Origin of the sequence: Micrococcus sp. NPDC078436 (genome assembly GCF_040702705.1) — a bacterium.
In the GTDB taxonomy this organism is placed as follows: domain Bacteria; phylum Actinomycetota; class Actinomycetes; order Actinomycetales; family Micrococcaceae; genus Micrococcus.
The window spans coordinates 170,339-285,398 of the sequence record NZ_JBFBLX010000001.1 but is presented as its reverse complement, the minus strand read 5'-3'; the positions used below and the strand labels follow the sequence as shown (position 1 = coordinate 285,398).

Genomic DNA, 115,060 nt, shown 5'->3' with positions numbered 1-115,060 from the left:
AGGGTCCGGGGGCGGGCAATGGTCCCGGCTTGAGGGCGTGTCGCGCTCAGGCGCGGGGGTGCGCCTGGCGGTAGCCCTCCCGCAGGCGGTCGATGGACACGTGGGTGTACACCTGCGTGGTCCGCAGGGACGAGTGGCCGAGCAGCTCCTGGACGGTGCGGAGGTCGGCACCGCCGTCGAGCAGGTGGGTGGCGGCGGTGTGGCGCAGGGTGTGCGGGCCGCGGGCCGCCGTGTCGCCGAGCGCCTCGAGCCCGCGGTCGACGACGGCCCGCACCTGCCGCACGCCGAGCCGCCCGCCGCGCGCGCCGAGGAAGAGGGCGGGGCCGGACTCCCCCGTGAGCAGGGCGGGGCGTCCGGCGGAGGACCAGAGGTGGACCGCCCGCGCGGCGGGACCGCCGAACGGGACGGTGCGCTGTCGGTCGCCCTTGCCGGTGAGGGTGGCCACGCGGCGCCCCAGGTCCACGTCGTCCCGGTCGAGGGCCACGACCTCGGCGACGCGGGCTCCCGTCGCGTAGAGGAGCTCGAGCACGGCCGCGTCGCGCAGGGCGACAGCGCGGGCGACGGCGTCGTCGCCCTCCTCCGCTTCGGCGACGCGGGCCTCGGCCCAGTCCAGCAGGCGGCGTGTCTGCAGGTCCTGCAGCACGTGCGGCAGGGAGGAGTCCGGCCGGGGGGAGCGCAGGCGCAGCGCCGGATCGTCGTGGCGCAGGCCCTCGCGGCGCAGCCACGCCATGAACGTGCGCACGGCGGCGACGCGGCGGGCCAGCGTGGTGCGGGCCAGGCCGGCGTGGGCCATGGCGGCGAGCCAGCCGCGCAGGTCCTCCACGTCCACCTCCGCGAAGACATCCTGACCGGGGCCCACGTGCGCGGCCAGGTGGCGCAGGTCCGCACGGTAGGCGGACACGGTCCGGGGGCTGCGATTGCGCTCGTGGGTCAGGTGCTCCGCGTACGCCTCAAGCCACGCCGCGTCCCGGGGCGAGGGCGCGGGCACGGCCGCGGACGGCTCGGCCGCCGGGCCTGTGGCGCGAGGACGGGTGCTCATCCCTCCACTGTGCCACCCCCGCCCGGTGCGCGCCGCCAGCGGTCCTCCACGCGCTCGGCCAGCCCGGCCCGCTGCAGGCGGGAGAGGACGGCGAGCACGGTGGGCAGGGCCAGGCCCGCGGTGACGGTGAGGCGGTCCACGGGCACGGCGCTGCGCAGCGGGAGGGCGTCGACGACGAGCAGCTCCTCCACGGTGAGGGCGTCCGTGGGCCGCTCGGCGTGCCGCTGCCGGCGCTCCCCCCTCGTCCCCGGCGCCGACGTGGGCGCCACGGATGGTTCGGGCGCCCGGGACGTGCCCGTGTCCGCGGCCGTCCCGCCAGGGGCGCCCCTCCCAGCGGGCCGGCGTACGCCGTCCAGCAGGGCGAGGGCGTCGTCCTCGTCCATCACGAGCCGCGCCGGGGTCTCCTTCAGCAGGCGATGGCAGCCGGCGGAGCTGGGCGCGGTGACGGGCCCCGGGACGACGCCGAGCTCCCGGCCGAGGCCCATCGCGTGGCCGGCGGTGTTCTGCGCGCCGGAGCGCCAGCGCGCCTCGACCACGAGCACGGCGCCGGAGAGCGCGGCGATCAGCCGGTTGCGCTGGAGGAAGCGGTGGCGCGTCGGACTCGCTCCGGGCGGCATCTCCGAGAGGAGCAGCCCGGCCTCCATGACGTCTCGGAGCAGCTCCTCGTGGCCTGCCGGATAGAAGCGGTCGAGGCCGCCGGCCAGCACGGCCATGGTCCGGGCGGACGCCTCCGCTCCCCCGGTCCCGCCCCGCTCCTGGGCCGCGTCGAGGGCTGCGCGGTGCGCGGCGCCGTCGATCCCGTATGCCCCGCCCGAGACGACGCACAGGCCGGCTCGGACAGCGTGGCCCACGAACTGGCGCGTCACCGCGCGGCCGTACGCGGTGGCCTCGCGGCTGCCCACCACGGCGAGGGTGCGGCCGGCAGCGGGCAGCGCGCCCGTCCCGCGGAACCACAACCCCAGCGGGGCGCTCTCGCCGAGGTCCTCCAGTGCGGCCGGCCAGGTGTCGTCCTCCGGGATGAGCAGGCCGCCGCCCAGACGGTGCAGGGCGACGAGGTCGCGCTCGGGGTCCAGATGGGCGGCGCGGGGCGCCCATCGCTGCAGCCCGGCGGACCACCGGCGCGCCAGGCCGTCCGGCGCGCCGGTGTGCTCCGCCAGGAGGTCCCGCTCGGCGGGCTGCAGTGCCGCGCGGCCGGTGAGGAGCGCGAGGGCCCGCTCGGGGCCGAACGCTGCCACGGCGTGCGCCGGAAGCTCGTCCCCGGGCTCCACGAGCCGGGTGAGCGCGGCGCGGGCCACGCGGGCGCCGTCGGGGCGGGCGGAGGTGGGGGTGGGGTGGGAGGGATTCACGGCTGTTCCTCGTCTCGGCTGCGCAGGTTCAGGGCCACGTCTGTGTCCTCCGGGGCGGGCCGCTCGCGGCCGCGCAGGTCCGCGAGGGTCCACGCGAGGCGAAGCACCCGGGCGTGGCCGCGAGCGCTGAGCTCGCCCCGGTCCACGGCCGCGTCGGCCGGCTCCCGGGCGACGGCGGGCACCGCGAACGGCCCGTGTCGCAGCACGGGCGCGGGCACGCGGGCGTTGCGGCGCACGTGGGAGGCCACGAGGCCGCGCGCGCCGGCCTCCCTCCAGCGGGCGTCCTGGCGCTCCACGGCGGCGTGCACCCTGGCGGCCACGGTGGCGGAGTCCTCCGCGGCAGGGGCTCCGGTGAGCTGGTGCGCGCTCACGGGGCGGACCGTCACCTGCAGGTCCACGCGGTCCAGCAGCGGACCGGAGAGCCGGTCGGCGTAGCGCCGGCGCTGGAGCACGGAGCACCGGCAGCGGCTGCCGTTGCCGCCGCCGAAGCCGCAGGGGCACGGGTTCGCGGCGAGGACGAGCTGGAAGCGGGCGGGGTAGGCGACCGTGCCGCGGGAGCGGTGGATCACCACCTCCCCCGACTCGAGGGGCTGGCGCAGGGACTCGAGCGTCCGGCGGTCGAACTCGGGGGCCTCGTCGAGGAAGAGCACGCCGCCGTGGGCCAGGGACACGGCGCCGGGCCGGGCCAGCCCGGCGCCGCCTCCCACGAGGGAGGCGGCCGAGGCCGAGTGGTGCGGGGCCTCGAACGGCGGGCGGCGGTCGAGGCCGCCCGCGTGGGCGCCGATGGCGCGCAGGGAGCGCAGCGCCGCGGTCTCGAGCGCCGTGCGGTCGTCCATGGGCGGGAGGATGCCGGGCAACCGCTCGGCGAGCATCGTCTTGCCCGCGCCGGGCGGGCCCATGAGGAGCAGGTGGTGTCCACCCGCGGCGGCCACCTCGAGGGCGAACCGCGCCTCGCCCTGACCGGCCACCTCCGCGAGGTCGGGCGCCGGAGTGCACCCGGGCCCGCGGGCCTCCGGGGAGGTGGAGCCCTCCTCTCCGCCGGATCCGGCGCGGCCGGCGCCGAGCACGTGCCCGTCCGGCTCGGGCGGGACAGTCCCCTCGGGCGAGCCGCCGAAGGCTCGGATCACGTGGTGCAGGTGGGCGTAGCCCCGGACGCGGGCACCGGGGACGAGCTCGGCGTCGGCGACCGCCTCCTGCGCCACCACGATGTCCCGATGGCCGGCGTCCACCGCGGCGAGCACCATGGCCACGGTCTCCGGGGCCCGGTGCAGCGTTCCGTCCAGGCCGAGCTCCGCCAGGAACACGGGCCCGTCCACACCGCGCACCCGCCCGTCCGCGGCGTAGGCGGCGAGCACGATGGCGAGGTCGTGGCACGCGCCGCGCTTCTGCACGCCGGCCGGGAGCAGGTTCACGGTCAGGTGCCGGCGGGTCAGCGGCAGGCCGGCGTTGCGGGCGGCGGAGCGGATGCGGTCACGGCTCTCCTGCAGGGCCTGGTCCGGCAGTCCCAGCAGGGTGAAGCCGGGAAGGGACTGGGCGATGTCGGCCTCCACGTCCACCACGTCGCCGCGCAGCCCGGCCAGGGAGATCGACCGCGTGCGACCGATACGGCTCACCGCCGCACGTCCGTGACGAGGTCGAAGCGGACGCCCCCGGTGCGCGGCACGAGGACGGCGACGGCATCCACGCGCCACGGGGCCGGATGCCGCCCCTCGCTGTGGGTCCGCACCCACTCGGCCATGAGGCGGTGCAGGCGCAGCAGCTTGCGCCGGGTGATGGCCTCGAGGGGATCGCCGAAGGCCAGCCCCGAGCGGGTCTTCACCTCCACGCCCACCCACCAGCCGGCGTGGTGGGCCACGATGTCCAGCTCGCCCGCCTCGCCGCGCCAGTTCCGCTCGGCGATGACATAGCCGCGCTCCGTGAGCCAGCGCGCGGCCGCGTCCTCCCCGAAGCGGCCCAGCGCCGTGTGCGCGCTGCTGCCCCGCCCCTGCGCGCCGCCGCCCGGCGGCGCCGTCTCCCCGGTCCTCGTCATGGTGACCACCTCCGCCACCAGGGTGCGGGAGGCGGAGGGGACCGCGCCGGGCCGCGGGCCTGCTGTGAGGGAGGGGACGCCTGTGCAGGAGCGGTGGGCCCGCGCCGGCCCCTGCGACTCAGCCCGGCAGCCGGCCGTCCTGCGGGACCTGGAGGTCCTCGGCGGGCAGCTCCTCGATGTTCACGTCCTTGAAGGTGAGCACCCGCACACGCTTGATGAACCGCGCGCTGCGGTACACGTCCCAGACCCAGGCGTCCTCGAGGACCAGTTCGAAGAACACGTCGCCGTCGGCCTGGTGCGGCGTGAGGGTGACGCCGTTGGCGAGGTAGAAGCGGCGCTCCGTCTCCACCACGTAGCGGAAGAGGCCCACGACGTCCCGGTACTCGCGGTAGAGCGTGAGCTCCGCCTCGGCCTCGAAGTCCTCCACATCGTCCGCGCTCATGGCAGGACCTCCTCAATGCTCGGCAGGGCATCCGGGCGGCCGTGCGGGCCGGACGGATGCAGACCCGTCCATCCTGCCTCGCGCCGGGACTCGCGTCGAACGCGGCGAGCCCGGTCGACGCCCGCGGGCTCAGTCGAACAGCGTGGGGGCGGGGTCGCCGTCGGGCAGGCCGAGGTTCCACGAGCGCCGGTGGTGCGTGGTGGCGCCGAGCCGCTGCAGCGCGGCGCGGTGGGCGGCCGCGCCGTAGCCCTTGTTGCCCGACCAGCCGTAGGCGGGGTGCTCGGCGTGGAGCATGATCATGGTGTCGTCGCGGCCGACCTTGGCCGCGATCGAGGCCGCCGCCACGGTCGCGGACTGGTCCTCCGCGCGGACCACCATGCGGGGCACGGGCGGCACCGGGGCGGGTGCGTCGACGGGGGCACCGCGCGTGAGCCAGTCGTCCCGGCCGTCCAGGATCAGGGCGACCGGCTCGGCGTCGAGCGCGGAGCACAGCCCGGCCCACGCCCGGTGCCCGGCGAGGCTGAGGGCCGCGCTGAGCCCCAGGGCGTCGATCTCGGCGGGGCTCGCCTCGCCGAGGCTCACGCCCGCGGCCCACGCGGTGATCTCGGGGACGAGCGCGCGGCGCCGCCGATCGCTCAGTGCCTTGGAGTCCCGCACCGCGGGGATCGTCCCGGAGGCCGGGGCCCACGCGGCGCACGCCCCGACGACGACGGGCCCGGCCAGCGCGCCCCGGCCCACCTCGTCCATGCCGGCCACGAGCCAGGGGCCTGCGGGGGCGGAGGTGGACCCGTCCCCGGCGACCTCGGCCGCCAGCGCGACCTCGAGGTGCAGCCCGGCGCGCACCGCCGTGCGCGGCGAGCTCCCCGCGCGCTGTGCGGCGGGGCTCATGCGTGCCGTCCCGGCTCGGGGACGTCCGCGAACGGCGCCGGGTCCGAGCCCGCCGGGCCGATCCGCTCGAGGGGCCACACGATCGCGACGGCGCGCCCCACGACGTCGTCCGCGGCCACGAACCCTCCGCCCGGGCCGTCCCGGTGGTAGCGCGAGTCGGCGGAGGCCTGCCGGTTGTCCCCGAGCACCCACAGCTGCCCGGCGGGCACGGTGACCTCGAACGGGACCTCGGAGGCCACCACGCCCGGCGCCAGGTAGGGCTCCTCCACGGGCTCCCCGTTGACGCTGACGTGCTCGTCCCCGGGCTGCCAGGCCACCGTGTCCCCCGGCAGGCCCACCACGCGCTTGGCCACGTGCGACCGGGCGTCCTCCGGGGCGAGCCCCACGAAGCGCGCCGCCTCGCCCAGCGGATCGCCCGGGCCGGCGCCCGGCGGCAGCCAGCCCTTCGTGTCGCGGAACACGACGACGTCGCCGCGCTCGAGGGGGGACGCGTCAGGCACGCGCAGGTCCACGGCCACGCGGTCCCCCTGCTCGAGCGTGGGCGCCATCGAGCCCGAGGGGATGAAGAACATGCGCAGCACGAACGTCTTGACCAGCAGGAGCGCGCCCAGGGTCAGGAGCACGACGAGGAGCACCCGCCGCGCCAGGGGGCCCCACCGCGGGCGCCGGGAGGGGCGGGTCTCAGCGCGATGCGCGCCAGCGCCGGAGGGCACGGCCGGGACGGGCTCGGGCGCGGCCGGATCGGCACGCGGCGGGACGGGGTCACCCATGCGCGGCCTCCCCCGGAGCAGCGGCGCCGTCCACGGGGCCGCGGCGGTCCAGCGGCCACACGACCTCCTCGGCCGTGCCGAGCACCGAGTCGAGGGGGATGAGCCCCCCGCCGGGGGCGCCGAGGAGGGCACGGGAGTCGCGGGAGTCCGCCCGGTTGTCGCCGAGCACGACCATCCGGCCCGCCGGCACCTCGAAGCGCCACGGACGCTCCGAGGCCGGCTCGGCGGCGGTGACGGCACGCCCGAGGTAGGGCTCGTCGAGCGGAGTGCCGTTCACCGTGAGGCGGCCGTCGGCGGCGCAGCACTGCACCGTGTCCCCGGGCAGGCCGGCGACGCGCTTGACGAACACGTCCTCCCTCGCGGCGGTGCCCCACCACTGGGCCACGTCCTCGAGGCCGGCCTCGAGCGAGCCGCGGGAGCGGTACGGCGCCAGGCTGCCGCCGCCGTCGAACACCACCACGTCCCCGCGCTCCAGGCCCGCCCCGCCGGCCGCGGACGCGTCGATCCGCACCCGGTCGCCCGGCAGCAGGGTCGGCTCCATCGAGGCGGACGGAATGAGCAGCACGGCACCGGTCACGGCGCGCAGCACGGCGGCCAGCACGACCCCGGCCACCACGGTGAGCGCGACCCAGGGCCACCAGCCGGCCGCCCCAGCGGCGTCCGCGGACCGGGCATCCCGGGCGGCCGGCGCGCCGGATCCGGATGCGCGGGAGCCCCGCGACCGAGACGGGTCACGGGGCTCCGGATGCGACATGGGTGTGCTCAGGCCGCGCGAACGCGGCCGAAGCGGATCACTTGACGTCGGCGCGCTTCTCGCGGATGCGGGCGGCCTTGCCGTGGCGGTCGCGCATGTAGTAGAGCTTCGCGCGGCGCACGTCGCCCTTGGTGACGAGCTCGATCTTGTCGATGACCGGGGAGTGCACCGGGAAGACGCGCTCCACGCCGACGCCGAAGGTCACCTTGCGGACGCGGAAGGTCTCGCGGACGCCGTCGCCCTGGCGGCCCATGACGTAGCCCTGGAAGACCTGCACGCGGGCGGTCTTGCCCTCGATGATGTTGACGTGGACCTTGACGGTGTCGCCGGGGCCGAACTCCGGGATGTCGGTGCGCAGCGTGGACTTGTCGAAGGAATCAAGGATGTGCATGTTCATCTCTCCTGGTGGACGCCACAGGTCATCCACGTGGTACTCGGGTCTGCGGCTGTCCGCCGCGCGTCGCGCGGTCGGGATGCCGGATCCCGTGAGCCTGGTCCGGGCACGCCTGTTGGGCTCCCGGTGGTCCTGCCGTCGACGTCCGCCCCCTGTGGCAGGTCGGGCGTCCGGTGGACCGACAGTCGATTATGCCACAGCCGGGCTCAGCGCTCGGAACCGTCCGGGCCCGGCGCCGTGAACGCGCCCCACAGGTCCGGGCGGCGGTCCCGCGTCCGCTCCTCCTGCTGGGAGCGGCGCCACGCGGCCACCTTGCCGTGGTCGCCCGAGAGCAGCACGGGGGGCACCTCACGGTCCCGCCACACCGAGGGCTTCGTGTACACGGGATACTCGAGCAGCCCGTCCTCATGGGACTCCTCGACGAGGGACTCCGGGTTGCCCACCACGCCCGGCACGAGCCGCCCGATGGCCTCGATCATGGCCAGCGCGGCCACCTCTCCGCCGTTGAGGACGTAGTCGCCCAGAGAGACCAGGCGGACCTCGAAGCGCTCCTCGGCCCAGCCGAACACCCGCTCGTCGATGCCCTCGTAGCGCCCGCACGCGAAGGACACGTGCTCCCGCCGGGCGAGCTCGCGGGCGGTGGCCTGCGTGAACGGGCGGCCGGACGGGGTGGGGACGACGAGGACGGGGCGCTCCCCCACCGCGGGTGCGGGGCTCGCCGCGGCCACGTGCTCGAGGGCCAGGGCCCACGGCTCGGCCTTCATCACCATGCCGGCACCGCCGCCGTAGGGGGTGTCGTCCACCGTGCGGTGCCGGTCGAACGTGAAGTCGCGCAGGTCGTGGACGTGCACGTCCACGAGGCCCTCGCGGCGCGCCTTCCCCAGGAGGGAGACGTCCAGGACGGCCAGGTACTCGGGGAAGATCGTGACGACGTCGAAGCGCACGGGCGGCTCAGCGCTCCTCGTCCGCGGCGGCCGGCGCGGCCGCGGCATCGTCGCCCAGCGCGAGCTCGAGGAGCCCGGGCGGCGGGGTGAGCGTGAGGGTGCCTGCCTCGAGGTCGACCTCGGGGACGATCTCCTCGACGAAGGGCACGAGCGCCTCGGCGTCCGCGTCGTCGAGGGCCACCTGGAGCAGGTCCTGCGCGTCTCCGGTGATCAGTCCCGTCACCACGCCCACGCGGGCGCCGTCCACGAGCACGGCGAGGTCCACGAGGTCGTCCTCGTACCACTCGTCCGACCGCTCGGCCTCCAGGGGCGCGGCGAAGAGCTGGAGGCCGCGCCACGCCTCGGCCGTGTTCCGGTCCGGGCACTCCTCGAAGGCGACGACGAGGATCTGCTTGTTCCACCGGGCCCTGACCACCGTGAGACGCGCGGGCATGCCGGCGCCGGCGCCGCGCACCTCGAGGACCTCGCCGGGGGCGAAGCGGGCGTCCGGGTCGTCCGTGAAGACCTGGACCGTCACCTCGCCGCGGATGCCGTGGGGCTTGCCGATCCGGGCGACGCGGACCAGGGCGTCCTCGGCGGGCGTGACGGGGGTGGGGCTCATGCGGTGTCCTTCGCGGTGGCGCGGCGTCGGCCGCTCAGCGAGGCAGCTGTGGGCCCACCGGGAGGTGGGCCAGGTAGCTGACGCCGCTGAGGTTGTACGGGAACGAGATCCCCATGATTTCACGGATGCCGGTGTGCATGCCCCAGGCGGCCGCGGCGAAGGCCAGGCCGAGCCGTCGGTCCACCAGGCTCAGCGGCGCGCCCAGCTCCACCGCGAGGGAGACGACCGCCATCAGGGTGAACAGCCGTTCCCGGTGGTACAGCGCCGTGCCCGCGGCGGGCTTCTGCGAGCCGAACAGGTCCTTGCGCAGGCCGTCGATCGCGATCTGCCCGCGCAGGACGTCCCCGGAGGCCCAGCCGAATCCCACCGTGCTGCGCACCTTGGCCACGCCGGAGATGAAGTACACCGCGCTGGTGACCGCGTTGAGCATCACGGGCACCGCGCCGTAGCGGCGCTCGAAGACCGCGGGCGCCAGGCGCCGCCGCATCACGAGGGCGTCCACGCTGAGGGCGTCCGCGCTCGGGCTCGTGCCCAGCACCATCTGGTGGAGCACGAGCATGTTGTCGTTGTGGTAGATCATGCCCCACGAGTTGCGGTAGGTGAGGGTCCACAGCTGCAGGGCCGCGTTGAGCGGCCCGGTGACGCGGTGGGCGACCCCCAGCGTGGCCAGCACGTTGACGGCCTGCGCGGCGTCGTGGATCCGGTCGGCCACCTCCGGGCGCAGCGGACGCCGCAGGACGCGGACGACGCCGACGGGCGCGAAGCGTCGGGGATCCTGGGCGTGCACGCCGCGCAGGAGGGCGCGGCGGCGCGCGTGGTGCCGTGCCGCGAACAGGCCCACGCCGATCCGCAGCACCGCGGGGCGCGCCGGGGTGGCCGCGGGACGCAGCGTGTCCACCGCCCACTGCCGGATCCGCGCGCCGTTCACCGGGCCACCCCGTTCGCGATCTCGTCCGCCGTGCGCTCCTCGCGCACCGCGACGGCGGTCCCGCCCAGCTCACAGCGGGCCAGCACCGTCTCCCGATGCGGGAGGCGGTGCCCGCTGTAGTAGTCGTCGAACCGGAAGCGCGAGCGCACCACCTCCACCCGCTGGACGGCCGCCTCACGGCGGCGCCGCGCTGCCCCCTGACCGCTGCCGCTCGGAAGCCGGTCTCCGAGGGCGGCCCGCTGCTCCGCGAGGGAGTCGGCGTACGTCTGCGCCACCAGCGCCGCGTCGCCGCGCCGGATGGCCCGGGAGACCTGCTTGCGGACCTGGTTCAGCCCGCCGTCGCCGAAGTGGCGCGTGCCCGGGATGACGCGCTCTCCCCCCTCGGTGAGGCCGATCACGTGCGGCACGTAGGTGGAGCGGCCGCGGTGCTCGGAGGACATCGGGTAGGTGGAGAGCGGGAAGGAGTCCAGGCGGAACTTCGGCGCGTCGTTGCCGGAGAGCTGCGGCCCCGCGTAGGCGCGCAGGGGCCACAGGAGCACCGCGACGCCGGCCGCCCCCGCCGCGATCCCCCAGGCGTCCCGGGCCGTCGGGGCGGGGGCCGGCTCGCGCACGCGCAGAGGCGGCCGGGCGGCGGGGGCGAAGGGATGCGGTCGGGACACGGGGTGGCTCCTGTCGATGCGGGCGGTGCTGCTCGGTGCGGGCGGGTCGGGGCGGCCGGCCCGCACCTCCAGCGTGGGCGAGCGCGATGAGATCAGGATGAGGCCGGGGCCGGCTCCAGCAGCAGGCGCACGGTCGTGCCCTCCGCCTCCACCTCGTCCCCCCCGAGGATGCGCAGCTCCCCGCCCATGGCGCCCATGAGCCCGTGCGCGACGGCGAGCCCCAGGCCGTTGCCCGGCGCGGGGTCGTTCGAGGCGACCGCGAGGCGCGCCGTCAGGCCGGCGCGCTCCTCCTCGGGCACGCCCCGCCCCCGGTCCGTGACGTCGATCGCCACCCGCTCGCCCTCCTGCGTGGCGAGGGCGTGGACCCGCACGAGGATCGTCCGATCCGTGGGGTGGAGGGAGGAGACGTCGAGGCCGCCCGGCGCATCCGCCGGGATGAGCACTGCGTCGCGGGCGTTGTCGAGGACCTCCTGGAGGACCTGCACCAGGCGTGCCGGCTCGGCCCGTGCGGCCGGCACGGAGGGGTCGGCCTCGACGCGCACCTCGACGCCGCTGCCGTCCTGGTCCGCCCGCTCCCGCCAGCCCCGGGCGGCGACCGCGACGATGTCGGCGGGATCCACGGCCACGGAGTCGACGGCCAGGTCGGCACTGCCGAGGCGCGTGAGCAGCGCGAGGTCGTCGAGCAGCTCTCGGGCCCGTGTGGCCTCGGCCGCCAGCTCGTCCGCCGTCGTCCGCCACTGCGCCGCGGTGCCCCCGGGGCTGCGCAGGCCCGCCTCGAGCATCGCGGAGGAGGTCCGCAGTGTCAGGGTAATGTCCTGCGCGAACGAGCGTTCCCGCGCGAGGGCGCGATCGGCCCGGCGCAGCAGCCGGTTGGCGCCCTTCGCCAGCGCCGCGTACTCGTCCGAGCCCTCCTCCGGGAGGCGGGGCACCCCGCGTCCCCGTGCCGCACGGCGCACCGCCGGGTCACGGTGCTCGGCCACGACGACGTGGCGGACCTGGGACACAGCTTCAACGCGATGCTGGACCGTCTCGAAGACTCCTTCGCGTCCCAGCGGCGCCTCCTCGACGACGTCGGGCACGAGATGCGCACACCGCTCACCATCGTGCAGGGCCACCTCGAGGTCATGGACCCCGAGGACCCCGACGACGTGCGGGAGAGCACGCGCCTGACTCTGGACGAGCTCGCGCTCATGGGCCGGCTCGTCGAGGACCTGCTCACCCTCGCCAAGGCGGAGCGCCCGGACTTCCTGCGTCCCGCGCCCACCGACGTGGCCGAGCTGACCGAGGCGGTGCTCGAACGGGCCCGCGCCCTCGGTGACCGGCAGTGGAGCCTGGACGCCGCCGCCCCCGTGAGCGCGCACGTGGACGGACAGCGTCTGACGCAGGCGTGGCTGCAGCTGGCCGCGAACGCCGTGCGCTACTCGGAGCCCGGCACGCCCGTGGGCATCGGCTCCGCGGCGCGGGCAGGCATGCTGCGGCTGTGGGTGCAGGACGCGGGCGTGGGCGTGCGCCCCGAGGACCGCGACGTGATCTTCGAGCGATTCGGCCGCGGCGCCCACGGCCGGCGGACGGAGGGATCCGGCCTGGGCCTCGCGATCGTCCGCACGATCGTGGAGGGCCACGGCGGCCGGATCACCGTGGACCCCGCGCCCCGCCGGGGGTCCGTCTTCACCATGAGCCTGCCCCTGGAGGGCACGCCCCCGCCGAGACCGGCGGGCGGCATCGACGACCGAGAGGACCGCCCATGATCCCCCTGCTGCTGATCGAGGACGAGGAGCGGATCGCCGGCTTCGTCACCAAGGGCTTCGCCGCGGAGGGGTACGCCGTGACGACGGCGGGCACCGGCGCCGAGGGCATCGCCCTGGCCATGACGGGCGCGTTCGACCTCGTGATCCTCGACCTGGGGCTCCCCGACGTCGACGGCTTCGAGGTCCTGTCCCGGATCCGCGCCCAGGACGGGGAGCTGCCGGTCATCATCCTCACGGCGCGCTCCTCGGCGGAGGACACCGTGGAGGGACTCAGCTCCGGGGCGGACGACTACACGGCCAAGCCCTTCCGGTTCGCCGAGCTCCTCGCCCGCGTGCGCCTGCGCCTGCGTCCCGGCACTCCCGCTCCCGCGCCCGTGGACGCCGTGCTCCGGCACGGCGACCTGGAGCTGGACCCGGCCGCCCACCTGCTCACCCTGAGCGGGGAGCCGGTGAACCTCTCGGCCCGGGAGTTCGCCCTGGCCGAGGAGTTCCTGCGCCATCCGGGCCAGGTGCTCAGCCGGGAGTAGCTCCTCGACGGCGTGTGGGGAGCTGACTTCGAGTCCGGATCGAACGTCGTGGACGTGTACGTGCGGTACCTGCGGACCAAGATCGGGGCGTCCCGGATCCTCACGGTGCGCGGCCTCGGCTACCGCCTCGCCACCGTGCAGGAGTCAGCCGGCTGACACGACGGCCCCGGACGCGACGATCCCCGCAGCTCCTGCACGGCAGGGGCTGCGGGGATCGTGGTGCCGGGTGGACCCGGCGGAGTGGTCAGCGGGCGCGGTCCGTCTCCACGACGTCCACGCGGACCGGGTGTCCGGCCAGGCCGTCCAGCACGGTGCGCAGCGCGGTGGCGGTGCGGCCCTGACGGCCGATCACGCGACCGAGGTCCTCCGGGGCCACACGGACCTCCAGCATGTCACCGCGGCGCTGGGCACGCGCGTCCACCCGGACGGCGTCCGGCGTGTCCACGATGCCTCGCACCAGGTGCTCGAGGGCCTCGGTCAGCATGGTCACTCGGACTTCTCGGCCGGGGCCTCGGCCTCCGCGGCAGGAGCCTCGGCCGGGGCCTCAGCCTCGGCCGGGGCCTCCTCCTTCTTGGGCTCCTCGGGGATGATGACCGAGCCCTTGGAGGGGGCCACGAAGGCCTCCTTCTCAGCCTTGGTCCGCAGGGTGCCCTCGGCGCCGGCCTCGCCCTTGAACTTCTGCCAGTCACCGGTGATCTTCAGGAGGGCGGCGACCTGCTCGGTGGGCTGTGCGCCCACGGAGAGCCAGTACTGCGCGCGCTCCGAGTCGACCTCGATGAACGAGGGCTCCTCGGTGGGGTGGTACTTGCCGATCTCCTCGATCGCACGGCCGTCACGGCGGGTGCGGGAGTCGGCGACGACGATGCGGTAGTACGGGGCGCGGATCTTGCCGAACCGCTTCAGACGAATCTTGACAGCCACGTGTGTGGTCACTCCTTGGTAGAGATCAGGGGGCCGCGATCGGTTCTCCGCGTGGGGGCAGCGGGGCATGCGACCGGGCTAAACGGAACGGAGCGCGCGGAGGATAGAGGGTCGTCCGGGCTCACGCTCAGTACCGGGCCATTCTGCCAGACTCCCCCGGCTCGTGCACCTCGACGCGCGCGGGAGGACGACGACGGCCGCGCCGGGCGGGCGCCGTCGTCGTCGTGGACCCGGGGATCAGCGGTCCTTGAGGTACTTCTCGAAGCCGGCGGGCAGGTTCAGGCTCGACGGGTCGAAGTTCTCGAGGTCCATGCCGCCGGCGCCCTGGCCGAACATGGAGCCCGCGCCGGCCTGCGCGGAACGCGCCTGGCGCTCCTCGAGGGCCTTGCGCTCGGCCGCGGCCTTGGCCGGGTTGCCGGACTTCACCCTGTTCTTGGCGTTCTTGCCCTTGGCCTTCCGAGAGGTGCCGCCGTGGCCCATGCCGGGCATGCCCGGCAGGCCGCCGCCCGAGGCCATCTTCTTCATCATCTTCTGCGCCTCGGCGAAGCGCTCCAGGAGGGCGTTCACCTCGGAGACCTGGGATCCGGAGCCGCGGGCGATGCGCGCGCGGCGGGAGCCGTTGATGATCTTCGGGGCCACGCGCTCGTGCGGGGTCATCGAGTGGATGATCGCCTCCACGCGGCCGATGGAGGACTCGTCGAACTGCTCGAGCTGCTGCCGCATGCCCTGGGCGCCCGGCATCATCATGAGCATCTTCTTCAGCGAGCCCATCTTCTTGAGCTGCTGCATCTGCTGCAGGAAGTCGTCGAGGGTGAAGTCCTCCTGGTCCGCGAACTTCTTGGCCATCTTCTCGGCCTCGGCGCGGTCCCAGTTCTGCTCGGCCTGCTCGATGAGCGACATGACGTCGCCCATGTCGAGGATGCGGGATGCCATGCGGTCCGGGTGGAAGACCTCGAAGTCCTTCAGCCCCTCGCCCGTGGAGGCGAACATGATGGGCTGACCGGTCACCTGGCGGACCGACAGCGCGGCGCCGCCGCGGGCATCGCCGTCGAGCTTGGTGAGGACCACGCCGGTGAAGCCGACGCCCTCGTTGAAGGCCTGTGCGGTGGCCACGGCGTCCTGGCCGATCATCGCGTCGATGACGAAGAGGACCTCGTCCGGCTGCACGGCGGCGCGGATGTCCGCGGCCTGGCGCATGAGCTCGGCGTCCACGCCGAGACGGCCGGCGGTGTCGATGATGACCACGTCGTGGTACTTGGCGTTGGCCTCGGCCACGCCCTCCCGGGCCACCTGCACGGGGTCGCCCGTGGCGGCCTCGAACTCGGAGGAGACGCCCGGGTGCGGGGCGTACACGGGCACGCCGGCGCGCTGGCCGCCCACCTGGAGCTGCTTCACCGCGTTGGGGCGCTGCAGGTCGCACGCCACGAGGAGCGGGGTGTGGCCCTGGGACTTGAGCAGATGCGCGAGCTTGCCCGCGAGGGTGGTCTTGCCGGCGCCCTGCAGGCCCACGAGCATGATCACGGTGGTGCCGGTCTTGGCGTGCCGGATGCGGCGGGTCTCCCCGCCCAGGATGGTCACGAGCTCCTCGTTGACGATCTTCACGATCTGCTGGCCCGGGTTCAGCGCCTGGGCCACCTCGGAGCCGAGGGCGCGCTCCTTCACCTGGGAGATGAACTGGCGCACCACGGGGACGGCGACGTCGGCGTCCAGGAGGGCGCGCCGGATCTCGCGCGCGGTGGCGTCGATGTCCGCCTCGGTCAGCCGCCCCTTGCCCTTGAGGTTGCGGAACGTGGCGGAGAGGCGGTCGGACAGGGAGGTGAACACGGCGGGTGGGATCCTTCGCAGGCGTCAGGGGTGTCGGCGTCGTGAAGACCGCCGGGCGACGCCGTCATCCGACGACGTCGCCCGGCAAGCCTAGCAACCGTGGCCGCTCAGCCCGCTGACCGCTCCCCGGCGTGGGCGAGCGCGTCGGCCGGGACGGGCACGGCGCCGAAGCCCACGTCGTAGGCGGTCTCGGAGTGCAGCGTGACGTCCACGCCCCGCTCCTCGTCCTCGGCGCTCACGCGCAGGCCGAGGGTGGCCCGCAGCACGAGGGCGATCACGGCGGTCACGACCGCCGTGAACACCACGGCCACCACGACGGCGACCGCCTGGGTGAGCAGCAGGGACGCGTCACCCCCGTAGAAGAGGCCCGCGGGTCCTTCAGAGGGCAGGGCGAAGAAGCCGATCAGCACGGTGCCGAGGATGCCCGCGGTGAGGTGGACGCCGACCACGTCGAGCGAGTCGTCGAAGCCGAGCCGGTACTTGAGGTTGACGGCGAGCGCGGACGCCGCGCCGGAGACGAGGCCGATCACGATCGCGCCGACGGGGCTCACGTACGCGCAGGCCGGGGTGATGGCCACGAGCCCGGACACGATGCCGGAGGCCGTGCCGATCGAGGTCGGGCGGCCGCGGCGCAGCCACTCGACGACGATCCACCCGAGCATGCCGGCCGAGCCGGCGGCCAGGGTGGTGATCCACACGAGCCCGAGCTGGTGCCCGCCCTGGGCGGCGCCGCCGTTGAAGCCGAACCAGCCGAACCACAGGATTGCGGCGCCCAGCATCACGAAGGGCACGTTGTGCGGGCGGTGCGCCGGGTCCACGCCGAAGCCCTTCCGCTTGCCCATGGACAGCGCCAGCACGAGCGCGGCCACGCCGGCGCTGATGTGCACCACGAGGCCGCCGGCGAAGTCGAGGGCCTCCCCGAGGCGAGAGCCGATCGCGCCCTCCTCGGAGAGCAGCCCGCCGCCCCACACCATGTAGGCGAGCGGCGCATAGACGAGGCTGACCCACACGGGCACGAACACGCACCACGTGGCGAAGCGCGCCCGGTCGGCCACGGCGCCGGAGATGAGGGCCACCGCGATGACGGCGAAGGTGGCCGCGTAGGCCGCGGGGATCAGGTTCCCCTCGGCCATCGCATCGCTCAGGCCGAGGTCGGAGAGGGGGTTGCCCACGAGTCCCAGCCAGCCCGGCTCATGGGTCATGCCGTAGCCCCACAGGACCCAGACGACGCCGATGAGCCCCATCGAGACGAAGGACATCATCATCATGTTGAGGGCGGACTTCGCGCGCGTCATGCCGCCGTAGAAGAGCGCCAGACCCGGCGTCATCAAGAGGACGAGGCCCGCGCTCGTGACGGTCCATACCGTTCCGGCATCCAGGGTGGTCGGGTCGTTCATCGCTGCACCTTCCGGTCGGGCCCCCGGACGGCAGTGCGGCGACCGATGCCCGGAGGCGTCGTCGCCCGGCCCTGTCGGGCCGATGCCGTGATCCTAGGCGCAGGGGCGGCGCACCGCCCGACCCTGCCGTTTTGTGACGCCACACACGCCTCTGTGACGCCACGCATGCCCGGCCGAACGGCGACGGGGCCCGGACCGCGCGTGCGGTCCGGGCCCCGTCCTCGGGCGGCGCTGCTCAGTCGGCGAGCAGCGCGTCCACGAAGCCTTCGGCGGTGAAGGGCGCGAGGTCGTCCGCGCCCTCACCCAGGCCGATCAGCTTGACCGGCACGCCGAGCGTGCGCTGGATCGCCACGACGATGCCGCCCTTGGCGGTGCCGTCCAGCTTGGTGAGCACGATGCCGGTGACGTCCACGACCTCGGCGAACACCTTCGCCTGGGTGAGGCCGTTCTGGCCCGTGGTGGCGTCCAGGACGAGGAGGACCTCGTCCACGGCGGCCTGCTTCTCGATGACGCGCTTGATCTTGCCGAGCTCGTCCATGAGGTTGGCCTTGTTCTGCAGGCGGCCCGCGGTGTCCACCAGGACGCAGTCCACCTCCTGCTCGATGCCGGTCTTCACGGCCTCGAAGGCGACGGAGGCGGGGTCCGCGCCCTCGACGTCGGACTTGACGGTCTCCACGCCCACGCGGGCGCCCCACGTGGCGAGCTGCTCGGCGGCGGCGGCGCGGAAGGTGTCGGCCGCGCCGAGCACCACGGTGCGGTCCTCGGCCACGAGCACGCGGGCCAGCTTGCCCACGGTGGTGGTCTTGCCGACACCGTTGACGCCCACGACCATGGTGACGGCCGGGAGGTCGTTCTTGCGGGTGGCGGCGATGCGGCGGTCCAGCGAGGGATCGAGCATGGCCACGAGCTCCTCGCGCAGCAGGCCGCGCAGCTCCTGCGGGTCACGGGTGCCGGCCACGGTCACGCGGGCCTTGAGACGGTCCACGAGCTCCATGGTGGCGTCCGTGCCGAGGTCCGCCATGAGCAGCGTCTCCTCGATCTCGTCCCACACGTCGTCGTCGATGCGGTCCTGGGACAGCAGGGCGAGGAGGGACTTGCCGAAGACGTTGTTGGACTTCAGCAGGCGCGCCCGCAGGCGGGCCAAGCGCGTGCCGGCGGCTTCGGGGCGCTCGAGCTGGCGCGTGGTCTCCGGCTCGACCTCGACCGGCACGGTCTCCACCGGGGCAGCCTCGACGACCGGAGGCGCGGCGTGCTTGGGCGCCGGGGCGAGCAGCTCGGCGTCGGGGGCCTCGGGGCGCTCGAGCACCGCGGTCGAACCGTGGGAGCCGCCGGAGGCGACGCCGGGCGCGGGGTCGTCCGCGTCACGCAGCCCCGGGTAGGCGCCCTTCGGCGGCGCGGGGCGACGATCGAGGAATCCGACGAGGACGGTGCCCACCAGCAGGGCGATCACGACTGAGATGATGAGGGCGATTTCCACGAGGCCAGTCTGTCACAGGGGCGTGGGATGATGACGGGCATGCCGCCCTCCCGTGACCGCCGACCGTCCCGACCACCGCTCCCCCGGGACGTGAAGGTGCTGGTCGCGGCGGCGTTCGTGATCGCCATCGGGTTCGGCATCATCGCCCCGCTCCTGCCGCAGTACGCGAGCTCCTTCAACGCGTCCGCGACGGCCGTGGCCGCCGTCGTCTCCGCGTTCGGGCTGACGCGGCTCCTGTTCGCCCCGCTCTCCGGGCGCCTGACGAACCGCCTCGGCGAGACGCCCGTGTACATGACCGGTGTGCTGATCGTGGCCGCGTCCATGTTCCTCATCGCCTTCGCTCAGACGTTCGAGCAGCTGCTGCTCTTCCGCGCCCTCGGCGGCGTCGGCTCCACGCTGTTCACGGTGTCCGCCATGGCGTTCCTGGCGGCGAAGTCACCGCCGACGATGCGCGGGCGCGTCTCCGGTGCGTACGCCTCCGCCTTCCTGATCGGCAACATCGTGGGGCCGATCGTGGGCTCCGCCCTGGCGGTCTTCGGCTTCCGTGCGCCGTTCCTGATCTACGGCACGTCGCTGGTGATCGCCGCGGGGATGGTGTTCGTCCTGCTGCGGGACACGCGGCGCGCGGACCGCGGCACCGGCGATCCCCGCCCGACGATGCCCCTGAAGGAGGCGTTCGGCCTGCCGTCCTACCGTGCGGCGCTCGCCTCGTTCTTCGCGAACGGCTGGGCCACGTTCGGCGTGCGCAACTCGGTGATGCCGCTGTTCGCCGGCACCGCGTTCGCGGGCACGGCGCTGCTGGGGTGGCCGGTGGACGGGGCCCTCATGGCCGGCCTCGCCCTCTCCGTGTTCGCGCTGGGCAACGTGGTCGCCGTGACCTTCTCCTCGCGTCTCTCCGACGTGCACGGCCGCAAGCCGCTGATCCTCACCGGCCTGCTCACCATGGCCGCCACCACCGGCGTGATCGGGTGGATGCAGTCGCCCCTGCTGTTCCTGGTCGCGTGCCTGCTCTCCGGAGCCGGCACCGGCGTGCTCAACGCCCCGCAGCAGGCCGCCATCGCGGACATGGTGGGCCAGGGCCGCAAGGCCGGGCCGGTGATGTCCGCGGCGCAGATGTCCGCGGACCTCGGTGCGATCGCCGGTCCACTGCTGGCCGGCCTCGTGGTGGACCACGCCGGCTACGGCTGGGCGTTCGTGCTCACCGGCGGTGTGATCCTGCTCGGTGCGCTGGCCTGGACCCGCGCCCCCGAGACCAACGTGCCGGTCGCCCCGGGCGGACCGCGCACGGGCTCGCTGCCCACGATCATCCCGCCGGACGTGACTCCGGCGCCGCGCGGCCACGTCTGACCGCCCAGACGCCGTCGGCGTCGGGCGGAAGACCGCCGGGGCTCAGGCGCCGTCGAAGGCCGGCAGCCGCTCCCCCACACCCAGCAGCTGCGCGATCCCGGACACCGTCCTCTCGGCCGCGCGGCCGTCGCCGTAGGGATTCACCGCCGTGCTCATGGCGGTGTAGGCCTGGGGGTCCTCGAGGAGGCGGGAGACCTCGGAGACCACGAGCTCCTCGTCCGTGCCGATCAGCCGGACGGTCCCGGCGCTCACGGCCTCGGGGCGTTCGGTGTTCTCCCGCATCACGAGGACGGGCTTGCCCAGCGAGGGCGCCTCCTCCTGCACCCCGCCCGAGTCGGTGAGCACCACGGTGGCCGCCGAGAGCAGGTGGGTGAACTCGCCGTACGCCAGCGGCTCGGTGACGAGCACGTTCTCCAGGCCCTCGAGGTGGGGCAGGATCGCCTCGCGCACCACGGGGTTGCGGTGCGCCGGCAGGACGAACGACACGTCCGGGAAGCGGGCCGCGAGCCGGGCCAGTGCTCGACCGACCCCGCGCATCGCATCACCCTGGTTCTCGCGGCGGTGCGTGGTGACGAGCACGATGCGGCGCCCGGACGACTCGAGGGCGGCGAGGCGCTCGTCCTCGAACGGCACCTGGGCCCGCACGGCCTCCAGGAGGGCGTCGATCACGGTGTTCCCGGTGACGTAGACGTCCTCCTCCGCGACAGCCTCGCGCAGCAGGTTGTCCCGACTGACCGAGGTGGGCGGCAGGTGCAGCGCGGCGATCTGGCTGGTGATCTTCCGGTTCGCCTCCTCCGGGAACGGGGACATGATGTCGAAGCTTCGCAGGCCCGCCTCGGCGTGGACCACGGGGATCTGGCGGTTGAACGCGGCGACGGCGGCCGCCGTCGAGGTGGTGGTGTCCCCCTGCACGAGGACGGCGTCAGGGCCGACCTCCTCCAGCACGGCGTCGAGGCCGGCGAGGGTGCGGGCGAAGACGCCGTTGAGGGTCTGGCGCGGCTGGATGATGTTGAGGTCATGGTCGGGGACGATCCCGAAGAGCTCATTGACCTGGTCCAGCATCTCGCGGTGCTGTCCCGTGACCGTGACGACGCAGTCGAAGCGGTCGTCCGCCTGGAGCGCCTTCACGATGGGCGCCACCTTGATGGCCTCCGGGCGGGTTCCGTAGATGGGCATGATTTTCTTCACGGTGTTCCTCGCTGCATCGACGACGGCTCGAAGGGGAGGAGATCAAGTCCAAGCGGCGGGACCTCCAAACGACTTCACCATAGTCGAAGCCAACAAGCCGACCCCTCAGCAGCCGCCTTCCCGCGCCGCCGTCTCCTACACTAAGGAGGCGGTCGACGCGCCTCACGCGCGCGGCATTGCCGTCGTCGGGCACCGTCAGGGGAACTCCCGCATCGACGGCCGGTCCCCCACTCGGGTGGCCCACGCTCAGAAAGGCAGGCGCGAACCGATGAACACACGGCGACCAAGACGACCCTCCGAACCCGTCGCCAGCGCATTCCGCGCCGCGGCCGTCCAGGCTTACGGTGACGCTTCACACCTCTCACCTGTCACAGGTCGTCCTTCTCCTCGCCGCTATCTGGTGGAACTCTGGCAACGCCGACACTTCATCTGGTGGCAGTCCCGGGGACGGCTCGTCACAGGAAACGACGACAGTCGTCTTGGGTCGGTATGGCTCATCCTTCGCCCAATGCTCGACGCGATCTTCTACTGGCTGATCTTCGGTCTGCTTTTGCGTTTCGACCACGGAATGGACAATTTTGTCGCTTTCGTCATCGTGGGTGTGTTCATGTTCCAGATGACCGGAGCCGCATTGACATCTGGCACGCGGACCATCGCGTCGAACCTGTCCTTGACCCGCGCCTTCCGGTTCCCACGCATGGCGCTGCCCTTGGCCGATCTCGTATACGACGTGCTCCAGCGACTACCAGCGATCGCAGTGATGTTCATCCTCGTCATAGCGATCCCCCCGCATGAGACGCCTGAGTGGTCCTGGCTGGTCTTCCCGGGTATCCTGGGGCTGCACGTGATCCTCAACTTCGGCATCATGCTCGTGCTGGCGCGGCTCAGCACCCTCCTTCCGGATGTGAGCCGCATGGTGCCGTTCGTATCCCGTCTCCTGATGTACGGCTCCGGAGTCATCTTCCCAATCACGCGCTTCACGGACAACCACCCCGCCCTCCATGCGATCATCCAACTCAACCCGTTGTATGTACTGCTCTCGATGTACCGTCAGGTCGTCATCGAGGGGGTGACGCCGCCGGCGTCGAGCTGGGCGATGCTCGCCGCGTATGCCGTGTGCCTGACGATTGTCGGCAGCATTGTCTTCTGGCTCGGAGAGGAATCGTACGGCCGTGACCAGTACCGCTAACCAGGACCATGCGCAGCCGCCGGAAGCGTTCGAGGGGGGGCACTCAGCCTCGTCTGGTGGCCTCAACCTGCTCGCTACGGACATCATCCTCGATTACCCCGTGAGGATCGCTCGGGACGAGAAATCTCGCGGGCTCTTTTCTCGGGGCGGTGAACTGGACGTCGTCCATGCTGTGAGGGGGGTGTCCTTAGCTGCACGGATGGGCGAATTCATCGGACTCGTCGGACGCAATGGGTCCGGAAAGAGTGCCCTGCTCCGCGTCCTTGCAGGCGTTGAGGCGCCAACATCTGGGGAGGTCTTTGCCGCTTCTGCGCCCCAATTGATGGGTGTAGGGGCAGCGCTCATGCCCAACCTCACCGGTCTGGACAACATTCGGATCGGTCTACTCGCAATGGGCCTGACCCCAGCCGAGGTCCACGAGCGAATCCCACAAGTCGCTGAGTTGGCCGACATCGGAAAATCCATTCGAATGCCCATGCGCACATACTCCTCCGGCATGCGGGCCCGCCTGCGCTTCGCGATCTCAGTGAAGTCGCAACCCGACATCATCATGATCGACGAAGCACTTGCGACCGGCGACGACGCTTTCCGGGAGCGGTCCAATCAAGCAATGCGAGACCTGATCGCACGGTCTGGCACAGGCTTCCTCGTCAACCATTCCGCCGGAGTGATCCGAGAGATGTGCACCCGCGTCGTCTGGATGGATCAGGGCGCGATCATCGAAGACGGAGACACCCTCGACGTCATGCAGCATTACAGCTATTTCATGAGCGCACTACGCAAGCACGGGGAAGAGAAAGCGCTCGAAGTCCGGGCACGGTACGAGACGACCGAGGCAGAACGCATCGTTGCTCTCGAGGGCACCACGGGTCATTGAAAGAAGGGGACCGTCTCACACGAGAGACGGTCCCCTTCGTTCTCCGGCGCTACGTCACTGCCGGCCCTCTACCACGGCTAGGATCTGGGCACCGATTTCTTCGGGCGAGAAACGCTCCCGCATGAATGCCTTGACCTGCTCAGACTCCTCCAGGAAGAGGGCCGGATCTGATGAGTACCTGCGGATCCGGTCGACCGCGTCGCGGACGCCCTCGACGACCCATCGATCGTCATAAACGGCCTCAGCCCCCGCCCACGGGAAGATCACCGGCACACAGCCTGCTGCACCTCCTTCCGCGATCGCCTGATGCGTTCCTTCGTGGTCGCTCGTGGACAAGATGATGCCTGGCTTGGCGCGGTACCACTCCGCGATGTCAGAGGAGTGACCGCCGAACCGGACGGCTTCGCGGAGCACCGCAGACGATTCAATCCGCGAATACTGGGCCTCAAAATAACTCCGCTCAGCAGTTCGCTTCATGAGCCACGCGTACTCGTGGTACTCCTTACCCATGATGTCGAGATGGTAGGCCGGGTCGTGCGACGCCAGCAGTTCGGTCACGTCGAGCGCGAGGTCCAGACGCTTCGAATGTGGCACGGAGCCGACAAGACCGAGGGCATGCGGATCCGGTGCGTTCCGAGGCGCCGCAAATCGCTCGAAGTCGAAGGTGTTGCCGATGACTACGGACCGGTCCACCGGCACTCCGAAGAGCAACTGCGCCCGCCGCATGCCGACGGGCGACACGAACACGAAGGTGTCCACGGCGGACAGGTCGGCGTCCTTGAGATAGCGAGTGCGAAGTTCCTGGGCGTGGAGGCGCACCACAAGCCGCTGGTTGTCCTGCTTGTGGTGGCTGTACCACTTCACGTTCCCGAGCGCCCACTCACAGAAGACGACATCTGCTTCGGCGAGGAGTCGGAGGCTGCGTTCCTCGTCGTGGATATCGTGTCCGTCCCACTGGTCGATGATGACACGGTGACCCGCAGCTTCGAGCTGGGCCATGATCTGCGGCAGGAACTTCAGGTCATGGCCAGCGACGAGGACGTTGAGAGGCGCCGTCTGAGTCTCCCCTACGGGCGGCCCCGCCTCTCCAGAAGCAACGAGCGAAAGGGGGCCTGCCTCCTCGTGGGCGACCGCGGTGTCGATCGGGACAGCCGTCGAGTCTGTGTAGGTCACCTTGCCGACGTGTTCTACGACGTGCTGCCAGGCAAAGACCTCGTCATCGGCTAGAGCAGGTCGCTCCCCGAGAACAGAGTCGGTGTAGACGCCGGCGTCCACCAGCACAGTGCCCTCATCGATGTCCGCCGTCAGAGCAGCGATTCGCACGTGTGCGTCGCCCGGCGACCATTCAACGGTCCGAGTGCCCACGGCCTTCCAAGGTCCGAAATGCAGAGCGAGCGAGAAGTCCTCCACAAGGTGCTCGTCCGGAGCAGGGGCGCCATCACGGTGGACGACGACGTTCCGGATACCGGCCTCTTGCAGCGTCGCCGCCCGCTCCGGAAGAGCGGCGAGGACGACGGGACAGGCGGCGTCAACGCCCTCAGTGGTGTCAGTCACCAGGTACAAGGCAGGACGCATGGTCTGGGCCTCGAACAACGGCACGTCTGCGGCGGCGCACTCAACCGCGATCGGCGCGGCCTGCGGACTGCGGACTCGGAACCCAGCGACGCGCATCATGTACACCAGACGGTGAGCACACGTGTGTGCCTCGTAGACGTGGCGGAACGCATCCCACAGGCCGGCGTGCCGACGCTGCTCAGACGACTTCCAGCCCTCCAGATAGGCCGCAGCCTCATCGGCGGTGGTTACGGTCGGGACGGTGCCCGCCAACGTCTCGTCTACGCCACGGCCCGCGGAGCTGAGTACCGTCGACCCGGACGCGGTGATCTCCACGACCCGGCGAGAGAACATGCTCGGCGAGTCCACCACCGAGTTGCCGTTCAGGTGGATCGGGTGGGCCTTATAGGCCTGGCACATCTCGGGGTAGCTCAGGCTTCCTCGCGCGTACCGGCGGAAACGGTCCGGCAGGCGGTACGGCGAGTTGGGATCGTTGTGCACCCGCTCGTAGATCGCCAAGCCGTGTGGGGCAGACTCATAGAACAGGAAGTCCAGCCCCTGTTTACGCGTCGCGTACTTGTCCCCGTAGTAGGTCCCGCCATACGCGATATTCTCGTCTTGTGCCCGGGTGCTGGGTAGCGGGTTGTGCAACAGAGGCTGCGCCGCGAACGGGGCCGAGGCGACAGTCGTGATCTGGTTGTCCGGAAGCGCGTTGTAATCGACAATCGTGCGCGCGTCCGTCGTGAACACGTAGTCGCATAGCGCTGCGGTGCGCTTGAACCGGTTGAAATGGACCGGATCCTCCTTGTTCCAGAACATCACGGGGATTCCGTGAAGCCTGCAATGTGCGATCAGCTCGACCACCGGCGCGTGAGTCTCGTCGTCGTAATACCCAATGATCCCGGTCCACGCACTGTCGTTGCCTCGCCAGGCGGACTCGATGAACAGCGCATCCACGCGGTGGTCGTCGAAGGCCTCGCGCCAGTCCTCAGGCCTCACACGCAAGGCGGTCAACTCGGGGACGAAGGTGTCCGTCGTGAATTCGTCGCCGATGAAGGCGACGGTGTAGTCGGTGAGCGGGCGCTCTGCATCGTCCAATGGGGCCCGAAACTCGTCGGCCAAGGCCGTCAGTAAAGCGGCGATGCGCTCGCCCGTGACTGGCCAGCGCCGATTCTCCTTGACCCAGCGCCGGGCACGCACCCCCATGGCGCGAGCAGCGTGCGGGTCCGCGAGAGTTTCGCGCAGACGCTCGATGAGGCTCGCCAGGTCGTCCTTCTGGAAACTGACCGCGGTATCTCCAGCAGGCCCGCAGAACACCTTGTGCGGCGAGACGTCGGAGAGGACCACCGCCCCGCCGACCGCCATCGCCTCCAGCGGCTTCAATGGCGAAACGAGCTCGGTCACCGGCAAGGACTTCCGGGCCAGGGGGAACACATCGATGCTCGAGAGGTACGCCGGCATGTCCGCGTTCGGAACGTTCATGACGAAACGCGTCTCAGGATCAAGACCGCGTGTGGCGATCCTCACCTTCAACGTATCGAGATATGCGCCCCCGCCGATGATGAGGAAGTTGAACCGGACGCCCTCAGCCTTGAGTGCCGCGAGCGCGTCGGTGACGAGATCGAGGCCTTCGTAATCGGTGACGCTGCCTGCGAAACCCACGACCGGAGCCTCGGTATCGGTGAATCCCAGGCCGCGCAAGAGCGCATGGTCCTTGCCAAGAGGGGCGAACACCTCTGGGTCAACGCAGTTGGGCGCGACGGTGATCTTGTCCGCATCGATGCCACGGGCAGCAAGGTCTTCACGCATCTCATCCGTGATGACGATCACTCGGTCGGCTTCGCGGGCGACGAGGTCTTCGTAGCGGCGGTCAAGCCGATACTGGTCCGACTGCTCCCAGCCCGGCCGGACGGATGCCGCAGACACTTCCCAGAATCCGCGCATCTCATATACGAACGGCACCCCGAGCCGACGGGCTGCGATCAGGGCGGGCAGCGCGGACAGGTAGTTCGAGGCGGCCAGGATGAACTCAGGCTTCTCGATCATGGCTTCGCGGACGTACGCATCGGCAGCCACCTGGAAGAAGACGTCGAGATCGCCCTCCCATGCAGGGAGACCAGGGTTGTGCACGTGGCGTACGCCGTCGATCTCCGAGACATCGCGACGCTGTTCGACAGGCACTCGCCGCCCGGGGACGACCGACTTTTTGTCCCAAGGCTTGCCTGGCAGGGGTGCTACGACCACGTCCAGCCCTTGGGCCACGAGCCCGGCGGCGACGCCCTTAGTCCGGGACGTGTAGCCATTGGTCACAGACACGGGTGACATGCCCACGGCGTAGAGCACCCTGCCTCGCACGGGGAGGTAATTGCAGGTGCGGTGACGTGCGGGAAGCGGGTAGTCCGCTTCGAGAAGGCGGTTCAGAGAGTCGACGCGACGAACGAAGTTCTCTTCAGAGTCGGTTAGGCCCGACTTTCCACGAAGCTGATCCAGCACCTCCCGCGCGCCACTGAGGTCCCCGCGTTCCTGGATGAGTTTGCGCGCCAGCGGTAGGCCCGCGGCGCCGGTTCTGCCGCGGGCGAAAGCGGCTTGGAGCGAGTCGAGTGATTCTTGCGTCGACATTCGACGCCCCGTGGCGGGCCGCGCACCCCCGCGGCCCGCCACAGCGGAAGAACCCATCCGTGCAGCACGGGCGGCGCGGGTGATCTTCGCGTTGAGACGGCGGTGATACATGATCATTACGAACACCGCAGCGCACATCATCCAGAACAGCGCGACGATGAGGATCGTGTGGTCCACCAGGAAGGCGAGCACCGAACCCACGACAGCGAGCAGAACAAAAAGCCCCATGACGAGTTGTTGGCGTCGTGAGAAGCGAAGGAAGAGTTGGATCATGGGTGCGATTCCTCGGGTGCTGTGATCGGCGGGGCAGGTCTGGCGTCTCTGCGACGAGCGGTCAGGTGATGAGCCGGGGCGGAAAGTCGATGACGGACGTGACGATGTCATCGCGCGTATAACGTGCCACCCATCCGAGTTCCTCCTCGATAAGCGAGACGTTGGCTGTCAAGGCCCCCGGGTCGCCCGGGCGGCGGGGCCGAATGTCGTAATCGAGATCCACGCCGGGGCGGCGGCGGAAGGCATCCACGACTTCGAGAACGCTGCTTCCGCTTCCGGTGCCCACGTTGTAGATCCGGATCGCTGGGTCGGTGCTGCCCAGGACCGCCGGCAGGGCCGCCAGGTGCGCCTCGGCCAGATCGACGACGTGGACGTAATCGCGCACACATGTGCCGTCGACGGTGGGGTAGTCGTCGCCGAAGACCGAGAGGCGCTGGCCGCGAGTGATGACATCACGGATCGCCGGCATGAGGTTCGTCGTCGTGGTATCGGCCAGAATGCCGTCTTCCGCGCCGGCGACATTGAAGTAGCGCAATGCCACTGCCCGGAGACCCCAGGCGCGGGAAGCGTTGGCGAGAGCCAGCTCGCTCACGAGCTTGGACTGGCCATACGGATTGATCGGCGCCGTTGGGGTGTCCTCGAACACAATCGACGAGTCCGGCTCACCATAGACGGCTGCCGACGAGGAGAAGATCATCGACGCGGTTCCCGCAGCCCTCATGGCAGTCAGCACGTTTACAGTTGCGCCGATGTTCGACCGAAAATAATCCTCCGGCTGCATGACGGAGTCCGCAACGACCTTCTTCGCAGCGAAGTGGACGACGACCTCAATCGACTCTTCTTTGAGAAGAGTGGTCAGTGCTGCTACGGCCGCGTCGCTCGCGAGGTCGATCCTGTGCACGGGGACATCGGCCGGAACACGCTGTCGGAGGCCGGTCGAGAAGTCGTCAACGACGACGACGTCGGCCCGGCCCTGCTGCCGTGCTGCAGAGACGAAGTGAGACCCGATGTATCCGGCACCGCCGGTCACGAGCAGACGCATGTTGTCCTCCTTGGTCGTGGCACTGCCCGTCTGGGACATACGGGGCGGGGCAGCCGTCACCGACCGCCCCGCCCCAGGTGCCGAGATCGTGTCAGCGCCACTGGCCGCGCGTGTCGATGACCGTCTTGCCCTCGGTGGCGGCACCGAGCCCGGCGAACGCGTCATGGTCCACCAGCAGCAGGACGACATCGGCCTCCCGGATGCCGTCTTCGGCCGGGACCAGCTCCACGTTCTCGCGGCCGGCCAGCGCAGCGGGCAGTTCCTCCACATGCGGCTCCACCACGAGAATGCGCGAACCGGTGAACTGTTGCGCCACCTCGGTCGCGATGTTCAGGGCAGGCGACTCACGCAAATCGTCGATGTTCGGCTTGAACGCCAGACCGAGGACGGCCACCACGGGGGCACGGCCGGTGGCCTGCTGCACGTCAAACGCGGCGGCCTTGGCCTGGTCCACGACCCACTTCGGCTTGCCGTCATTGATTTCGCGCGCAGCACGGATGATGCGCGCCGTGTCAGGCGCGGCGTCGACGATGAACCAGGGGTCCACCGCGATGCAGTGCCCACCCACGCCGGGGCCCGGCTGGAGGATGTTCACGCGCGGGTGGTGGTTGGCGAGCTCGATCAGCTCCCACACGTCGATGCCGAGCTCGGCGCAGATGAGGGAGAGCTCGTTGGCGAAGGCGATGTTCACGTCGCGGAATGAGTTCTCCACGAGCTTGGCCATTTCGGCCGTGCGTGTGTCGGTCAGGAGGATCTGACCCTCGCAGAACGTCTCGTAGAGCGCCTTGGCGCGCTGCGCGGCGCGCGGGGTGGAGCCGCCCACGATCCGGTCGTTGGTCACCAACTCCACCATGACGCGGCCGGGAAGCACACGCTCCGGGCAGTGGGCAAAGTCCACCTTCGACTCGCGAAGGTCGGGACGCTCGGTGTAGACCACCTCGGCCATGCGCTCGGTAGCGCCGGGAGGCGAGGTGGACTCGAGGATCACGAGCTCGTCTCCGGAGAGCTGCGGGGCCAGGGCGCGTGCCGCCGCCTCGATGTAACCGAGGTCCGGAGCGTGGCCGTCCTTGAAGGGGGTCGGCACGGCCACGATGTACGCGTCCGCCTTCGGGGTGTCCAAGGTTGCGGAGAGCAGGCCCTTCTCGACGGCTCGGGAGACGAAGTCCGCGAGGTCCGGCTCCACGAACGGGACGGTGCCGGCGTTCACGGCGTCCACTGTCCGCTGGCTCACGTCAACGCCATGGACCCGCACGCCGTTCTCTGCCAGGATCGCGGCGGTGGGGAGGCCGATGTAGCCCAGGCCGACGACGGCGACGCTACTGATCTCGCTCATGAAGAATCCTCGTTCACTTCTCTCGGGGACCAAATGGTGGAGCCGGGCGGGACGTCCTCGCCCCAGGGTGACTCTCGTCCGGCGGCAACGATCACCGACAGCGATCGGCCAGGCGTGTCTTATTCCCCTCGAGTATAGGGACGGCCCGTCGCAGACGGCTCATTGGGTCTTGACTCGGCCGCGCCGAGCCTGGCGTAGAGGGCCGCATAGCGCTCCGCGTTCGAGCCCCACGTCCGCTCCGCCACCACCCATGCCCGAGCCGCCTGCCCCAGGGATCGAGCCCACTCGGGGTCGGAGAGCACCGACTCCAGTGCGCCGGCCCAGGCGGCCGGGTCCTCGGGGGGCACGGTGATACCCGTCACCCCGTCGGTCACGATCTCTCGGAGTGCGGGAAGGGCGGAGACGAGTGTGGGACGCTCCGACGCCATCGCCTCGAGAGGCTTCATGGGAGTCACGGACCGGGTGACGTCCATGTCCTTGCGGGGCACGCAGAAGACGTCGAGCGCCCGATGGTAGAGGGGGGCCAGGGAGCGGTCGACCCGTCCGGTCGTCACGAGCCGGTCGTCAATGCCCAGCTCGACGGCCAGTTGCCTGAGCCTGGGCAGATCCGTCCCGTCGCCCACCAGCAGGACACGCAGGCGCGGCCGACGTGGAGCGAGGATCGCCGCCGCACGGAGGAGATCGTCGAGTCCCTCGTAGGGGACGATGGAGGAGACGGTGCCGATGTATTCGGCCGCCGCGTCCAGCCCGAGCTCGCGACGGGCCTGATGGGCGTCACGCGGCGTCTGGAGGAAGGCTCCTCCGACAGCGTTCGGGCTGAGGACGATCTCCCCCCGGGGCACGCCGTCTGCCGCAATGCGCCGAGCCATCTGCTCACCCAGCGTGACCACCCCGTCGGCGCTGCGGACCGCCTCGGCCTCCCGGGCCTGAAAGAGGCGGTAGCGCTGCGAGCGCTTCGCCTCCGGCCCCCGGGTCGAGGCCCACGTGTCCGCGAGCTGGCCACGGACCTCATAGACCCACGGGATCCCCACTGCTTCCGCCACCGCCCTCGTCACCACGGCATTCACCCAGTGGGTGGTCGTGTGGAGCACAGCCGGCCGTCGGTCCAAGACGAGGTTCAGGAGCAGGCGCGCGTGCTGGGCCAGTCGGTGGTCCATGCCCGGCTCGAGACGGGGGGTGAGAAGGCGGTGATAGAGCACTCCGTCGACCTCGTCTGTGCTCCGGGCATGCAGCACCCCCGTCTGCACGGGCCATCCCAGCCGTGTCACCGCCTCGGGGTGCCAACCGACCTCGCGCGTCGCGAGGAGCAGGCTGTGCGAGCGCTGCGCGTAGCCGGACCCGGTATGGGGCAGGGAGTTGGTGAGCACGTGGAGGACCCTGCGCGGCGTCGGCTCGTATCCGACCGCACGCTTCACGTCCCGTCCCGACAGGAGGGTGAGGCCCCCCGTCAGAGCCCGGTGTTCCGAATCGAAGCGCGCCCGCAGGCGGCCTGGCCGCCCCCGGGTTGTCAGGACAGCGATGGCCTCGTCGACCTGCCCATGGTGCCAGTGCCACCGGGCCCGCGCCTCGGACCAGCCCCGTGTCCCCGACGGGGTGCCCGAGAGGAGCTCGTCGGCGAGCTCAGGTTCCTGGGCGGCGGTCAGCACGTCGGCGAGATGCACGCGCTCGACGGGAGACGCCTGCCCCACCCTCGAGCGGACCAGTGCGCCCAGTTCGGCCGGGCGACCCGCGGCCGCGTGGCCGAGGGCGGTCAGGACGGCGAGCGGGCCACCCCCGGCACCGGCCAGGGCATCCGCCGCTGCGGTCCGCGCCCGGGGCGGCAGGCGCCTCATCACCTGGAGGGCAAGCACGACGGGATCGTCCAGCAGGTGGTCGGCCACCGTCGAGACCGTCAGTCCGAGGTTGGCCGCTACCTGGGCGGGCGCGGGCAGGCGTCGGTTCATGAGAGTCCCTTCGGCGATGACGGGTGAGCCCCGGAGCGGGCCGAGCGGACCAGACGGTCTACGAGCTCGACGTAGCGTGAGCCCAGACAGCGGGCGTCCGCGTGCTCGCTCACCCACGCCCGCCCGCCGTCGCCGACGGCCGTCCGGGCGGGGTCCGCGGCGAGCGCGGCCAGGTGCGCCACGAGGTCGTCCACGCCCGGGCCGACGACGTCGGCACCGCCGGCCGCCTCCAGCGTGTGGGCGGCCTCCCCCGTCACCTGGCCGGTGACGTGACGGCCGACCGCGAGGACCTCGTAGGTCTTGGAGGGGACGGTGTGGCGGAAGCTCGGCCAATCGGGGCGCAGGGAGACCACGAGGGTGTCCGCCCACGCGTACTGCTCGCCGACGGAGACACCCTCCACGGGATCGAGGAGCTCCGCGGCCCCGCCCAGGCGGGCGTTCAGCTCCTCGAGCGCCGCGCGGCGCGTGCCATCCCCCACGAGGCGCACCTGCACGCCGGGATGTGACGCGCGCAGACGGGCCGCGGCCTCCACGAGGCGCTCGAGACCCTGGCTCTCCCCCATGTTGCCCAGGTAGAGGACGCGCAGCTCCCCGGCGGCCCGTTCCCGGGGCGGCACGGTGCGCACGCGGCCGAGATCCACGCCGTTGCCCAGCGTCACCACCTCGCCCATCCCCCTCGCGCGCAGGGTCTCGGCGAAGCCCTCGGTCACCGTCACGACGACGTCCGCGGCCCGTTGCCCGCCCGCCACGACGCGCTCCATGGCCCTGCCCAGCGGGCCCTCGTGCACCCCGGCCTCGTGGGCGAGGTCCGGCCACGCGTCGCGCATCTCGAGCACGAGGGGGCGTCGGCGCAGGCGGGACAGGGCCCAGCCGGCCACCACGACGGGAAGGGCGGGGACGGTGGCCACCACGACGTCGGGGCGGGGTGCCAGCAGGCCCCGCGGCACCGCGAGCACGCTGTGCACCACGGCCTCCACGAAGCGTCCGTTGCGGCTCCCGGCCCCGCGTGCCAGCCGCGGCGTGGGGAGGAGGCGCTCGCCGTCGTCGCCGTGGGAGGCGCGCAGTCCGCCGGGGGCGATCACATCCACGTCCCAGCCGGCCTCGCGCAGCACGCGGACCACGACGGCCCAACGTCGCGCCGGAGGCGTGCGCTCCGGGCGGTAGGAGTGCGTCACGAGCATCAGACGCGGGGGGCGGGCACGGCCCGCGGAGCGGGCGTCAGCCACCGCAGACCTCCTCGGGGACGGCGGGGCTCGGGGCCGGCGGTGCGGACGGGCTCGGCTCCGCGGTGGTCGAGGAGCTGGACGCGCTCTGGGACGCGGACGCCTCCGCGGCCTTCTCGGCCGCGCGGCGGCTGCGCGCGGCCTCCTCCGCCTCGATGTAGCCCTGCACGTCGTCCGCCGCGAGGGCGGAGCGCAGCGAGTCCATCCTGGCCGGGTCCAGCTCCAGGATGGACTGGCCGCCGGGAGAGCGGCCGGACCCGGCGATCGGCACGGAGAACATCTCCACGTCCTCGCGGCCCACCTCGCGCAGCTGCCATGCCAGCGACGCCACGGTGGCGGCGTCCAGGCCGTCGTCCACCGAGAGGTGCCGGGAGAGGACGGAGACGACGTCGGAGGTGCGGCCCGGGTTCGCCAGGATCTCCGGGCTCAGGAAGCGCCCCAGGGCCCCGCCCACGTAGCGCTGCTGGTTCTCCACCCGGGTCATGTCCCCGTCCTCGAACGCGTGGCGCTCCCGCACGTAGCGCAGGGCCGCGGTGTCCTGGAGGAGGATCTCGCCCCGCGGGAAGTAGGAGGGATTGGTCTGCCCCGAGGAGAAGGCGGTGGGGTTGCAGACCTTCACGCCGCCGAGGGCGTCCGTGACGCCGCGGAAGCCCTGGAAGTCCACCTCCATGAGGTGGTGCACGGGCACGCCCATCAGCTGCTCCACGGTGTCGACGGCCAGCGGGTAGCCGCCCATCGCGAACGCCGCGTTGACCTTGTCCTGGTGGCGACCGGGGATCTCCACCCACGTGTCGCGCAGGATCGACATGATGTAGACGTGCTCCCGGTCCGCCGGGAGGTGCACCAGCATCATCGTGTCGGAGCGCCCGTCGCCCGCGTCCGCGCCCTCCTCCTCGGAGCGGGAGTCGGAGCCGAGCAGCAGGATGTTCATCGGTCCGGAGCCGGCGTCGTCGAGCGCCCCGGTGTCCACGGTCTTCCGCTGCTCGTCGTAGACGCGCCCGAGCGAGACGGCGTACCAGCCCGCGAGCACCACGGCGGCCCCCAGCAGGAGCGCGAGGAGGCCGAGGACCCACGGCCAGCGGCGGCGACGCCGGCGCCGGCCCCGGGCGGGGGACGGCGCGGGCGTGGGCCCCGCCGGCTGCCGGTGCTCCGCAACGGAGTCCTCGGGCGGCGTGCCGTCTGCGGGGCCACGAGGCGTCCACGGCGTCTGCGGGGGCTGGGTCACGTCGGCTCCTGTCGGGAATGGCTCCGCACAGTCTAGGGACCGGGGCGCGCGGAGGCCCGCCGCGGTCTCGGCTGGCACCGCGGGCAGCGGTGGGAGGCCCGCCCCATGAACGGCTCGCGCACGATCAGGGAGACGACGCCCTCCGCCGCGCAGCGCCGGCACGGCAAGCCCGTGCGGCCGTACGCCTGCAGGGAGCGGGCATACTCGCCGGAGCGCCCGTCCACGTTCACGTAGAGCGCGTCGAAGCTCGTGCCGCCCTGCTCGAGGGCGCGCCCCATGATCTCCCGCACGGCCTCGAGGACGCCCACGGTCTCGGCGCGGCGCAGGCGGGAGGTGGGGCGTTCGGGGTGCAGCCGAGCCGCCCAGAGCGCCTCGTCCGCGTAGATGTTGCCGATCCCGGACACGAGGGACTGGTCCAGGAGCGCGCGCTTGAGGACGCTGCGCCGCCGCGCCAGGCGGGCGTGCACGGCCGCGGGGTCGAAGAGCGGGTGGAGGGGGTCCAGGGCGATGTGGGCCGCCGTCGCGGGGATCCGCTCCCCCGTCGCGGCCTCGGTGACGAGCGGGTCCAGCCACCAGCCGCCGAAGAGCCGCTGGTCCACGAACCGCAGCTCGCGCGCCGCGCCGTCGCCCGTGGTGATCGGGAGGCGCAGCCGCAGGTGGCGCGGGTCAGGATCGGCGGGCTCGGCCACGAGCACCTGGCCGCTCATCCCCAGGTGGACGACGACGGCGTCGTCGCCGTCCGCGAGCGGCAGCCACAGGAACTTGCCGCGCCGCGCGGGCTCGGCGAGGACGGCCCCGTCGAGGCGCGCGCGCAGCGCGGCGGGTCCCCCGGGGCTGCGGCGCACCGAGCGGGCGTCGAGCACCTCGAGGGGGCCGGCGGCGGCACCGGCGGCGCTGCGGGCCATGCCCCGGCGCACGACCTCCGCCTCGGGGAGCTCCGGCACGGCGGGCTCAGCGCCCCGCGGCGGGCAGGTCGGCCTCCAGGGCCGGCCAGGACTCGGCCGCGGCCTCGCGCTCGGCCTGCTTCTTCGAGCTGGCGACGGCGGAGCCGTAGTCCTTCCCGCCCACACGCAGGGTGGCGCGGTAGCGCGGGTCGTGCGCGGGGCCCTGTCCCTCGATGACGTACACGACCTCGCCGAGGCGGTGCCGGCTGGCGGCCTCGGCCACCACGGTCTTCCAGTCGGTGCTCTCGCGCATCAGGTCCGGCTCGTCGAGCAGCGGCACGACGTGCCGGTGCACGAGGGCCGCGGCGGCCACCGCCCCGTGGTCCACGTAGGTGGCGCCGATGAGGGCCTCGAGGCTGTCCGCGAGGATCGAGTCCTTGTCCGCGCCGCCCGTGCGGGCCTCGCCCGTGCCGAGCTTGATGAACGGGCCGATGCCGATCCGGCGAGCCACCTTCGCGAGCGCACGCGTCGAGACGACGGCGGCCCGGCGCCGGGCGAGGTCGCCCTCGGGCAGGTCCGGGTACACGGCGAAGATGTGGTCCGTGACCACGTAGCCCAGCACCGAGTCCCCGAGGAACTCGAGGCGCTCGTTGGTGGGCAGGCCGCCGTGCTCGTACGCGTACGAACGGTGCGTCAAAGCACGTTCGAGCGTCTCGGACGTGATGTGCACGCCGAGACGCTCGAACAGTTCAGGTGTCTCCGGCGCGGGGGCGACCCCGCGGCGAGCCGGTGACGACGCCATCTCAGGCGTCAGCGACCTTGCGGCCCTTGTACTCGAAGAACAGCGGGGTGCCGGCGGCGTCGGTCTTCAGCTCGGCCTGGTGGGGCAGGCGGTAGGACACGCGGCCGTTCTCCACGGTCTTGACCAGCGTGGGGGCCTCGGCCTTCCACTGGGAACGACGGGAACGGGTGTTGGAACGGGACATCTTCCGCTTCGGGACTGCCACGGCTATCTCTCTTCTGTCTCGGTGTTGGAGGTCTCTTCGGTGCCCGCGAGGGCGGCGAGCGCCGCCCAGCGCGGATCCACGCGCTCGTGGGCGTGCCCCTCGGGCGCGTCCTCGAGGCGGATGCCGCAGTCGGCGCACAGGCCCTCGCAGTCCGGCCGGCACAGCGGCTGGAACGGCAGGGTGATGACCACGGCGTCCCGGAACACGGGTTCCAGGTCCACGGTCTCGTGCACCACGATCGGCTGGTCGCCGGCCTCGTCCCGGGACGCGCCGGTGAGGAACAGCTCCTGCAGGTCCACGGTGATCCCCTCGCGCAGAGGGGTCAGGCAGCGGCCGCACTCGCCCACCAGGTCCGCGTCCGCGGTGCCGGTGACGAGCACGCCCTCGTGGACGGCCTCGAGGCGCAGCTCGACGTCCACGAGGTCCCCCGCGGGGACGCCGAGGACAGGCGTGCTCACCCCCTCGGGGGCGGGCCACTGGGCCGTCACGTGACGCTGGATCCCGGCTCCGCGCAGGAGGTCGCGCACGGAGATGACCCACGGCGACCCCGCGTCGGGGCGTTCGTCGGTGTCCATGATCGCTCCTCTCGGCGGTGGGACGGGCCGCGCCGACTGTCCGGATCGGACCGTTCGACGCGTGCAGGCAGGGTCAGGCCACGATGGACCGACAGCCCATCCTAGCGGCTGCCCCGTTCCACGCCAAAGCGGCGCACGGGCGGCGCGCCTCAGAGTCCGGCGGCGAACCCCTTGAGCCAGGCCCGCAGGTCGTCGCCGAGCTCGGGGTGGTCCACGCCGAGCTCCACCACGGCCTGGAGGTAGCCCAGCTTGTCCCCCGTGTCGTAGCGGCGGCCCTCGAAGACGACGGCGTGCACGCCGTACCCCTCGCCCTCGCCCTCCGCGAGGGTCTGCAGCGCGTCCGTCAGCTGGATCTCGCCGCCGCGGCCCGGAGCGGTCTCCTCGAGCACGTCGAACACCGCCGGGGAGAGCACGTAGCGGCCGATGACCGCGAGGCGAGAGGGGGCGTCCTCGCGGGCGGGCTTCTCCACGAGGCCGGTCACGCGCACCACCTCGTCGGTGCCCTCCACGGCCTCGACGGCGGCCACGCCGTACGAGGAGACGGCCTCCTCCGGGACCTCCATGAGCGCGACGACGGAGCCGCCGAGGCGCTCCTGGGCGTCGATCATGCGGACCAGCAGGTCGTCGTCGGCGCCGATCAGGTCGTCGCCCAGGAGCACCGCGAACGGCTGCTCCCCGACGTGGCGGCGCGCACAGCCGACGGCGTGGCCGAGGCCGAGCGCGGCGCCCTGGCGCACGTAGTGGATGTCCCCCACGAGGTCCGACTCGCGGATCAGGTCGATGCGCTTCTGGTCTCCCTTGCGCTCGAGCGTGGCCTCGAGGGCCGGGTGGCGGTCGAAGTGGTCCTCGAGGGCGCGCTTGTTGCGGCCTGTGATCATCAGGACGTCGCACAGCCCCGCGCGGCGGGCCTCCGCCACCACGTACTCGATGGCAGGGCGGTCGACCACCGGCAGCATCTCCTTGGGCATGGCCTTCGTGGCCGGGAGGAAGCGCGTGCCCAGGCCGGCGGCCGGGATGACGGCCTTGCGCGTGCGCGGGCGGGTGGGGGTCTGCTCGGTCATGGACGGGTGCTCCTGGACGGGTCGGGGACGGCGGACGGGGACGGTGCGGCGTTCAGGCGCCGCATCACGGCGGCGGGGACGAAGTCGCGGACGTCTCCGCCCAGGCCGTGGACCTCCTTGATGAGGGAGGACGAGAGGTGGGCGAACCGCGGATCGGCCTGCAGGTAGACCGTCTCCACGCCCGTGAGGTGGCGGTTCATCGTGGCCATGGGCGCCTCGAAGGCGAGGTCGGCGCCGTCCCGCAGGCCCTTCACGATGGTGTCCGCACCCACGGAGCGGCAGAACTCGGCGAGCAGGCCGGTCCCCATGGGCCGGGCGCTCACGCCGGACAGGGAGGAGACCGTGGCCTCGACCATCTCGATGCGCTCGTCCACGGTGAACCGGTACGTCTTCTTGGGGTTCACGGAGACGGCCACGATCACCTCGTCGAAGAGGTTGGCGGCCCGCATGATGACCTCGACGTGACCCTTGTGCAGCGGGTCGAAGGATCCGGGGCAGACGGCACGACGCATGCGCCCAACCTACCCCGGGGGCCCGGCGGGGGCGAGGACCGCTCTCCGCCCCCGCCCGCGAGCCGGCCGGCCGGAAAGTACAGTGGCCGCCATGGACACCCCGGCCCCCCACCCGACTCCCGCCGCCGTCCCCGGACCATGGCGCCGCGCCGCCGAGGCCACCGGGCTGCTGCGCGGGGGCGTCCCCGCGCCCACCGTCTTCGAGACGGTGACGGCCCTCGCGGCCGAGCACGGTGCCGTGAACCTGGGGCAGGGCTTCCCCGACGCCGACGGCCCCGCGGACCTGCTGCGCCTGGCCGCGGACGCCGTCCTCGCGGGCCCGAACCAGTACGCGCCCGGCGGCGGGGACGCGGCGCTGCGCCGCGCCGTCGTCGAGCACCGCCGGGCGCACTGGGGCGTGACGGAGGACCCGGATGCCGAGCTGCTGGTCACCGCCGGGGTGACGGAGGCGATCGCCGCCACTGTGCTGGCCCTCGTCGGCCCCGGCGACGAGGTGGTGACGGTGGAGCCGTTCTACGACTCCCACGCCGCGACCGTCGCCCTGGCCGGCGCCCGCCACGTGACCGTGCCCGTGGAGCCGCCCGCGTTCCTGCCCGACCCGGCCCGGATCGCGGCGGCGCTGACCGACCGCACCCGGCTGCTCATCCTCAACACCCCGCACAATCCGACCGGCGCGGTGTACCCGCGCGCCCTGCTCGAGGAGATCGTGCGGCTGTGCCGGGAGCGCGGCGTGCTGATCCTCTCCGACGAGGTGTACGAGCACCTCGTGTTCGAGGGCGAGCACGTCTCCCTGCGCTCGATCCCCGGGGCCCGGGAGATCGCCCTGACGGCGTCCGGGGCCGGGAAGGCGTTCGCCGTGACCGGGTGGAAGGTGGGCTGGCTGGCCGGGCCCGCCGAGCTCGTGGCCGCCGTGCGCGCCGTGAAGCAGTACCTCACCTTCTCCACGGGCCCGGCCTACCAGGCGGCCATGGCCGCCTACCTGCCGCGGGGCGAGGCGCACCTCGTGGGGCAGCGGGAGCGGTACCGCGCCACGCGGGACACCCTCGTGGCAGGGCTGCGCGCCGTGGGCCTGGAGCCCGTGGTGCCGGACGCCGGGTACTTCGTGGTGGTGGACCTGGCCCCCTGGGGCGTGACGGACGCCTCGGCGGCCGTGCGGGACTGGGTGCGCGAGGCCGGCGTCGCGGGCATCCCGGTGAGCGCGCTGTGCCGGCCGACGGACGATCCGGCCGACGCCCACCTCGCCTCCTGGCTGCGGCTGGCGTTCTGCAAGTCCGAGGACGTGGTGGCCGAGGGCATGCGGCGCCTCGCCGAGGCCGCGCCGCGGCTGCGCCGGGGCTGACGCTCCCCTCTCCCGCGCGGCCGCGTGCCGTCGGGCCCCCGCCCGCCGAGCGGGGGCACGGGGCTCAGCGCTCGTCCTGCCACAGGTAGAGGGCGGTCTCGCCGTACGCGCGCACGTCGACCTCCTCGAGCGTGGCCGGGCGCCGCGGGGCCGGGTCGCGCGCGGAGCGCTCCAGCACGAGCAGCCCGCCGGGGCTGAGCCGCGCGGCGGCGGCGGCGAGGACGGCGTGGAACGCCTCCCCCGCCTCGGGATAGGGCGGGTCGGCGAGGATGAGGTCCACGGGCTCGCCTCCGTCCTCGAGGCCCTGCGCCCCGCCGACGGCGAGCACCTGTTCGACGGAGGAGGCGCGCACGCTCACCACTGTCCTCCCGAGGGCCTCGTTGACCATCGCCGCGTTGGCGCGGCACACCTCGGCGGCGCGGCGGTGCCGTTCCACGAGCACGACGCTCGCCGCGCCCCGGCTCGCCGCCTCGCACCCCAGCGAGCCGGAGCCGGCGTAGAGGTCGAGCACGCGGGTGCCGTCCGTCCAGTCCCGCGCGGAGAGCCAGGAGAAGAGGGCCTCCTTGGTGCGGTCCGTCGTGGGGCGGGTGCCCGTGCCGGGCACGGAGCGCAGGGGGCGGCCGGCGGCGGCGCCGGCGATGATGCGGGACACGGGGTCAGCCCTTCTCGAGGTAGTCGGCGGCGGTGAGGTGCTCGCCCTCCCAGCGGGTCACCTCGGCGGCCAGCGCCGGGTGCGCGGAGAGCCCCTCGCCGGCTGCCATGATGCGCGCCACGGCGTCCGCGGCCAGGCCGATGAGCGGGGCGTCCGCGATGACGTCCACGTGGCGCAGCCCGGAGGCCAGGCCGGACTGCTGCGCCCCGAGGACGTCGCCGACGCCGCGGTGGGCCAGGTCCTCCTGCGCGATCCGCAGACCGTCCTGGGTCTGCTCGAGCACCTCGAGGCGGCGCAGGGAGGCATGCCCGTCCGGCAGGCGCGTGGCCAGGAGGCACACGGACGCGCCGGGGCCGCGGCCCACGCGGCCGCGCAGCTGGTGGAGGGTGGAGAGGCCGAAGTCGTCCGCGTCCAGCACGGCCATGACGGTGGCGTTGGGCACGTCCACGCCCACCTCCACGACGGTGGTGGCCACGAGCACGTCCGTCTCCCCGCGCGCGAACGCCTGCATCGCGGCGTCCTGCTCGGCCTGGTCCATCCGGCCGTGCACCACCCCGATCCGCGCCCCGCCCGGGCGGGCGGCCGCGAGCGCGGGCAGCGCCTCGAGCCGCGGGGCCATCTCCGTCACGTTCGCGTGGCCCGGGTCCGCGTCGTCCGGGTCGATCCGCGGGCACACCACGAAGGCCTGGTGCCCCGCGGCGACGTGCTCCGCGATCAGCTCCCACACGCGCCCGATCACGCGCGGGCCGTGCGCCATCCGCGCGACGTGCGTGGTGACCGGCTGGCGGCCGGAGGGCAGGCCCTCGAGGACGGTGAGGTCGAGGTCGCCGAAGACGGTCATGGCCACCGAGCGCGGGATGGGCGTGGCGGACATGACGAGCAGGTGCGTGCCCGGGTTGGCGCGGCGCAGGGCCTCGCGCTGGTCCACGCCGAAGCGGTGCTGCTCGTCCACCACGGCGAGCGCGAGCTCCGCGAACCCCACCGTGTCCGAGAGCAGGGCGTGCGTCCCGACGGCGATCCCCGCCTCCCCCGAGGCGAGCGCGAGCAGCGCCTCGCGCCGGGCGGCGACCCGCTGGGACCCGGTCACGAGGACGACGCCCGTGTGGGGACCCTCCCGGCCGTCGTCGAGGCCGAGGGTGCCGACGCCGCCGAGCCCGCGGGCGCCGTCGTCGGCCAGCCGGCCCATGAGGCGCAGCAGGGCGCGGTGGTGCTGGGCGGCGAGGACCTCCGTGGGGGCCACGAGTGCGGCCTGGCCGCCGGCGTCCACCACCTGGAGCATCGCGCGCAGGGCCACGAGGGTCTTGCCCGCGCCCACGTCGCCCTGGAGCAGGCGGCTCATCGGCCTCTCGCGGGCGAGCTCGGCGGCGAGCTCCTCCCCCACGCGCCGCTGGCCCGCGGTCAGCGTGAAGGGCAGGCGCGCGTCGAGGGACTCCCGCAGCCCGCCGGCGCGGGGCGGGCGCGGGACCGCGGGGACGGCCCGCTCCCGGCTGCGGCGCCACGCCAGCGCGGCCTGCACCACGAGTGCCTCGCGCAGGGCGAGGGCCGTGCGGGCGGGGCCGGTGTCGGCCACGTCGTCCGGCGCGTGGAGGTCCCGGTAGGCCTGGGCGGTGCCGGGCAGGGGTGCGTCCAGGTCGAGGTCGGCGGCGGTCATCGCGCGGATCTCGGGCGTCAGGAGCTCCGGGATCCGGTCCAGGTCCACGGTCTCGAGGACCCGTTGGAGCGCCGAGCGGACCGTCCAGCTCGGCAGCTTGCCCGTGGAGCGGTAGATCGGCACGGGGCGCACGTCCACCTCGCCGGGCGCGACGTCGTCGTCCAGGAGCGCGAAGTCCGGGTTGTTGAGCGTGATCCGCCCGCGGTACTCGGTGGTCTTCCCCTGGAACATGGCGGTGACGCCGGGGGCCAGGCGGCGGCGCGCGTCGTGGCCGTTGAAGAAGGCCATGGACAGGCTCGCCCCGGGCACGCCGGCCACGGAGGGGTCCGCCACGGTCACGTCCACGATGAACCCGCCGCGGCTGCGCATCTGGCGGGTGCTCACGGACTCGACGACGGCCACCACGGTGACCTCGGAGTCCCACGGGAGCGCCGCGATCGGCGTCAGCTCCCCGCGCTCGACCCAGCGGCGCGGCGTGTGGTCCAGCAGCTCTCCGACGGTGCGGAGCCCGAGCTCCTTCTCGAGGCGCCCGGGCAGCGTGCCGGAGAGCACCTCGGTGAGGGGCAGGTCCGTGACGGCGACGTCAGCGGCCATGGCGCCCGTCGGCCTCGTGACGGTGCGCGTGGGCCGGCGCGCTCAGGTCTGTGACGGACAGGCCCGCGGGCTCGCCCGCCGCGCGCAGCACGTCCACGGCGTCCTCGGCGCGGGGCACGTGCACGTGGACGCGCCACGGCACCCGCCCCTGCTCGTCCAGCTCCCTGGACACGGGGGCGAGGATCAGCGAGTCCCCCACCGCGTCCAGGCGGCGGCGCAGCTCCGCGGCGTCCAGGGGGGTCAGCGCGAGGGTGCCCATGACCTCGACGCCGGCCGCGTGCCCCGCGGGCGCGGCCACGGCCTCGCGGGACTCGTCCGCGTACCCGTGCAGAGCGGCGGCGAGCTCGGCGTCCACCTCGGTGCCGGTCACGGCCGAGCGCAGGGCCTCGAGCACCCACAGCAGGCCCACGGCGCCGGCGTCCACCACGTGGGCGTCCGCGAGCGTGGGCAGGAGCGCCTCCGTCCCCTCCACCGCTCGCAGGCTGCCCGCCACCATCGCGGTGACGGCGTCCGCCAGCCGGGAGTCCTCCCCGGTGCCCGACGGCGCCTCGGCCGCCGATCGCTCCAGGCTCTCGGCCGCCGCGGTGAGCACGGTGAGGATGGTGCCCTCCTGGGGCTCGGAGAGCGCGGCGCGCGCCGCCTCGTCCGCCGCGCCGAAGGCCGCGGCCAGGTCCGCCACGCGCACCTCCCGGCGGCCGCGCAGCGGCCCGGACGCGCCGGCCAGGGCGACGGCGAGGAGCGTCCCCGAGTTGCCGTGCGCCGCGTCCAGGGCGGCCCGGCCCACCCGCGCCATGACCGCCCCGACGTCAGCGGTCTCCGCCGACTCCGCGGCCGCGCGGGCGGCTCGCAGGGTCGCGAGCATGTTCGACCCCGTGTCAGCGTCCGGCACCGGGAAGACGTTCAGGGCGTTGAGGCGGGGCGCGGCACGGCCGACCAGGTCCTCGGCGAGGACCAGCCAGCGCTCCACGGACGTCGGCCCGCTCGGGGTGCTCACTGCCCGACGACCTCGCCGAGGCCGCCCGTGCGGATGCCCTTGCCGATCGCGCGGATGCCGGCCCAGTCGGGCCACACGACGGACTGGTTGTCCCCCGCCGTGCCGACGCCCAGCGTGGGCACGGTGCTCGTGACGATCGGGGCGTCCCGTGCGTCGCGCAGGGACCAGGCGAGGGAGGCGAGGGCGCCCGAGTCCAGGGAGTCGTCCAGGGTCAGGTAGGGGGCGAAGCGCTCCACGGACTGCTGCACGCGGCCCGGGTCCGAGAGGGTGTCCATGGAGAGGAACTCGGCCATGATCGCCTTGACGAGGCGCTGCTGGTTCTCCACGCGGTCGTAGTCGCCGCGCGGCAGGGTGTAGCGCTCACGGGCGTAGACCAGGGCCTTCGCCCCGTCCATCTGCACCGTCCCCGCCGGGAAGTCCACGCCGCCGGTGGAGGTGAACGCGGTGGGGTTCTGCACGGTCACGCCGCCGAGGGCGTCCACGAGGCCCTGGAAGCCGGCCAGGTCCACCGCCACCACATGGTCCACGCGCGCCTGGAACATGTTCTCCACGGTGCTCACGGTCAACGGGATCCCGCCGAGCGAGTAGGCGGCGTTGACCTTGCGGTCGCCCTGGCCGGGGATCGGCACCCAGAGGTCGCGCATGACGGACATGACGTCCACGCGGCTGCGGTCGCCGGGCACGTGGACCCACATCATCGTGTCGGAGCGGCCGGTCTCGCCGCGGCCCTCCGCGCCGGCGTCCTCGCCCACGAGGAGGAAGTCGACGGCGGCGCCGTCCGCCTTCTCGTCCGCGGAGGGGGCCTCGGGGCCCTGGGCGGCGGCCTCGGCCATCGTCGGGTCCACGCCGGGCGGCGGGGCGGTGGGGGTCCACACGCCGGGAGCGGCGTTGCCGGCGGCCGCGCCCTTGCCGTCGTTCCCGCCGCTCCCGTCGCCGTCCGATCCCGTGCCGTCCTTCCCGGGCTCAGCCGGACGCAGCGACTCCGCGGGGAACGCGCCGCCGTCGAAGCGCTGGGTGTCCTCGTCCACCGAGCGGGCCAGACCGGAGAGGTACACGGCGGCGGTGATGCCGAGGGCCAGCAGGGCGGCCAGGAGGACGGCCAGGACGATGAGCAGCACGGGCCGGCGGCGGCGCGGCGCGCGGTGCGGGGTCTCGTCCGGTGCGGAGGCGGGGGCGCTGTTCACGGCGTGTACTCCTGCTGGGCGGGGGCGCCGGACGCGGCGCGCGGGTCGGCGGGTCGATCCCGTCCATGCTAGGCCACCGGGGCGACGCGACAGGGCCCGCCCCCTATCCTGGGAGGATGCCGTCCCGCGTCCCCGCTCCGGTCCGCCTGTCCGCCCTGCTGGCCGCCGTCGCCCTGGCCACCACCGCGTGCTCCGGCCGCACGGCCACCGTGGAGGCCGCCCCCGACGCCGCGGACCCCGCGTGCGCCCCCGCCATGGTCGCCATGCCGGACGAGCTGGCCGACCTCCCGTTGCGCCCCACGGACAGCCAGGCCACCGCCGTGTGGGGTGACCCGGCGGCCGTCGTGCTGCGCTGCGGCGTGCCCTCCCCCGGCCCCACCACGGACCCGTGCCTGCGCGTGGACGAGGTGGACTGGGTGGTGCGGGACGAGGACGCGAACTGGCGCCTCACCACGTACGGCCGCACGCCCGCCGTCGAGGTGCTCTTCGCGAAGGACCGGGCGAGCTCGGACTCGGTGATGACCGGCCTGTCCTCCGCCGTGGCCCGCATCCCCGCCGAGCGCGCGTGCGTGAACCTGGAGGACGCGACGCCCGTGGGCTGAGGCCGCCCGCCGCGCGGCGCGGCCCGGCTCAGTGCAGGCCGGTGCCGCGCTCGAGCGCGAGGTCCAGCAGCTCCGAGATGAGCTCGGCGTAGGGCAGGCCCGTGCGCTCCCACATCGCGGGGTACATGCTGATCGGGGTGAAGCCGGGCATCGTGTTGATCTCGTTGACGACCCAGCGCCCGTCCGGGGTGTGGAAGAAGTCGCAGCGGCCCAGGCCGGAGCCGTCCACGGCCTCGAAGGCGGTGACGGCGAGCTCGCGCAGGCGCGCGATCTGCTCCTCGGGCAGCTCGGCCGGGCAGGAGAGCTGCGCGGCCTCGCGGTCCTGGTACTTCGCCTCGAAGTCGTAGAACTGGTGGCCGGCCTCGGAGCCCTTCACCACGATCTCCCCGGGCAGGGAGGCGCGCGGGGCCTCCGTGCCGTGGCCGTCCAGGACGGCGCACTCGATCTCCCGGCCCAGGATGCCGGCCTCCACCACGACCTTGGGGTCGTAGCGGCGCGCCTCCTCGATCGCGGCGCGCAGGTCCTCGCCCTCGGCCACGCGGGTGATGCCGAACGAGGAGCCGCCGCGGGCGGGCTTGACGAAGAGCGGGTGCGCGAGGCGGCCGGCGCGCTCGAGCGCGGCCTCGGGGTCCCGCGCCCACTGGCGGTCCGTGATGGTCTCCCACGGCCCCACCTCGAGGCCGGCGGCCTGGAAGGCCACCTTCATGTAGTGCTTGTCCATGCCGACGGCGGAGGCGAGCACGCCGCAGCCCACGTAGGGCAGGCCCAGGGACTCGAACATGCCCTGCAGCGTCCCGTCCTCGCCGAACGGGCCGTGCAGCAGGGGGAACACCACGTCCACCGGGCCGAGGGAGCCGCCGTCCTCGGCCACGAGCTCGACGGCGCCGTCCGAGCGCGTGCGCACGCTCACCGGGCGCTGCGGCTCGGGGACCTCCGGGAGCTCGCCCGCGTCGAGGCGGAACCCCGCGACGTCCACCTCGCCGTGGGACCACAGGCCCGAGCGTGCGACGCCCACGGGCACCACGTCCCAGCGCGCGGGGTCCGCCGCGTGCAGCACACCGGCGGCGGTGACGCAGCTGATGGGGTGCTCGCTCGAGCGGCCGCCGAACAGCAGGAGCACGCGCGGGCGGCGGCCGGCGGGCCCGCCCGCGGCGGAGGCATCGTGGGCGGTGGCGGCCGGGGCGGCCTCGGGGGTGGCGGTCATGCGGTGCGTCCTTCCGACTTCAGGTCCCGGCCGAGCAGGAGGCCGGCCAGGTGGTGCACGTCCACGGAGCCGGCGACGACCCGGTCCATGGCCTCGCTGATGGGCATCTCCACGCCGTGCGCGCGGGCCACGTGGACGATCGCGGACACGGACTTCAGGCCCTCCGCGGTCTGCTTCATGGCGGCCACGGCCTCGTCCACGCCCATGCCGGTGCCCAGCAGACGTCCGGCGCTGCGGTTGCGCGAGAGCGGAGAGGCGCACGTGGCCACGAGGTCGCCCAGGCCCGCGAGTCCGGCGAGGGTGCCGGCGTCGCCGCCCAGGCGCACGGCCAGGCGGGTGGTCTCGGCCAGGCCGCGCGTGATGATCGAGGCCTTCGAGTTGTCCCCCAGGCCCTGGCCGTCGCAGATGCCCACGGCGAGGGCGATCACGTTCTTCACGATCCCGCCGATCTCCACGCCCACGACGTCCGTGTTGGTGTAGGGGCGGAAGGTGCGGCCCGCGGTGAGCGCGGCCACGCGCTCGGCGGTCGCCGCCGACGTCGAGGCGACCACGGTGGCGGTGGGCTCCCCGCGCGCGATCTCGAGGGCCAGGTTGGGCCCGGAGACCACGGCGAAGCGGTCGGCGGCCAGACCCAGGACGTCGGCGCACACCTGGGAGGGGCGCGCATCCGTGCCGCGTTCGAGGCCCTTCACGAGCGAGACGACGACGGCGTCCGGCGCGATCGCGTCCGCCACGGACTCGAGGGTGGCGCGCACGCTCTGTGCGGGCACCGCGACCACCACGACGCCGGCGCCGGAGACGGCCTCGCGGGCGTCGGTGACGGCGCGCACGCACGCGGGCAGCTCGATCCCCGGCAGGTACTCCGAGTTGGCGTGGTCGCGGTTGACGGCCTCGGCCACCTCGGCGCGGCGCGACCAGACCACCACCTCGCGGGCGCGGGCCCCCTCGGGGCTCGTGCTGGTGCCCAGCACGCGGGCGAAGGCGGTGCCCCAGCTGCCGGCGCCCAGCACGGCGACGGCGGCGGGGTCCCCGGCGGGGCGCGGGCCCTGTGGACTCGCGTGCGTCACGCTCGGGCCTCCCGGCGTCCGGTCTTCGGGTTCCACCGGCCCTCCGGGGCGGGCTCGCCGCGCAGCTGCGCCACGAGGTCCGTGACGGCGTCCATCATCCGATCGGTGCCGGTGCGCAGGACGGTGGCCGTGAGGGGGACGTCCCGGAGGTCGTCCAGGCCCACGGGCTCGCCCACGACCATGCGCGCGGTCTTGCGCGGGAAGGGCTTCAGGGCGTGGGTCGGGTACGGCAGCAGCTCCTGGATGCCCCACTGGCCCACGGGGACGAGCGGCGCGCCGGTCTGCAGGGCCAGGCGGACGGCGCCGGCGCGGGCCGCCATGGGCCAGCCGTCGGGGTCGCGGGTCACCGTGCCCTCGGGGTACACCACGATCACGCGGCCGGCGGCGAGGGCGGCCCGGGCCGCCTCGAGCGAGCGGCCGCCGTCGCGGGAGCGGTCCACGGGGATCATGCGGGTGGACTGGAGCATCTGCTTCAGGCCCGGGACCTTCCACAGCTCGGCCTTCGCCATGATGGTGGGCAGCAGGCCCTGGTTGTAGACCATGTGGGCCACGGAGAGCGGGTCGATCTCCGAGATGTGGTTCACCGCGAGGATCGCTCCGGTGCGCGGGATCCGGTCCGTGTGCTCCCAGCGCTGGCGCACGAGGGAGCGCATGAGCGGCCGGACGAGCGCGGCCGGGACCACGTAGCCCCGTCGCTCCGCCCGGGCGGGGGCGGCCGTCCCAGGGGTCGCGTTCGCGGGGCCCACGGACGTCATCGATCGGTCTCGGCCAGCTCGACGTCGGCGCCGAGCCCCTGGAGCTTGTCCATGAAGTGCTCGTAGCCGCGGTTGATGATCTCCAGGCCCGTGGCGGTGGAGGTGCCCTCGGCCGCGAGCGCGGCGATGAGGTGGGAGAAGCCGCCGCGCAGGTCAGGGATGTCGAAGTCCACGCCGTGCAGGGGCGTGGGGCCGGAGATCACGGCGGAGTGCAGGAAGTTGCGCTGGCCGAAGCGGCACGGCACGGAGCCCAGGCACTCGCGGTGCAGCTGGATGGAGGCGCCCATGCGCACGAGCGCGTCGGTGAAGCCGAAGCGGTTCTCGTACACGGTCTCGTGGACGATCGAGACGCCCGTGGCCTGGGTCAGAGCCACCACGAGCGGCTGCTGCCAGTCGGTCATGAAGCCGGGGTGCACGTCCGTCTCCAGCACGAGCGGGTTGAGGTCGCCGCCGGCGTGCCAGAAGCGGATGCCGTCGTCGGTGACGTCGAACTCGCCGCCGATCTTGCGGTACGTGTTGAGGAACGCCGTGAGGTCGCTCTGCGCGGCGCCGCGCACGAAGATGTCGCCGCGCGTCGCCAGGGCTGCGGAGGCCCACGAGGCGGACTCGTTGCGGTCCGGCAGGGCGACGTGGTTGTACCCGCGCATCTCGGCGACGCCCTCGATGCGGATGGTGCGGTCCGTCTGCACCGTGATGATCGCGCCCATCTTCTGGAGGACGTCGATGAGGTTGTGGATCTCCGGCTCCACCGCGGCGCCCTTGAGCTCGGTGATGCCCTCCGCCTTCACGGCGGTGAGCAGCACCTGCTCCGTCGCGCCCACGGAGGGGTAGGGCAGCTCGAGCTTCGCTCCGTGCAGCCCCTTGGGGGCGGAGATGGAGATGCCGCCCGGGCGCTTGTCCACCACCGCACCGAAGTTGCGCAGCACCTCGAGGTGGTAGTCGATCGGGCGGTCGCCGATCTTGCAGCCGCCCAGGTCGGGGATGAAGGCCTCGCCGATCGCGTGCATCAGCGGGCCGCAGAAGAGGATCGGGATGCGCGAGTCGCCCGCGTGGGCGTCGATCTCCGCGGTGAGGGCGGACTTCACGCCGGCCGGATCCATGGTGATGGAGCCCGACTCCTTGTCCCAGTCCACGGTGACGCCGTGGATCTCGAGGAGGGAGCTGACCACGTCCACGTCCTTGATCTCCGGGACGCTGCGCAGCGTGGAGGGCGTGTTGCCCAGCAGAGCGGCCACCATGGCCTTCGGGACGAGGTTCTTGGCGCCGCGCACCGTGACCTCGCCCGTGAGCGGCTTTCCGCCGTGGATCGTCAGCAGCTTCGCCATTCTCGTGTCCTTCCTCAATGTGACGCTCGGGCCACGGTCTCGGCGACGCCCCGGGGGAAGCGGAGGCGTGCGGGTTCGGGCACCGGCCGCGCTGCACGCGCTCGGCCCCGGAATCGCACCCAGCATAGGTGCTGGGGGGGCCGCGGCCGCAACGCCCCGCCGCGCGGCGGACAGCTGGGCGCCTGTGCCGTCGGCCACGCCGACGCCGCCCCGGCGCGCGCGTCAGTCGGCGGCGGTGCGCGCGGGCAGCGTGGTGGGCTTCCAGGCGGGGCGGGCCGCCTCGTAGGCGTCGATCGCCTCCCGGTGGCCGAGGGTGGCGCCGATGTCGTCGATCCCCGCGAGCAGGCGACGCCGGGCGTCGTCGTCGATCTGGAAGGTGGTGCTGAAGCCGCCGCACTCCACCGTGCGGCGCTCGAGGTCCACGGTCACGGCCGCTCCCGGCTCGTTCTCGAGCTCCTTCCAGATCCGCTCGATGTCCGCCTGCTCCACCTGGGCGGCCACGAGGCCCTGCTTGGCGGAGTTGCCGCGGAAGATGTCCGCGAAGCGCGGGGAGAGCACGGCCTTGAAGCCGTAGTCCTTGAGCGCCCACACGGCGTGCTCACGGGAGGAGCCCGTGCCGAAGTCCGCGCCGGTCACGAGCACCGAGCCGGCGCTGTAGGGCTCCGTGTTGAGGATGAACTCCGGGTCCTGGCGCCAGCCGGCGAACAGGGCGTCCTCGAAGCCCGTGCGCGAGATCCGCTTGAGGTACACGGCGGGGATGATCTGGTCCGTGTCCACGTTGGAGGCGCGCAGCGGGACGCCGATGCCGGTGTGGGTGGTGAACTTCTCCATGGCTCAGGCCTCCTGGACGGTGAGGGCGGGCAGGTCGGACGGGCTCGCGAGGCGCCCGAGGACGGCGGTGGCGGCGGCCACCACGGGCGAGACCAGGTGGGTGCGCCCGCCCTTGCCCTGGCGGCCCTCGAAGTTGCGGTTCGAGGTGGAGGCGCAGCGCTCCCCCGGCGCGAGCTGGTCCGGGTTCATGCCCAGGCACATCGAGCAGCCGGCGAAGCGCCACTCGGCGCCGAAGTCCTGGATCACGCGGTCCAGACCCTCCTCCATGGCCTGCAGGCGCACCCGCGCGGAGCCGGGGACCACCATGACGCGCAGCCCCTCGGGCTTGGTGCGGCCCTTCACGATCTCCGCGAAGGTGCGCAGGTCCTCGATGCGGGAGTTGGTGCACGAGCCCATGAACACCGTGTCCACCGCCACGTCCTTCATGGGGGTGCCGGGAGCGAGGTCCATGTAGCGCAGCGCCTTGCGGGCCGCCTCCTGGGCGGCGGGGTCCGCGAAGTCCTCCGGCGCGGGGACGGCGTCGTTGAGGCTGATCCCCTGGCCGGGGTTGGTGCCCCACGTGACGAACGGCTCGAGCGTGTCCGCGTCCAGGACCACCTCGGCGTCGAACCGTGCGCCCTCGTCCGTGGCCAGCGTGCGCCAGTGCGCGACGGCGGCGTCCCAGTCCTCGCCGACCGGCGCGTGCGGACGCCCCTTCAGGTACTCGAACGTGGTGTCGTCCGGGGCCACCATGCCGGCGCGGGCGCCGGCCTCGATGGACATGTTGCAGATGGTCATGCGGCCCTCCATGGAGAGAGCACGGATGGCCTCGCCGCGGTACTCCAGCACGTAGCCCTGGCCGCCGCCCGTGCCGATCTTCGCGATGACGGCGAGGACGATGTCCTTGGCCGTGACGCCCGGGCGCAGGGTGCCGTCCACCGTGATCGCCATCGTCTTGAAGGGCTTGAGCGGCAGGGTCTGCGTGGCGAGGACGTGCTCCACCTCGGAGGTTCCGATGCCGAACGCGAGGGCGCCGAACGCGCCGTGCGTGGAGGTGTGGGAGTCGCCGCACACCACGGTCAGGCCGGGCTGACTGAGGCCGAGCTGCGGGCCCACCACGTGCACGATCCCCTGCTCCACGTCCCCGAGGGAGTGGAGGCGGATGCCGAACTCGGCGGCGTTGGCGCGCAGCGTCTCGATCTGGAGGCGGGAGACGGGGTCGGCGATGGGCCGGTCGATCTCGAGGGTGGGGGTGTTGTGGTCCTCGGTCGCGATCGTCAGGTCCGGGCGATGCACGGACCGGCCGGCCAGGCGCAGCCCCTCGAACGCCTGGGGGCTCGTCACCTCGTGCAGCAGGTGGAGGTCGATGTACAGCAGGTCTGGCGCACGGGAGGCCCCCTCGCCCTCGCCGCGGACCACCACGTGCTCGTCCCAGACCTTCTCGGCCAGCGTGCGCGGATGCGTCGTGGGACCCATGGATCGTCCTCCTCGTCGTGCCGCGGTCGCCTCGTCCTCCGCGGGCCCCCGCGGTGCGGCCCGGCGTCGTCGTCCCACTGTGCCGCCCCGCCCCCGGGGATCTCGACCCGCGAACCGCAACGTCTCACATTGCAAGACGCTATGATCGCGACATGACCCTCCCCGACTCTCCTGACCCCCGGGGCAACGACGCCCTGGGACCCCCGCTGCACCGCCACCCGAGCGGCGTGGGCGTGGTGGACAAGTCCGTGGCCATCCTGGACGCGCTCGAGTCCGGCCCGGCCACCCTCGCCCAGCTCGTGGCCGCCACGGGCATCGCCCGTCCCACACTGCACCGCCTCGCGGCGGCGCTCGCTCACCACCGCCTCGTGGGCAAGGACCTGCAGGGCCGCTACGTGCTCGGCTCCCGCCTGGCCGAGCTGGCCTCCGCCGCGGGCGAGGACCGGCTGACCACGGCCTCCGGGCCCGTCCTGCTGTGGCTGCGGGACGCCACGGGCGAGTCCGCGCAGGTGTTCCGCCGCCAGGCCGACTCGCGCGTGTGCGTGGCCTCGGCCGAGCGACCGTGGGGCCTGCGGGACACCATCCCGGTGGGCGCCCGCATGTCCATGAAGGCCGGATCCGCGGCACAGGTGCTGCTCGCCTGGGAGGACCACGAGCGTCTCGTCGAGGGCCTCGCCGGGGCCGTCTTCACTCCCACCGTCCTGGCGGCCGTGCGCCGCCGCGGCTGGGCGCAGTCGCTCGCCGAGCGGGAGCCCGGCGTCGCCTCCGTGTCCGCGCCGGTGCGCGGGCCGAGTGGCCGCGTGATCGCCGCCGTCTCCATCTCCGGCCCCCTCGAGCGCCTCTCCCGGCAGCCGGGGCGCGTGCACGCCGAGGCCGTCGTCGCCGCCGCCACACGCCTCACCGAGCTGATCCGCTCCGGCGAGGCCTGAGTCCGCGCCGCCGCGGCCGGTTCGTCCCGCGACCACCGCGGGAACACCCCGCGTCCGCGCCGCGTTCGGCGCGTGTTCACGCGTCCGGCTTAGCCTTGGGGCGTCCGTCGCCCGCCCGCCCCCCGCCCGCCCCACCCGCAAGGAGTCCGAAGTGACGCAGCCGAGCACCTCCCCCGCGAGCCCCGTCGAGACCGGACGGGAGGACGGGGTCGGCCGGCCGGCGAGCCCGCGTCTGTCCGTGATCGGCACCGGCTATCTCGGCGCCACGCACGCGGCGTGCATGGCCGAGCTCGGCTTCGAGGTCCTGGGCGTGGACGTGGACCCGGCCAAGATCGAGCGACTGGCCCGCGGCGAGGTGCCGTTCCACGAGCCCGGCCTGCCGGAGCTGCTGCGCACGCACGTGGAGTCCGGCCGCCTGCGGTTCACCACGGACGTCGAGGAGGCCGCGCGCTGGGCGGACGTGCACTTCATCGGCGTCGGCACCCCGCAGCAGGCGGGCTCGTCCGCCGCCGACCTCACCTATGTGGACGCCGCGGTGACCTCGCTCGCCCAGGCGATCGACCGGGACGCCCTGATCGTGGGCAAGTCCACCGTGCCCGTGGGCACCGCGCGGCGCCTGACCGGCCTCGTCGCCGAGGTGCGCGCCGCGGCCGGCCTGCCGGGCGACGTCGAGCTCGCCTGGAACCCCGAGTTCCTGCGCGAGGGCTTCGCCGTGCAGGACACGCTCACCCCGGACCGCCTCGTGATCGGCACCTCCGGTCCGCGCGCCGAGCCGATCCTGCGCCGCGTCTACGCGCGGCAGCTGGCCGCGGAGACGCCGTGGGTCTCCACGGACCTGGAGACCGCGGAGCTCGTCAAGGTCGCCGCGAACGCGTTCCTGGCCACGAAGATCTCCTTCATCAACGCGTTCTCCGAGATCACGGAGACCGTGGGCGGGGACATCCGCACGCTGGCGGATGCGATCGGCCACGACGCCCGCATCGGCCGCCGCTTCCTGAACGCCGGCGTGGGCTTCGGCGGCGGCTGCCTGCCCAAGGACATCCGCGCGCTGCAGGCCCGCGTCTCCGAGCTCGGCCTGGACCGCACCATGCGCTTCCTCGCCGAGGTGGACGACATCAACCTGCGCCGCCGAGAGCGCGTGGTGGACCTGGCGGTGGAGATGCTCTCCGCGGCCCACGGCCACGAGGCGGCGGCCGGCCCGTACGGCGGCACGACGACGGGCTCGGGCGAGGAGGTCCTGCACGGCGCCCGGATCGCGGTGCTCGGCGTGACCTTCAAGCCGGACTCCGACGACGTGCGCGACTCCCCCGCACTCGACGTCGCCGCGCGCCTCTACTCGGCCGGCGCGGACGTGCGGGTGTACGACCCCGAGGGCAGCGCCAACGCGGCCGCCCGCTTCCCGCGCCTGGACTACGTCGGCTCGCTGGACGAGGCCGTGGAGGGCGCCGAGCTGACGCTCCTGCTGACCGAGTGGCAGGAGTTCCGGGAGATGGACCCGGAGGCCGTGGGCGGCAAGGTCGCCGACCGGCTGCTGATCGACGGCCGCAACGTGCTGGACACCGCCGCGTGGGAGGCCGCCGGCTGGGCCGTCACGGGGCTGGGCCACCGGTTCGACCCCGCGTCGGTCACCGCGCGGCGCTGAGGCCGCCGGCCATCGGCCCCGACGCGCGACAGCCCGAGGCGCGTCAGCCGCCGAAGTGGTCCCAGCCTCGCTCGGGCAGGGGCCGATGGCCGGCCGGTGGTTCGGCGCCGGCCGGGAGCATCCGCCCGATCCGGGTGAAGCCCGCCGGCAGCGCGGTCTCCGGCCAGGCCAGGCCCACCACCCCGTAGTCCTCGCCGCCTGCGAGAACCAGGGCCTCCGGCGCGACGCCGGCCAGCGCGGCCACGGGCCCCAGCGGACGGGCGACCTCGGCCACCCAGGTGTCGGCCACCCACGGGGTCAGGGTCCGTGCCCGGCCGTCCTCGACCCGACCGCCCGGGGCCCCCGTGCCGCAGGCCCGCGCCATGCGGTGCGCGTCCCGGCCGATCCCGTCGGAGACGTCCATGAGCGTGAGCACCCCGGCGGCCAGCGCGGCCGGTCCCGCGGCGAGGGGCGGCCGCGGGCGCAGCTGCCCCCGGACGGCGCGCGCGATCTCGCGGGCGCCCGGCCGCTGCTCCGCGGGCAGGGCGTCCCAGCGGCGCTCGAGCTCGGCCCGCTCGGTCAGCAGGAGGCGCAGCCCGGCGGCAGCCCAGCCCGGTCCGCCGCCGACGAGTCCCCCGAGCACCTGGCAGTGGACCAGGTCCGCGCCCTCGGCGAGCAGGCGGTCCCGGTCCTCCGCGCGCCGCGGTCGGCGCTCCAGCACCCCCGCACCCGGATCCCCGAGCACCGTCACGGCGGCCTGGATCCGCTCCCCCATGCCGAGGTCGCCGCCCGCGGCGCGGCACCCGCCGGCGCCGAGCCGGGCGATGGCGCCCGCGATCCCCCGCGCGAACCCGCGGACCCACGCGACGTCCGTGCCCTCCGGGAGCGTCAGCGCCGTGACGAGCGCGGAGGAGGTCGCCCCCATCGCGTTGATGTCGGAGAGGTTCTGCGCGGCGGCCTTCCAGCCGGCGTCGTAGCCCCGCGTGCGCACCCCGGCAGGCCACATCAGCAGGAAGTCCGTGCCCTCGCCCATGGCGTCCGTGGAGACCACCACGGCGCCGCGCGGGGCGGGGACGACGGCGGCGTCGTCCCCGGGCGGAACGGAGTCGGCCGGCCACAGCGCGGGTGCACTGGCAGGGGCAAGGGCCCCCTGGATGATCTCCAGGAGGCCCTCTTCGGACAGCTCGGCGACCGTGAGGCCGGCACCACCGGGACCCGTCACCGGCGCGCCCGTCCCCGGCCGCGGGCGGACGTGCCCGCCGCCGTCCCGATCGCGGACTGGAAGCGGTGGTAGCGCTCGATCTCGGCGGTCACGGGGTCCACCACGAGGCGGCGGCCCACCGCCGTCGTCGACTCCTCGAGGCGACGGCGGGCGCGGCGGCCGCGCGCCGCCGCGGTCCAGCGCGTGAGCGGGACCGCCAGGAGCGCCAGCAGCAGGCCGAGCGCGAGGCCGCCGACCAGCAGCAGCGTCGGGATCGGGAAGCCCTCCACGCTCGGCGCCGGCGGGAGCGCGAACTGCAGGTACACGGCGAGGGCCAGCAGGCCGAGCCAGCCTGCGCCGACCACCGCGGTCAGCAGCGCGAGCCACTGCAGCACGTTCAGGACGGGCCACCACCAGCTGCCCTGGGCGGCACCCAGGTCGGTGGCGGAGATCGCCTGGTCCACGGCGTCCGGGACGGCGTCGAGCTCTGCGCGGCCGGCACGGCGGATGGACGCGGCCCACGGCTCCGGCGCGCCCGCGGACGCCTCCGTGACCACGGTGCGCACAGCGCCCTCGACGACGGCCCGCTGGGTCCCCGTGCGCGTGGGCAGCGAGGTGCGGTGCACCGCGGGGTCGCGTTCGATCTCGTCCCGGTCGCGGCGGGCGGAGGCCCGCTCGGGCATGAGGTGGAGGCGGCGCAGCGGATCGGCCCGGAAGGAGTGCATCCAGCGCAGCACCGGCCAGCTGGTCTGCTTGGCCGAGCGGAGGCGGTAGGAGCCCTCCACCGCGCGCACCACGGCCGGCACGCCGCCGGCCACCGCGAGGTCCTTGCCGAGGCGGTGCTCGAGCCCGTCCGTGACGCCGGCGGGATCGCCCGTGCCGGAGGCCGCGGAGAGGTCCTCGGCCCGGGCGGCCACGTCGGCGCCCAGGCGCTCGACGGCGGCGCCCCGGGCCGCGACGATCGACGCGAGCTGGCGGCCGACCTCATCGAGCCCCTCGCCCGTGCGGGCGGAGACCGGCAGGACGCGCACGTCCGCGAGGCCGTGGCCCGTGAGCATGTGGCGCAGCGAGGCGAGCACGGTGTCCCGGTCCGCCACGGTGAGGCGGTCCACCTGGTTCAGCAGCACGAGCGTGACGGCGGCGTGCGAGCCCATCGTGGCGAGGAAGTCGCGGTGGATCACGGCGTCCGCGTACTTCTCCGGGTCCACGACCCACACGAGCACGTCCACGTGGCCCGCCAGCTTGGACGTGATCTCCCGGTTGTTCAGCTCCACCGAGTCGATGTCCGGCAGGTCGAGCAGGATGAGGCCCGTGGCGTCCGCGCCGTCCTTGTGGCCGAGGCCGAGGAACCCGCTCCGGCCGCCGTCGAGCACGGGGGCCTCGTCCAGCAGGTGGCGGCGCGTGACGCCGAGCCAGTCGAGCAGGGCCGCGGCGCCGCCGCCCTCCCCCGTGCCGTCCGCGTCCGGGCCGCCGCCGAGGCCCTGGCCGTGGCGCACGCCCCACACCGCCGCGAGCGGCTCGGACGTGGTCGGGCGGGTGGCGGCCACGCGGGCGAGGTCACGCCCGGTCAGCGCGTTGAACAGGGACGACTTGCCGGAGCCGGTGGCCCCGAAGAAGCCGACCACGGTGTGCTCGGCGGACAGGGAGCGGCGCTCCCCCGCGGCGCGCACGGCGGCCTCGGCGGTGTCCACGGGCCCGTCCGGCAGGCGGTTCCGCCCCAGGTCGGCGGCCTCGCCGAGTGCGCTCAGGCGCTCGTCCAGGGTGGCGACGGCGCGGCTCATCGGGCGTCCTCCTCGGACTCGGCGACGAGGCGGCCCTCGACGACGTCGGCGGGAGGGGACGTCCGCTCGGCCGGTGCGGCCGCGGTGAGGTCGACGCCGGGAAGGGCGGGCTCATCGCCCTCCTCACCGGGGTGGCCGTCGAGGCCGGCCTCCACGCCGCGACGCAGGGTCGGGACGAGGGCGCGCAGCGCCGCGGTGTCCGAGGGGTCGCGGTCCAGGGCGAGCAGCGGCAGGAAGCGGCCCGCGAGGACCTCCTCGAGCAGCGTCCGCACCCGGACCTCGAGGAGGTCGTTGGCGCGCTTGGCCATGCGGCGCACGGCGTCCTCGCCGAAGATCGACTCGAGCAGCTTCTGGCCCACCACGGCGGCGCCGCCGGCGATCCCGACCTCGATGCCGGCCAGCCCCGCGGTGGAGGCGAACGAGAGGACCATGAGGGACACGGCGGCCGCGTTGACGCCGAAGGCGGCCAGGCGAGCCCTGGTGCGGCGGCCGGCGCCCTCCTCCTCGATGAGGGACAGCACGTCCTGCTGCCACGTGCGGACCACGGCGGCGGCGCGCTCGGACACGTCCGCGGGCAGCGCGCCGAGGTCACGGCCGGCCACGAGGGCACGGCCCGCGGGCTCGGCCGCCCAGCGGCGTTCCACCTGCTCCGCGGCCGTGGCGACGGCCTCCACCATGACGGCGTGCAGCCCGGTCTCGAGCGCCGACTCGACCTCCTCCACCGGGGCCGGGCGGCCGCGCACGAGGGCGGTCACGCGGTCGCGGATGCGGCCGATCGCGCTCTCGACTCCGCGGAAGAACTCGCCGGTGCCCACGAAGTCCTGCCAGCGGGCCAGCACCTCCCCGCGCAGGAGCGTCCCGTCCGAGGTGGCGTGCTGGACGGTCTCCACCGCCTGCTCGGTGGCGTCCGTGACGGAGCGGGCCAGGCCGGCTGCGGCCACCTGTTGGTCCTCCTCGGCGCGGGCGAGGTCCTCCACCCGGTCCGCGAGCTGCGCGAGGACGCCGTCCACGGTGCGGCGGGCCACGGCGGAGCGGGTCTGGGCGTCGTGCGCGAGCTCCTCGAGCCACGCGCGGAGGCTGGCCACATGCTCCTGCGGGAGCAGGCCCGTCTCGTCGAAGCGCGTCTCCGGGATCACGTGGATGCGGGCGTCGGGCAGGCCGTGCTCGGTGAGCATGCGCTGGAGGTCGGGGGTGATGGACTCGGCGTCGCCCTCGGGCACGCGGCCCAGCACGACGGCGACCGTGATGTCGCGGGCGGCCGCCTGGTCGAGGAGCTGCCACGGGACGGCGTCGGCGTAGCGGTGCGCCGTCGTCGTGAAGATCCACAGGTCCGCGGCCTCGAGGAGCTGGCGGGCCAGGGCGCGGTTCTGGTCGGCCACGGAGTCGATGTCCGGGGCGTCCACCAGCGCGATGCCGGCGGGCAGGGAGGGCTCCGCGACGAGCGCGACCGTGTCCATCGCGTTCGAGTCCGGCTCCACGGGGCCGCCGGCCTCCGTGCGGTGCACGGTCACGCGTGCCAGGTCCGGCAGCACGCGGGGGCCGGTGAACCACGCGGCGTCGGCCGGGTTGTGCAGGAGCAGGGGCTGGCGTGTGGTGGGGCGCAGGGCCGAGGAGCGGGAGACCTGGTGCCCCACGAGGGCGTTGACCAGGGTCGACTTGCCCGCGCCGGTCGAGCCGCCGACAACGGCCAGCAGGGGGGCGTCGAGGGAGTCGAGGCGGGGAAGGACGTAGTCGTCGATCTGGTGGAGGGTGCGCTCGCGCTCGGCCCGGTCCGCCTGCGCGGACGGCGTCTCGAAGCCGAGGTCCAGGTCGGCGACGTGGTCGCGGACGCGGCGGACGGCGGTGTCGATGCCCGGCGTGGCGGTGCCCTGCGGCGGAGTGGCGGCGTTCTCGTCAGTGGGATGCACGCGTCCCATTCTCACACGAGGGGCCCGTCCGGGCCCGGAACAGGACGGGTGGGCACTGCCCCGGAGACGGCGCAAGCCCGGTCCAGATGGACCGGGCTTGCGTCACTCACGTGACCCCAGCGGGATTTGAACCCGCGTTACCGCCGTGAGAGGGCGGCGTACTAGGCCGCTATACGATGGGGCCGAGCTGCCCCCGGCATCGCTGCCGGAAGCGGGTGGAGAGTTCTGTGCGCCTGCCTCTCCGAGCAGGTGGACGGCTCGTATGACCGTCCGTGCACCGCGTCCGTGGACGTGATGCGTGCGTGACCCCAGCGGGATTTGAACCCGCGTTACCGCCGTGAGAGGGCGGCGTACTAGGCCGCTATACGATGGGGCCGTGCGCGCCGACTGCTGTCAGCGCTCACTGAGTCGAAGACTCGCTGGGGTACCAGGACTCGAACCTAGAATGACGGTACCAGAAACCGTTGTGTTGCCAATTACACCATACCCCACTGCATGTCAAGCATCGCTTGACATCAGTGCTATTCACAAGCTGGATGTCCCCGGACCTCTCCGGCAACGAGTAGGAACTCTACCCCATGCCCGGCGCCCACGCAACATCGGCGTCAGAGCCAGGTGAGCAGGCCGCCGATGGCGTCCATCCGCCAGCACTCCCGCTCCGCGTCCCAGCGCGGCGCGACGGGGGCGGCATCGGCCGCCGGGTCCTGATCGGGCTCGGGCGCCGTGGCGTCGCGCGGGACCCCCGCGTCGTCGGGCGCGAGCCAGACGGGGACCAGCCCGGCGCCGCGAGCCCCGGCGACGTCGCTGGACAGGCTGTCCCCCACCATGAGCGTGCGGGCCGGCTCGGTCCCCATCCGCTCGCACCCGGCGAGGAACGGCGCGGGGTCCGGCTTGGGGGCACCGGCCGTGTCCGAGCCGATGAGCACGCGCACCCAGTCCAGGCCGAGCGCGTCCGCCTTGCCCCGCTGGTACTCCTCCACGTTGTTCGTGACGATCCCCACCGCGCGGCCGGACGCGCGCACCGCGGCCAGCACGTCCGCCGTCGCAGGGAAGAGCGCCCAGTGCGCGCGGATCTCGTCCTCGTAGTCCGTGAGCCACAGCGCCTCGAGCGGCTCGGCCGTCTCCGCGGGCGCGCCCAGGCGCTCGAGCGCCGAACGAGCCCGGGCCAGCCGCTGCCCAGCGAAGCTCAGCTCGCCGGCGAGGTAGCGGTCGTAGTGGCCGTCGGCGTCCGCGGCGAACGCCTCGACGGCTGCCGCGAGCACCCCCGGGGCCACGCCGCCCACCCCGGCCCACTGGTGGTGCATGGTGGCGTGGAACGCGGCGTGCTGGGCCGTGCGCAGGTCCAGCAGCGTGTCGTCGAGGTCGAAGAGGACCCCGTCCCACGCGGGGGCCGACGGGCCGCCGGCCCCCGAGGCGCGGCTCACGCGTCCGTGGGCAGCGCGGCGTCGAGGCCCTGCTCCGCGGCGAAGCGGTCCAGGCGGGCCAGCGCGGAGTCGCGACCGAGGATCTCGAGGGACTCGAACAGCGGCGGGGACACCTTGCGGCCGGTCGCGGCCACGCGCACGGGCCCGAAGGCCTGGCGCGGCTTGAGCTCGAGTCGCTCCACGAGGGCCCCGCGCAGCGCGGCCTCGATCCGCTCGGTGGTGAACTCGTCCGCCGGCAGGGCGGCCAGCGCCTCGCGGGCCGCGGCGACGGCGGCGCGCAGGTCCGCGGGCATGCCCTTGAGGGCCCCGGCCTCCGTGGCGATGTCCCCGTCCTCCGTGAAGAGGAAGCGCAGCATCTCGACGGCCTCGCCGAGCAGCTGGACGCGCTCCTGCACGAGCGGCGCGGCGGCGGCGAGGATGCGCTGCTCGCGCTCCGTGAGCTGGGCGTCCACGAGGCCGGCGGCGTGCAGGTACGGCACCAGGCGGGCCTGGAAGTCGGCCGGCTCCAGCATGCGCACGTGGGTGCCGTTGATGGCGATCGCCTTCTTCTCGTCGAAGCGGGCGGGGTTGGCCAGGACCTTGTGCACGTCGAAGTTCTCGATGAACTGCTCGGGCGTGAAGATGTCCTCGTCCGCGGAGAGCGACCAGCCCAGCAGGGCCAGGTAGTTCAGCAGGCCCTCCGGGATGAAGCCGTTGTCCCGGTGCAGGAACAGGTTGGACTGAGGGTCGCGCTTGGAGAGCTTCTTGTTGCCCTCGCCCATCACGTACGGCAGGTGGCCGAACACCGGCATGTACTGGGCGACGCCGATCGCGTACAGGGCGCGGTAGAGCGCGATCTGCCGGGGGGTGGAGGAGAGCAGGTCCTCGCCGCGCAGCACGTGGGTGACGCCCATGAGCGCGTCATCCACCGGGTTCACGAGCGTGTAGAGCGCCGAGCCGTCCGCGCGGACCACCACGAAGTCCGGCACGGAGCCGGCCTTGAAGGTGATCTCCCCGCGCACCAGGTCGGTGAAGGTGATGTCCGTGTCCGGCATGCGCACGCGCCACACCGGCGTGCGGCCCTCGGCCTCGAAGGCGGCGACCTGGTCCTCGGTCAGGTCGCGGTCGACGCCGTCGTAGCCGAGCTTGGGGTCGCGCCCGGCGGCCCGGTGGCGCGCCTCGATCTCGTCCGGGGTGGAGTAGGAGGGGTAGATGTGGCCGCCGGCCTTGAGCTTCTCGATGACCTCGGCGTAGATCTCACCGCGCTGGGACTGGCGGTAGGGCTCGTGCGGGCCGCCCACCTCGACGCCCTCGTCCCAGTCGATGCCGAGCCAGCGCATGGCCTCGAGCAGCTGCTGGTAGGACTCCTCGGAGTCGCGCTTCGCGTCCGTGTCCTCGATGCGGAAGACGAGCGTGCCGCCGGTGTGGCGGGCCCAGCCCCAGTTGAACAGCGCCGTGCGGACCATCCCGACGTGCGGAGTTCCCGTGGGCGAGGGACAGAAGCGCACGCGCACGGGAGTGTCGGCGTCCACCTGGGGGACGTCGGCGAAGATCGCGGGCGCGTTCTCGGGGGCGGTGGTGTTCTCGGACACGGGGGCGGTGGGCTCAGTCATGATGCCCCGAGTCTACGCGGGGCTCCCCCGGGCTCAGCGGCGGAAGGGGGTGGCGAGCACGCCGATGCCCTCCACCTCGGCCTCGACGCGCTGGCCCTCGGCCACCGTGCCGACGCCGGCCGGGGTGCCGGTGAGGATCACGTCGCCCGGCAGGAGGGTGAAGATCTCCGAGGCGGCGGCCACCAGCTCGCGCACGCCGAAGACCATGTCCGTCGTCGTGCCGTCCTGGCGGGTCTCGCCGTCGAGCCGGGAGGTGACCCGCAGGCCGCCGGCGGCCTCCACGTCCAGCTCCGTCTCGATCCACGGGCCGAGCGGGCAGGCGCCGTCGAAGCCCTTGGCGCGGGCCCACTGCAGGTCGGTCCGCTGGGCGTCCCGGGCGGTGAGGTCGTTGCCCACGGTGTACCCGAACACGACGTCGTCCACGCGGTTCAGCGGGACGTCTTTGCAGATGGTGCCGATGACGACGGCCAGCTCGGCCTCGTAGGACACCTCGTCCGACCAGGAGGGCAGGGTCACGGGCTCGTTCGGCCCGACGACCGAGGTGTTGGGCTTGAGGAAGAACTGCGGCGAGGTCGGGGTCTCGTTGCCGAGCTCCTTCGCGTGGTCCGCCCAGTTGCGGCCGACGCCCACGATCTTCGAGCGCGGGATGATCGGCGCCACGAGCCGCACGTCCTCGAGCCGGTGCGTGGTCCGGGTGGGCTGGACCCCGTGGAAGAACGGGTCGCCCTGCAGGGCGGTGATCGTCAGCTCGGAGAGGTCGGCCCCGGCGGGCCCCTCGACGACGCCGTAGGTCGGTTCTGCCTTGTCCACGAAACGAGCGATGCGCATGGGGCCAGCCTAGTGGGCGGGCGCTGCCCCTCAGCAGCAGCGGCTGCCCGGGTTCGCGTCCTGCTTCGCGTACTCGTCCCGCCAGAACTCGCGCTCGCTCATCGGTTCCTCGCCCGGATGATGCGCCCGGTGGTGGGCCAGGTAGGCGTCGTACTTCCCCTCCCCCGTGAGCTGGCGCAGCCACCAGCGGGCCGAGGCCCACGCGCCGCGCCGGCCGCCGACGCCGGACGCGGCCTCCGCGGGGGAGGCGACGTCCGGCGTCGTGGCGTGCGGACCGGGCACGTCAGTGCCCCCGCACCGGCTGCTTCTCCGCCGGCAGGGCGTCCCACTGACGCTGGATCTCCTTCTCCTCGGCGGTGGCCGCGAGGCCGGCCGGGGCGAAGCGCGTCGAGGGCACGTACGGGTCCTCGTGGTTGGGCGCGTCCACACCGCGCAGCGCGCGCAGGGTGGCGAGCACGGACGTGGTGATCACGATCAGGGCGAGCACCAGGAACACCACCGAGAGCGTGCCCTGGATGGCCGTGTTGCGGACCACCGCGTCCATGGCCTCGGGCGTCTTGGCGGCGCCGAAGCTCGTCTTGCCGGCCGCGATCGCGTCCTGGAACGCACGGTGCTGCGCCCAGTAGCCGACCGCCGGCACCGGCGAGAAGATCTTCTGGAAGCTCGCCACGGTGGTCACCACCGTGATGAACGCGAGCGGCAGGGCCACGATCCACAGGCCCTTCCCGCGGGTGCGGCGCGCCACGATGGTGAGCACGACGGCGAGCGCGATCGCCGCCAGCAGCTGGTTGGCGATGCCGAACAGCGGGAACAGGGTGTTGATGCCGCCGAGCGGGTCGGTGACGCCCATGATCAGGACGGCGCCCCACGCGGCCACCATGATCGCGGTGCACACCCACGCGCCCACGCGCCAGGACGGATCCCGGAAGCGCGGGACGACGTTGCCCAGCGAGTCCTGGAGCATGAAGCGTGCCACGCGCGTGCCGGCGTCGACGGCGGTGAGGATGAACAGCGCCTCGAACATGATGGCGAAGTGGTACCAGAAGCCCATGAGGGCCTCGCCGCCGACCAGCTGGCCCATGATGAGGGAGAGCCCGACGGCGAGCGTCGGGGCGCCGCCGGTGCGGGAGACCACCGTCTCCTCGCCCACGAGGTTCGCGAGCGTGGTCAGGTGCTCCGGGGTGACGTCCACGCCGGCCAGGCCGAGGGACATGACCCAGGCCGCCGCGGACTCCGGGGTGCCGCCGGTGAGCGCGGCGGGGGCGTTCATGGCGAAGTACACGCCGCGGTCGATGGACACGGCCGCCACGAGCGCCATGATGGCCACGAAGGCCTCCATGAGCATGCCGCCGTAGCCGATGAAGCGGGTCTGACGCTCCTTCTCCACCATCTTCGGCGTGGTGCCGGAGGCGATGAGGGCGTGGAAGCCGGAGAGCGCGCCGCACGCGATGGTCACGAACAGGAACGGGAACAGCGAACCCGGCCAGACGGGGCCGGCGTTGCCCGAGGCGAACTCGGAGAACGCCGGGGCGGTGATGCGCGGCTGGACGATGACGATGGCGACAGCCAGGCCCGCGATGACGCCGATCTTCATGAAGGTGGAGAGGTAGTCGCGCGGGGCGAGCAGCAGCCACACGGGCAGCACGGCGGCGATGAACCCGTAGGCGATGATCGCCCAGGAGATCGTGACGCGGTCCAGGGTGAAGAGGGCCGCGCCCCACTCCGTGCCGGCCACCCAGCCGCCGCCGACGATGGCGGCCATGAGCAGGACGAAGCCGATGACCGAGACCTCGGTGATGCGGCCCGGGCGCAGGTAGCGCAGGTACAGGCCCATGAAGAGGGCGATCGGGATGGTCATGCCGACGGAGAAGACGCCCCACGGGGACTCTCCCAGGGAGTTGACGACGACGAGGGCCAGGATCGCGGTGATGATCACCATGATGAGCAGCGTGGCGATGATGGCAGCGGTGCCGCCGAACCGGCCGAGCTCCTCCCGGGCCATCTGGCCGAGGGAGCGGCCGCCGCGGCGCATGGAGAAGAACAGCACGAGGTAGTCCTGGACCGCGCCGGCGAGGATCACGCCCACGATGATCCAGATGGTGCCCGGCAGATAGCCCATCTGCGCGGCGAGCACCGGGCCGACGAGCGGGCCGGCGCCGGCGATGGCGGCGAAGTGGTGGCCGTAGAGCACGCGGCGGTCGGTGGCCACGTAGTCGCGGCCGTCGGCGCGGTACTCGGCCGGGGTGGCGCGGGTGTCGTCCGGGCGGACGATGAGGCGCTCCACGTACCGCGAGTAGAAGCGGTAGCCGATCAGGAACGTGGCCACGGACGCGAACACGAACCAGATGGCGTTGATGGACTCGCCGCGGTGCAGGGCGAGCATGGTCCAGGCGACGCCGCCGAGCAGGGCGAGCAGGGCCCAGACGGCGATGCTCACGGGGGTCCAGCGGGGGCGGTGCTCCGCCTCGACGGGCGGCAGCTGTGCCTGGCCCTCCTCGGGGTGGGGGGATGTCCCCTCGGCGGGGGCGGGGATGGAGGAGCGGTGCGAGCTCACGGAGACTCCTGATCGCGGGTGACGGATTCGACCCAGGGAGTGTCTCACGTCTCACCGTGGTGCCCGCGCGCCGGTCGCTCGGCGACGGCGGCGCCGTCGGTCGGGCCGCCGTCGGATCTGACGACGTGGACAGGGTCTGCGTCCTGGACGCAGACCCTGTCCATGCATGCAGACCCTGGCTCGGGCCTGCTCAGACCAGGCGGTGCAGCCAGCCGTGGCGGTCCTCGACCGTGCCGGTCTGGATGCCCTCGAGCTCGGCGCGGATCCTGAAGGTGACGTCGGCGCCGCCGGCGGACTCGATGACGTCGTCCCCGTCGAGCAGGCGCCCGATGGGCGTGACCACCGCGGCCGTGCCGCACGCGAACACCTCCGTGATCTCCCCGGAGCGCACGCCCTCGGCCCACTCGGCCAGGGTGATGCGGCGCTCCTCCACCGTCAGGCCCATGTCACGACCCAGCTGGAGGATCGAGGAGCGGGTGACGCCCTCGAGGATGCTGCCGCTCAGCGCGGGGGTGACGAGGCGACCGTCGGAGAACACGAAGAACACGTTCATGCCGCCGAGCTCCTCGATGGCGTCGTCGTTCGCGGAGTCGAGGAAGACCACCTGATCCGCGCCCTTCGACGCGGCCTGCAGCTGCGGGAAGAGGGACGCCGCGTAGTTGCCGCCGGTCTTCGCCGCGCCCATGCCGCCCTTGCCCGCGCGGGCGTACTCGCGGGAGACCCAGATGGTGACGGGCTTGACCTCGCCGCCGAAGTAGTTGCCGGCCGGCGAGGCGATCACCATGTAGCGCACCTCGCGCGCCGGCCGCACGCCGAGGAACGCCTCCGTGGCGATCATGAAGGGGCGCAGGTAGAGGGACTGGCCCTCGCCGTCCGGCACCCACCCCTGGTCCGCCTCCACGATGGCCTTCAGGGAGCCGAGGAAGATCTCCTCGGGCAGCTCGGGGAGGGCCAGGCGCACGGCGGAGCGGTTGAGGCGCGCGGCGTTGGCCTCGGGGCGGAACGTCCACACCGAGCCGTCCCCGTGGCGGTAGGCCTTCAGGCCCTCGAAGATCTCCTGGGCGTAGTGCAGCACGGACGCCGACGGGTCGAGGGAGAGGGGGCCGTAGGGCTCCACGCGGGCGTCGTGCCACGCGCCGCCGTCCTCGCTCCACGTCCAGTCCACGGAGACCATGTGGTCCGTGAAGACCTTGCCGAAGCCGGGGTCCTGCAGGATCTCCACGCGCTCCTCCTCCGAGAGCGGGGAGAGGTGCGGCTGCCGGGTGAACACGGTCTCGGACACGAGGGATCCTCCATCGGGGTGGGGCGGGTGGGCGCGGGTCCATCGTAGACCCGTGGGGCCGGCGGTCTGTGGCGCGCGTCTCAGACGCGGCGGGCGACGTCGGCGCCCACCTCGGCGGTCGAGCCCCGATCGCCGTCGGCGCGGTCCTCGAGGTGCGCCCACACCGCAGTGCGCACGCGTCCCGCCGCGCCGGCCTCCCCGACGTGCTCGAGCAGCAGGGCGGCGGAGAGGATCGCGGCGACCGGGTCCGCGACGCCCTGGCCGGCGATGTCCGGCGCGGAGCCGTGGACCGGCTCGAACATGGACGGTGCCGTGCCCTCCACGTTGATGTTGCCCGAGGCGGCGAGGCCGATCCCGCCCGTGATCGCGGCGGCGAGGTCTGTCAGGATGTCGCCGAAGAGGTTGTCCGTGACGATCACGTCGAAGCGGGAGGGGTCCGTCACCAGGAAGATCGTCGCGGCGTCCACGTGCATGTAGTCCCACGTGACCTCGGGGAAGTCGGCGGCCACCGCCTCCACGGTGCGGCGCCACAGGTGCCCGGCGTGCACCAGCACGTTGTGCTTGTGCACGAAGGTCAGGCGCTTGCGCTCCCCCGCGTCCGCGCGCTCGAAGGCGTCCCGCACCACGCGGCGCACGCCGTGGGCGGTGTTGACGGACACCTCGGTGGCGATCTCGTGCTCGGTGCCCTCGCGGATCACGCCGCCGTTGCCCACGTAGGGGCCCTCGGTGCCCTCGCGGACCACCGTGAAGTCGATGTCCCGGGGCTGCGTCAGCGGGCTCTTCGCACCCGGGTACAGGGTGGCGGGACGCAGGTTCACGCCGTGGTCCAGCGCGAAGCGCAGGCGCAGCAGCATCTGGCGCTCGATCAGCCCGGATGGGACGCGCGTGTCTCCGGGGGCGGCGCCCACCGCGCCGAAGAGGATCGCGTCGTGGCCGCGCAGGGCCTCGAGGGTCTCATCGGTCAGGGTCTCGCCGGTCGCCAGCCAGTGCTCGGCGCCGAGCGCGTAGTCGGTCAGCCGGGCCTCGGGGCGGCCCTCAGCGGCGAGCGCCGCCTGCAGGACGGCCACGGCCTGCTCCGTCACCTCGGGGCCGATCCCGTCACCGCCGATCACGGCCAGGTCCAGGGCCGTCACGTCGGTGCTGCGCAGGGCGTCGGTGCGGGGCGTCTCGGTCATGCGCTCCAGGCTAGGACCGGGCCCCGCCCGGACCACATTGCGTGACGCGGCGTCTCACCTCGTGGACAGCAGGACGGCGACGGCGGCGCGCCGGCCGCGGGACCGGGGCGCCGCCGTCCGGGGCGGGGTGAGGCGCCGCTCAGCCCTCGGCCGCCTCCTCGTGGCGCGGGAAGACGCCCTCGGGCTTCGGCAGGGGCGTTCCGGGGACGAGGTCGTCGCCGAACGCGGCGAATGAGCGGGCGCCGGTGCCCGAGGCGCCGGTGCGGCCGGCGTCGCCCTCGGCGGCCACGCCGAGCAGGTCCAGCAGGCGCGTGGCCGAGCCGGGCATGACGGGCTGCACGAGCAGCGCGACGCGGCGCACGGCCTGCAGCGTCACGTAGAGCACGGTGCGCATGCGCGGCTCGTCGGTCTTCTTCAGCACCCACGGGGCCTGGTCCGCGAAGTACGCGTTCACCTCGCCGAGCACGCGCCACGTCTCCTCGAGCGCCGCGTGGAAGTCCTGCTCCGCATAGGCGGCGCGCGTCTTCTCCAGGAGCGCGTCCACCTGGGCGAGGATCGCGGCGTCCGCCTCGCTGAGCCCGCCCGGCCGGGGCACGGCGGCGTCGCAGTTCTTGGCCACCATGGAGAGCGAGCGCTGGGCCAGGTTGCCGAGGTTGTTGGCGAGGTCCGCGTTCTTGCGGCCCACCACGGCGTCGTGGCTGTACGAGCCGTCCGCGCCGAAGGGGAACTCGCGCAGCAGGAAGAAGCGCACGGCGTCGAGGCCGTACCGGGCGACCCAGTCGGCGGGCGCCACCACGTTGCCCAGCGACTTGGACATCTTCTCGCCGTTGTTGTTCAGGAACCCGTGGATCATGACGCGCTTCGGCAGCTCGATCCCGGCGGACATGAGGAAAGCGGGCCAGAACACGCAGTGGAAGCGGGAGATGTCCTTGCCGATGATGTGCACGTCGGCCGGCCAGTACCGCTCCACCGCGGCCGGGTCCGTCTCCGGCCAGCCGGCGCCCGTGAGGTAGTTCGCGAGCGCGTCCACCCACACGTACATGACGTGGTTCTTCCGGGACTGGGCATCCTCGGCGGACGGGTCGGCCGGTGCGGGCAGCGGGATGCCCCAGTCGAAGGACGTGCGGGAGATCGAGAGATCGGTCAGGCCGCCCTCCACGAACCGGATGACCTCGTTGAACCGGGAGGACGGCGCGGCGAAGCCGGGGTTCTCCCGGTACATCTGCAGGAGCGGCTCCTGGTACGTGGAGAGGCGGAAGAAGTAGGACTCCTCCTCCGTCCACGTCACCTCGGTGCCGGTCTCGGTCGCGCAGCGGGAGCCGTCCTCGCGGACCTCGGTCTCCTCCTCGGTGAAGAAGCGCTCGTCCCGCACGGAGTACCAGCCGGCGTAGCGGTCCAGGTAGATGTCCCCGTTGGCCTCCATGCGGCGCCAGATCTCCTGGGCGGCGGCGTGGTGGTCGGCGTCCGTGGTGCGGATGAACCGGTCGTAGGAGACGTCCAGGACCTCGTCGTCCATGCGCCGGAACGCACCGGAGTTGCGCGTGGCCAGCTCCAGGGGCGTGACGCCCTCACGCTCGGCGGTCTGCGCCATCTTCTGGCCGTGCTCGTCCGTGCCCGTGAGGAAGCGCACGTCGCGGCCGTCGAGCCGGGCGAAGCGCGCCATCGCGTCGGCGCCCACCATCTCGTAGGCGTGGCCGATGTGCGGCTCGCCGTTCGGGTAGTGGATCGCGGTGGTCAGGTAGTAGGGCACACGCTCGTCAGTCACGGTCAGCGAGTCTACCGGCGGGGCCCCCGGCCGTCCCGCTCCCCTCCACGACGTCGGCGCGCCACCTCGGGGAGGCGACGCGCCGACGTCGGCGGCGGGTCCGACGCGTCGACGCCGGCCGCGGGCTCACTCGGAGAGGTCGATCTCCGCGGCCCGCTCGGCGCCGATGGCCTGCGCGAGGGCGCCGACCGTTCCCGCCGCCATGCCGGCGTCGAGGGTCAGGACCGCGAGCGCGGTGCCCTCCGCATCGCGGGACACGTCCATGCCGGCGATGTTCACGCCCTGCTCCCCCAGCGCCTGGCCGAGGATGCCGACGACGCCCGGGCGGTCGGCGTAGCCGAACACGAGCAGGTGCTCGGCGAGGGGCACCTCGATCTCGTGGCCGTCCACGCCCACGAGCTTCTGCACCTGCTTCGGGCCGGTCAGGGTGCCGGTCACGGAGGTCTTCTCGCCCGTGGACGTCACGCCGCTCACGGTGATGGCATTGCGGTAGGACTCCGCCACCGGGGTCGTGGTGAGGCGGCTCTCCACGCCGCGCTGCTCGGCCAGCACGGGGGCGTTCACGTAGGAGACCTGCTCGGAGACCACGTCGGTGAACACGCCCTTGAGGGCGGCGAGGCGGACGGCCTTCACGTCATGCTCGGCGATCTCGCCGGCCACCTCCACGTCCACCGACTCGAGAGAGGCCTCGCCGACGAGCGCGCGGAGCGTGCGGCCGAGCTTCTCGGCCAGGGGCAGGCCGGGTCGCACGTCCTCGTGGATGACGCCGCCGGCCACGTTCACCGCGTCGGGCACGAGCTCGCCGGCCAGGGCGAGGCGCACGGACTTGGCGACGGCGACGCCGGCCTTCTCCTGCGCCTCGGCGGTGGAGGCGCCCAGGTGGGGGGTGACGACGGCGGAGTCGTGCTGGAAGAACGCGAGGTCCGTGGCGGGCTCGGAGCTGAACACGTCGATGCCGGCGCCGGCGATCGCTCCGGAGTCCAGGGCGCGGGCGAGGGCGTCCTCGTCCACGAGGCCGCCGCGGGCCACGTTGATCACGTACGCGGTGTCCTTCATGCGCGCGAACTGCTCGTCCGCGATCATGCCGACCGTCTCCGGCGTCTTGGGCATGTGGATGGTGACGAAGTCGGACTGCTCGAGCAGGGCGTCCAGGTCCACGAGCGTCGCACCGAGCTGCTGGGCCCGGGCCGCGCTGATGTAGGGGTCGTACGCGAGGATCTCCATGCCGAAGGCCTTCATGCGCTCGGCCACGAGCGCGCCGATGCGGCCGAGGCCGATCACGCCGAGCTTCTTCTCGAACAGCTCCACACCCGCGTACTTGGAGCGCTTCCACTCCCCCGCCTTGAGGGCGCGGTTCGCCGGGGCGATGTTGCGCGCCACGGAGAGGATGTGGCCGCACGTCAGCTCGGCGGCCGAGACGATGTTGGAGGTCGGCGCGTTGACGACCATGACGCCCGCCGCGGTGGCGGCGGGGACGTCCACGTTGTCCAGGCCGACGCCGGCCCGCGCGATGACCTTCAGGTCCGTGGCCGCGGCGATGGCCTCGGCGTCCATCTGCGTGGCGGAGCGCACGAGGATCGCGTCCACGCCGGGCAGATCCGCCAGCAGGCGGGCGCGGTCGGCGCCGTCGGTGTGGCGGATCTCGAAGTCGGCGCCGAGGGCCTCGACGGTGGCGGGCGAGAGTTCCTCGGCGATGAGGACGACGGGCTGGGCGGCGCTCACGGGCGGCTCCTTGTTCGGCGGTGGCACGGTGGGGCGACGTGGGCAGATGGTGCGCGGCCCGCGTCGCCGCCTCGAGCCTAGCCGCATGGATCTGTCATGGACCGCAGACGACGGCGGCGCCGAAGGGAGTCCCGTTCGACGCCGCAGGGAGTCCCTTTCGACGCCGAAGGGAGTCCCTTTCGACGCCGCAGCCGAGTGGTCACGACACGCCGTCACGTCCGCGGTGCACGTGGCGTGTCGTGACCACTCGAGGGTCCGGGCCGCGGCTCAGCGGGCCGCGGTGCCCTCGGTGTAGTCGTCGTCGGTGTCCTTGAGCCACGCGAACATCTGGCGCAGCTCGCGGCCGGTCTTCTCGATCGGGTGGGCCTCGCCCTTCGCGCGGAGCTCCGTGAACTCCGGGGCGCCGGCCTTCTGGTCCTCCATGAATCGCTTCGCGAAGGCGCCGTCCTGGATGTCGGCCAGCACGGCCTTCATGTTCTCCTTCACGGAGGGGTCGATCACGCGCGGGCCGGAGACGTAGTCGCCGTACTCGGCCGTGTCCGAGACGGACCAGCGCTGCTTGGCGATGCCGCCCTCCACCATGAGGTCCACGATCAGCTTGAGCTCGTGCAGCACCTCGAAGTAGGCGATCTCGGGCTGGTAGCCGGCCTCCACCAGGGTCTCGAAGCCGTACTGCACCAGCTGGGACGCGCCGCCGCACAGCACGGCCTGCTCGCCGAAGAGGTCCGACTCGGTCTCCTCGGTGAAGGTGGTCTCGATGACGCCGGCGCGGGTGCCGCCGATCGCCTTCGCGTAGGACAGCGCCAGCGCGCGGGCCTCGCCGGAGGCGTCCTGCTCGACCGCGATGAGGGCGGGCACGCCTCGGCCGGCCTCGAACTCGCGGCGGACCACGTGGCCCGGGCCCTTGGGGGCCACGAGGGCGACGTCCACGCCCTCGGGTGCCTTGATGTAGCCGTAGCGGACGTTGAAGCCGTGCGCGAAGAACAGGGCGTCGCCGTCCTGGAGGTTCGGAGCGATGTGCTCGGCGTACACGTCGGCCTGCACCTGGTCCGGGGTGAGGATCATGATGAGGTCGGCTTCCGCGGCGGCGGTGGCCACGTCCACGACGCGCAGGCCCTCGGCCTCGGCCTTCGCACGGGACGTCGAGCCCTCGGCGAGGCCGATGCGGACGTCCACCCCCGAGTCGCGCAGGGACAGCGAGTGCGCGTGGCCCTGCGAGCCGTAGCCGATCACGGCCACGGTGCGGCCCTGGATGATCGAGAGGTCGGCGTCGTCGTCGTAGAACTTCGTGGCGGTCATTGCGGTCTCCTAGCGGTGAGGGGGATCAGAGGGTGTGCGGGCTCGGCGGCCGGCTCAGCGGGCCTGGGCCCGGTCGGTCATGGAGCGCGAGCCGCGGGACAGGGCCACGGTGCCGGAGCGGACGAGCTCGCGCACGCCGTACGGCTCCATGAGGTCCAGGAAGGCCTGGAGCTTCTCCCGGGTGCCGGTGGCCTCGAGGGTGAGCGAATCGGGGGCCACGTCCACCACGTGGGCGCGGAAGAGGTCGGCGGCCTGCACCACCTGGCCGCGGGTGGCGGCGTCGGCGCGGACCTTGACCAGCAGGTGGTCGCGCTGCACCGAGGAGTCGTCGGCCAGCTCCACCACCTTGAGCACGTTGATCAGCTTGTTGAGCTGCTTCGTGACCTGCTCCAGCAGGTGGGCGTCCGCGTCCACCACGACGGTGATCCGGGAGACCCCGGGCACCTCGGTGACGCCCACGGCGAGCGAGTGGATGTTGAAGGCGCGGCGGGCGAACAGGCCGGCCACGCGGGTGAGCGTGCCCGGGACGTCCTCCACGAGCACGGACAGGGTGTGTCGTTCCACGGTCATCGCTCCTCAGTCCTCCTGGTCCCACTCGGGCGTCATCCCTCGGGCCACCTGGATCGCGTCGTTGCTCACGCCCGCGGGGACCATGGGCCACACCATCGCATCGCGGGAGACCACGAAGTCGACGACGACGGGGCGGTCGTCGACCTCCAGGGCCCGGCGGATGGTGTCGTCCAGGTCCTCGGTGCGCTCGCAGCGCAGCCCGACCGCGCCGTAGGCGTCCGCCAGCTTCACGAAGTCGGGCACGCGGGCCGTGCCGTGGCCCGTGTTGAGGTCCGTGTTGGAGTAGCGGCCGTCGTAGAACAGGGTCTGCCACTGGCGCACCATGCCGAGCGAGGAGTTGTTGATCACCGCCACCTTGATGGGGATCCGGTTGATCACGCAGGTGGCGAGCTCCTGGTTGGTCATCTGGAAGCAGCCGTCGCCGTCGATCGCCCAGACCACGCGGGCCGGGTCCCCGACCTTGGCGCCCATCGCGGCGGGCACGGAGAAGCCCATGGTCCCCAGGCCCGCGGAGTTCAGCCACTGCCGGGGGCGCTCGTAGTGCACGAACTGACTGGACCACATCTGGTGCTGGCCCACGCCGGCCACGTACACGGCCTCGGGGCCGGAGAGCGCGGAGAGCCGCGAGATCACGTGCTGCGGGGCCATGAGCCCGTCCGCCGGATCGGTCCAGCCGAGCGGGTAGGTCTGTCGCAGCCGGTCCAGCACGGCCCACCACGGGGCGAGGTCCGGCAGCGGCGCCTGCTCGGCCGCCGCCCGCAGCGCCGCCGTGAGGTCCGGGATGACCTCCTTGACGGACCCCACGATCGGCACGTCCGCGAGGCGGTTCTTCGAGATCTCGGCGGGGTCCACGTCCACGTGGATCACGCGCGAGCCCGGAGCGAAGGACTCGAGGTGCCCGGTCACGCGGTCGTCGAAGCGGGCGCCGAGGGTGATGAGCAGGTCCGCCTGCTGGAGGGCGGCGACCGCCGGCACCGAGCCGTGCATGCCGGGCATGCCGAGGTGCTGGGGGTGGGAGTCCGGGAACACGCCGCGCGCCGTGAGCGTGGTGACCACGGGGGCGCCGGTGGCCTCGGCCAGCTCGCGCAGCTCCGCGGACGCCTCGCCGCGGGCCACGCCGCCGCCCACGTACAGCACGGGGCGCCGGGCCTCGGCGATGAGGCGGACGGCCTCCTTGACCTGGCGGGGATGGCCGCGCAGCACGGGTCGGTAGCCGGGCAGCTCCAGCCGCGGCGGCCAGGAGAACTCGAGCTCGCCCTGTTGGGCGTCCTTCGTGACGTCGATCAGCACGGGGCCCGGACGCCCCGTGGTCGCGATGTGGAAGGCCTCCGCGAGCGCCAGCGGAATGTCCTCCGCGCGGGTGACGAGGCGCGAGTGCTTCGTGATGGGCATCGTGATGCCGACGATGTCCGCCTCCTGGAAGGCGTCCGAGCCGATGGCCGCGGAGGTGACCTGGCCCGTGATGAACACGACCGCCTGGGAGTCCATGTGCGCGTCGGCGATCGCGGTGACGAGGTTGGTGGCCCCCGGCCCCGACGTCGCGATGGCCACGCCGGGACGGCCCGTGGCGAGGTGGTAGCCCTGGGCCGCGTGGCCCGCGCCCTGCTCGTGGCGCACCAGGATGTGGCGGATGACGGAGGAGTCCATCAGCGGGTCGTACGTGGGGAGGATCGCTCCGCCGGGCAGCCCGAAGACGTCCGTGACCCCGAGCTCCTCGAGCGCGCGGATCAGGCCCTCGGACCCCGTCATGCGGGTGGGCTCCACGCGATTCCCCGGGCCGGGGACGCGCGGCGCCGCGGACTCGGGGCGGGGGGTCGGGCTCATCAGTGCACCTCACTGCGCTCATCGCTGCTGGCGTCCGGCATGCGGGGCACGCCGGACGATGGTCCGGGTGATCCGTCGGGGTGGCTGGGGGTGTCCTGCCGTGCCGGGCGGATCGGAGTGCGGTCACGGCCTGAGGTGGGGCCGCCGACCGCCGGGTCGTTCGTCGGTGGCTCCAGTATGGGGACCCCTGCGTGGCGACCACCACTTGAGACGTCCATGTCTCGCCATGTGAGACGTGGCCCACGCGGCGCCCCCGTGCGCCCATGCCGCGGCACCTGCGTGCCCGCCCGCTCCCGCCTCCCGACTCAGGCCTCGGGTCTCGGGCCTCCGGCCTCCGGCCTCAGCCCAGGTACGCACCCTCGGCCGCGGAGTGCACGAGCTTGGCGTACTTGCCCAGCACCCCCGTGGTGAACTTCGGCGGGACGGGCGTCCAGTCCGCCCGGCGCGCCTCCAGCTCGGCCGAATCCACCAGGATGTCGAGCGTCCGGCCCGCGATGTCCACGCGGATCCGGTCGCCGTTGCGCACCAGGGCGATCGGCCCGCCGTCGGCCGCCTCGGGCGCGATGTGCCCGATGCACAGGCCCGTGGTGCCGCCGGAGAAGCGCCCGTCGGTGAGGAGCAGGACGTCCTTGCCGAGGCCGGCGCCCTTGATCGCGCCGGTGATGGCGAGCATCTCCCGCATGCCCGGGCCGCCGCGCGGGCCCTCGTAGCGGATCACGACGACGTCGCCCGCGGCGATGGTGCCGTCCTCGAGGGCGTCCATGGCGGCGCGCTCGCGGTCGAACACGCGGGCGGTGCCCTCGAAGACGTCCGCGTCGAAGCCGGCGGACTTCACGACGGCGCCCTCCGGGGCGAGGCTGCCCCGCAGGACCGCGATGCCGCCGTTGGGGTGCATGGGCTCGTCCATGCGGCGGATGACGGTGCCGTCCACGGGGTCCGGCGCCAGGGCGGCGAGGTTCTCGGCAAGGGTCTTTCCCGTCACCGTGAGCGCATCGCCGTGGAGCAGCCCCTCGTCCAGCAGCGCCTTCATGACCACGGGCACGCCGCCCACGCGGTCCACGTCCGTCATCACGTAGCGGCCGAAGGGCTTGAGGTCGGCGATGTGCGGGACGCGGTCGCCCACGCGGTTGAAGTCGTCCAGGGTGAGGTCCACGCCGGCCTCCCGCGCGATCGCGAGGAGGTGCAGCACCGCGTTCGTGGAGCCGCCGAACGCCATGGTCACGGCGATGGCGTTCTCGAACGCCTCCTTCGTCATGATGTCCCGGGCGGTGATGCCGAGGCGCAGGAGTTGGACGACGGCGGCGCCGGAGCGGCGCGCGAAGTCGTCGCGGCGGCGGTCCGGCGAGGGCGGCGTGGCCGAGCCGGGCAGGGACATGCCGAGCGCCTCGCCGATCGAGGCCATCGTGTTGGCGGTGTACATGCCGCCGCACGCGCCCTCGGTGGGGACGATCGCCTTCTCGATGCGCAGCAGGTCCTCCTCGCTCATGAGGCCGCGGGCGCACGCGCCGACCGCCTCGAACGCGTCGATGATCGTCACCTGCTTCTCGGTGCCGTCGGAGAGGCGCGCGTGGCCGGGCATCGTGGAGCCGGCGTAGACGAACACGCTGGCCAGGTCGAGGCGGGCCGCGGCCATGAGCATGCCGGGCAGGGACTTGTCGCAGCCGGCCAGGAGCACCGAGCCGTCGAGGCGCTCGGCCATCATGACCGTCTCCACGGAGTCGGCGATCACCTCACGGGAGACGAGGGAGAAGTGCATGCCCTCGTGGCCCATCGAGATGCCGTCCGAGACGGAGACGGTGCCGAACTCGAGCGGATAGCCGCCGTCGGCGTGGACGCCCTCCTTGGCCGCCTGGGCGAGACGGTCCAGGGAGAGGTTGCACGGCGTGATCTCGTTCCAGGAGGACGCGATGCCGATCTGGGGCTTGGCGAAGTCGTCGTCGCCCAGGCCCACGGCGCGGAGCATGCCGCGCGAGGCGGCGCGCTCCATGCCGTCGGTGACGTCGCGCGAGCGCGGCTTCATGTCCGGGGCAGGCGTGGCGGGGGCGGTGCTGACGGGGGCTGCGGAGCCCTGGGCCTCGGTGTTCTCCATGAGCGCAGTCTAGGGACGGCGGGCCCGCCGGCCGTGGGACGGGTCACGATGTGACACGACGCGGAGGGGTCCAGCTCGGACGCCTCACGTGGCGCCCTCCTGCCGCGACGCGTAGCGTGGGACACATGGACTCCCCCCGCCTCATGCGCCGCCTCCGCGCCGCATTCGACGCGCGGGTGTTCAACCACGGCGACTACAACCTCGTGTACGGGCAGCCCTCCGGCTCCTCCACGCCCCTCGTGATCGGCTACCGCCACGTGCCTCTCGAGATGGTCCTCTGCCCTGTGGACCCGGCCGCCGAGCCGGTGCTCCGCGCGCCGCAGGAGCCGGACCCCGTGACGGTGGGGCTGCACAACGTGGCGACCGTGGCGGACACGGGCTCCGGTTACCAGGTGGAGACCGTCACCGGCTTCCGCACGTGGTTCGACGTGTCCGAGCACGCGCGTGTCCCTGTGGGGGATCTCACCGAGGACGGTGTCGCGGATCTCGACCAGCGCGCGGACGCCGCGGATTTCCACGGATTCATGACCGCGTTCATGGACGAGCTGGACCGGCTGTATGCGGTCTCGGACCCGGCGGAGGCGGTCACGCCCGACCCAGGCTTGGACGGCGCCCCGAAGACCTGGTAGGGTTTCCACTCGTTGCACGGCGCGCCGGTGAGAATCGGAAGGCCGTACGGCGCCTGCACCTCTAGCTCAATTGGTAGAGCATCTGACTCTTAATCAGCAGGTTCCGGGTTCGAGTCCCGGGGGGTGCACCAGAAGGAGAAGGCCCCGTCATCGCCGTCGCGATGACGGGGCCCTCTCGTCTCCGCGGGTCGTCTCCGCGGACCGCTCGCCTCCGCGCGGGCGCCCCGCCTATCGTGGGCGGCATGACCGACGCTACCTCCTCCCGCCTCCAGCCCGGCGACGTCGCCCCGGCGTTCACCCTCCAGGACCAGGACGGGCGCCCCGTCTCCCTGCGCGACAGCGCGGGCAAGAGCACGATCGTCTACTTCTACCCGGCGGCCTCCACGCCCGGGTGCACCACCCAGGCGTGCGACTTCCGCGACAGCCTCGCCTCCCTCGCCGGCGCCGGCCACGTGGTCCTCGGCATCTCCCCCGACCCGATCGGCAAGATCATCCGCTTCGCGCAGAAGGAGCAGCTCACGTTCCCGCTCCTCTCGGACGAGGACCACGCCGTGGCGCAGGCCTACGGCGCGTGGGGGGAGAAGAAGAACTACGGGAAGGTCTACGAGGGCCTGATCCGCTCCACCGTCGTCGTCGGCCCCGACGGCCGGGTCGTCCACGCGCTGTACAACGTGAAGGCCACGGGCCACGTCGAGCGCCTGCGGCGCCTCCTGGGCGTCACCGACTGAGGGACCGGCCGGTAGGATCTGAGCTCGCCCCCGAGGAGCGGGGCAGGCGGGCGTGGCGGAATTGGCAGACGCGCTGGATTTAGGTTCCAGTGTCGAAGGACGTGGGGGTTCGAGTCCCCCCGCCCGCACAGCACTGACACGAGGAGACGGACATGGAGCTCAGCCGTCGCGGGTTCATGGGCCTCGGCCTGGCCTCGCTCGGCGTGGGCCTGAGTGGGTGCGGGCGGGAGGCCCCGGCCACGCCTGCCGCGTCCACCCCCACCGTCCCGTCCGCGGCGCCCGCAGCCCCCGCGGTCCCTCGGCCGTTCGTGGTGGGCGCGCCGGGCCGCCCGCTCACGCGTGACCCCGCGGGCGCCTGGGACGCGGAGACCTTCCGCCTCTCCCGCCAGGTGCTCGAGACGCTGCTCGGCGTGGACCCGGACACGGGGGCCCCGACCCCCCAGCTCGTGGAGTCCCACACGGTCTCGGACGACGGCCTCACCCACGAGTTCCGCCTCCTCGACGGCCTGGTCTTCGAGGACGGCGCACCGTGCGACGCCGCCGCCGTGGCCGCCAACGTCATGCGCTGGTCCACGCCGCCGACCCCCGTGGACGGGACCGTCGCGATGCCCTCCCCGTTCGTGTCCGCGTTCGGCGGACACGCGGGGACCGAGGAGACCGCCTTCGCGGGCGTCGAGACGCCCGACGAGCGGACCGTCCGACTGCGCCTGCGCTCCCGCCTCCACCACCTCCCCGCGGCGCTGAGCTCCCCGCCCTTCGCCATCTCCTCCCCCGGCTCGTGGGACCGGACGGTCCGGGTGGGGGACGCCGACGTCGTCACCCCCGCGGGCACCGGGGCCTTCCGCTGGGCCACGGCCGAGGAGGCCGCCGCGCACGCGGCGCGGGAGCCGCCGGCCGCGGACCCCGCCGACGTCACCCTGCTCATGCCCGCCGACCGCCACCGCGGGGACGCGCCCGCCACGGGGCCGGTGGCCGTGCACGCGTGGGGCCGGGCGAGCACCCGCCTGCGGGAGCTGCGCCGGGGCACCGCGGACGTGATCGACGTGGTGGCCCCCAGCCAGCTGCGCCCCCTCGTGGAGGCCGGCACGCAGGTCCTCCCCCGCGATCCCCTGGCCGTGCTCTACCTCGGGATGAACCTGGCCCATCCGCAGCTGCGCTCCCAGCATCTGCGCCAAGCCGTGGCCCACGCGGTGGACCGCGGGCGGCTGGCCTCCAGCGACGTCTTCCTCGAGGGCACCGCCCAGGCCCACGACCTCGTTCCGCCGGCCCTCGGCGTCGGCGACGAGGAGGCGGAGCACCACGACCTCGATCCGGACCGCGCCGAGCGTCTCCGGGAGATGTCCGGGTACGCGGGCGAGCCCCTCGAGTTCCTGTACCCCCTGGCCACGGGGCGCCCCTCCCTGCCCGAGCCCGAGCGCGTCTACGCGATGGTCGCCGCGGACCTGGGCGCGGTGGGGATCACGGTGACCCCCGTGCCGGTCCCGGACGACGAGGACTACCTGCGGGCCGTGGTCTCCCGGCCCACCCGGGCGTTCCACCTCATGGGCCGCGGCGGCGCCTACCGCGACCCCCACGCGTTCCTCGAGCCGATCGCCCGCTCGGGCCGGGCCGAGACCAACTACGACAATCCCCGGGTGGTGCGCGACCTCGCGGCCGCCGCCGCGGAGCCCGACGACGACCGACGCCGCGAGCTGCACCGCGGCGTCGTGCGCGCGATGGCCCTGGACCTGCCCGCCCTGCCGCTCGTCTACCCCATCTCCGCGCTGGCCACGGGGCCCAGGGTGGCCTCGTACCCGACCTCCCCCCAGCTCGACGAGCCCTTCGCGCGCATCGGCGTCACGGACGCCTGACCCCCTCGGCCCACGCACCCGGAGCGGGGGCGTCCGGTAGTAGAGTGGGCCACCGCGGCATCGACCCGCGGCCCCCCGCAGAACCGAGGGACCCGCGGTGCCCCACCACCGTCGATCTGTCCCAGGAGTAGACCGTGTCCACCACCTCTTCCACCACCCACGACGTCGTGTTGATCGGCGGCGGCATCATGTCCGCCACCCTCGGCGTGATGCTCCAGAAGCTCGAGCCCACGTGGTCCATCGCCCTGTACGAGAACCTCGACCAGGCCGGTCTGGAGTCCTCCGACCCGTGGAACAACGCCGGCACGGGCCACGCGGCCCTGTGCGAGCTGAACTACTCCCCGATGGGCAAGGACGGCCGGGTGGACGTCACCAAGGCCCTCGGCATCAACGAGCAGTTCATGCTGACCCGCCAGTTCTGGTCCGCCCTCGTGAAGGACGGCACGCTCAAGGACCCGAAGTCCTTCATCAACCCGCTGCCGCACATGTCCTTCGTGTGGGGCGACGACCACGCCGACTACCTGCGCAAGCGCTACGAGGCCATGTCCGCCGAGCCGCTCTTCGCGCAGATGGAGCACACCGAGGACCCGGCGACGATCGCCGAGTGGGCCCCTCTGCTCATGGAGGGCCGCCCCGCCGGCCCGCGCGTCGCGGCCTCCCGCGTGGCCGGCGGCACCGACGTCGACTTCGGCTCCCTCACCCGCCAGCTCGTGACGAGCATGGCCTCCCACGGCGCCGAGGTGCGCTTCGGCCACAAGGTGACCGGCCTGGAGCGCGGCACCGACGGCCGCTGGGAGGTGGCGGTCAAGAACAAGGCCGCCGGCTCCACCGTCACGGACCGCGCCCGCTTCGTGTTCGTCGGCGCCGGCGGCGGCGCCCTGCACCTGCTGCAGAACTCCGGGATCCCCGAGGCCAAGGGCTTCGGCGGCTTCCCCGTGTCCGGCCAGTTCTTCCGCTGCACCGACGACGCCGTGGTGAACCGCCACATGGCCAAGGTGTACGGCCAGGCCGCGGTGGGCGCCCCGCCCATGTCCGTCCCCCACCTGGACACCCGCTTCGTCAACGGCAAGCGCTCCCTGCTGTTCGGCCCCTACGCCGGCTTCTCCACCAACTTCCTCAAGACCGGCTCCTACCTGGACCTGCCGCTCTCCATCCGCCCGCACAACCTGCCGGTGATGCTCGACGTGGCGAAGGACAACATCCCGCTCACGCAGTACCTCGTCTCCGAGGTGCTGAAGCCGCGCTCCAAGAAGGTGGACACGCTCCAGGAGTTCTACCCGGAGGCCGAGGGCTCCGACTGGGAGCTGATCACCGCCGGCCAGCGCGTGCAGGTGATGAAGAAGAAGGGCCGCTTCGGCGGCGTGCTGCAGTTCGGCACCGAGGTCGTCACCCACGCGGACGGCTCCCTCGGCGGCCTGCTGGGCGCGTCCCCGGGCGCCTCCACCGCCGCCCCCATCATGGTGAAGCTGCTCGAGCGCTGCTTCCCCGCCAAGATGGGCGCATGGGACTCCACCCTCAAGGAGCTCATCCCGTCGCTGGGCCACACCCTCAACGAGGAGCCGGAGCTGCTCCGCGAGGTCACCGAGGCCACCGCGTCCACGCTGCAGCTCGGCTGACCGACCATGGGAGCGCTCGCCCGGTTCTCACTGTCGCAGCGGGCGCTTGTGGCGCTCATCACCGTGTTCGTCGCGGTGTTCGGCGTCATCTCCGCCGGTCAGCTCAAGCGGGAGCTCATCCCGTCCCTCGAGCTGCCCGTCATCTCGGTGTCCACCACCTACCCGGGCGCGAGCCCGGAGGTGGTGGACGCCACGGTGGGCGAGCCCCTCGAGACGGCCCTGCAGGCCGTCGAGGGGCTCGAGTCCTCCCAGTCCACGTCGCGCTCCTCCTTCAACGCCGTGCAGCTGCGCTTCGAGTACGGCACGGATCTCAACCGGGCGCGCTCCCAGGTGGACCGCGTGATCTCCAACCTCGGCGCCCAGCTGCCGGAGGAGACCGAGACCACCTCCTTCGCGGGGTCGGTCTCCGACTTCCCGGTGGTCTTCCTCGCGCTCTCCGGGGACGAGGACCTCAACGAGCTGCGCCGCCGGGCCGAGGACGTGGTGGCGCCCCGCCTGCAGAAGCTCGACGGCGTCCGCGGCGCCCAGGTGATCGGCGGCACCGAGGAGTACGTCTCCGTCGTGCCGGACCAGCAGGCCCTCGCCGCCGCCGGGATGACCACCCAGGACATCACCACGGCCCTGGAGGAGAACGCCGGCCTGTTCCCCATCGGCCAGGTCACGCAGGACGGGATCACCTATCCGGTCCAGGCCGGCTCCCCGGTCGAGTCCCTCGAGGAGCTCTCCCAGGTGACCGTCACCCCCGGCTCCGGGTCGGACTCCGGGTCCGCGGGCGAGACCTCCGGCGCCGGGGGCGGCGGACCGCCCGCCCCGGGCACGACGACGCCCGATGAGGCCACCGCCCCCGGGACCGGCGCGGCGCCGGCCGCCCCCGCAGCCTCCTCCGCGGGCACCCCCCGGCCGCTGTCGGAGGTCGCCGAGGTGAGCCTCGCCGCCGAGGACCCCACCTCCGTGACCCGCACCGACGGCGCGGACACGCTCTCGCTCTCCGTCACGGCGATCCCGGACGCCGACCTCGTGGCCGTCTCCCAGGCGGTGCGCGACGCGATGCCGGAGCTCGAGTCCCTCCTGGGCGGCGGATCCCACCTCGCGGTCGTGTTCGACCAGGCGCCGTTCATCCAGCAGTCCATCGACAGCCTTCTCGTGGAGGGCATGCTGGGCCTGGCCTTCGCGGTCCTCGTGATCGCCGTCTTCCTCCTCTCGGCCCGCTCCACGCTCGTCACGGCCGTGTCCATCCCGCTCTCCCTGCTGGCCGCGCTGATCGGCGTGAGCGTGGCCGGCTACTCGCTGAACACCCTCACCCTCGGTGCGCTCACCATCTCGATCGGCCGCGTCGTGGACGACGCGATCGTCGTCGTCGAGAACATCCGGCGGCACCTGAGCCTGGGCGAGGACCGGCGCACCGCCATCCTCGAGGGCACGCGGGAGGTGGCCACCGCGGTCACCGCCTCCACCCTCGTCGCCGTGGCCGTGTTCCTGCCCATCGGGTTCGTGGGCGGCCTGGCCGGCGAGCTGTTCCGCCCCTTCGCGGTCACGACGACGATCGCCCTGCTCGCCTCCCTCCTGGTGGCGCTCACGATCATCCCGGTGCTGTGCTGGTGGTTCCTGCGCGCCCCGCGGCGTGCCGCGGACGCTCCGCGCCAGGCCGCCGACGCCCGTCCGACGGCGCACCGCTCGTGGCTCACGGACGCGTACCGCCCCGCACTGCGCTGGACCCAGCGGCACGCCAAGGCCACCCTCGCGGCCGCCGTCGTGCTCCTGGCGGGCACCGCAGCGCTGCTGCCCCTGGTCCCCACCAACCTGCTCGGCGACTCCGGACAGAACTCCTTCGTGGTCACCGCTCAGCAGAGGCGGGGCACCTCGCTGGAGGCCACCGCTGCGGCGGCCGAGAAGGTCGAGCAGTCCCTGATGGCCACCGAGGGCGTGGAGACCGTGCAGTTCACGGCGGGCGGCCAGGGAAGCTTCTTCGGTGCCGGCGGCGCCGCGGACAGCGCCCAGTTCACGGTCGTCACGGACGAGGACGCGGACCAGGAGGCCCTGCAGGACACCGTGCGGCAGGGCCTGGCCGCGCTCGAGGGCGTGGGCGAGGTGTCCCTCTCGAGCCAGCAGGGCCCCGGCGGCTCGCAGGACATCGACGTGTCCGTGCGCGCGTCCTCGCCCGAGGCGCTCGACGAGGCCGCGAACACGGTGGCCGAGCGGCTGCGCGGCGTCGAGGGGGCGCGGCAGGTCACCACGCCCGCCTCGGACACCCGCCCCACCTTCCAGGTGGACGTGGACACCCAGGCCGCCGCCGAGCGGGGCCTGACCGAGGAGGCCGTCTCGGGCCAGGTGGCCGGTGCGCTGCAGGTCCTGCCGGTGGGCGACGTGCGGTTCGGCTTCCAGGAGTACACGGTGCGGCTGGGCGACCCGGAGCCCGTGGAGACCCTCGACGAGCTGCGCGCCGTCCCGGTGCAGACCCCGCAGGGACCCGTGCCGCTCGAGGAGCTCGCCGCGGTGTCCCAGCGCGAGGTGCCCGCGAGCGTCACCTCCTCCAACGGCGAGCGCACCGCCGTGGTGAGCGTGGAGCCCGAGGGGCAGGACCTCGGCGCGGTCTCCCGGGGCGTGGGCGAGGCCCTCGACGGCCTCGAGCTGCCCGAGGGGGCCACGGCCACCATCGGCGGAGCGGCCACCCAGCAGGAGCAGACGTTCCGGGACCTGGGGCTCGCGCTCCTGGCCGCGATCGCGGTGGTGTACGTGGTCCTGGTGGCCACGTTCAACTCGCTGCGCCAGCCGCTCGTGCTGCTCGTGTCCATCCCGTTCGCCGCCACGGGCGTCGTCCTGGCGCTGCTGGTCACGGGGACCGCGCTGGGCCTGCCCACCATGATCGGCGTGCTCATGCTCATCGGCATCGTGGTGACCAACGCGATCGTGCTGATCGACCTCATCAACCAGTACCGGCGGGACCACGCCATGCCCCTGGACGAGGCCATCGAGCTCGGCGCGCTCAACCGCGTGCGCCCCGTGGTGATGACGGCGCTGGCCACGGTGCTCGCCATGATGCCCACGGCGCTCGGGATCACCGGCCACGCGGGCTTCATGTCCCAGCCGCTCGCCGTGGCCGTGGTGGGCGGCCTGGTCTCCTCCACGCTGCTCACGCTCGTGCTGGTGCCGGTCCTCTACCGCATGATCGAGTCCCGGGGCGAGCGGCGCCGCGTGGCCGAGCTCGAGGAGCGCCGGGCGGCCGAGGCCGAGGAGCGGGAGCGGATCGACGCCGAGCGCCGTGCGGCGGAGGCAGAACGGGCCGCGGCCGGGCAGCGTGCCGGCCAGGCCGGGGTGCCGGGGGCCGACGGCTCGTCGGCAGCGGGGTCCTCGGCCGGGGCGGGCTCCTCGGCCTCCGGCGGCGGACGTCGCCGTGGCCTGCCCTCTCGCCTCCGGACGGGGCTGGCCGGGATGGCCGGACGGCGGCGCCGCCGGGCCTGAGACGCCACCGTGCCCGAGTCGCCGCGCGACGGCGCAGGACGAGGGGTCGACCGCTGCGCGGTCGGCCCCTCGCCCGTCGGGCGGCCCCGTCAGGTCCCGTCGTGGACGGCGAGGCTCGAGCCGCGGCGGTCCTTGCGGACCTCGAGGCGCACGCCGATCTCCTGCTTCATGCGGTCCACGTGGGAGACGAGCCCCACCGTGCGCCCGCCCGAGCGCAGGGAGTCCACGACGTCCAGCACGTCGTCGAGCGTCTCGGAGTCCAGCGAGCCGAAGCCCTCGTCCACGAAGAGCGTGTCCAGCTCGATGCCGCCGGACTCCGCCTGCACCGTGTCCGCGAGGCCCAAGGCCAGGGCCAGCGAGGCCATGAACGTCTCCCCGCCCGAGAGCGTGGAGGGGTGCCGCGTCTCGTCGACGTAGTGGTCACGGACCACGAGCTCCAGGCCCTTGTTGCCGCGGCCGCCCACGGCGTCCGAGTACTCGATGCTGTACCGGGCATCAGTCATGGCCAGCAGGCGCTCGGTCGCCGCCGCGGCGACCTCCTCGAGCCGACCGGCCAGCACGTAGCTGGTCAGCGGCATCTTGAGGCGGTTCTCCCCGCCCCCGCGCACCAGCGCGAGCAGCTGCGTGACCGTGCGGTGCTCCTCGATGAGCGCCGCGGAGCGGCCCAGCACGTCGGTCAGCGCCGCGGACTGACGGCGCACCGTCGCCACCAGGGTGTCCAGCCTGCCGACGGCGGTGGCCCGCTCCGCGCTGGCCGCCTCGGCGGCGGCGAGGCGTTCGGCCGCGGCGGCGCTCTCCTCCTGGGTCGGGGCGGCGGTGCCGGCCTCGGCGAGGGCACGGCCCTCGGCGACGAGCTCGGTGGTTCCGAGCTCGGCCAGGCGGGCGCCCTCCTCGTCCCACGCGCGCACCCGAGCGGTGAGGGCGCTCGCGTCGTCGTCGTCGAGCCGTGCCTGCGCCGCCGCCTCGGCACCGGTGAAGTCCTCCGCGGCGAGGGCGGCGGCGAGGGCCTCCGCGGTCTCCGCGCGCACGGCGGCGGCACGCGCCTGCGCCTCGGCCGCGTCGGCGAGGGCGCGCAGGGCGCGGCGGGCGCCGCCGACCTGGCCGCGCCGGACGTCCAGGTCCTCGGCGTCGGCCTGAGCGGCCTCGACCGCGGCCCGCAGCTCGAGGAGCCGCTCGGCGCGCCGCGCCGTGGCCTCCTCGAGGCGCTCGGCCTCGAGCGCGAGGGCGGCGTCCGCCGACTCCGCCGCGGTCTGCGCCGTCTCGAGCTTCGTCAGGGTCCGGCGGTCCGCGGCCAGGGCCTTGGCGACGGCGGCGAGGTCGGCCTGCTCGGCCTCGGCGGCACCCAGGGCCGCCTCGGCCTCCTCCACGCCGAGCCCGCCGGCGGCGTCCCGGGCCTCTCTCAGAGCGGACTCGGCCCGCTCCCGGGCGGCCTCGGCCTGGGCGGCCGCGGCGCCGGCGCGGTCCCGTGCCTTCTCCGCGGCGGCGACGTCGGCCTCGGTCACCGAGGTCGCGGCTGCGGGCGCCGGACGCGGGTGCGCCGGGGACCCGCACACCGCGCACGGCTCCCCCGCGACGAGCTGCTCCGAGAGCTCGGACGCCGCCTGCTCGTAGCGCGAGCGCAGCAGCCCCACGTGCTTCTCCGCGGCCGCGCGCTCCCGCGCGACGAGCCTCTCGTGATCGACGCGGGCCCTCTCGGCGGCGGCACGACGCTCCTCCGCCAGTCCGGCCGCGGCACGCCGCGTGCGGGCCTCCTCCGCCCGGCGGTCGACGGCCGCGCGGGCGCCGAGCCGGGCCCCACCCGACTCGACGGCCTCCCGCGCGGCCGCGATCGCTGTGGCACGCGCCTCTCGCTCGTGAGCCCCCGCCGCACGTTCCCCGTCGATCGCCTCGCGCCGGGCGCCGGCGGCGGCCTGCTCCTCCTCGAGCCTCGCCATCCGGGCGCGGTCCTTCACGGCGGCCTCGACGGCGTCCGCCGCGCGGTCCGCCCGCTGCAGCGCGGTGCGGGCGACCGACACCGTGGCGCCGGCGACCTCGTCCTGCTCGCCCTCCCCGGACGCCTCGCCGAGCCACGAGGCGGCCAACGGCTCGGCGGCGACCCCGGCCGCCGCCGTGGCCGCGCGCTCGCCCTCGGCGTGCTCCGCGTGCTCGGCGCGCCGGGCACGCGCGGCCGCGGCGAGCACGCGGCCCGCCCGCTCATGGGCGAGCACCGCGGCACGGCCCTCCCCGGTCTCCCGCGCGGAGGCCTCGTGCACGGAGAGACGGTCCGACCATCCGGCCGCGGCCGCGAGGGAGGCCGCCGTGCGCTCGAGCGCGCGCACGGCGGCGCGGGCGTCCCGCTCCGCCGTGTGGGCCGCGGTGAGTCCGGCTCCGGCCGCCTCCCGCGCGGCATCGGCCCGCCGCACGGCGAGGTCCAGGAGGCCCTCGTCCGTCTCGGGGTGCGGCTCGGGCGCGGGCCAGTCCTCGCCGAGCTCCTCGCGCATCGCGTCGCGCAGCTGGGCGCGCGCGGCGTCGGCGATCGCGGCGTCCGCGGCGACGGCTCCGTCCAGGCGGGAGGCCTCCCCCTTGAGATGCTCCTCGACGCCGTCGAAGCGCTGCGTGCCGAAGAGGCGGCGCAGCAGGGCCCGGCGGTCGTCCGACGTGGCGGTGAGGAACTGCGCGAACTGGCCCTGGGGCAGCAGGACGACCTGCATGAACTGATCGGCGTCCAGGTGCATGACGGAGGCGATCAGCTGGCCCACCTCGTCCGCGCGGGTCAGCGGGGCGCCCCACTGCCCCTCCGCGTGCTCGCGCAGGGACACCGCGGCCTGCGTGGAGGTCAGGCCGTCACCCTTCTTCTTCTTCCGCAGGTGCTTCGGGGAGCGGAGCACCTCGAAGCGGCGGCCCTGCACCGAGAACTCCAGGAGCACCTCGGGCGTCACGGCCCCGGGCTCGCGCAGCGTGGTGACGAGGGACTCGGGCGAGCGGCCGCCCGGCACCGAGCCGTACAGGGCATAGCAGAGCGCGGCGAGGATGGTGGACTTGCCGGCGCCCGTGGGGCCGTCGAGCAGGAAGAGGCCCGCGGCGTTCAGCGCGGCGAAGTCGACGTCCTGGCGGTCCGCATAGGGGCCGAGCCCCTGCAGCCGCATCCGGTGGACCCTCATGCGCGCACCTCCGCGAGTCGCGACGCCTCGAGGGCGTCCTGGAGCAGGGCCGCCTCGGCCGGACTGGCCGCGCGCTCCCGCACGTGGTCCACGAACCCGGTGGTCAGCGCGAGGGCTGAGGGGGCCTGGCGGAGCGCGTCCGCGTAGGTGCGCTCGCGCGTCCTCCTCCCGCCCGCGGGCTCGTGCCGGAACACGAGGACGTGCGGGAAGCGCGTCTTGAGGCGCTCGAGGGCGCGCTCGGGCCGCTCGTCGTCGGTGACGGTCGCCTGCACCCAGCGGTCCTCGGCGTGGGCGAACTCGGCCGAGCCCAGCAGCGCGTCGAGGGGCCCGGCGATGACCGCGAGCCGGCGGCCGGCCTCCCAGTCCACGGCCTCGACGGCGCGCACGGCCCCTCCCTCGACCGTGACCAGCCACGCCCCCTTGCGGTGGTTCGCCTCGGAGAAGGAGTAGGGCAGCGGGGAGCCGGAGTAGCGCACGTGATCGGCGAGGCGCTGCCGCCCGTGCAGGTGGCCCAGGGCGACGTAGTCCAGCCCCGCGAACACGGACACCGGCACCTGGCCGAGCGTCCCCACAAGGGCCTCGGGCGTCCCGCCCGGATGCTCGACGTGCTCGCCCTCCCCGATGTCCCGCTCGCTCTCCGAGCCGTGCCCGCCCGCGGCGAACAGGTGCGCCATGACGACGCCCGCGACCGGGCTCGCGCTCTCGGCGCGCCTGGCCTCGAGGTCCTCCCGGATGCGACGGACGGCCTCGGTCATGACGGCCGTGTGGTTCGGCTCCACCTCCCACGCCTGGCCCTGATGGCGTGGCTCGAGGAACGGCACCCCATACACGGCCACCGTCTGCCCGGGCTCCCCCTCGCCGCGCGCGCCGTCGTCGGGCCTCTGCCGCAGCAGCACCGGGCGCGCCAGGTCCGCCACGTCCGCGCGCACGTGGACCCCCGCGGCCTCCATGAGGCCGCCGCCGAAGCCGAGCCGCACCGCGGAGTCGTGGTTGCCGCTGCTCAGGACGACCTCGGCGCCCGCAGCCCGGATCTGCCCCAGCGCGCGATCGAGCAGCCGGACCGCGTCCGCCGGCGGGAGCGCGCGGTCGTAGACGTCCCCGGCCAGCAGGACGGCGTCCACCCGGTGCTCCCGGACGGTGTCCACGAGGACGTCGAGGACGTGAGCCTGGGCGTCGAGCAGTCCGGTGCCGTGGAAGGAGCGCCCGAGGTGCCAGTCGGACGTGTGGAGGAGCTTCATGCGACCCACTCTAGGAAGACGCCGGACACGGGAGGAGCATCCGGTCCGCCTCGTACGATGAGCGCATGTCCGAGCAGACCTCTGAGCAGGCCCCCACGCCCGCCGCCGCGCCCGCCCTCCCCGCCGACGAGCACGCCCGCCGCGTCCTCGCCCTCCTCGCGGCCGGCGCGGCCGGAGACGCGCTCGGCGGCGTCGTCGAGTTCACGCCGGCGTCCGGCATCACGGCGCAGCTCGGCCCCTCCGGCGTGACGGACGCGGTCACGCTCATGGCGCTGGACGGGGCCCGCTCCCTCCCGATCACGGACGACACCCAGATGACCCTCTACGTGCTCGACGGCCTCCTCGAGTGGATCGAGTGGCAGAACGCCGGCCAGGCCTCGGACGCGGCCGCGTGCGTGTGGCTCGCATGCCTGCGCTGGTACGCCACCCAGCGCGGCTCGCTGCCCGAGGGCGCCCCGCCGGTGCCCGGCCGGTGGATCGACGAGCACGAGGAGCTGCGCGTCCAGCAGGCCCCGGGCAACGCGTGCCTGTCAGGGCTGGCGGGTCCCGGCATGGGCCTTCCCGGGGACCCCCACAACCCGGAGTCGAAGGGGTGCGGCACGGTGATGCGCTCGGCCCCGTACGGCATGGTCCCGGGGCTCGAGGACCACCACGTCGCCTCGTTCGCGCGCCAGGGCGCCGTGCTCACGCACGGCCACCCCACCGCGTGGGTCAGCGCCGCCGCGCACGCGCTCGTGATCGCCGCCCTGCTGCGCGGCGCGACGCTCCCCGACGCCGTCGCGCACGCCCGCGCCTGGGTGGAGGACGCCGGCGAGGACGGCCTGGAGACCGCCGCCGCGCTCGAGGCCGCGGAGCGCCTCGCGCAGGCGGCCTCCCGCGACGACGGAGACCTGGGCGCGCCCGGTTCGCTGCCCCTCGCGCTCGGCGAGGGCTGGGTCGCCGAGGAGGCGTTGGCCATCGCGGTCTTCGCGGCCCTCGTGGCGGACCGGGTCGCGGACGGTCCGGAGGCGGCGCTCGCGCTCGCGCTGCGGATCGGCGTGAACCACGGCGGCGACTCGGACTCCACCGCCTCCCTCGCCGGCCAGCTGCTCGGGGCGCGCCACGGCCTGGCCGTCTTCGGTGCGGAGGCCGACGTCGACCCGGCCTCCGACGCCGCGGCCGCGTGCGTGCCCGCGTGGATCGCCGAGCGCGGCGTGGTGATCGAGGCCGCGCGCCGCTGGAGCGCCGCCACCACCTGAGCGTCCGGCCCTCCCCCACGGTCCGGTGCGCCGAGTCAGCGGGCGGGGCCGGGCCAGTTCTCGTCGAGCATCTGCAAGAACTCCGCCTCCGTCACGAGCGCGACAGGCTGGCCCGCCGCACGGCGGCGCAGGGCGTCCTTCGTCTTGCGGTGCGTGACGGCGGGGGTGGCCGCCGCCGGGGTGCCGCCCAGCACGTCGGACGCCTCGAAGCCGTCGCCCACCACGAGCATGGTGGTCTGCGCCGAGACGCGACTGGCGGTCTGCGCGCCGAACGCGGCCGCCCGCTCCTTCGCGGCCTGACGGGACATCCCGATCCCGCCGGTGAACACCACCGTCTGGCCGAACAGCGGGTGGGAGGGGTCCGCGTCCGGGTTCGGCACGGGGTTGGCCCCCTCCTGCGGCCAGCGCATGAAGTCGGGCATCTCCCGTTCGTCCCGCAGGGGCACGAGCGCGTCGAACACGCCCGCCGTCAGGCGCGCCTGACGGGTCGCCCGGGACTCCTCACCGACGCCGTGCGGGCGCCCCTCGAGTCGGCCCACGGCGAGGCCGTGGTCGCGCACGAGCGCGTCGATGCGCCGGACGGACGGGGCCGCCGTCGTGCCCGTCTCCGGTGCCTGCTCCGTGCCCGGCGACCGCCGGGCGACGTCGATGAGGATGGCCGCGCAGGCCTCGGCGTCCGCGAGCGCGTCGTGGTGGCGGCCCGGCGTGAACCCCGCCTCGCGCGCGGCCGAGGGCAGGGCGTAGGAGGCCAGGTCGTAGGCCCTGCGGGCCAGCATCAGGCTGCACGCGTAGTCCAGCGTGGGCACGTCGCGGCCCGAGACCTCGAGGGCGGACTCGATGACGCCGAGGTCGAACCGGGCGTTGTGGGCCACGAGCACGTCGGCGCCGACGAACGCCGCGAGGTCGTCGAAGACCTCCGCGAAGCGCGGGGCGCCGCCCACCTGGTCCGGGGTGATCCCGTGGATCCGCACGTTGCGCGGGTCGAAGCGGTCGAAGCCGGCCGGCGGGCGCACGAGCCACGAGGCCCGCTCCACCATGCGGCCGTCCCGCACGCGGACGAGGCCCACGGCGCACGGCGAGCCCCGGAAGCCGTTGGCCGTCTCGAAGTCGATCGCGGTGAAGTCCAGTCCCGCGTGCCCCGCCACGGGGACCCCCGGGCCGCCGCTCACGAGCGGGCGGCCAGGGCGTCCACCAGGTACGGCAGGAGCGCCCGGAACGCGTGGCCGCGGTGGCTGATCGCGTTCTTCTCGGCGGAGCTGAGCTGGGCCGTGGACTCGTCCCGGCCGGTGGGGCGCAGGATCGGGTCGTAACCGAACCCGCCCTCCCCGACGGGCGCGCGCAGCAGGGTGCCGCGCAGGCGGCCGTGCTCCACGTGGGTGAAGTGGATGCTGTGCACGCCCCGCGCGTCCGGCGTACTGGGCACCGCGAGCGCCGCGGCGCACACGAACTCGGCGCCGCGGTGCGCATCCGGGACGTCCGCCAGCTGCGCGAGCAGGAGCTCGAGGTTGGCCCGGTCCTCCCCGTGGGCCCCGGACCAGCGGGCGGAGAAGATGCCGGGCGCCCCGCCGAGCACGTCCACGGCGAGACCGGAGTCGTCCGCCACGGCGATCAGGCCGGTGTGGGCCGCCACCGCGCGAGCCTTCTTGAGGGCGTTCTGCTCGAAGGTGACCCCGTCCTCCACGACGTCCGGGGCGCCCACGGCGCCCGCGTCCACGACGGCGGCGTCCACGTCCAGGCCCGGCACGGCGCCGGCGAGCAGCTGGCGCAGCTCCCGGACCTTGCCGGCGTTGCGGGTGGCGAGCACCACGCGGGCGCCCTCGGGCACCCGGGTCGTCTCCCCTGCGCTCACGCGTCGGCCCCGGCGGCGTGCGCGGCGAGGGTCTGCGCCTGGATGCGGGCGAGCTCGGTAGTGCCCAGGAGCGCGAGGTCGAGGAGGGCGTCCAGCTCGGCACGGTCGAAGGGAGCGCCCTCGGCGGTGCCCTGCACCTCGACGAAGGTGCCCGAGCCGGTGACCACCACGTTCATGTCCGTCTCGGCCTTGACGTCCTCCACGTAGGGCAGGTCCAGCATCGGCGTGCCGTCGATGATGCCCACGGACACGGCGGCCACGGAGTCCTTGAGGACCGTGGCGTCCTTGCGCAGGATCCCCTGGCGCTGCGCCCAGCCCACGGCCTCGGCGAGCGCCACGTAGGCGCCGGTGATGGCGGCGGTGCGGGTGCCGCCGTCGGCGTCCAGCACGTCGCAGTCCAGGACGATCGTGTTCTCCCCCAGGGCGTCCAGGTCGATCACGGCGCGCAGCGAGCGGCCGATCAGGCGGGAGATCTCATGGGTGCGCCCGCCGATCTTGCCCTTGATGGACTCGCGCTGGTTGCGCTCGGAGGTGGCGCGCGGGAGCATCGCGTACTCGGCGGTGACCCAGCCGGTGCCCTCGCCCTTGAGCCAGCGCGGCACACCCTCGGTGAAGGAGGCCGTGCAGAGCACGCGCGTGTCCCCGAACTCGATGAGGGCCGAGCCCTCGGCCTGCCGGGACCAGCCCCGCGTGATCGTGATGGGACGCAGCTCGTCGACGGCGCGGCCGTCCTGGCGGGAGTTCGGTGCGGGAACGCTCATGCCCCTCAGTCTAGGCGCGCCCTCAGACGCCGTAGCTCAGCCCGGAGACCGCGACGGCGAGCGGGCCCTCGTACGTTTCGCGTGCCTCGGCGGCGGCCCGCTGGGGGTCGTTCCACACGGGCAGGTGGGTCAGCAGGAGGCGGCGGGCACCCGCCTCGGTCGCCATCCGCCCGGCCCGGCGGCCGGTCAGGTGGACCCCGTCGATCCCGTCGTCGCGGCCCTCGTGGAAGGCCGCCTCGCACAGGAACATGTCCGCGTCCCGCGCGGCCTCCACCAGCCCCTCGCACGTGTCCGTGTCGCCCGAGTACGTGAGCACGCGGGTGACGACGGCGCCGGTGGCGTCCACCTCGTCGGCCTCCACGCGCAGGGCATAGGCCTCGTCGATGGGGTGGCGGACCGGCACGGGGGTGATGCGGAACGGGCCGAAGGAGACGGTGCTCCCGGCCTGCCACACGCGGAAGTCGAAGTCCTCCCGCATGCCCGGATCCGGGTCCATCCCGTAGGCCTCGGCGAGCCGGTCGGCGGTGGCGGCCGGGCCGTAGACGGGCACGCGGCCCGCGGTCCAGCCCTCCGGGTTCCAGCGGATGGCCACGTGCAGGCCGCACAGGTCCATGCAGTGGTCCGGGTGCAGGTGGGAGAGCATGACCCCGTCGAGGTCCTCGAGGCCGATGTAGCGCTGGAGCACGCCGAGCGAGCCGTTGCCGAGGTCCAGCAGGATCCGCCACGTCCGCGGGGTCACGCCGTCCTCCGCCACGCCCTGGGCGGAGACCAGGTAGCACGAGGCCGGCGAGCCGGGGCCGGGGAAGGAGCCGGAGGCCCCGATGATGGTCAGCTTCACGGCGTGCCCCTTCGTTCGGAGTCCAGACGGGCGATCAGGTCGGGCGTCAGCTGCGCGAGCGCGGCCGTGGGGTAGCGCTCCCGCACCGTGTCCATGCGGGCCACGGACTCCACCTCGGGGCCGAGGAAGCGGCGGGCGAGCGCCTGGAAGTGCCGGGGGTCGCCCGTGGACATGAACCGGTGGGAGGCGGACTGGCCGGAGCCGGCCGCCGAGTGCGGGTGCTCGATGCCGTGGCGCACGAGCGCCCGGTACAGGTCCTTCGCGGTCTCCTCGGCGGAGGAGACGAGGGTGACGTCCTCCCCCATCACGAGGGACAGGGCCCCCGTCAGCAGGGGGTAGTGGGTGCAGCCGAGCACGAGCGTGTCCACCTCCGCCGCCTTGAGCGGGGCGACGTACTCCTCCGCGGTGGCCAGCAGCTCGGGGCCCGTGGTGATCCCGGCCTCCACGAACTCCACGAACCGCGGGCACGCCGCGCTCGTGACGCTCAGGTGCGGCGCCGCGGAGAAGGAGTCCTCGTAGGCGCGGGAGCCCACGGTGGCCTGCGTGCCGATCACGCCGATCCGCCCGTTGCGGGTGGCGGCCACCGCGCGGCGCACGGCCGGCTGGATGACCTCCACCACCGGGATGCCGAGCCGGCCCGTGTAGCGCTCCCGCGCGTCGCGCAGCACCGCGGCCGAGGCGGAGTTGCACGCGATGACGAGGGCCTTCACGCCCGCGTCCACCAGCTCGTCCATGATGCCGAGCGCGAGCGCGCGCACCTGCGCGATGGGCCGGGGGCCGTACGGGGAGTGGGCCGTGTCCCCCACGTAGAGGATGGACTCGTGGGGCAGCTGGTCCATGATCGCGCGGGCCACGGTCAGACCGCCCACGCCGGAGTCGAACACGCCGATCGGGGACGCGGCGTCCGCGTGGGGCCGGCTCATGCGTCCTCCCCGTCCGTGCCCTCGGCGGGCAGCTCGGTCAGCATCTCGTCCATGAGGGTCTCCAGGAGCCACGAGGTGAAGTTGTAGAGCAGCGCCATCGTGGACTCGACGTCCTCGGCGCGGCGCCAGTCGTCCACGGCGTGCACGCGCCGGGCGTCCTCCTCGGTGGCCACGCCCAGGCGCGTGGCGAGCACGAGGCGGACGTCGTTCAGGGCCCGCGCGAACGCGGGCGCGTCGGCGTGGGGCAGGGTGACCTGCGTGGACTGGAGGGCCGCGAGCGCCCGGCGCGCGTCGTCGAGCTTGGCGGCGGTGAGCGCGTCCTCGGTGAGCGCGCGGTGCTCCGCCTGCTCGTCCGGGTCCGCGTCGGCCAGGGCCTCGGGCAGCAGGCGGGCGACGGCGGCGTCGGTCGGCGCGGCGCGGCGCGGCCGCGGGTCGGCGGAGAGGTGGAGCCCCGCGACGAGGTCCCAGAACGCGGTGTCCTCCTCGGAGAGGCCGGCCGCGGGGCCCGCCTCCTTCCCCGTGGAGTCCGCGGCGGCAGCCTGCTCCGCCGCGGGGGCGTCGGAGGCTGCCGCGGCGCCGGCGGCGGGGTGCTCGGCCGAGGCGACGTCGGCGTCGTCGTGGGCACGGACCTCGTCCTGGCGGTTCTCCAGGAGGGTGACGACGTCCCTGACGAGGCCGCGCAGCAGGCGGACCTCCGGCTTCTCCAGCTGCGCGACGTAGCCGCGCCGCGTCCAGCGGAACCTCTGTGCCATGGCCCTCCTCAGTCCTCTGCCTGCTCGAGCGTCGCCCACAGGCCGAACCCGTGCATCGCGTTCACGTGGACCTCCGCGCTCTCCCGCGAGTCGGTGGACACCACGGAGCGCCCGCGCTCGTGGACCTCGAGCATGAGGGCCTCGGCCTTGGCGGCCGAGTAGCCGAAGTGGGAGCGGAACACGTAGGCCACGTAGCTCATCAGGTTCACGGGGTCGTTCCACACCACCGTGTTCCACGGGCGGTCCGCGCCGAGGTCCTCCCGGGGACGCTCGAGCAGGGCCGTGTCCGTGCCGGAGGCGGGGGCATCGGGGGCGGGCATGCCGTCCAGTCTACGGACCCGCGCCCCTGGCGGGGCCGCCCGCCCCGTTCGGTAGGGTGGCCGCGTGAGCGAGACCACCGCGAAGAGCCCCCGCCCCGCCGCCTCCGTGGAGGCCTGCGTGGACGACTGGCGCATCCCCACCGCCCTCATGACGGACCAGTACGAGCTGACCATGCTCCAGGCGTCGCTGAAGGCGGGCACCGCGCACCGGCGCAGCCGCTTCGAGCTGTTCACCCGCCGCCTGGGCGACGGCCGCCGCTACGGCGTGGTGGCCGGCACGGGCCGCGCGCTGGAGGGACTGAGCCGCTTCCGCTTCGCCACCGCTGAGCTGGACCACCTCGCGGACAACTCCGTGGTGGACGACGCCACGCTGTCCTGGCTCGCGGACTTCCGCTTCTCCGGGGACATCACGGGCTACGCCGAGGGCGAGGCCTACTTCCCGCACTCCCCGCTGCTGCAGGTGGAGTCCACCTTCGCCGAGGCGTGCATCCTCGAGACCTACCTCCTCTCCATCCTCAACTACGACTCCGCGGTCGCCTCCGCCGCCTCCCGCATGACCGCGGCCGCCGGCGGCCGCCCGTGCATCGAGATGGGCTCGCGGCGCACGCACGAGGAGTCCGCCGTCGCCGCCGCCCGCGCCGCGGTCATCGCCGGCTTCGCGGCCACCTCCAACCTCGAGGCCGGCCGCCGCTACGGGATCCGCACCGTGGGCACGGCCGCGCACTCCTTCACGCTCCTGCACGACTCGGAGCGCGCCGCCTTCGAGGCGCAGGTGGACGCCCTCGGCGCCGCCACCACCCTCCTCGTGGACACCTATGACATCGACGCCGGCGTGCGCACCGCCGTCGAGGTGGCCGGGCCGGACCTGAAGAACGTCCGCCTCGACTCCGGCGACCTCGTGCAGCAGGCCCACCACGTGCGCGAGCTCCTCGACGAGCTGGGCAACACCGAGACCGGGATCCTGGTCACCTCCGACCTGGACGAGTACGCGATCGCGGCGCTGCGCTCCGCGCCCGTGGACTCCTACGGCGTCGGCACGCGGCTGGTCACCGGCTCGGGCGTGCCCACCGCCTCCATGGTCTACAAGCTCGTCTCCCGCCATGACGACGACGGTGCGTGGGTCGACGTCGCGAAGGCCTCCTCCGGCAAGGCGTCCCTGGGCGGCCGCAAGGAGGCCGCCCGCCGCCGCGACGCGCGCGGCCGCGCCGTCGCCGAGCTCGTGGGTGTCAACCGCGGCCCCGACGCGGACGCCGACGACCGTCCGCTCATCCAGGAGTTCGTCCGTGACGGCGAACTGCTGCCCGGCTGGACCGGCCCCGAGGCCGTGACCCGCGCCGCCGAGCGCCACGCCGCCTCCCTGCGCGAGCTGCCGCCGAGCGTCGCGCGGCTGCAGTCCGGCGAGCCCGCGATCCCCACCCTCATCCAGGAGCACTGACATGCCCGACCTCACCCGCGCCCTGATCATCGTCGACGTCCAGAACGACTTCTGCGAGGGCGGATCGCTCGCCGTCACGGGCGGCGCCGCCGTCGCCGCGGCGATCAGCGAGCACCTGGACGAGCACGTGGACCGCTACACCGCCGTCGTCGCCACGCGCGACTGGCACGTGGATCCGGGCACGCACTTCGCGTCCGAGGGCGAGGAGCCCGACTTCCGCGCCACGTGGCCCGTGCACTGCGTGGCCGGCACCCGCGGCGCCGAGCTGCACCCGGACCTGGACGCCGAGTACGTGGAGGCGGAGTTCCTCAAGGGCGCCCGCACCGCAGCGTACTCCGGCTTCGAGGGCTTCCTCGGGGAGCCCGACGCCGTCCGGTCCGGTGACGAGGCCGGCGCCCCGGCCGGCCCCCACGGCGCGACCCAGGGGGCGGCCCGCGCCGTCGCCGAGGGCGCTCCGGGCCTGGACGAGTGGCTGCGCGATCAGGAGGTGGAGGCGCTGACCGTCGTCGGCCTCGCCACCGACCACTGCGTGCGGGCCACCGTCCTGGACGCTGTGGACGCCGGCTACGAGGTGACGGTGCTGACCGACCTGTGCGCGGCCGTGGACGAGGCCGCAGGCCAGGCGGCCCTCCACGAGATGGAGGCCGCCGGGGCCGTGCTGGAGCTCGCCGAGGAGCTCTGAGCCGGATGGCCCGGGACGACGCGCCGGACACGCGCGCCTGGGACCGCCCCGTGCGCCGGGTGACGGAGCACCCGCTCTCCCCCGCCGACCGGACCGTGTGGCCTGCCGACATCCCGGCGGTGCGCCACCTGCTGGACCACGGCCTCGACCTCGGCGACGCCACCGTGATCGTCGGGGCGAACGGGGCGGGGAAGTCCACGGTCGTCGAGGCGATCGCGGAGGCGTTCGGCCTCAACGCGGAGGGCGGCACCCGCAACGTGTTCCACGAGACGCGGCGGACCTCCTCCGACCTCGCCGAGCACCTGCAGCTCGCGCGTGGGGCGGGAGCGCCCAGGGGCGGCGTGTTCCTGCGGGCCGAGAGCATGTACGGGCTGTTCACGTACTTGGAGTCCACGATTCCGGGATCGACCCTGCACCTGCGCAGCCACGGCGAGGCGTTCCTGCAGTTCTGCGAGGAGCGTGCCGGCGTGCGCGGCCTCTGGATTCTCGACGAGCCCGAGTCCGCGCTGTCCTTCGAGAGCTGCCTCGCGCTCCTGGTCCACCTGCGGATCATGGTCGAGGCGGGATCCCAGGTCGTCCTGTCCACGCACTCCCCCGTGCTCGCGGCGCTGCCAGGAGCCCGGATCCTGCTGCTCGACGAGGACGGCGTCACGCCGACGGCCTACGACGACCTCCCGTTCGTCCGGCACCACCGCGCGTTCCTCGCGTCTCCCGAGCGGTACCTGCGCCCCCTGCGCTGACGTCCGAGCTGGGCGCCCGCGGTCGAGCCGAGCCGCATCCAGCCGACCGAGACGTCCAGACGGCCCTGGGTGAGGACGGCTCGGTCCGGCGGTCCGCCCTGTCCGGGCCGCCTCCGGCGGCTCACCTCCGCCCGACGAACCACCCGCGGATCGTGGACATCCGCTTCTCCAGCTGGTCCTGGGACGCCTGGGCCACCGCCGGGCCGCCGCTGACCTCGCGGAGCCGGTTGTGGATCACGCCGTGCGGGGTGCCCGAGCGCGCGGACCACGCCGACACCAGCTTGGACAGCTCGGCGCGCAGCTCCTTCATGCGCCGGTGGTCCACCACCTCAGCCGGCTCCTTCGGCTCGGCGGCCTTCGGGCGGCGCTGGACCTGCTCCGCCTGGCGCTGGCGGAGCAGGGCGGAGACCTGGTCGGCGTCGAGCAGGCCGGGGATGCCGAGGAAGTCCTGCTCCTCGGCCGAGCCCACGGCGCCGCCGAGGCCGAATTCGCCGCCGTCGAAGAGCACCTTGTCGAAGCTCGCCCGGGACTCGAGCGCCTCGAACTTGGCGCCCGTCAGGGAGTCCGACCCCTTCTCCTCCCGGTTGGCCTGCGCGATGAGGTCCTCCTCGGGGGCGTCCTCGAGGTCCTCCACCTCGACGGCGCCCTCGCGGCGGTCCAGAGCGTGGTCCCGCTCGAGCTCCATCTCGTTGGCCAGGAGCATCAGCTGCGGCACGGAGGGCAGGAAGACGGATGCGGTCTCCCCACGGCGCCGCGATCGCACGAAGCGGCCCACGGCCTGCGCGAAGAACAGCGGCGTGGACGTGGACGTCGCGTAGACGCCCACGCAGAGTCGGGGCACGTCCACGCCCTCGGACACCATGCGCACGGCCACCATCCAGCGCTCGTCCGAGGCGGCGAACTCGTCGATGCGGTCCGAGGCGCCCTTGTCGTCCGAGAGGATGACGGCCGGCTTCTGGCCGGTCAGCGCCTCGAGCTGGGCGGCGTAGGCGCGGGCGTCGTCGTGGTCCGAGGCGATCACCAGGCCGCCGGCGTCGGGCACGTTGCGCCGCACCTCGGTGAGGCGCTGGTCCGCGGCCTTGAGCACGGAGGGGATCCACTCGCCCTGGGGGTCCAGCGCGGTCCGCCAGGCCGATGCGGTGATGTCCTTCGTGGCGGCCTCGCCGAGCTGGGCCTCCATGACCTCGCCCGTCGAGGTCTTCCACCGCATCTGCCCCGAGTAGGCCATGAAGATGACCGGCCGCACCACGTTGTCCCGCAGCGCGGGCCCGTAGCCGTACGTGTAGTCCGCCTTCGAGCGGGAGAGCCCGTCGGGCCCGTCCACGTACTGCACGAACGGGATGGTGGAGGTGTCCGAGCGGAAGGGGGTGCCGGTCAGCGCGAGGCGGCGCGTGGCCGGCTCGAACGCCTCCCTGATGCCCTCGCCCCAGCTCAGGGCGTCGCCGCCGTGGTGGATCTCGTCGAGGATCACCAGCGTCTTGGCGGCCTCGGTGCGGTTGCGGTGCAGCACCGGCTTGTTGGCCACCTGCGCGTAGGTCAGCGCCACGCCGCGGTACTCGGCGCCGTGCCGTCCGTCCGCGTTCTTGAAGTTCGGGTCGATCGCCAGGCCCACGCGCGCCGCGTTGTCCGCCCACTGCCGCTTGAGGTGGTCCGTGGGCGCGACCACGGTCAGCCGCTGCACCACACCGGCGTCCATGAGGATCTTGGCCACGCGGAGCGCGAAGGTCGTCTTGCCCGCACCGGGGGTGGCGACGGCGAGGAAGTCCTGCGGGGAGGCCGAGAGGTACTTCTCGAGGGCCTCCTGCTGCCACTGGCGCAGCTTGGGGGCGGTGCCCCAGGCTGCACGCTCGGGCAGGGCCGGGGGCAGGTCCTCGCCCACGTGGAAGAGATCGGGCTGGACGCCGGCGGACGGGACGGCGCCGGACGCGTCGGAGTCTGCAGGGTCAGGCCCGCCGAAGAGGGTGCCGCTCATCGACGAGCGGCCTCAGCCACGCCCGCGACCGCCGAAGAACCCGCGCTTGCCGCCGCCCGAGCCGGAGTCGCCGTCGCCGTCCTGGGGATCGCGCAGTCCCTCGTAGATCTCCTTGCACGTGGGGCACACGGGGAACTTCTCCGGGTCGCGGCCCGGCACCCACACCTTGCCGCACAGCGCGATCACGGGCGCGCCGGACAGGGCGGACTCCATGATCCTCTCCTTGCGCACGTAGTGCGCGAATCGCTCGTGGTCGCCCGGCTCGATGTCCTGGAGCTGCTCCTCGCGCTCCAGGACGGAGGTGCCGCCGCCGGCGGGCGCGAAGGGGTCGTTCAGGTCGGGTTCGCCGGTCACACTCATGCGGCCCATCCTAGCCAGTCGGTCAGAACGCCTTCACGGCCTGGAAGGTCTCGGCCTGCGCCCGGTCGTACCAGCGGGCGCCGAGCCGAACGCCCAGCCAGAGCAGCAGCGCGCCCCACGCGAGGCCCACCGCGAGCGCGACCCAGGACCACACGGGCTCCCGCGTCACGGAGAACACGATCGCGGGGACGAGCATCGGCAGGGCCATGGCCGCCGAGGCCAGGAGCGCGCCGAACTGCACGACCATGGTGCGGACCATCGCGCCCTGCGGCTGCTGGAACGGGCTGTCGCCGGGCTTCGGCACCGGGTAGACCCAGCGCGCGGAGACGAGCGCGGCGAGGCCGCACACGGAGCCGAGGAGACCGAGGGACAGGCCCAGCACGGCGGGCAGCGCGCCCCAGTCCCCCGCTGCGGCGCACGTGGCCACGGCCACCACGACGACGAGCGGGACGCCCCAGCCGAGCATGCCCATGAGCCGCCCGATCCGGTCGTCGATCCCCTTCACGCCGGCGACGACGTGCAGGTGGAACGCCGTGTGGTCGTAGGCGATGTCCGCCGAGAGGGAGTAGGCGAGCGCCCACGCCGTGATGGGCGCCATGGCCAGGAACACGGCCGGTCCGGCGCCGTCCTCGCCGATGCTGCCCGTGAACCACAGGAGCACGGCCATGAGCGGGATGGTGATGAGGCCGGCCATGTAGCGCGGGTCCGTGAACCAGTAGTGCTGCGCGCGGGCCGCGATCGCGGTGCGGGGGCCCGTGGCGGGGCGCCCGAGCCAGCGCAGCGGACGCGGGTCGGCGGCGGCCGCCTTCGCCTCACGCGCCGGCCCGCCCCCGACGCCCACGGGTCGCACCGTGCGGCGGACGGCCAGGTGCCACAGGGCGAGGGCCAGGGCGCACCAGAGGAGGGCGACGGCGAGCCGCACGGCCGCCAGCCCCCAGCGTCCCTCGGCGGCGGCCCAGGCGGCGGCCACCCCGGCGCCGAACGGCGTCCAGGAGGCGGCCTCGGCCACGGGCGGCGCGCCGGCCATGAGCGTGTCGAAGGACTCGGCGGCCTGGGCGAAGGCGATGCCGCCGAGCATGAGCGGGATCATGAGCAGCACGGAGACCGTCTCGCGCACCCGGCGGCGGCCGGCATAGGCCGAGATCATCCCCGTGACGCCGTAGCCCAGGGAGACGGCGGTGACCGCGCTGATGACGGCCCCGACCAGGCCGAAGGCGAGCGCGGCCGGCTGGTCCCGCCAGGACGCCGCGACGCCCAGGGTGACGATCAGCGTGGCGATCCCGACCGGCGTCGTGAAGGCGCTGAGGAGCAGACCGCGGACGAGCGTGCCGACGGGCACCGGGTAGACGAGGAAGCTGCGGGGGTCCAGAGTGGCGTCCACGCCGGTGACGAGCGGCGGCAGCACGAGCCACAGCAGGACGACCACCGAGGTGGCCAGGACGGTGAGCACCCCGCGGAAGGCGACGTCCTCGCCCGGCAGGCCCACGGTGAGCCCGACGACGAGGAAGACCGCCGCCCCGAGGATGTACAGCGCCCCGATGATGCTCATCACGAGCGTGAACAGGGAGCGGCGCCACTGGTTGACGGTGAGCGCCCAGCGCAGGCGGACAAGGGTGGCGGCCATGCCGTTCACAGCCATGCGAGGCCCTCCCCCGTGTGGCGCCCGCCGACGAGGTCCACGAAGCGCTCCTCGAGGTCGCGCCCGGCGCGGACCTCCTCCACCGTGCCGGTGGCGCGCAGGGTGCCGTCGGCGATGACGGCGACGTGCGTGCACATGCGCTGCACGAGGTCCATCACGTGGCTGGAGACGATCACGGTGCCGCCGCGGCCGACGTAGTCGTTCAGGATGTCGCGGATGTTCGCGGCGGAGACGGGGTCGACGGCCTCGAACGGCTCGTCGAGCACCAGGACGTCCGGGGCGTGGACCATCGCGGCGGCCAGGTTGACCTTCTTGGTCATGCCCGCGGAGTAGTCCACGACGAGCTTGCGGCCGGCGTCCTGCAGGTCCATGACGCGCAGCAGGTCGGCGGTGCGCTGGGCCACGGTCTCGGCGTCGAGGCCGTGGAGCAGGCCCGCGTAGGTGACCAGCTGCGCGCCGGTGAGGCGGTCGAACGTGCGGACGCCGTCGGCGAGCACGCCCACGCGGCGCTTGGCCTCGAGGGGCTGCGCCCACACGTCCACGCCGTGGATCCAGGCCTGGCCGTGGTCCGGGCGGAGCAGGCCCGTGGCCATGGACAGCGCCGTGGTCTTGCCCGCACCGTTCGGGCCCACGACGCCGAAGAACGAGCCCGCCGGAACCTCCAGGTCCAGGCCCGCGAGGGCCGTCCTGTCCCCGAATCGCTTGGCCAGCGCCCGGGTGACGAGGGCGAGGTCCGGGTCAGGGCTGTCGTGGGCGCGGCGGAGCGGAGGCTCGGGGGCGGCGATCATGCCGCCGACGCTAACAGCGCGCTGACAGGCTTCGCCTCCGCCCTGGGGATGATCTCGCCGGCCCCTCCTCCCCCACCTGGCGGAGCCGCGGGGCGCTCAGGACACGCCCGCGGGGCGTCGCCGCGCCGTGACGCTCAGTACAGGGCGGCGGCGAGGCGGCGGCGCGAGGCCTGCACGCGCGGGTCGTCCACGCCCACCACGGTGTAGAGGTCGACGAGGTGGGAGCGCACGTCCTCGCGCGCCTCGCCGTGATGGCCGGCGATGAAGCGGACCAGGCGGGCGAACGCGTCCTCGACGTGGCCGCCGAGCACGTCGAGGTCCGCCACCGCGATCTGCGCGGCCGCGTCGTCGGGACGCTCGGCCGCCCCCGCGCGCACCGCGGCGGCGTCCGCGTCCTGCGTGCGCAGGAGCAGCTGGGCGGCGGAGCGGCCCTGCAGGGCGACGGCATCCGCCGGGTTCTCGGCAAGCGCCCGTTCCCACGCGGCGACGGCGGCGGGCATGTCGTCGGCGGCGAGCGCCTCGTGGGCTGCCCGGTGCAGCGGCGGCACGGGGGGCGCCGCCGGTGCCGGCTCGCCGCCCGCGCCGGGACGCGCGTCCGCGACCGGAGGCACGGTGCCGGACACGCCGTTCTGGCGAGCGACCTCGAGGATCTCGCCCAGGAGCTGGGCGAGGGTCTCCTCCGGCACTGCCTGGTTCACGAGCGGCACGGGCTGTCCGGCCACCACCGCGAGGACGGCCGGGCCCGCGGGCAGGCCGATGGCCTGCAGCAGCCCGGGGTCGGCCACGACGTCCAAGCGCGCCATGACGAGGCGGCCCGCCTGGGCGTCCACGGCGTCGGCGAACTGGGTGTACAGGGCCTCGCTCGTCTGGTCCCCCGGGACGTGGAGGTGCAGGAGGACGGGGACCTGCGCGGAGAGCTGCACGAGCTGCTGGAACATCTGCTGGTCCGCCTGCGGGATCACCCACGAGCCCTCGGGCATCGCGTCCGGGCTCGGTCCCGCCGTGCCGGTGCCCGCGGCGGGCCGGGGCGAGCGCAGAGAGGACAGGTCGACAGCCCCGCGCAGGTGGGACGGGGCGGCGGAGGAGGGCTGGGAGGTCACGGTGCACGGTCCTTTCGAGACGGTCTGGGATCCACGGTAGACGCTCGACCGGCCGGGACGCCCGCGGCCGCCTCCGCCGCGGCCCCTGCCGTACCCTGATCCCGTGCATCATCCCGAGGACCAGGCGCCCCAGGCCGCGCCGGACGCCGCCTTGCCCACCGACGGCGCGTCCACGAGCCCGGCCCGTGCCTCCGCGCACCCGTCCACCCCGGCCGGCTCCAGCCCGGTCAGCGCTCCGCCGGAGGGCTCCCCGGTCCGCGGCCGCCTGCGGCTGCGCCCCCTCGCCTGGCGCCGCTCCGGCCCGGCGCCCGCGCCCGGCGACGACGCCGCACAGGACGAGCCGGTCCCGGAGCCCACCGAGGCGACCCCCACGGTCTCGTTCCGATCGCCGGTGAGCACCGGTTTCCTGCTCACGACGGGCGTCCTGCTCGCCCTCGCCGTCCTGGGGTTCCTGGCCACCAACCAGCAGCTGCTCGTGATGATCATGGCCGCCCTGTTCATCGCCCTCGGCCTGGACCCCATCGTGCGCCGCTTCGAGCGATGGGGAGCCCCCCGCTGGGCCGGAGTCCTCGTGGCCGCCCTGGGCCTCGCCGCCGTCGCGGCCGCCTTCATCTCCCTGCTGATCCCCACCGCGGTGGAGCAGTCCACCCAGCTCGCGGAGGAGATCCCCGCGACGGTGGAGGAGGTGATGCGCTCGGAGTGGTTCCTCGCCCTCGACGCCCAGTTCCACGTCCAGGACGCGGTGCGCCAGCACACGGACCAGCTCAACGGCGACGGAGCCTCGGTGGCCGCCCTCTTCGGCGGGATCGTGGGCCTCGGCCAAACCGTGCTGAACTCCCTGTTCGTCACGGTGGTCGTGGTGGTCCTGACCCTGTACTTCCTCTCCTCCCTGCCGCACATCAAGCACTGGGCCTACCGCCTGGCGCCCCGCTCGCGCCGCGCGCGTGTCCGTGAGCTCTCGGAGGAGATCACCTCCTCCGTGGGCCTCTACGTCATGGGCCAGACCCTCGTGGCCGCGCTGAACGCCACGGTCGCCTTCATCGCCATGAGCATCGCCGGCACCCCGTTCGCGGCCCTGCTCGCGTTCTTCGCCGCCATCATGGCGTTCATCCCGCTCGTGGGGGCGATGATCGGCGGGACGGTCATCACCCTCATCTCGCTCCTGGACTCGTGGCAGTCCGCCGCGCTGTTCGCGGCGATCTACTTCGTCTACCTGCAGGTCGAGGCCTACGTCGTCTCCCCTCGCGTCATGTCCCGCGCGGTGGACGTGCCCGCCGCCGTCGCGGTGATCGCCGTGATCGCGGGCGGCACCCTGCTCGGCGTGCTCGGGGCGCTCATGGCCATCCCGACGGCGGCCGCCCTGCTGCTGATCGTCCGCGAGGTGTTCATCCCGCGGCAGGAGACCCGGTGACCGGGACGATCCTCAGCGGCTGGCCCTCGTGCGCCAGCACACGGGGTGCCAGTGGCGCCGGTCCTCTCCGGCGTCCGCGTCTCCCATGATCCAGTCGGAGCGCCACGCCACGAGGTGGGCCTGGCCCTGGCGGATCACGCGTCCGCAGCCGGGGCAGGAGTAGTCCTTCACCGCGCGCCACGCGGGGATCTGGCGCACGTGCCAGCCGCCGTCGCTGCCGCTCTCGTGCGCGTAGCCCGGGTCCAGGCCGAGGCGCTCCTCGAGGGGATCGACCCGGCCGGGACCGGGGCGGGAGCGTCGTGAGGCGTCCCCCGACCCCGCCCGCTCGCCCCGGCGCGGAGCGGACGAGCGGCGCGGGCGGTGGGAGCGGGGCATGCGTCCATGCTGGCACAGCGCCGTCCGCCGCGGCGCCGAGGGACGGGCCCGCCCCTAGACTGGACCGGTGCGCCTCGTCATTGCCCGCTGCTCCGTGACCTACGAGGGCCGCCTCAACGCCCACCTGCCCTCCGCCACCCGCCTCCTCATGGTGAAGGCGGACGGTTCGGTGCTGGTCCACTCCGACGGCGGCTCCTACAAGCCCCTCAACTGGATGAGCCCGCCGGCCACCCTCCACGTCGAGGAGCCGAGCGAGGAGCAGGCGGCCCAGGGCGTCGTCGCCGTGTGGCGCGTCCAGGCGAAGAAGTCGGACGACCGGCTGCTGGTGCTGCTCGAGGAGATCCTCTCGGACGTCTCCCACGAGCTCGGCGTGGACCCGGGGCTCGTGAAGGACGGCGTGGAGGCGGATCTGCAGCGCCTGCTCGCGGAGCAGATCGAGCTGCTCGGCGACGGGCACACGCTCGTGCGCCGCGAGTACATGACGGCCATCGGCCCCGTGGACATCCTGGCCAAGGGCCCGGACGGCACCGTGGCCGTGGAGCTCAAGCGCCGCGGGGACATCGACGGCGTGGAGCAGCTCACCCGCTACCTCGAGCTGATGAACCGCGACCCCCTCCTCGCGCCCGTGCGCGGCGTGTTCGCAGCGCAGCAGATCAAGCCGCAGGCCCGCACCCTCGCCGAGGACCGCGGCATCCGCTGCGTCACCCTCGACTATGACGCGATGCGCGGCGTGGACGATGCCGAGTCCCGCCTCTTCTGATCCGGCGCCCCCGACGGGCCCGCTGCGCTCCGCCTGCGCGCCGTGGGTGGCCGCGGACCCCGGAGCGGACCCGGTGGAATGGCTGGTGACGTGGGCGGAGGCTCCGGAGGCAGGACCAGGCGACGACGGCGCGCGCCTCGTGTGGGCCGGCCCCGCCGAGGCGGCGCCGCGCGAGGTGCTGGCCGCCGCGGCGGAGGCGGGCGTGAGCCGGGACGCCGTGCGCGTGACCGGACCGCTCCTGGACCATCACGTCCACGGGGGCGCCGGGGTGGACCTGGCGACCTCTCCCGTCGGAGACGTGGCCGCCTGGCTCGAGCGCGGGCGCCGCGCCGGGGTGGGGACCGTGATCGGCTCGCTGCCGGCGCTGCCCGCCGCGGACCTGGCCTCCGCCCTCGACCGGCTGCGGCCGCTGTGGGAGGAGGGCTCGCTGGCCGGCGTGCACCTCGAGGGCCCGTTCCTCTCCCCCGCCCGCGCCGGCGCCCACGACCCGGCCGCGCTGTGCACGCCCGCCTCGGCCGCCGGCCACGCGGTCCGTGCGGCGCTGCGTGGCCGGCCGCGCGGCCTCGTGCGCACCATGACGCTGGCCCCGGAGCTCGCCGGGTCGGCCGCGCTGGAGCGGGAGCTGGCTGCGGCCGGGACCGTGCCGTGCCTCGGCCACACCGACGCGGACCTGCCCGCGGCGAGGGCGGCGCTCGACCGGTGGGAGGCGTTGCGCCGGAGGACGGAGCGGTCCGGCGGACGGGCTCCGCGCCCCGTGGTCACCCACCTGTTCAACGCGATGCGCGGCTTCCACCACCGCGAGCCGGGACCGCTGCCGCTGCTCCTGGACGCCGCCCGCCGGGGGCGGCTCCGCCTCGAGCTCATCGCCGACGACGTCCACGTCTCCCGCCACCTCGTGGACCTGCTGCTGGGCGATCCGGCCCTGGCCCCGGCCGTGTGCCTCGTCTCCGATGCGGTCGCCGCGACCGGCGCCGCGCCGGGAACGCGGCACCGCCTCGGCCCGCGCACGATCCACGCGGGCCACGACGCGCCCCGGCTGGGGCGCACGCCGGCGTCGACCGGAGCGGAGGAGGCCCCGCTCGCGGGCGGCCGCCGGTCCCTCGCGGACTCCGTCGCGGCGCTGCTGCGCCGCGGTCTCGACCCCGACGCCGTCCTGCGGGCGGCGACCCACGTGCCCCGCGAGAGCCTCGGCGCGGAGGCCTGCGACGGGGACGACCCGGCGCGGGCCGGCGTCGTGGTGTGGGGCCCCGCGGGGACGCGGACCGTGCTCGTGCGGACGCCGGAACGGGTCACGCCGGCAGGATGAGGCCCTCTCCGTTCAGCGGGCCGACCGGGGTCAGCGGCGCGTGCGGGGGGTGGACCCGTCGCTGCGCCACCACAGCTGCGCGGCCTGGGACGGCCCGGCCTCGCACCACGCGCGGAGGGCGCCGGCGTCGGCCTCGTCCACCGTCAGGCGGACCGGCTCGCTGCCCCCGTGGACGTCGAGGACCGTCTGACCCTCGGGCGCCGCATCCGGCACCCGGTCCATCTGGAGCGCCCAGCGCTCCCCCCGCCACGCGAGCGGGCCGGCGGGCATGAACCCGTTGAACACCAGGACGCGCTCGTCGTAGCGGCCGATCACCCGCCGGGGCCGTCCCCGACCGGTGACCGCGATCCCCGGGAACGACCCCGGCGCACGCAGAAGGGCCCGGTGCCGCACCAGTCCGGCGACGGCCAGCAGTCCGAGGACTGCCAGCACGCCGACCAGGACGATGAGCACCGGGCCCCTCATGGTCGTGCCTGGACCGCGCGGCTCAGACGGCTGCGGCGTCGCCCAGGCGGGCGGACGTCGCGGCGATCACCACGCGGTCGTGGTCGACGGAGAAGAACCCGCCGTTGGCCTGCGCGGTCACGGTCCCGCCGTCGGCGGTGCGCACCACGACCTCGCCGTCGCCGAGCACGGCGAGCAGCGGGGTGTGGCCCGGCAGGATGCCGATCTCACCCTGGTAGGTGCGCGCCGAGACGGCCGACGCCGCGCCATTCCAGATGGACCTCTCCTCGGAGACGATCTCCACCTCGAGCTCAGCCATGACGGATCAGCCCTCGGCCTGGATCTTGGCCCACTCGCGCTCGACGTCGTCCAGGCCGCCCACGTTGTAGAAGGCCTGCTCGGCGACGTGGTCGAGCTCGCCGTCGGCGATCGCCTTGAAGCCCTCGACGGTGTCCTTGACCGGCACGGTCGAGCCCTCGACACCCGTGAACTGCTTGGCGGTGTAGGTGTTCTGCGAGAGGAACTGCTCGATCTTGCGGGCGCGCGCCACGGTGATCTTGTCCTCCTCGCCGAGCTCGTCCACGCCGAGGATGGCGATGATGTCCTGCAGCTCCTTGTTCTTCTGGAGGATCTGCTTCACGCGGATGGCGGTGTCGTAGTGGTCCTGGCCCACGTACTGCGGATCCAGCAGGCGCGAGGTCGAGGCCAGCGGGTCCACGGCGGGGTACAGGCCACGGGACGCGAGGTCACGGGTCAGGTTGGTGGTCGCGTCGAGGTGCGCGAACACGTTCGCCGGGGCAGGGTCGGTGTAGTCGTCCGCGGGGACGTACACGGCCTGCATCGAGGTGATGGAGTGGCCGCGCGTCGAGGTGATGCGCTCCTGGAGCACACCCATCTCGTCCGCGAGGTTCGGCTGGTAGCCCACGGCCGAGGGCATGCGGCCCAGCAGCGTGGAGACCTCGGAGCCGGCCTGCGAGAAGCGGAAGATGTTGTCGATGAAGAGCAGCACGTCCTGGTTCTGCACATCGCGGAAGTACTCCGCCATGGTCAGGGCCGAGAGGGCCACGCGCAGGCGCGTGCCCGGCGGCTCGTCCATCTGGCCGAACACCAGGGCGGTGTCCTTGAGCACGTCGGCCTCGTCCATCTCGACCCAGAGGTCGTTGCCCTCGCGGGTGCGCTCGCCGACGCCGGCGAACACGGAGGTGCCGCCGAAGTTGCGGGCCACACGGGTGATCATCTCCTGGATGAGCACGGTCTTGCCCACGCCGGCGCCGCCGAACAGGCCGATCTTGCCGCCCTTGATGTAGGGGGTCAGCAGGTCGATGACCTTGATGCCCGTCTCCATCATCTCGGTGGAGCCCTCGAGGGAGGCGAAGTTGGGGGCCGGGCGGTGGATCGGCCAGCGCTCGACGTCGCCGAGCTCCGAGGTCGGCATGTCCAGGGTCTCGCCGAGCACGTTGAAGATGTGGCCCTTGACCGCATCGCCCACGGGGACGGAGATGGGGGCGCCCGAGTCCAGCACGTCGGCGCCGCGGACGAGGCCGTCGGTGGACTGCAGGGAGACGGCGCGGACCATGTTGTCGCCCAGGTGCTGGGCGACCTCGAAGGTCACGGTGCGCTTCTGGCCGTTGAGCTCGATCTCGGTGGTCAGGGCGTTGTAGATCTCGGGCATGGCGTTGCCGGGGAACTCGGCGTCGATCACGGGGCCGATGACCCGGGCGACGCGCCCGGTGGCGCCACGGGCCGGGGTGCCGGTGCCGTGGTCGGTGATGGTGGCAGTCATCTCTCTCACTTCTATCGTGTGTGGATGGCGGGTCAGTCGAGCCGAGGGAAGGCTCAGGAGTTGTTGAGCGCGTCCGCGCCCGCGATGAGCTCGGTGAGCTCCTGGGTGATCTCGGCCTGTCGGGCGTTGTTCATCAGGAGCGTGTACTCCTTGATGAGGCTCGAGGCGTTGTCGCCCGCCGACTTCATGGCCCGCTGACGGTTGGCGAGCTCAGAGGCCGCCGACTGGAGCATGGCGTTGAAGATGCGCGACTCGATGTACTTCGGCAGCAGGGCGTCGAGGACCTCCTCGGCGTCCGGCTCGAACTCGTAGAGCGGCAGGACCTCCTCCGCGGTCGCGACGTCCTCCTCCACGACCTCGAGCGGCAGGAGCCGCACGACGTGCGGGTTCTGCTTCACGAGGGAGACGAACTCGGTGAAGACCACGTGGATCTCGTCCACGCCGCCCGCCGCGGTGTCCGTGAGGAAGGCCTCGACGAGCGTCTCACCGATCTCGGTGGCGCGCTCGGCGACGGGGGCGTCGGTCTGGCCCGTCCACAGGCGCTTGTACTCGCGCCCGCGGAAGTCCATGTACGTCTGCGCCTTGCGGCCGACGACGTAGATGTCGACCTCGCGGCCCTCCCCGTGCAGACGCGTGAGCAGCTGCTCGGCCTTGCGCAGCACGTTCGCGGAGTATGCGCCGGCGAGGCCGCGGTCCGACGAGAGGATCAGCACGGCCGCCCGCGTGGGGTTCGGGGACTCGGTGGTGAGGACGTGGTCGATGTCGTGCTGGCTCGACACGGCCGAGACGGCGCGGGTGATCGCGTTCGCATACGGCAGCGACGCGTTGACGCGCTCACGGGCCTTGGTGATGCGGGACGTGGCGATCAGCTCCATCGCCTTGAAGATCTTCTTCATCGACGAGGTCGATGCGATCTTCTGACGGTAGACCCGGATCTGGGCTCCCATGGTGATCCTTTCCCTGGCGGGAGGGCGGCCCGGCGTCGTCCCCGTGGGGGGCCCGACGCCGGACCGCTGACCTCACCGACCTTCGGTCAGCGCTTCTGCTTGGTGATCTGCTCCTGCGCGACCTGGTCCTGGCCGATCGCGGCGTGCTTCTCGTTGTCGGCGACGCCGTGGCCCGAGACCTGGAAGCCCTTCTTGAAGTCCGCGATCTCCGCCTCGAGGGAGGAGAGGGTCGCGTCTTCGAGCTTGCCCGTGGCGGCGATGTCGCCGAGCACGGTGTCGCGGCGGCGCAGGTGATCGAGGAACTCCCGCTCGAAGCGGAGCACGTCCTCCACCGGCACCTCGTCCAGGTGGCCCTTGGAGCCGGCCCAGATGGACACGACCTGCTCCTCGACCGGGTACGGCGAGTACTGGGGCTGCTTCAGGAGCTCCATGAGGCGCTCGCCGCGGGCGAGCTGGCGGCGCGTGGCCGGATCCAGGTCCGAGGCGAACATGGAGAACGCCTGCTGGTCGCGGTACTGCGCCAGGTCCAGCTTCAGCGTGCCGGAGACCTTCTTCATGGCCTTGACCTGCGCGGCGCCGCCGACGCGGGACACCGAGATGCCCACATCCACGGCGGGACGCTGGTTGGCGTTGAAGAGATCCGACTGCAGGAAGATCTGGCCGTCGGTGATGGAGATGACGTTGGTCGGGATGTACGCCGAGACGTCGTTCGCCTTGGTCTCGATGATCGGCAGGCCGGTCATGGAGCCCGCACCCAGCTCGTCCGAGAGCTTGGCGCAGCGCTCGAGCAGGCGGGAGTGGAGGTAGAACACGTCGCCGGGGTAGGCCTCGCGTCCCGGCGGACGACGCAGGAGCAGGGACACGGCGCGGTAGGCCTCGGCCTGCTTGGAGAGGTCGTCGAAGATGATCAGCACGTGCTTGCCGCCGTACATCCAGTGCTGGCCGATGGCCGAGCCGGCGTAGGGGGCGAGGTACTTGAAGCCGGCCGGGTCGGACGCCGGGGAGGCCACGATGGTGGTGTACTCCAGGGCGCCGGCCTCCTCGAGGGTGGCGCGGACGCCGGCGATGGTCGACGCCTTCTGGCCGACGGCCACGTAGACGCAGCGGACCTGCTTCTGAGGATCTCCGGTGGCCCAGTTGGCGCGCTGGTTCAGGATGGCGTCCACGGCGATGGCGGTCTTGCCGGTCTGGCGGTCGCCGATGAGCAGCTGACGCTGGCCGCGGCCGATCGGGATCATGGCGTCGATCGCCTTGATGCCGGTCTGGAGCGGCTCGTGCACCGACTTGCGCTGGGTCACCGTGGGGGCCTGCAGCTCGAGGGCACGGCGGCCCTCGGACTCGATCGGGCCCAGGTCGTCCATGGGCTCGCCCAGCGGATCCACCACGCGACCGAGGAAGGCGTCGCCCACCGGCACGGAGAGGATCTCCCCGGTGCGCTGGACCTCCATGCCCTCGCGGATGTGCTGGAACTCTCCGAGGACGACGACGCCGATCTCGCGGCTGTCCAGATTCTGGGCCAGGCCCAGGATCCCGTTCTCGAAGCGCAGCAGCTCGTTCGCCATGACGGAGGGGAGGCCCTCCACACGCGCGATGCCGTCCGCCGCGGAGATGACGCGGCCGACCTCGGTGCGCTCGGTGCCGGACGGTTCGTAGGATGCCGCGAAATCGTTCAAGGCATTGCGGACGTCGTCGGCATTGATGGTCAATTCGGCCATCTGCAGTCCCTGCTCTCTGTGCTTGGTGATCATCGACGTGACGATGATGCGGTGGTGTGTTCTGCGGTGCGTCCGGGGCCGACCGAGGGGTCAGCCGGCCATCCGGCGCTGGAGGTCGTTGAGACGGCTGGCCACGGAGGCGTCGATCACGTCGTCGCCCACCTGGACCCGGATGCCCCCCACCACGGCGGGGTCGACCGTGACGTCTACGACGAGGTCGCGGCCGAAGGTCCGGCGCAGCCCGTCTGCGAGCCGCTCCTGCTGGACCTGCCCCAGGGGACGGGCGACCGTCACCTCGGCGATCCACTGGCGCTGACGCTCGGCGACGACGTCCGCGTGCGCGCGGACGGCCACGGAGGGCTTGACGCCACGGGGAACCGTGACGGCGCGCTCGACGAGCAGCTGCCCGGCCGGGCTGGCGGTGCTGCCCAGCAGGCGACGGGCCAGCGCGGCCCGCGCCTCGACGGGGGCCTGCCGGTCGGTCAGTGCGCGCTGCACCTCGTGCG

The 115,060-nt window shown here is 73.6% G+C and carries 99 protein-coding genes, 5 tRNA genes and 1 pseudogene (1 of these 105 only partly in view); 23 read left to right on the top strand and 82 right to left on the bottom strand.

What is annotated here, in order from left to right:
- Positions 1-46: 46 nt before the first annotated feature.
- From AB0302_RS01310 to AB0302_RS01245, 14 genes are all read right to left on the bottom strand, one after another.
- Positions 47-1,039, bottom strand: a complete 993-nt coding sequence (locus tag AB0302_RS01310; RefSeq protein ID WP_366370288.1) for a tyrosine recombinase XerC — start codon at positions 1,037-1,039, stop codon at positions 47-49.
- On the bottom strand, positions 1,036-2,385 hold the full coding sequence (locus AB0302_RS01305) for a DNA-processing protein DprA (RefSeq protein WP_366370287.1): 1,350 nt from the start codon (positions 2,383-2,385) through the stop codon (positions 1,036-1,038). Before AB0302_RS01305 ends, AB0302_RS01310 begins: the two co-directional genes overlap by 4 nt.
- A complete protein-coding gene (locus AB0302_RS01300) occupies positions 2,382-3,998 on the bottom strand; it encodes an ATP-binding protein (protein ID WP_366370286.1) in 1,617 nt (538 codons plus the stop codon). The genes AB0302_RS01305 and AB0302_RS01300 overlap by 4 nt, the downstream gene beginning before the upstream one ends.
- On the bottom strand, positions 3,995-4,414 hold the full coding sequence (locus AB0302_RS01295) for a YraN family protein (RefSeq protein ID WP_366370285.1): 420 nt from the start codon (positions 4,412-4,414) through the stop codon (positions 3,995-3,997). The genes AB0302_RS01300 and AB0302_RS01295 overlap by 4 nt, the downstream gene beginning before the upstream one ends.
- Positions 4,415-4,532: 118 nt before the next feature.
- The gene (locus AB0302_RS01290) at positions 4,533-4,856 is read right to left on the bottom strand and encodes a DUF2469 domain-containing protein (protein WP_298713260.1); all 324 of its coding nucleotides are present in this window, start codon (positions 4,854-4,856) and stop codon (positions 4,533-4,535) included.
- A gap of 129 nt (positions 4,857-4,985) precedes the next feature.
- Entirely contained in the window at positions 4,986-5,744 is a 759-nt protein-coding gene (locus AB0302_RS01285; RefSeq protein ID WP_298713256.1) for a ribonuclease HII, read from the bottom strand.
- Positions 5,741-6,514, bottom strand: coding sequence for a signal peptidase I (gene lepB / locus AB0302_RS01280; protein ID WP_366370284.1), 774 nt, complete (start codon positions 6,512-6,514; stop codon positions 5,741-5,743). The genes AB0302_RS01285 and lepB (AB0302_RS01280) overlap by 4 nt, the downstream gene beginning before the upstream one ends.
- Positions 6,507-7,268 carry a signal peptidase I gene (lepB, locus tag AB0302_RS01275; RefSeq protein ID WP_298713255.1) on the bottom strand — a complete coding sequence of 254 codons (762 nt, stop codon included), beginning with the start codon at positions 7,266-7,268 and terminating at the stop codon, positions 6,507-6,509. Before lepB (AB0302_RS01275) ends, lepB (AB0302_RS01280) begins: the two co-directional genes overlap by 8 nt.
- A gap of 37 nt (positions 7,269-7,305) precedes the next feature.
- A complete protein-coding gene (gene rplS, locus AB0302_RS01270; RefSeq protein WP_248115058.1) occupies positions 7,306-7,659 on the bottom strand; it encodes a 50S ribosomal protein L19 in 354 nt (117 codons plus the stop codon).
- A 209-nt stretch (positions 7,660-7,868) separates the two neighbouring features.
- The gene (gene trmD / locus AB0302_RS01265) at positions 7,869-8,606 is read right to left on the bottom strand and encodes a tRNA (guanosine(37)-N1)-methyltransferase TrmD (protein ID WP_298713253.1); all 738 of its coding nucleotides are present in this window, start codon (positions 8,604-8,606) and stop codon (positions 7,869-7,871) included.
- 7 nt (positions 8,607-8,613) lie between these two features.
- On the bottom strand, positions 8,614-9,207 hold the full coding sequence (gene rimM / locus AB0302_RS01260) for a ribosome maturation factor RimM (protein ID WP_366370283.1): 594 nt from the start codon (positions 9,205-9,207) through the stop codon (positions 8,614-8,616).
- Between the two features lie 34 nt (positions 9,208-9,241).
- Positions 9,242-10,135, bottom strand: coding sequence for a hypothetical protein (locus AB0302_RS01255; protein WP_366370282.1), 894 nt, complete (start codon positions 10,133-10,135; stop codon positions 9,242-9,244).
- Positions 10,132-10,794, bottom strand: a complete 663-nt coding sequence (locus tag AB0302_RS01250; protein WP_366370281.1) for a hypothetical protein — start codon at positions 10,792-10,794, stop codon at positions 10,132-10,134. Before AB0302_RS01250 ends, AB0302_RS01255 begins: the two co-directional genes overlap by 4 nt.
- 92 nt (positions 10,795-10,886) lie before the next feature.
- Positions 10,887-11,798, bottom strand: a complete 912-nt coding sequence (locus tag AB0302_RS01245; RefSeq protein WP_366370280.1) for a HAMP domain-containing sensor histidine kinase — start codon at positions 11,796-11,798, stop codon at positions 10,887-10,889.
- A 12-nt stretch (positions 11,799-11,810) separates the two neighbouring features.
- Between AB0302_RS01245 and AB0302_RS01240 the strand changes: the two genes are divergently transcribed.
- Complete coding sequence (locus tag AB0302_RS01240) at positions 11,811-12,542, top strand: HAMP domain-containing sensor histidine kinase (protein WP_366370279.1); 732 nt, start codon at positions 11,811-11,813, stop codon at positions 12,540-12,542.
- Positions 12,539-13,225: pseudogene (locus tag AB0302_RS01235) on the top strand (response regulator transcription factor). The gene AB0302_RS01240 and the pseudogene AB0302_RS01235 overlap by 4 nt, the downstream one beginning before the upstream one ends.
- Positions 13,226-13,313: 88 nt before the next feature.
- On the opposite strand, the gene AB0302_RS01230 reads toward AB0302_RS01235, so the two are convergent.
- The 5 genes from AB0302_RS01230 to ftsY form a co-directional block, all read right to left on the bottom strand.
- Positions 13,314-13,553, bottom strand: a complete 240-nt coding sequence (locus tag AB0302_RS01230; RefSeq protein ID WP_248115313.1) for an RNA-binding protein — start codon at positions 13,551-13,553, stop codon at positions 13,314-13,316.
- Positions 13,554-13,555: 2 nt separating this feature from the next.
- Positions 13,556-13,990 carry a 30S ribosomal protein S16 gene (gene rpsP / locus AB0302_RS01225; protein WP_366370278.1) on the bottom strand — a complete coding sequence of 145 codons (435 nt, stop codon included), beginning with the start codon at positions 13,988-13,990 and terminating at the stop codon, positions 13,556-13,558.
- A gap of 237 nt (positions 13,991-14,227) precedes the next feature.
- On the bottom strand, positions 14,228-15,814 hold the full coding sequence (gene ffh, locus AB0302_RS01220; RefSeq protein WP_248115070.1) for a signal recognition particle protein: 1,587 nt from the start codon (positions 15,812-15,814) through the stop codon (positions 14,228-14,230).
- Positions 15,815-15,921: 107 nt separating this feature from the next.
- Positions 15,922-17,211, bottom strand: coding sequence for an ammonium transporter (locus AB0302_RS01215; RefSeq protein WP_366370277.1), 1,290 nt, complete (start codon positions 17,209-17,211; stop codon positions 15,922-15,924).
- A 235-nt stretch (positions 17,212-17,446) separates the two neighbouring features.
- Positions 17,447-18,688 carry a signal recognition particle-docking protein FtsY gene (ftsY, locus tag AB0302_RS01210; RefSeq protein ID WP_366370276.1) on the bottom strand — a complete coding sequence of 414 codons (1,242 nt, stop codon included), beginning with the start codon at positions 18,686-18,688 and terminating at the stop codon, positions 17,447-17,449.
- 39 nt (positions 18,689-18,727) lie between these two features.
- Between ftsY and AB0302_RS01205 the strand changes: the two genes are divergently transcribed.
- Positions 18,728-20,035: an MFS transporter gene (locus tag AB0302_RS01205; protein ID WP_366370275.1), complete on the top strand. Its 1,308-nt coding sequence runs from the start codon at positions 18,728-18,730 to the stop codon at positions 20,033-20,035.
- A gap of 42 nt (positions 20,036-20,077) precedes the next feature.
- Here AB0302_RS01205 and wecB read toward each other — a convergent pair whose 3' ends face one another.
- Complete coding sequence (gene wecB / locus AB0302_RS01200) at positions 20,078-21,223, bottom strand: UDP-N-acetylglucosamine 2-epimerase (non-hydrolyzing) (protein WP_366370274.1); 1,146 nt, start codon at positions 21,221-21,223, stop codon at positions 20,078-20,080.
- On the opposite strand from wecB, the gene AB0302_RS01195 reads away from it, so the two are divergent.
- Together AB0302_RS01195 and AB0302_RS01190 are read left to right on the top strand one after the other, a co-directional pair.
- On the top strand, positions 21,210-22,412 hold the full coding sequence (locus tag AB0302_RS01195; RefSeq protein WP_366370273.1) for an ABC transporter permease: 1,203 nt from the start codon (positions 21,210-21,212) through the stop codon (positions 22,410-22,412). The two genes, wecB and AB0302_RS01195, sit on opposite strands and share 14 nt — an antisense overlap.
- The gene (locus AB0302_RS01190) at positions 22,396-23,289 is read left to right on the top strand and encodes an ABC transporter ATP-binding protein (RefSeq protein ID WP_366370272.1); all 894 of its coding nucleotides are present in this window, start codon (positions 22,396-22,398) and stop codon (positions 23,287-23,289) included. The genes AB0302_RS01195 and AB0302_RS01190 overlap by 17 nt, the downstream gene beginning before the upstream one ends.
- 54 nt (positions 23,290-23,343) lie before the next feature.
- On the opposite strand, the gene AB0302_RS01185 is transcribed toward AB0302_RS01190, so the two are convergent.
- The 12 genes from AB0302_RS01185 to coaD all read right to left on the bottom strand — a co-directional run bounded on the left by AB0302_RS01185 (position 23,344) and on the right by coaD (position 38,540).
- The gene (locus tag AB0302_RS01185; RefSeq protein WP_366370271.1) at positions 23,344-27,735 is read right to left on the bottom strand and encodes a glycosyltransferase; all 4,392 of its coding nucleotides are present in this window, start codon (positions 27,733-27,735) and stop codon (positions 23,344-23,346) included.
- Positions 27,736-27,796: 61 nt separating this feature from the next.
- Positions 27,797-28,777: a UDP-glucose 4-epimerase GalE gene (gene galE / locus AB0302_RS01180; protein WP_366370270.1), complete on the bottom strand. Its 981-nt coding sequence runs from the start codon at positions 28,775-28,777 to the stop codon at positions 27,797-27,799.
- Positions 28,778-28,868: 91 nt separating this feature from the next.
- Positions 28,869-30,110, bottom strand: coding sequence for a UDP-N-acetyl-D-mannosamine dehydrogenase (gene wecC / locus AB0302_RS01175; RefSeq protein ID WP_366370269.1), 1,242 nt, complete (start codon positions 30,108-30,110; stop codon positions 28,869-28,871).
- Between the two features lie 119 nt (positions 30,111-30,229).
- Positions 30,230-31,990 (bottom strand): glycosyltransferase family 4 protein, encoded by a 1,761-nt coding sequence (locus AB0302_RS01170; RefSeq protein WP_366370268.1) that lies wholly within the window; start codon positions 31,988-31,990, stop codon positions 30,230-30,232.
- A 59-nt stretch (positions 31,991-32,049) separates the two neighbouring features.
- Positions 32,050-33,279 carry a glycosyltransferase family 4 protein gene (locus AB0302_RS01165; protein WP_319075244.1) on the bottom strand — a complete coding sequence of 410 codons (1,230 nt, stop codon included), beginning with the start codon at positions 33,277-33,279 and terminating at the stop codon, positions 32,050-32,052.
- On the bottom strand, positions 33,272-34,501 hold the full coding sequence (locus AB0302_RS01160; protein WP_366370267.1) for an LCP family protein: 1,230 nt from the start codon (positions 34,499-34,501) through the stop codon (positions 33,272-33,274). The genes AB0302_RS01165 and AB0302_RS01160 overlap by 8 nt, the downstream gene beginning before the upstream one ends.
- 32 nt (positions 34,502-34,533) lie before the next feature.
- Positions 34,534-35,445, bottom strand: coding sequence for a bifunctional DNA-formamidopyrimidine glycosylase/DNA-(apurinic or apyrimidinic site) lyase (mutM, locus tag AB0302_RS01155; protein WP_319075247.1), 912 nt, complete (start codon positions 35,443-35,445; stop codon positions 34,534-34,536).
- Between the two features lie 7 nt (positions 35,446-35,452).
- A complete protein-coding gene (rnc, locus tag AB0302_RS01150; protein ID WP_248115095.1) occupies positions 35,453-36,115 on the bottom strand; it encodes a ribonuclease III in 663 nt (220 codons plus the stop codon).
- Positions 36,116-36,188: 73 nt separating this feature from the next.
- Positions 36,189-36,392 carry a 50S ribosomal protein L32 gene (gene rpmF, locus AB0302_RS01145; protein WP_248115096.1) on the bottom strand — a complete coding sequence of 68 codons (204 nt, stop codon included), beginning with the start codon at positions 36,390-36,392 and terminating at the stop codon, positions 36,189-36,191.
- Positions 36,393-36,394: 2 nt separating this feature from the next.
- Complete coding sequence (locus AB0302_RS01140; protein ID WP_298713159.1) at positions 36,395-36,967, bottom strand: YceD family protein; 573 nt, start codon at positions 36,965-36,967, stop codon at positions 36,395-36,397.
- A 149-nt stretch (positions 36,968-37,116) separates the two neighbouring features.
- Entirely contained in the window at positions 37,117-38,028 is a 912-nt protein-coding gene (locus AB0302_RS01135; RefSeq protein ID WP_366370266.1) for a UTP--glucose-1-phosphate uridylyltransferase, read from the bottom strand.
- The gene (gene coaD / locus AB0302_RS01130) at positions 38,025-38,540 is read right to left on the bottom strand and encodes a pantetheine-phosphate adenylyltransferase (protein ID WP_319075253.1); all 516 of its coding nucleotides are present in this window, start codon (positions 38,538-38,540) and stop codon (positions 38,025-38,027) included. The genes AB0302_RS01135 and coaD overlap by 4 nt, the downstream gene beginning before the upstream one ends.
- A 91-nt stretch (positions 38,541-38,631) precedes the next feature.
- On the opposite strand from coaD, the gene AB0302_RS01125 reads away from it, so the two are divergent.
- The gene (locus tag AB0302_RS01125) at positions 38,632-39,879 is read left to right on the top strand and encodes an aminotransferase class I/II-fold pyridoxal phosphate-dependent enzyme (protein ID WP_319075255.1); all 1,248 of its coding nucleotides are present in this window, start codon (positions 38,632-38,634) and stop codon (positions 39,877-39,879) included.
- Positions 39,880-39,943: 64 nt separating this feature from the next.
- Here AB0302_RS01125 and rsmD read toward each other — a convergent pair whose 3' ends face one another.
- From rsmD to AB0302_RS01105, 4 genes are read right to left on the bottom strand one after another with little or no spacing between them, the layout of a single operon-like run.
- Positions 39,944-40,531: a 16S rRNA (guanine(966)-N(2))-methyltransferase RsmD gene (gene rsmD / locus AB0302_RS01120; RefSeq protein ID WP_248115102.1), complete on the bottom strand. Its 588-nt coding sequence runs from the start codon at positions 40,529-40,531 to the stop codon at positions 39,944-39,946.
- A gap of 4 nt (positions 40,532-40,535) precedes the next feature.
- On the bottom strand, positions 40,536-42,776 hold the full coding sequence (locus AB0302_RS01115) for an ATP-dependent DNA helicase RecG (RefSeq protein ID WP_366370265.1): 2,241 nt from the start codon (positions 42,774-42,776) through the stop codon (positions 40,536-40,538).
- Positions 42,766-43,770, bottom strand: a complete 1,005-nt coding sequence (locus AB0302_RS01110; protein WP_298713142.1) for a DAK2 domain-containing protein — start codon at positions 43,768-43,770, stop codon at positions 42,766-42,768. Before AB0302_RS01110 ends, AB0302_RS01115 begins: the two co-directional genes overlap by 11 nt.
- The gene (locus tag AB0302_RS01105) at positions 43,767-44,954 is read right to left on the bottom strand and encodes an LCP family protein (protein ID WP_366370264.1); all 1,188 of its coding nucleotides are present in this window, start codon (positions 44,952-44,954) and stop codon (positions 43,767-43,769) included. The genes AB0302_RS01110 and AB0302_RS01105 overlap by 4 nt, the downstream gene beginning before the upstream one ends.
- 116 nt (positions 44,955-45,070) lie before the next feature.
- Between AB0302_RS01105 and AB0302_RS01100 the strand changes: the two genes are divergently transcribed.
- Complete coding sequence (locus AB0302_RS01100; protein ID WP_298713136.1) at positions 45,071-45,556, top strand: DUF3515 family protein; 486 nt, start codon at positions 45,071-45,073, stop codon at positions 45,554-45,556.
- A 28-nt stretch (positions 45,557-45,584) separates the two neighbouring features.
- Here AB0302_RS01100 and AB0302_RS01095 read toward each other — a convergent pair whose 3' ends face one another.
- From AB0302_RS01095 to leuC, 6 genes are all read right to left on the bottom strand, one after another.
- Entirely contained in the window at positions 45,585-46,760 is a 1,176-nt protein-coding gene (locus AB0302_RS01095) for a D-alanine--D-alanine ligase family protein (RefSeq protein ID WP_366370263.1), read from the bottom strand.
- Positions 46,757-47,827, bottom strand: coding sequence for an NAD(P)H-dependent glycerol-3-phosphate dehydrogenase (locus tag AB0302_RS01090; protein WP_366370262.1), 1,071 nt, complete (start codon positions 47,825-47,827; stop codon positions 46,757-46,759). Before AB0302_RS01090 ends, AB0302_RS01095 begins: the two co-directional genes overlap by 4 nt.
- Positions 47,824-48,573: a lysophospholipid acyltransferase family protein gene (locus AB0302_RS01085; protein WP_366370261.1), complete on the bottom strand. Its 750-nt coding sequence runs from the start codon at positions 48,571-48,573 to the stop codon at positions 47,824-47,826. Before AB0302_RS01085 ends, AB0302_RS01090 begins: the two co-directional genes overlap by 4 nt.
- A 5-nt stretch (positions 48,574-48,578) precedes the next feature.
- Positions 48,579-49,907, bottom strand: coding sequence for a UDP-N-acetylglucosamine 1-carboxyvinyltransferase (murA, locus tag AB0302_RS01080; protein WP_248115114.1), 1,329 nt, complete (start codon positions 49,905-49,907; stop codon positions 48,579-48,581).
- Positions 49,908-50,129: 222 nt separating this feature from the next.
- Positions 50,130-50,738, bottom strand: a complete 609-nt coding sequence (leuD, locus tag AB0302_RS01075) for a 3-isopropylmalate dehydratase small subunit (RefSeq protein ID WP_298713124.1) — start codon at positions 50,736-50,738, stop codon at positions 50,130-50,132.
- 3 nt (positions 50,739-50,741) lie between these two features.
- Positions 50,742-52,193 carry a 3-isopropylmalate dehydratase large subunit gene (gene leuC, locus AB0302_RS01070; RefSeq protein ID WP_319075271.1) on the bottom strand — a complete coding sequence of 484 codons (1,452 nt, stop codon included), beginning with the start codon at positions 52,191-52,193 and terminating at the stop codon, positions 50,742-50,744.
- 152 nt (positions 52,194-52,345) lie between these two features.
- Here leuC and AB0302_RS01065 point away from each other — a divergent pair, with 152 nt between their 5' ends.
- Positions 52,346-53,122: an IclR family transcriptional regulator gene (locus AB0302_RS01065; protein ID WP_366370260.1), complete on the top strand. Its 777-nt coding sequence runs from the start codon at positions 52,346-52,348 to the stop codon at positions 53,120-53,122.
- Between the two features lie 238 nt (positions 53,123-53,360).
- A complete protein-coding gene (locus AB0302_RS01060) occupies positions 53,361-54,764 on the top strand; it encodes a UDP-glucose/GDP-mannose dehydrogenase family protein (protein WP_366370331.1) in 1,404 nt (467 codons plus the stop codon).
- Positions 54,765-54,807: 43 nt separating this feature from the next.
- On the opposite strand, the gene AB0302_RS01055 is transcribed toward AB0302_RS01060, so the two are convergent.
- The 19 genes from AB0302_RS01055 to ilvD form a co-directional block, all read right to left on the bottom strand.
- Positions 54,808-55,965, bottom strand: coding sequence for an AIR synthase related protein (locus AB0302_RS01055; RefSeq protein ID WP_366370259.1), 1,158 nt, complete (start codon positions 55,963-55,965; stop codon positions 54,808-54,810).
- Positions 55,962-57,725 carry a GTPase gene (locus tag AB0302_RS01050; RefSeq protein ID WP_366370258.1) on the bottom strand — a complete coding sequence of 588 codons (1,764 nt, stop codon included), beginning with the start codon at positions 57,723-57,725 and terminating at the stop codon, positions 55,962-55,964. The genes AB0302_RS01055 and AB0302_RS01050 overlap by 4 nt, the downstream gene beginning before the upstream one ends.
- Positions 57,722-59,632 carry a dynamin family protein gene (locus AB0302_RS01045; RefSeq protein ID WP_366370257.1) on the bottom strand — a complete coding sequence of 637 codons (1,911 nt, stop codon included), beginning with the start codon at positions 59,630-59,632 and terminating at the stop codon, positions 57,722-57,724. The genes AB0302_RS01050 and AB0302_RS01045 overlap by 4 nt, the downstream gene beginning before the upstream one ends.
- A 111-nt stretch (positions 59,633-59,743) precedes the next feature.
- Positions 59,744-59,816 (bottom strand) — tRNA-Glu (locus tag AB0302_RS01040).
- Between the two features lie 119 nt (positions 59,817-59,935).
- A tRNA-Glu gene (locus AB0302_RS01035) sits at positions 59,936-60,008 on the bottom strand.
- 43 nt (positions 60,009-60,051) lie between these two features.
- Positions 60,052-60,123 (bottom strand) — tRNA-Gln (locus AB0302_RS01030).
- Between the two features lie 114 nt (positions 60,124-60,237).
- Positions 60,238-61,056, bottom strand: a complete 819-nt coding sequence (locus tag AB0302_RS01025; protein ID WP_319075282.1) for an HAD family hydrolase — start codon at positions 61,054-61,056, stop codon at positions 60,238-60,240.
- On the bottom strand, positions 61,053-62,648 hold the full coding sequence (gene gltX / locus AB0302_RS01020) for a glutamate--tRNA ligase (protein WP_366370256.1): 1,596 nt from the start codon (positions 62,646-62,648) through the stop codon (positions 61,053-61,055). The genes AB0302_RS01025 and gltX overlap by 4 nt, the downstream gene beginning before the upstream one ends.
- A 33-nt stretch (positions 62,649-62,681) precedes the next feature.
- Positions 62,682-63,476 (bottom strand): fumarylacetoacetate hydrolase family protein, encoded by a 795-nt coding sequence (locus AB0302_RS01015; RefSeq protein WP_319075287.1) that lies wholly within the window; start codon positions 63,474-63,476, stop codon positions 62,682-62,684.
- 30 nt (positions 63,477-63,506) lie between these two features.
- Positions 63,507-63,758 (bottom strand): YbdD/YjiX family protein, encoded by a 252-nt coding sequence (locus tag AB0302_RS01010; RefSeq protein WP_366370255.1) that lies wholly within the window; start codon positions 63,756-63,758, stop codon positions 63,507-63,509.
- A 1-nt stretch (position 63,759) separates the two neighbouring features.
- Positions 63,760-65,955, bottom strand: coding sequence for a carbon starvation CstA family protein (locus tag AB0302_RS01005; protein WP_298713476.1), 2,196 nt, complete (start codon positions 65,953-65,955; stop codon positions 63,760-63,762).
- Positions 65,956-66,220: 265 nt separating this feature from the next.
- A complete protein-coding gene (locus tag AB0302_RS01000) occupies positions 66,221-67,312 on the bottom strand; it encodes a branched-chain amino acid aminotransferase (RefSeq protein WP_366370254.1) in 1,092 nt (363 codons plus the stop codon).
- 80 nt (positions 67,313-67,392) lie between these two features.
- Positions 67,393-68,487: a 3-isopropylmalate dehydrogenase gene (locus AB0302_RS00995; RefSeq protein WP_366370253.1), complete on the bottom strand. Its 1,095-nt coding sequence runs from the start codon at positions 68,485-68,487 to the stop codon at positions 67,393-67,395.
- 139 nt (positions 68,488-68,626) lie between these two features.
- A complete protein-coding gene (metG, locus tag AB0302_RS00990) occupies positions 68,627-70,252 on the bottom strand; it encodes a methionine--tRNA ligase (protein ID WP_366370252.1) in 1,626 nt (541 codons plus the stop codon).
- A 126-nt stretch (positions 70,253-70,378) separates the two neighbouring features.
- Positions 70,379-71,974, bottom strand: a complete 1,596-nt coding sequence (gene serA / locus AB0302_RS00985) for a phosphoglycerate dehydrogenase (protein ID WP_366370251.1) — start codon at positions 71,972-71,974, stop codon at positions 70,379-70,381.
- Positions 71,975-72,241: 267 nt separating this feature from the next.
- Complete coding sequence (ilvC, locus tag AB0302_RS00980) at positions 72,242-73,273, bottom strand: ketol-acid reductoisomerase (protein ID WP_319075298.1); 1,032 nt, start codon at positions 73,271-73,273, stop codon at positions 72,242-72,244.
- 54 nt (positions 73,274-73,327) lie between these two features.
- Positions 73,328-73,837 (bottom strand): acetolactate synthase small subunit, encoded by a 510-nt coding sequence (gene ilvN / locus AB0302_RS00975; protein ID WP_248115130.1) that lies wholly within the window; start codon positions 73,835-73,837, stop codon positions 73,328-73,330.
- 12 nt (positions 73,838-73,849) lie between these two features.
- On the bottom strand, positions 73,850-75,667 hold the full coding sequence (locus AB0302_RS00970; RefSeq protein WP_319075301.1) for an acetolactate synthase large subunit: 1,818 nt from the start codon (positions 75,665-75,667) through the stop codon (positions 73,850-73,852).
- Between the two features lie 340 nt (positions 75,668-76,007).
- The gene (gene ilvD, locus AB0302_RS00965; RefSeq protein WP_366370330.1) at positions 76,008-77,687 is read right to left on the bottom strand and encodes a dihydroxy-acid dehydratase; all 1,680 of its coding nucleotides are present in this window, start codon (positions 77,685-77,687) and stop codon (positions 76,008-76,010) included.
- A gap of 194 nt (positions 77,688-77,881) precedes the next feature.
- Between ilvD and AB0302_RS00960 the strand changes: the two genes are divergently transcribed.
- The 7 genes from AB0302_RS00960 (at position 77,882) to AB0302_RS00930 (ending at position 86,038) form a co-directional block, all read left to right on the top strand.
- A complete protein-coding gene (locus AB0302_RS00960) occupies positions 77,882-78,385 on the top strand; it encodes a hypothetical protein (RefSeq protein WP_319075303.1) in 504 nt (167 codons plus the stop codon).
- 55 nt (positions 78,386-78,440) lie between these two features.
- A tRNA-Lys gene (locus AB0302_RS00955) sits at positions 78,441-78,516 on the top strand.
- Between the two features lie 111 nt (positions 78,517-78,627).
- Positions 78,628-79,113 (top strand): thioredoxin-dependent thiol peroxidase, encoded by a 486-nt coding sequence (gene bcp / locus AB0302_RS00950; RefSeq protein ID WP_248115133.1) that lies wholly within the window; start codon positions 78,628-78,630, stop codon positions 79,111-79,113.
- 46 nt (positions 79,114-79,159) lie between these two features.
- A tRNA-Leu gene (locus AB0302_RS00945) sits at positions 79,160-79,241 on the top strand.
- Between the two features lie 24 nt (positions 79,242-79,265).
- Positions 79,266-80,963 carry an ABC transporter substrate-binding protein gene (locus AB0302_RS00940; protein ID WP_366370250.1) on the top strand — a complete coding sequence of 566 codons (1,698 nt, stop codon included), beginning with the start codon at positions 79,266-79,268 and terminating at the stop codon, positions 80,961-80,963.
- 134 nt (positions 80,964-81,097) lie between these two features.
- On the top strand, positions 81,098-82,579 hold the full coding sequence (locus AB0302_RS00935; RefSeq protein WP_366370249.1) for a malate:quinone oxidoreductase: 1,482 nt from the start codon (positions 81,098-81,100) through the stop codon (positions 82,577-82,579).
- Positions 82,580-82,585: 6 nt separating this feature from the next.
- Positions 82,586-86,038, top strand: coding sequence for an efflux RND transporter permease subunit (locus AB0302_RS00930; RefSeq protein ID WP_366370248.1), 3,453 nt, complete (start codon positions 82,586-82,588; stop codon positions 86,036-86,038).
- 89 nt (positions 86,039-86,127) lie between these two features.
- Here AB0302_RS00930 and AB0302_RS00925 read toward each other — a convergent pair whose 3' ends face one another.
- Positions 86,128-89,178, bottom strand: coding sequence for an SMC family ATPase (locus AB0302_RS00925; RefSeq protein WP_366370247.1), 3,051 nt, complete (start codon positions 89,176-89,178; stop codon positions 86,128-86,130).
- Positions 89,175-90,416: an exonuclease SbcCD subunit D C-terminal domain-containing protein gene (locus tag AB0302_RS00920; protein WP_366370246.1), complete on the bottom strand. Its 1,242-nt coding sequence runs from the start codon at positions 90,414-90,416 to the stop codon at positions 89,175-89,177. The genes AB0302_RS00925 and AB0302_RS00920 overlap by 4 nt, the downstream gene beginning before the upstream one ends.
- Before the next feature lie 65 nt (positions 90,417-90,481).
- Here AB0302_RS00920 and AB0302_RS00915 point away from each other — a divergent pair, with 65 nt between their 5' ends.
- On the top strand, positions 90,482-91,654 hold the full coding sequence (locus tag AB0302_RS00915; RefSeq protein ID WP_366370245.1) for an ADP-ribosylglycohydrolase family protein: 1,173 nt from the start codon (positions 90,482-90,484) through the stop codon (positions 91,652-91,654).
- A 35-nt stretch (positions 91,655-91,689) separates the two neighbouring features.
- On the opposite strand, the gene AB0302_RS00910 is transcribed toward AB0302_RS00915, so the two are convergent.
- From AB0302_RS00910 to clpS, 7 genes are read right to left on the bottom strand one after another with little or no spacing between them, the layout of a single operon-like run.
- Positions 91,690-92,823, bottom strand: coding sequence for an exonuclease domain-containing protein (locus tag AB0302_RS00910; protein ID WP_366370244.1), 1,134 nt, complete (start codon positions 92,821-92,823; stop codon positions 91,690-91,692).
- Positions 92,820-93,503, bottom strand: coding sequence for a non-canonical purine NTP pyrophosphatase (locus AB0302_RS00905; RefSeq protein ID WP_319075317.1), 684 nt, complete (start codon positions 93,501-93,503; stop codon positions 92,820-92,822). The genes AB0302_RS00910 and AB0302_RS00905 overlap by 4 nt, the downstream gene beginning before the upstream one ends.
- Positions 93,500-94,264 (bottom strand): ribonuclease PH, encoded by a 765-nt coding sequence (rph, locus tag AB0302_RS00900; RefSeq protein ID WP_248115141.1) that lies wholly within the window; start codon positions 94,262-94,264, stop codon positions 93,500-93,502. The genes AB0302_RS00905 and rph overlap by 4 nt, the downstream gene beginning before the upstream one ends.
- A 22-nt stretch (positions 94,265-94,286) precedes the next feature.
- Positions 94,287-95,102, bottom strand: a complete 816-nt coding sequence (locus AB0302_RS00895; RefSeq protein WP_319075319.1) for an MBL fold metallo-hydrolase — start codon at positions 95,100-95,102, stop codon at positions 94,287-94,289.
- Positions 95,099-96,025 (bottom strand): glutamate racemase, encoded by a 927-nt coding sequence (murI, locus tag AB0302_RS00890; protein ID WP_248115143.1) that lies wholly within the window; start codon positions 96,023-96,025, stop codon positions 95,099-95,101. The genes AB0302_RS00895 and murI overlap by 4 nt, the downstream gene beginning before the upstream one ends.
- Positions 96,022-96,777, bottom strand: a complete 756-nt coding sequence (locus AB0302_RS00885) for a DUF2017 family protein (protein WP_319075321.1) — start codon at positions 96,775-96,777, stop codon at positions 96,022-96,024. The genes murI and AB0302_RS00885 overlap by 4 nt, the downstream gene beginning before the upstream one ends.
- Before the next feature lie 8 nt (positions 96,778-96,785).
- Entirely contained in the window at positions 96,786-97,097 is a 312-nt protein-coding gene (gene clpS, locus AB0302_RS00880; protein ID WP_319075323.1) for an ATP-dependent Clp protease adapter ClpS, read from the bottom strand.
- 106 nt (positions 97,098-97,203) lie between these two features.
- On the opposite strand from clpS, the gene AB0302_RS00875 reads away from it, so the two are divergent.
- The 3 genes from AB0302_RS00875 to AB0302_RS00865 are packed head-to-tail and all read left to right on the top strand — an operon-like array spanning position 97,204 to position 99,954.
- Positions 97,204-98,532 carry a nicotinate phosphoribosyltransferase gene (locus AB0302_RS00875; protein WP_366370329.1) on the top strand — a complete coding sequence of 443 codons (1,329 nt, stop codon included), beginning with the start codon at positions 97,204-97,206 and terminating at the stop codon, positions 98,530-98,532.
- A 1-nt stretch (position 98,533) separates the two neighbouring features.
- Positions 98,534-99,214 carry an isochorismatase family protein gene (locus tag AB0302_RS00870; RefSeq protein WP_248115146.1) on the top strand — a complete coding sequence of 227 codons (681 nt, stop codon included), beginning with the start codon at positions 98,534-98,536 and terminating at the stop codon, positions 99,212-99,214.
- 5 nt (positions 99,215-99,219) lie between these two features.
- Entirely contained in the window at positions 99,220-99,954 is a 735-nt protein-coding gene (locus tag AB0302_RS00865; protein WP_366370243.1) for an AAA family ATPase, read from the top strand.
- Positions 99,955-100,075: 121 nt separating this feature from the next.
- Here AB0302_RS00865 and AB0302_RS00860 read toward each other — a convergent pair whose 3' ends face one another.
- From AB0302_RS00860 to AB0302_RS00840, 5 genes are all read right to left on the bottom strand, one after another.
- Positions 100,076-101,926: a DEAD/DEAH box helicase gene (locus AB0302_RS00860; RefSeq protein WP_366370242.1), complete on the bottom strand. Its 1,851-nt coding sequence runs from the start codon at positions 101,924-101,926 to the stop codon at positions 100,076-100,078.
- Between the two features lie 12 nt (positions 101,927-101,938).
- Positions 101,939-102,286, bottom strand: a complete 348-nt coding sequence (locus tag AB0302_RS00855; RefSeq protein WP_248115149.1) for a DUF3039 domain-containing protein — start codon at positions 102,284-102,286, stop codon at positions 101,939-101,941.
- 22 nt (positions 102,287-102,308) lie between these two features.
- Complete coding sequence (locus AB0302_RS00850; protein ID WP_366370241.1) at positions 102,309-103,925, bottom strand: Tat (twin-arginine translocation) pathway signal sequence; 1,617 nt, start codon at positions 103,923-103,925, stop codon at positions 102,309-102,311.
- Complete coding sequence (locus tag AB0302_RS00845) at positions 103,916-104,713, bottom strand: ABC transporter ATP-binding protein (protein ID WP_248115151.1); 798 nt, start codon at positions 104,711-104,713, stop codon at positions 103,916-103,918. The genes AB0302_RS00850 and AB0302_RS00845 overlap by 10 nt, the downstream gene beginning before the upstream one ends.
- 134 nt (positions 104,714-104,847) lie before the next feature.
- Positions 104,848-105,813: a co-chaperone YbbN gene (locus AB0302_RS00840; RefSeq protein ID WP_366370240.1), complete on the bottom strand. Its 966-nt coding sequence runs from the start codon at positions 105,811-105,813 to the stop codon at positions 104,848-104,850.
- Positions 105,814-105,916: 103 nt separating this feature from the next.
- Here AB0302_RS00840 and AB0302_RS00835 point away from each other — a divergent pair, with 103 nt between their 5' ends.
- Complete coding sequence (locus AB0302_RS00835; RefSeq protein ID WP_366370239.1) at positions 105,917-107,224, top strand: AI-2E family transporter; 1,308 nt, start codon at positions 105,917-105,919, stop codon at positions 107,222-107,224.
- Between the two features lie 12 nt (positions 107,225-107,236).
- Here the strand turns inward: AB0302_RS00835 and AB0302_RS00830 are convergent, their stop codons facing one another.
- Positions 107,237-107,599 (bottom strand): hypothetical protein, encoded by a 363-nt coding sequence (locus AB0302_RS00830; protein WP_366370238.1) that lies wholly within the window; start codon positions 107,597-107,599, stop codon positions 107,237-107,239.
- 67 nt (positions 107,600-107,666) lie between these two features.
- On the opposite strand from AB0302_RS00830, the gene nucS reads away from it, so the two are divergent.
- Positions 107,667-108,359, top strand: a complete 693-nt coding sequence (nucS, locus tag AB0302_RS00825; protein WP_319075336.1) for an endonuclease NucS — start codon at positions 107,667-107,669, stop codon at positions 108,357-108,359.
- 85 nt (positions 108,360-108,444) lie between these two features.
- Positions 108,445-109,665, top strand: a complete 1,221-nt coding sequence (locus AB0302_RS00820) for an N-acetylglucosamine-6-phosphate deacetylase (RefSeq protein WP_319075338.1) — start codon at positions 108,445-108,447, stop codon at positions 109,663-109,665.
- 30 nt (positions 109,666-109,695) lie between these two features.
- Here AB0302_RS00820 and AB0302_RS00815 read toward each other — a convergent pair whose 3' ends face one another.
- The 6 genes from AB0302_RS00815 to AB0302_RS00790 form a co-directional block, all read right to left on the bottom strand.
- Positions 109,696-110,118 (bottom strand): DUF2550 domain-containing protein, encoded by a 423-nt coding sequence (locus tag AB0302_RS00815; protein ID WP_319075341.1) that lies wholly within the window; start codon positions 110,116-110,118, stop codon positions 109,696-109,698.
- 34 nt (positions 110,119-110,152) lie between these two features.
- Positions 110,153-110,428 (bottom strand): F0F1 ATP synthase subunit epsilon, encoded by a 276-nt coding sequence (locus AB0302_RS00810; RefSeq protein WP_366370237.1) that lies wholly within the window; start codon positions 110,426-110,428, stop codon positions 110,153-110,155.
- 6 nt (positions 110,429-110,434) lie between these two features.
- Entirely contained in the window at positions 110,435-111,892 is a 1,458-nt protein-coding gene (gene atpD, locus AB0302_RS00805; protein ID WP_248115159.1) for a F0F1 ATP synthase subunit beta, read from the bottom strand.
- 53 nt (positions 111,893-111,945) lie between these two features.
- Positions 111,946-112,839, bottom strand: coding sequence for a F0F1 ATP synthase subunit gamma (locus AB0302_RS00800; RefSeq protein ID WP_298713007.1), 894 nt, complete (start codon positions 112,837-112,839; stop codon positions 111,946-111,948).
- A gap of 86 nt (positions 112,840-112,925) precedes the next feature.
- Positions 112,926-114,554 carry a F0F1 ATP synthase subunit alpha gene (atpA, locus tag AB0302_RS00795; protein WP_248115319.1) on the bottom strand — a complete coding sequence of 543 codons (1,629 nt, stop codon included), beginning with the start codon at positions 114,552-114,554 and terminating at the stop codon, positions 112,926-112,928.
- A gap of 90 nt (positions 114,555-114,644) precedes the next feature.
- On the bottom strand, positions 114,645-115,060 hold the 3' portion of the coding sequence (locus tag AB0302_RS00790) for a F0F1 ATP synthase subunit delta (RefSeq protein WP_366370236.1). Its footprint extends 397 nt past the window's final position; 416 of the gene's 813 nt are visible here — the last part of the coding sequence; its start codon lies off the right edge, out of view; the stop codon is at positions 114,645-114,647.

Bases quoted from the DNA above. Each gene is read 5' to 3' on its own strand.
- AB0302_RS01310 (WP_366370288.1), bottom strand. From the start codon at position 1,039: ATGAGCACCCGTCCTCGCGCCACAGGCCCGGCGGCCGAGCCGTCCGCG.
- AB0302_RS01295 (WP_366370285.1), bottom strand. From the start codon at position 4,414: ATGACGAGGACCGGGGAGACGGCGCCGCCGGGCGGCGGCGCGCAGGGG.
- AB0302_RS01290 (WP_298713260.1), bottom strand. From the start codon at position 4,856: ATGAGCGCGGACGATGTGGAGGACTTCGAGGCCGAGGCGGAGCTCACG.
- AB0302_RS01285 (WP_298713256.1), bottom strand. From the start codon at position 5,744: ATGAGCCCCGCCGCACAGCGCGCGGGGAGCTCGCCGCGCACGGCGGTG.
- lepB (WP_366370284.1), bottom strand. From the start codon at position 6,514: ATGGGTGACCCCGTCCCGCCGCGTGCCGATCCGGCCGCGCCCGAGCCC.
- lepB (WP_298713255.1), bottom strand. From the start codon at position 7,268: ATGTCGCATCCGGAGCCCCGTGACCCGTCTCGGTCGCGGGGCTCCCGC.
- rplS (WP_248115058.1), bottom strand. From the start codon at position 7,659: ATGCACATCCTTGATTCCTTCGACAAGTCCACGCTGCGCACCGACATC.
- rimM (WP_366370283.1), bottom strand. From the start codon at position 9,207: ATGAGCCCCACCCCCGTCACGCCCGCCGAGGACGCCCTGGTCCGCGTC.
- AB0302_RS01240 (WP_366370279.1), top strand. From the start codon at position 11,811: ATGCTGGACCGTCTCGAAGACTCCTTCGCGTCCCAGCGGCGCCTCCTC.
- AB0302_RS01230 (WP_248115313.1), bottom strand. From the start codon at position 13,553: ATGCTGACCGAGGCCCTCGAGCACCTGGTGCGAGGCATCGTGGACACG.
- AB0302_RS01215 (WP_366370277.1), bottom strand. From the start codon at position 17,211: ATGAACGACCCGACCACCCTGGATGCCGGAACGGTATGGACCGTCACG.
- AB0302_RS01205 (WP_366370275.1), top strand. From the start codon at position 18,728: ATGCCGCCCTCCCGTGACCGCCGACCGTCCCGACCACCGCTCCCCCGG.
- AB0302_RS01195 (WP_366370273.1), top strand. From the start codon at position 21,210: ATGATTTTCTTCACGGTGTTCCTCGCTGCATCGACGACGGCTCGAAGG.
- AB0302_RS01185 (WP_366370271.1), bottom strand. From the start codon at position 27,735: ATGATCCAACTCTTCCTTCGCTTCTCACGACGCCAACAACTCGTCATG.
- galE (WP_366370270.1), bottom strand. From the start codon at position 28,777: ATGCGTCTGCTCGTGACCGGCGGTGCCGGATACATCGGGTCTCACTTC.
- wecC (WP_366370269.1), bottom strand. From the start codon at position 30,110: ATGAGCGAGATCAGTAGCGTCGCCGTCGTCGGCCTGGGCTACATCGGC.
- AB0302_RS01140 (WP_298713159.1), bottom strand. From the start codon at position 36,967: ATGGACACCGACGAACGCCCCGACGCGGGGTCGCCGTGGGTCATCTCC.
- AB0302_RS01135 (WP_366370266.1), bottom strand. From the start codon at position 38,028: ATGACCGAGCAGACCCCCACCCGCCCGCGCACGCGCAAGGCCGTCATC.
- coaD (WP_319075253.1), bottom strand. From the start codon at position 38,540: ATGCGTCGTGCCGTCTGCCCCGGATCCTTCGACCCGCTGCACAAGGGT.
- AB0302_RS01125 (WP_319075255.1), top strand. From the start codon at position 38,632: ATGGACACCCCGGCCCCCCACCCGACTCCCGCCGCCGTCCCCGGACCA.
- AB0302_RS01115 (WP_366370265.1), bottom strand. From the start codon at position 42,776: ATGGCCGCTGACGTCGCCGTCACGGACCTGCCCCTCACCGAGGTGCTC.
- AB0302_RS01100 (WP_298713136.1), top strand. From the start codon at position 45,071: ATGCCGTCCCGCGTCCCCGCTCCGGTCCGCCTGTCCGCCCTGCTGGCC.
- AB0302_RS01095 (WP_366370263.1), bottom strand. From the start codon at position 46,760: ATGACCGCCACCCCCGAGGCCGCCCCGGCCGCCACCGCCCACGATGCC.
- murA (WP_248115114.1), bottom strand. From the start codon at position 49,907: ATGGCGAAGCTGCTGACGATCCACGGCGGAAAGCCGCTCACGGGCGAG.
- leuD (WP_298713124.1), bottom strand. From the start codon at position 50,738: ATGGAGAAGTTCACCACCCACACCGGCATCGGCGTCCCGCTGCGCGCC.
- leuC (WP_319075271.1), bottom strand. From the start codon at position 52,193: ATGGGTCCCACGACGCATCCGCGCACGCTGGCCGAGAAGGTCTGGGAC.
- AB0302_RS01065 (WP_366370260.1), top strand. From the start codon at position 52,346: ATGACCCTCCCCGACTCTCCTGACCCCCGGGGCAACGACGCCCTGGGA.
- AB0302_RS01050 (WP_366370258.1), bottom strand. From the start codon at position 57,725: ATGAGCCGCGCCGTCGCCACCCTGGACGAGCGCCTGAGCGCACTCGGC.
- gltX (WP_366370256.1), bottom strand. From the start codon at position 62,648: ATGACTGAGCCCACCGCCCCCGTGTCCGAGAACACCACCGCCCCCGAG.
- AB0302_RS01015 (WP_319075287.1), bottom strand. From the start codon at position 63,476: ATGCGCATCGCTCGTTTCGTGGACAAGGCAGAACCGACCTACGGCGTC.
- AB0302_RS00995 (WP_366370253.1), bottom strand. From the start codon at position 68,487: ATGACCGAGACGCCCCGCACCGACGCCCTGCGCAGCACCGACGTGACG.
- ilvC (WP_319075298.1), bottom strand. From the start codon at position 73,273: ATGACCGCCACGAAGTTCTACGACGACGACGCCGACCTCTCGATCATC.
- AB0302_RS00970 (WP_319075301.1), bottom strand. From the start codon at position 75,667: ATGAGCCCGACCCCCCGCCCCGAGTCCGCGGCGCCGCGCGTCCCCGGC.
- ilvD (WP_366370330.1), bottom strand. From the start codon at position 77,687: ATGAAGCCGCGCTCGCGCGACGTCACCGACGGCATGGAGCGCGCCGCC.
- AB0302_RS00960 (WP_319075303.1), top strand. From the start codon at position 77,882: ATGGACTCCCCCCGCCTCATGCGCCGCCTCCGCGCCGCATTCGACGCG.
- bcp (WP_248115133.1), top strand. From the start codon at position 78,628: ATGACCGACGCTACCTCCTCCCGCCTCCAGCCCGGCGACGTCGCCCCG.
- AB0302_RS00940 (WP_366370250.1), top strand. From the start codon at position 79,266: ATGGAGCTCAGCCGTCGCGGGTTCATGGGCCTCGGCCTGGCCTCGCTC.
- AB0302_RS00930 (WP_366370248.1), top strand. From the start codon at position 82,586: ATGGGAGCGCTCGCCCGGTTCTCACTGTCGCAGCGGGCGCTTGTGGCG.
- AB0302_RS00925 (WP_366370247.1), bottom strand. From the start codon at position 89,178: ATGAGGGTCCACCGGATGCGGCTGCAGGGGCTCGGCCCCTATGCGGAC.
- AB0302_RS00920 (WP_366370246.1), bottom strand. From the start codon at position 90,416: ATGAAGCTCCTCCACACGTCCGACTGGCACCTCGGGCGCTCCTTCCAC.
- AB0302_RS00915 (WP_366370245.1), top strand. From the start codon at position 90,482: ATGTCCGAGCAGACCTCTGAGCAGGCCCCCACGCCCGCCGCCGCGCCC.
- rph (WP_248115141.1), bottom strand. From the start codon at position 94,264: ATGAGCGTTCCCGCACCGAACTCCCGCCAGGACGGCCGCGCCGTCGAC.
- murI (WP_248115143.1), bottom strand. From the start codon at position 96,025: ATGAGCCGGCCCCACGCGGACGCCGCGTCCCCGATCGGCGTGTTCGAC.
- AB0302_RS00885 (WP_319075321.1), bottom strand. From the start codon at position 96,777: ATGGCACAGAGGTTCCGCTGGACGCGGCGCGGCTACGTCGCGCAGCTG.
- clpS (WP_319075323.1), bottom strand. From the start codon at position 97,097: ATGCCCGCCCCCGATGCCCCCGCCTCCGGCACGGACACGGCCCTGCTC.
- AB0302_RS00870 (WP_248115146.1), top strand. From the start codon at position 98,534: ATGCCCGACCTCACCCGCGCCCTGATCATCGTCGACGTCCAGAACGAC.
- AB0302_RS00865 (WP_366370243.1), top strand. From the start codon at position 99,220: ATGGCCCGGGACGACGCGCCGGACACGCGCGCCTGGGACCGCCCCGTG.
- AB0302_RS00860 (WP_366370242.1), bottom strand. From the start codon at position 101,926: ATGAGCGGCACCCTCTTCGGCGGGCCTGACCCTGCAGACTCCGACGCG.
- AB0302_RS00855 (WP_248115149.1), bottom strand. From the start codon at position 102,286: ATGAGTGTGACCGGCGAACCCGACCTGAACGACCCCTTCGCGCCCGCC.
- AB0302_RS00850 (WP_366370241.1), bottom strand. From the start codon at position 103,925: ATGGCTGTGAACGGCATGGCCGCCACCCTTGTCCGCCTGCGCTGGGCG.
- AB0302_RS00845 (WP_248115151.1), bottom strand. From the start codon at position 104,713: ATGATCGCCGCCCCCGAGCCTCCGCTCCGCCGCGCCCACGACAGCCCT.
- AB0302_RS00830 (WP_366370238.1), bottom strand. From the start codon at position 107,599: ATGCCCCGCTCCCACCGCCCGCGCCGCTCGTCCGCTCCGCGCCGGGGC.
- AB0302_RS00810 (WP_366370237.1), bottom strand. From the start codon at position 110,428: ATGGCTGAGCTCGAGGTGGAGATCGTCTCCGAGGAGAGGTCCATCTGG.
- atpD (WP_248115159.1), bottom strand. From the start codon at position 111,892: ATGACTGCCACCATCACCGACCACGGCACCGGCACCCCGGCCCGTGGC.
- AB0302_RS00800 (WP_298713007.1), bottom strand. From the start codon at position 112,839: ATGGGAGCCCAGATCCGGGTCTACCGTCAGAAGATCGCATCGACCTCG.
- atpA (WP_248115319.1), bottom strand. From the start codon at position 114,554: ATGGCCGAATTGACCATCAATGCCGACGACGTCCGCAATGCCTTGAAC.